Below are 115,343 nucleotides of genomic sequence, written 5' to 3'. Positions count from 1 at the left end.
CCAGACAAAATCTTGCTCACTAATCGCAAGGCCGTAAGCTGAATCTTCGCCCACCTTTGTCCAGTTATCGGTCAACTTCAATAATTGTGACTGGGCTTGCTGCTTTAATTTTTGGGGTGACTTGTTAGTCGTTGCTATGGTGATTAAGGCTAAGGTTTCGACTTTATCCCATTCAGGAATTCGTAGTTGTTTGGGTAACTCAATTGTATTGAGGTATTCATCTTCGCCAGTGGCTGCAAATAACTCAGCAGCAGCCCATAACCATTCATCCTTTAGGTTGTCTCCTGCTGTCGCGTAAGCACCTGTGTGAATATCATCGGGTTGTTGATAATGAATGTCGGGATTTTTAATCGCCCATTGCCATGCATATTTGGCCGCGCGAAGTAATTGCTGGCTGTAGCTAGTGTTATCAAAGGAGGTTACTGGCAAGTTTGCATCATACTGAGCCAATATTTGGCTCGCTTTAGCCATAGTCGCTGCAAAACCTAAAGTGGCAGCGGTAGATTTAGCGATGATATAACGGGGCTGGTCCATCATGTGCGGCATTTCATCTTCGCCAGTAAAGCGTTTGGTGGTGAGCTTGTGGTACAAACCACCATCAGCGGGATCTTGCATCGTGAGCATCCAATCCATATTCCACAGGATTTCATCAAGGGTGTCGGGCAAGTTATTACTTGATTCTGGAATATTAAGTGAGAGGTTCGATAGGACGTCAGTTTGTTCAGCAAGTGCACTGAGTAAGGTATAAACCGTGATATTAGAATTAACGATATACTTGTTGTAATCGCCAGCATCGTACCAGCCTTTTGGCGATGAAATCACTGTGCCTTCGGGCCTAGTTTTTGACGCTGCAGATTTATGAATATACACAATGGTATCTGGGTGCGCCGCAGGGCGGGCATATATACCTGCATACTCTTGTTGGATTACAGCGCCACTGCGATTATAAAAGTAAGCACGCATGGCTGTTTTTAATGGCTGATTATAGCGAGATTCAGAGATTGAAAAAGGGTGGGAGGTTGCAAGAGAGTCAACTTTTAGCTGGTATTCCCCCGCTTGAGTAAAATCATCAAATTGAGCGAGTTTTACGGTTTCTGCTGAGGGTGCCCACGCTTTAGCGGCGCTGAGCTTACCTTGATAAACTGTTTTACCTGACGTTTGTTCAATGAGGCTAAAATTCTCAGACGCTGTATTACTGACCACGGCAGTTTTTGCTGCATTCACTCCAAAACCAAGTTGATTAAAACGAATATCCTGTTCATCGGCAACACTACTGTGACTGACCAGTACAGTGATACTCATACATGCCAACAGGCTTGCTGAGCGTTTAAAAGGTGATATCCACTGCTTGGTCTTATTGCTGATGAGGTTATTCATATTAAGTCCTTGTTGAAAATCGGCTAAGCCATTATTACGGCTTTTTTATCAATAAAGAAACATGACCAGCTAGAATTGATTATGCAGGATAACTAACAATCTTGATGTTCAGGTATTAAGGACAATACCGTAGGGCGTTGTTGGCAACGATTACATAGTTCTAACTAAGTTGTGCGTTAGTGATGGCTAAACATTAAAGCTTGTTATTGTGAGCTGACAATCTCAGTCGCAATGCTTTAGAATAAGCCATTCTTTTTTCAGACAGAGCAATTGCATGCACGTACATATTCTTGGGATCTGTGGCACTTTTATGGGCGGCCTCGCATTATTAGCCCGTGCGATGGGACACAAAGTGACTGGTAGTGATGCCAATGTTTACCCACCAATGAGCACTCAGCTAGAAGAGCAAGGCATTGAGCTTATTCAAGGTTTTGATCCTGTGCAGTTAGGTAAAGAGGGTGAAAATCAACCTGACTTGGTTGTGATTGGCAATGCTATGAGCCGTGGTAATCCTTGTGTTGAGGCCGTGCTTAATCGTGGTCTTAAATACACTTCTGGACCGCAATTCTTATCTGAGTATATTTTGCCTGAACGTTGGGTATTAGCGGTATCTGGCACCCATGGTAAAACATCAACCTCAAGTATGTTGGCGTGGGTACTGGAGTATTGTGGTTACGAGCCTGGCTTTTTGATTGGCGGCGTGCCGCAAAACTTTGGTGTATCAGCAAGATTAGGTAACTCGCCTTTTTTCGTGGTTGAAGCCGATGAATATGACAGTGCCTTTTTCGATAAACGTTCTAAGTTTGTCCATTACCGTCCGCGCACGTTAGTGATTAATAATCTCGAATTTGATCATGTCGATATCTTCAGCGATCTCGCCGCGATACAACGTCAATTTAATCATGTTATTCGCACTGTTCCTGGCGAGGGCAAAGTGATTTGGCCTGCTGAGGTCGATGCGGTTAAAGAAGTCATTGAACTTGGTTGCTGGAGCGAGCAAGAGCAGTTTTATGCCTCGCCAACCAAAGGCCTGCAAGTGGCTCAAAGTTGGTATGCCAATACGATCGCTGCAGATGGACATGAATTTGAAGTGATGTTTGATGGTGAGTCTCAAGGCATTTTAAACTGGGGCCTTATCGGTCAGCATAATATCGAAAATGCAGTGATGGCTATAGCTGCGGCTCGTCATGTGGGCGTAGCCCCTCATCATGCCATTGAAGCATTAACCAAATTTTCCCCGCCTAAGCGCCGTTTAGAGTTACTTGATACGGTTAATGGCATTGCTGTTTATGATGATTTTGCCCATCACCCAACGGCTATTGAAACAACACTACAAGGTTTACGTGCCAAAGTGGGGGCAGGCGAAAAGGCTTCAGGTAAATTGATTGTGGTACTTGAGCCGCGCTCAAATACCATGAAAAGCGGCGTTCACAAAGATACTCTTGCTGAATCTATGTCATTGGCGGATTGTGCCTTTTTGTACCAAGCTGACAATATCGGTTGGGATATTGAAACCAATATGGCTAATGCCAGTATTCCTGTGACAGTATCGACAGATATTAATGACATAATTGCTTTAGTGACGGCAACAGCTTGTGAAGGTGATACGATCGTTATCATGAGTAATGGCGGTTTTAATGGTATTCATCAGAAACTGATTGCTGCTTTAAAATAATTGTCATCGATTGAAGCTTTTATTGCCTTTATTTCAGTGATGAAACGTATACAGGGCTAACGACAACGTTAGCCGTTAGAGAGTTTATGAGTAATACAACACAGTACAAAAAAACAGATAAAGCGATCAGCCTTGCATGGACTGGCGCTTCTGGCGCGCCTTATGGGTTAAAGCTGCTACACAGTTTACTAATGGCCGAATATCAAGTGTTTTTGATGATATCAAGCGCCGCGCGCGTGGTACTTGCCACTGAAGAGGGTTTGCAGCTCAGTGCCAATGCTGAAAAAGCCCGCGAACAATTGCTGAGCCATTTTAATATGACTGGTTCAGAAGTTGGTGAGCTGGTGGTATTGGGCAAAGATGAGTGGTTTTCGCCGCCCGCATCAGGCAGCGCTGCGCCAAAGCAAATGGTGATTTGTCCCTGCTCAACAGGCACTTTAGCAGCCGTTGCAACAGGAATGAGCAATAATTTGTTAGAAAGAGCCGCAGATGTGGTAATAAAAGAGCGGGGTCAATTAATCTTAGTACCAAGAGAAACCCCCTTTAGCGCCATACACTTAGAACATATGTTAAGCCTGACACGTAACGGCGCGACCATCATGCCTGCAGCGCCAGGCTTTTATCACCATCCCCAATCGATAGAAGATCTGGTAAACTTCATAGTTTCCCGAATTCTAGATCATTTGGGCATTGAACATGGGCTGACAAATCGCTGGGGTTATGCTGCACAAAAGTCTCGCGACGACACCGCAATTTAACTTAAGTTAAGCCCGAAAATCACGACAACCGAGAGTAATATGAAACACACAACCGAAGTGATGATTTCTGCAGAAGAAATCAACGAAAAACTGGATATATTAGCTGAAAGGATTAATGCCCATTACGCAGACAGCGAGCGTTTGTTAATGGTCGGCTTATTGAAAGGGTCTGTGGTTTTTATGGCTGACCTATGTCGCCGTATTAAGGGCCATGTTGAAATCGACTTTATGTCAGTTTCAAGCTATGGCAATGCAATGACAAGCACACGCGATGTGAAGATCTTAAAAGATGTATCATCTGAGATCATCGATCGTGACGTATTGATCGTTGAAGATTTAATTGATTCAGGCAATACCTTAAATAAAGTACGTGAAATGCTATTACTGCGTGAGCCAAAAAGCTTAGCGCTGTGTACTTTACTGGATAAGCCTGAGCGCCGTGAAGTAGACGTACCTGTCGACTTTATCGGTTTTACCATTCCTGACGAATTTATCGTAGGTTATGGTATCGACTACGCTGAGCAGTATCGTAACTTGCCTTACATCGCGAAAGTTGTGCCATTAGATTAATGTCACCTTTTGAATGTAAACTCCCGCTATAGGCGGGAGTTTTGTTTTGGGCGTCATAAAGTTTTGCGTCTTTTACGTATACGCTGCGTCATTTACAATACCTTGTTTACAATAGGCTATTGATAGCAAGTCATGTAAACGTGTAATTCGCAATTTATGGATCAGAGGAATGACAATGAGCAACAACACCAATGCTTTGGTGATCGAAAACCTGCAAAAAACTTATAAAGGCGGCGTTCACGCTGTTAAAGGAGTTAGCTTAACCGTTGAACAAGGTGATTTTTTTGCTTTGTTAGGGCCCAATGGTGCCGGTAAGTCGACGACCATCGGGGTGATTAGTTCATTAGTGCAAAAGTCTTCTGGTAGCGTGAAGGTGTTTGAATATGACATCGATAACAACCTAGAACGAGCCAAAATGTGCATCGGTTTAGTGCCGCAAGAGTTTAATTTCAACCAGTTTGAAACCGTGCTGCAAATTGTAGTTAACCAAGCGGGTTACTATGGGGTGACTAGAAACCTTGCCCTAGAGCGCGCCAAAAAATATCTGAGCCAATTAGATTTGTGGGAAAAACGCGACAGCCAAGCTAGAGCATTATCTGGCGGCATGAAACGCCGTTTAATGATTGCTCGTGCACTGATGCATGAACCAAAGCTATTAATTTTAGATGAGCCTACAGCAGGGGTAGATATCGAACTTCGCCGCTCAATGTGGCAATTTTTAAAAGATATTAATAACCAAGGTGTGACCATTATTCTCACCACCCATTACCTTGAAGAAGCGGAAATGCTGTGCCGTAATATCGGTATTATTGATAAAGGCTTGTTGGTGGAATGCACCAGCATGAAAACGTTACTCAGTAAGCTTGATGTAGAAACTTTTATTCTTGATTTACGCCAAGATATTAAAGCTGCCCCTGTGTTGGAAAACATGAATAGCCGCTTGGTCGATGGTCACACATTAGAAGTGGATGTGGCCAAAGCACAAAACTTAAATGAGTTATTTGCTCAGCTAAGTAAACAAGATATTGAAGTATTATCAATGCGTAACAAAGCTAACCGTCTTGAAGAGTTGTTTGTTGAGTTAGTTGAAAAAGCCAAGGAGGCAAAATAATGAATCAACTTTATTGGGTTGCCTTTAAAAGTATTCTGACTAAAGAAATTAATCGTTTTACCCGTATCTGGGTGCAAACTCTAGTTCCGCCAGCCATTACCATGACCTTGTATTTTTTGATCTTCGGTAATTTAATTGGTAATCGAATCGGTGAAATGGGCGGCGTGTCTTATATGGAGTTTATTGCCCCGGGTCTTATTATGATGTCGGTGATCACTAACTCCTATTCAAATGTAGCCTCATCATTTTTCAGTGCAAAAATGCATGGCAGCATTGAAGAGTTGATGGTCGCGCCTGTACCACACTATGTGATGATTGCTGGTTACGTCGGTGGCGGTGTTGCCCGTGGATTGGCTGTTGGCTTGATTGTCACGCTGGTGGCGATGTTTTTTGTGAACTTATCACTACACCATGTTGGCTTAGTGATTATGACGGTGTTTTTAACCTCAGTGCTGTTTGCATTAGGCGGGTTAATTAATGCGGTATTTGCTAAAAGCTTTGATGACATTAGCATTATTCCGACCTTCATTTTAACGCCGTTAACTTATTTAGGTGGGGTGTTTTACTCGTTATCGTTACTGCCTGATTTTTGGCAAGGTGTATCGGCGCTAAATCCTGTGGTGTATATGATTAATGTATTCCGTTACGGCTTTTTAGGCTTTGCTGATATCAGCGTACCGTTATCGATTGCAATCATGGTCGGCTTTTGTGCCTCATTATGGTTTGTCGCTTACTACTTAATTTCCCGTGGTATCGGGCTTCGTAGTTAAACGATCAAAATAATGTTTAATCGATTTTTTAAGGGCGCTTCGGCGCTCTTTTTTATGCCTAATCAATGGATAGTTTCAACTCGATTAAATCGTGAAATCAATTAACGAGCTTACTGAGTAAATTAAGTCTTGTTGCTGTTTCTTATTCGGTTAAATTAGTGTTAAATACCACTCCAATTTAGCTTTTGCTAAATCAATAATTGGCGCTTACGACTAAGAGATAAAAGGATTTCACATGACAAATAATATGCAATCGCTACTGGATAAGCTGGCTATCGGGTTATCAAGTCTTTGCGCCTTACATTGTATTGCAACCCCAATATTGCTTGCCTTGTTACCTTCGTTATCAGCATTGCCATTAAACGATCATTTATATCATGAGGTGATGGTGTGGTTGGTACTGCCTACCAGTACGATAGCGGTGTTAATGGGCTGTCAACGCCACCGTGATGCTAAAGTATTGATGTTTGCTATTGTTGGCCTGCTGACTTTGGTTGCATCATCGGTTTATGGACATGACATTGTTGGTGAAGTTGGTGAGAAACTACTGACGTTAGCTGGCGCATTTATTGTTGATTACGCGCATTGGCGTAATGTTAAACTATGCCGTAAACAAGTGTGTTGTAAAAAATAGTACCCTAAGCAAGAGTGCCTTAAACAAGAGTGCTGTAATAAAGAGTGCTGTAATAAAGAGTGCTCTGAATAATCAGCATTTTTAGCTCATGCTATGATTTAATGGCATGAGCTTGGTTCAATATTCCTCTAACACTCAAATCGCTTTTCCCATAACCCTTCAGTATTAAGCGCTTTAATCATCAGAGCCAGTGTATAATCCTTTCTCGTTTACGCCTTAAATTATATTGGAATCTCTAAAATGAATAGCATTGATCTCTTTGTCAAAAACTGGGGCAGTAAACATGCCATGGTACCGATTAAAAGTGATGATATCGACGCACTAGAATCAAGACTAAATGCTGTTTTACCTGACTCATATAAGTATTTAATTGCCACTTATGGTTTAGTGCATACACCCAATGTGTTAACTAAGATTTGTGATTTAGGTGTTGATATATCTGAAGTTCAGGACTTTTTAAGTCTTGATGATGTGAGTTTATTATCAAACTTATATGAAATGAGCGGTATGCCGAAAGGCCATATTCTGTTTGCTTCTGACTGTAAGGGCAACATGTTTTGTTTTAAGCAAACTGACTGTGCCGCGAGTCAAAAAGATGCACCTGTGTGGTTTTATAACCAGGCTTTGGGGACGGTTGAGAAAGTCTCAAACGCTTTTATTGAATGGTTAGAAGAGTTTAATAAGCTGTAAGACTTCCGTGATGAATATTCTTATGTGAAGAATATTTTCCGTGAAGATTAATTTCATGTGGTGAGATTAAAATCGACACTGTTATATCGTTACTCGCTATAAGCAACAAAACCGCCACGCCTTTGATTTTAATTATTTTTTTACTGAAATAGCTATTTTTATATAATCTAATACAAGTATAAAATCGAAAGATAACTACGCTTTAATGCAATATTCATTCGACTATATGCTTGATAAAGTGATCTCATTAAAGGTTAACTGAGCGCTTTATCATGAAAGTATTAAGCAAATTTACCGCTCGTCCAGCGATGGATGGCGATGGAGTGAACATTAAACGGGTAGCGGATTTTATGAATACCCGTTTTGATCCTTATTTAATGATTGATGAGATCAAATCAAACGATCAGCAAGATTTTATTGGTGGCTTTCCACCGCACCCACATCGAGGTATTGAAACCTTTACGTATATCCGTAAAGGCGGTTTTGAACATCGAGACCAACTCGGTAATGTCAAAGCTATTCGTGCAGGTGATGTGCAGTGGATGAGCACAGGAAGAGGCGTAGTGCATTCTGAAATGCCCCTTGCTGATGCTAACGAAGGCCTTCATGGGTTTCAGATTTGGCTTAACATGCCAGCCAAAGATAAAATGCGCCCTGCGATTTATCAAGACACAACAGGCACGCCTAATCCAGTCGTAAGCAATGATAGCGGCGCTAACCTTAAAGCTCTGGCAGGCGACTGGCAGTTTGCCGATAGCCCTCAAATCATAGCGGCCAGCATTCAAGGTTTGGCGGGTAATGGTGCGATTGCGGATTTAATGCTAAATGAAAGTGGCCAAGCACAACTTGATTTGTCGACTCATCAAAGTGTTAGTGTTTTCATTTATCAAGGCGAGCTTGAGTACGTCGATACCAGTGGAATGCAGGTAAAAGCGACAGAAGGCCAGCTATTAGTTATTGAGCCAGAACTCAATACCCTTATCAAAGCTGGGAATCAAGACACTGGCATTTTATTACTAGCAGGCTGCCCTATTAATGAGAAAATCGTACATATGGGACCATTTGTCATGAATAGCCAAGCAGAGATAAATCAGGCCATTGATGATTATCAGCAAGGACGTTTTGGGGAAATTGTATAGGGCCTGTTGATCTTTTAAGGTTGTTTTTGCAGCGAGTTGTTGGCCATTCATACAAGGCAGAGACTTTGTAGTGTAGTTATTCTACATAAAAAGTCGATAACGCAGTAAAAATGACCAACAAACGCTGCCCAAAGGGTTCGACTAAAAGCGTTTAACTCTTTGTTGGATGCATCTTTGCCAATAAAAGGGGCTTAGATGACTAGGCATCAACTCATCCGCCTCGATTAAAACGCTTTTATTTCGAACAAAAATTAACCAATAAAGAACAACAGGCCCTAGGGTGATCTCAATCCGTTTTATGTGAATAAATGTCAGCGACTAACGGATAAAATTGCTACAATAGACATTCAAACATTTGGCCAAGGTATTTTATCCTTGGCCGAGTTGTTTCTATTATCCCATTTTGCTTTGATATCAGAGGATATTCACCTTGAGTCAGTCTACTGAACAGGCCGCTAATACGGCTTTCGCATCACTTAATCTTAAACCAGGTTTGTTTGATAATCTTAAAACCATGGGATACGAGTCTATGACTCAAATCCAAGCTGAAAGCTTACCAGCTATTCTTGCGGGTGATGACGTGATTGGCCAAGGAAAAACCGGCTCAGGTAAAACGGCTGCATTTGGTTTAGGTCTATTAAACAAACTTGATGTGAAACGTTTTCGCATTCAAACCATGGTGCTGTGTCCAACACGCGAATTAGCCGATCAAGTGGCTAAAGATATTCGTACTTTAGCCCGTGGTATTCATAACATTAAGGTGCTGACCTTATGTGGCGGCGTTCCAATGGGGCCGCAAATCGGTTCGCTTGAACATGGCGCGCACATTATTGTCGGCACACCTGGACGTATCGTTGATCATCTTGATCGTAATCGTTTAGATCTGAGTAACGTCAATATGTTGGTGTTAGATGAAGCCGATCGCATGTTAGAAATGGGCTTCCAAGATCATATTGATCAAATCATTGCTGAAACCCCTCATGAGCGTCAGACATTATTGTTCAGTGCGACTTTCCCTGAGCAAATTCAACAAGTTGTTGAACAGATTATGTATAAGCCTTTGATGGTTAAAGTTGAGGCGACTCACGACAACCATACAATTGAGCAGCATTTTTACCATACAGAAGACAATCAGGCTCGCTTAGAGGCATTGCAATTATTGCTCCTTGAAAAGCAACCTGAAAGCGCAGTGGTTTTTTGTAACACCAAACGTGAAACCCAAAAAGTGGCTGACACTTTAGCTGAGCAAGGTTTTAGTGTATTGGCTTTACATGGCGACTTAGAACAGCGCGATCGCGATCAAATGTTACTGCGTTTTGCTAACAAGAGTGCCCGCGTATTAGTGGCTACCGATGTGGCTTCTCGTGGTTTAGATATCGAAGATTTAGAAGCGGTATTTAACTATCACATTGCTTACGATACAGAAGTGCATATTCACCGTATTGGTCGTACAGGTCGTGCAGGTAGTAAAGGCGCTGCGTACACTTTCTTTAGTCATGCAGATGGCCACAGAATGGTTGAAATTGAAGAGCTGATTGGCAAAGAAATTGATGGTGAAACCTTACCGTCAATGAATGTGCTTAACAAGCAGCCGCAAGAAGCAGAAATGATCACCATCCAAATTGATGCGGGTAAAAAGCACAAAATCCGTCCTGGTGACATTGTGGGTGGCTTAACCGGTGAAAACGGTATTGATGGTGCTGATATTGGTAAAATTAAGGTCACTGATATTCGTTCGTTTGTAGCCGTTAAGCGTGACGCTTCTAAAAAAGCGTTGAACAAAATTACCAAAGGCCGCCTTAAAGGTAAGACTTACCGAGCCTGGTTTTTATAAGCCTAGCTTGTAAGAAAATAGTTTTAGTAAGCCAGTTTTTATAAATAGGCTTTAAAACAAAGCGAATTCAGTGGTTACTGAATTCGCTTTTTTGTGTTTATTAGATAGCTGAGCTGATTAAACTGCGTAAAGGCTTAGGCCGATTTTTAATGACGTAATTAAAAACACGTATATGCATAGCATGATGGATGTTTTACGTTTATAGGGCAGTAATTCAGGAATGATTACATTTTTTGAGTCTCGCTTTGCTTTATCTTGACTGCGGATATTGGGCTTTATAATGGATGAGTGCCAAATAAGAAACCAACGTATTTTGAGTTGGTAATCCACGTCGTTTAGGGTAAACCTACCATTGTGAAAAGGACTTAATAGTAAGTATTTATCTGTAATAACCTCAGTCTCTGACTGAGTATTATCAGGCAGCGTTAATAAACGAAAGCGACATAGAAGGCGGTCGTAGTTTGCTTTAATTCGAGTATTTTCAAGTTGATGGGAGTGTTCTTCAAAGCGCTTAAATTTCATTAGGGTGGCATCCATATCATCCAGAAATATTTAACGCATATCTTAGTCTTGCCAGTAATGTGAATCTAGCGTTTATGAATGAAGCTTAATCACCTGTTTTTCAAAAAACACAACAATGACTTTATTAACAGTAACCACAATGTTGATTTTGACAATTTAGGCGATACTAAAGAAAGAGTTAATTGATGTGCGATTATGCTCAGAACGCTTATCAAACTCTACTTCATCAGTAATATTGGCGCTGTGAAGAATATTACCTGAATAGATAACGATGCGATTTGGCTTAGCGTCAATACTGAATACTTTTTCGAATAAGTCATCTGAATCTGTGATGTAGCCTTTTCGGCTTGCTGCAACTTGCTTAACCTCATCAACCATCTTAAAAATAATGTCTTTATCGTCGTGGGATAAGTGCAGTTTGTCAGCGCCTTTATAACGATAAAAGCTGGTGCCGCCCAATTGGACATCATTGAGATAATGCACTGCTGCCATATCGTGTTCAGCAAGGGAGTCAAAGTGTGGCATGGTTTGACTCGCATTGAGCTGTAATGGACTTAAAGTGACTTTAGATAACCAACACTTTGCAATTTGATGTTGCTTGAAGTATTCACCTTTAGGCTGCTTTGCCAGTAAGGTAATTAACGATGATAAAGATTGATAATAGGGGCGTGGCATTTCATCTCGCATGCCAGGAAACAAGGTTCCATCGGCGCCGACATTATTGAAATAAGCTTTTGTTTTGCTGTAATCGACAAGAGACGCAAAGTCAGTAATGAAATCATCAATGACCCAGATGAGATGTTCAGAGTTAGGCAACTGCATTACTTGGATGTGCAAGTTGGGGTTGATTGAACTTGTTGAGTGGGCTGCTGTTTTTTGGGTATCATTACTTGCTGAATTAATTGAAGATATCTTCATGGTGAACAGTATTCCTTTACATTGATTTTTCGCTAATTCAAAAGTCGCTACCTACACAGGAGCACCTTGGCTAACAGCATCCTGGGTTAACAGCATCGTGTGTAACTTACGAGCTGATGTTAGGCGTAGATCAATATAAAGTGATATTTAAACTAATGACTTACGAGCTTAAGCACGCTGATGATATTGGTTTTATCACGCTGGCAGTATTAGTCTTTAGTCGGAATGGTGTTATCTATCCATCGCGTTGAGGTCATTACTGATTTTCAACCGTTGAATCATCAACTTCTGACAACATATGGATCAGGGTTTCACCTTCTTCGTTTCCTATCAGATAGGTCCATGTACTGGCATTTTTACTTAATGAAGTCTCTTGCAGTCGCTGGCTTACTAACATCCAACCATTGGGTTCTAGCTCTTCACCGCGAACCTCACAAGTGGTGGTTTTACAATTGACTGAGGTGATATTGACCATGTCAGCATATTCACTCAAAGCAAAAGAATCTTTTAATGCTTGCTCACGCTCCGTGGCCCATTCTTGATTGATGTCAGCTTGGTGATGGCGCTTAAATAGTGCGACCATGTCTCCTTGTTGTGAAGCTATCGCATTGGCAAAATTTTCAGGAACCCACTGGTTTGCTTGATCAGTGCTGATGCTGTCTGGCTCAGGATGAAATGGCGAGTCATGGGTTTGCTCTGTGACTTGATCTATCTCGCTGTAAGCCAGTTCAACTTGCTGTTCGAGTAATCCCATTGATGAGTTCATAGCGTCGATTAAACTGTTTTTTTCAGCAAGCTGTTGTTTAAGTTGCAGCACTTCTTGTTTCAGTTCGCTGACGAGATGACTGGATTCTATGGCTAACTCTGATGGCAGGGAGGTAACACCTTCACTTGTGGGTGTTTTACTCAGTTGATTACTTTGAGACTCTTCTGCTTGATTAAGCTGACCTTTTCCCATTTGTAAACCAACAAACAGGCTGGCAATAGCCAGTAATAATATTAGAATCAATACACCTAAATACTTCATAACTCTTCCATGAAAAATTGTCTTTATCCCGTGTAATTATCATGAACGATGAGAGTGGATCTGGCAACTTTCAAGTGTTTATCGTTAATGAGTAAGCAAGGTGTAGATTTTATGCTGGTGTTTTTGAATAACAAAAAAGGCATGAAAGCTTGGCTTTCATGCCTTTAAATCATTAACTATTTGCTGAAAATCGAGCTAAGTTAACGCTAAATCAGTGAGTCGCTATTAACGTCTCGCATTCGCGTAAGGATCAACCTTGCCTTGTGAACTTGAGTTGTCAGTGCGGCCTTGGCGACGATTTTGTGGTTTTTTATTACCATCTGATTGAGCATTTTCAGCTTCTGCACGAGCGCGGGCGCGTTGACGTTGGCTTGGCTTATCTGAATTGCCTTTCGGCGCTGGACGCTGGCCCTGTTTAGTGCTTTGGCCTTGTTTTTGTCCATCAGCTTGATTGGCGTGCTTACGACGATTCGGGTTTGGCTTTTTATGATTAGCCGCGCGATGACCGCCTTTTAAGCTTGCTTCTGGTAAGTCATGACATGCTTCATAGCCTTCGATGACTTTACGCTCGACAGTGCGCTTAATCAGTCTTTCGATGTCATGTAATAACTTCACTTCTTCATCGCTAACTAAAGAGACTGCTAAACCTGTTGCACCAGCGCGGCCAGTACGGCCGATACGATGCACATAATCTTCAGGGACATTAGGTAAGTCAAAGTTAACGACAAAAGGCAATTGGTCGATATCAATACCACGGGCAGCGATATCGGTAGCAACCATGACTTGTGCCTTACCCGCTTTGAAATCAGCTAAGGCTTTAGTACGCGCACCTTGGCTTTTATTACCGTGAATAGCCACTGCATTGATGCCGTCAGCATCTAAGTTTTTCGCTAAGCGGTTAGCGCCATGTTTGGTGCGAGAAAATACCAACACTTGATGCCAGTTATTTTCTTTAATTAGCTTAGTTAAGATACGCGCTTTACGGCTCTTATCTACGGCATAAACACTTTGTTCAACCGTGTTAGCAGTCGCATTACGTGGCGTAACTGAAATCTCAACTGGATTATTCACTAAGCCTTTTGCAAGTTCACGGATTTCATCCGAAAACGTTGCTGAGAACATTAGGTTTTGGCGTTGTTTTGGCAACATAGCCAAGACTTTCTTAATATCGCGAATAAAGCCCATGTCTAACATGCGATCGGCTTCATCTAAGATTAAGACTTCAAGTTGGCTGAAGCTTAATGCTTTTTGTTGGCATAAATCTAATAAGCGCCCTGGGGTCGCCACTAGAATATCAACGCCATTTCTTAGGGTGGTAATTTGTGGATTAATTGATACGCCACCAAATACAACCGCAGATTTAAGCGGTAAGTTTGCGCCGTAAGTCGACACGCTTTCAGCAACTTGTGCTGCTAGCTCACGTGTTGGTGTTAATACTAAAGCACGAACTTGGCCACGCTTAGCGCGCTGACCTTTTGAGAGTAGTTCTAATAATGGCAGGGTAAAACCTGCTGTTTTGCCTGTACCCGTTTGGGCTGCGGCCATTACGTCTTTGCCTTCTAGGACGGCAGGAATAGCTTGTTCTTGGATTGCTGAAGGGGTGTCATACCCTTGTTTTTCAACAGCTTTTAAAATTGCTGCGCTTAAGCCTAGTGAGGCAAAACTCATAGAATGATCTCTTTGGGCAACGTATACGTTGCTATGACTGAATAGGGGGCCACGAAATGGCGGGCGTGAAGCTTACCTGAAACACTGCTAGAGCGCCATCTAATCGCTTAAATATTCTTCTTTAATGGCCGTTACTAGTGGAATATAAGCCATATGCAATGGGCTTATTTCATCAGTATCTAGGGCCTGTTGTTCTTTGCTGGTTAAGTTTTGTTCGAAATAAAAGCGTTGTAATCGAGGCGGATGAGTTGATGCCTAGTCATCTAAGCAAAATGCATCCAACAAAGAGTAAAACGCTTTTAGTCGAACCCTTTGGGCAGCGTTTGTTGGTCATTTTTACTGCGTTATCGACTTTTTATGTAGAATAACTACACCACAAAGTCTCTGTCTTGCGCCCTTGATGCATAGAATGGCCAACAACTCGCTGCAAAAACAACCTTGAAAGATCAACAGGCCCTAGGGATTAGTTATTTGAGGTTTTGTTCTGCAAAGAATGGTGAGTGCGGTATTTCAACATCTTGATGAGGGTTAACCGCATAGATAGATGAATTAGTTTTAATCTTTTGTGCTAAATCCGTGTATTTTACATACAATGAAATACAAGCACTTAGCTGTATTTTACCCAGCAAGTCGTTAGATATTGGATAGTGTTAATCACAGATGCAAAGGAGGGCAGGTTATGAATCGAAAGTCAGCAGCGCAAATCCATATCGAGCATAGCGTTGCCTGTTTGCGTGAGCACTCAAGTGCGGTAATTAAAAATGTCCTGTTAATGTCTAATATTGATACTGCTGCGGTTCATAAGGCTATGCAAGCCTTGCATCAACATGGCCGAGTGGCCTTGCATTTTCACCCCGATCGTATTGATAGCCGTGGATTATCAGTCGCAGCTGGGTTACTTAAGGACGGTTTTTATAAAAGCCAGTTTGAAACTCATATCTCAAATGGGCAATTGTCACCGGAATTAGGTGGCCCAAGAGACCACTGGGAAAACCAACTTTTTGGTCATAGTTACTCAGGAGTTAAACTACGCCCTAAGTATGGTGCATTAGATCTTGGTCTATGCCCAACGGGGCCGGCACCTCGATTTGGCAGTTGTTACTTTCTTACCCACACTCAAGTACTTTCGCGCTGTACATTCAGTTATATGGATTCCTATCGCTTACCTAAAGAAAAAGGCACGTTAAGTTGCTTTGAGGTGATATTGGCCGCGTTACTCAGCGAGTGTTTTGAGCGCCAATATGCTTTAGGAGTGAAAGAGATTAAGCCTGCGGATATGGTTAATCATCTGTGGCAGCAATTACCTCAAGGTGTGAGAGCGCGTTTCGACATGCCTGCTTTATCTAATCTTGATCATTATATTGAAGCGCAAATTCATGGTGAAGTCTCGTTAGAGCATGATATTGGCTATCTTGTTGCTGATCCAAGCTATAAAGATACAGATATAGGTGAGCTGATGCAGTCAATGTGCCACGAGTATGATATTGAACTGTTGTGGCATCAAGGCTATCAGCTTGATGTGGAGCAGGTGCCTGATGACTTTCGAGGGGCGACAATGCCAGAACTTGCCAAGGTGATTGCTAGAGACAAGCAAATAAATGCAGATATTATTGGCAGAGCTGCACAGGTGCTTACTGAAAAACCAGTGCCTTGGAGTCAAAGAGCTAAGCAGGCTCAGCAAGTACAACAGCTTAAGCTGATGTGGCATGTATTAGTTAAATTTGGCGTTTAATGGCAAATTCAAATCGATAGCTAAATAAAGCCCATTCATGACTATTTACCTCACTTTTTCAACTAACTTTTCAGCTAACTTTTCAACTGCCTTTTACACCGAATAAACTATCAAGCTTAGCCAAATCGATAAGTAGCTCCGCCCTGGCGCTTTGATTTATACATCGCAAAATCTGCTGTTTTGATTAAGGTATCAAAGTCGTCACCGGAATCAGGAAAGGTCGCAATACCAATACTGCAATTAAGCAAAACGGGTTGAGCGTTTATTGTAAACGGCTTGTCTAATGCACTGATTAAGATATCAGCCATGCGCGAGATGTCATTATTGTCAGTAATGTCCTCCAGTAATAATACAAACTCATCCCCGCCAATTCTGGCTAAAGTATCCGACTCTCTGACGACTTTATGCAGTCTGGTTACCGCTTCAATTAGAACAGAATCCCCTTGGCAATGCCCATAGGTATCATTGATGTTCTTGAAATCATCTAAATCCATATAGAACAAGCTGAACTTAGTGTTCATACGTTTGCAGCGTTCGATGGTTTGTTTAACTCTGTCCATTAACAAATAGCGATTGGGTATTTGCGTCAGCTGGTCATAGCAGGCGAGATTTAATACTCGTTGGGCATCTTCAACACGTTTAGTGATGTCTCGGTTAATCCCTAAAGCACCAATAAATTGCTGCTCGTCATCAAACAATGGCACACACATCGACTCTACCCAGCCGATAGTGCCGTCTTTATGTAAAAAGCGTATTTCGCCCGTCCATTTGCCATGTTGTTCAACCGAGGAAATGACCAACTCAGTGATAGAGGCACTGTCTTCGGGGACATGTAAAATACTCACTGATTGGCCGAGTATTTCATCTTTACTGTAGCCATAAAGTTGTTGTGAACCGCAGTTCCAGTCAATGATAATACCTGTGGTATCAGTGACTACAACCGAGTCAAATAAGTAGTTGAATGCTTGTGCTCTGTGGGCTGAAAGATTAACGTCCATTTTTTAATTACCTTCTTCATCCTATTAGAAAGTGCAATCGTATAATTTATCGTGATTGTCATTTACGCTAAGTAAGCTGATATGGCTATTGCTTAGTTAATCGCTTTCTTGCATGTAAGCATTGAGTGAGAAACTTTATTGATTAAAACTATAATCAAAAGAAACATAAAGTTCTGTGCTTTTAAGAACGTTAATACTCACTATCAAATAGAAATATTGATTCAATTTGATGAACAAATATTTACCTTTCTTTTACTGTCCTGCTGATGACTATCGCGTAGAATTATAGTTCATCATTAACACAGTGTTTATTAGCAATGTGTGAATCAGTTAACACTTCTCTATAAGCGGCTGTTATCGAAGCTGTTAGCTTGCGATACTGCGGCAATTTTCCTCATTTAGTGCGATCATTTTCAGGAATGTAATGGATAAAACCTTAGAAAAATCTCTCGGCCAGTGGCTTAAACAACAGAAGTCATCTTGCGGCATATTCTTGAAACTCACCATTTTTACCGGTGCACTTAACGGTGTGGCGATTGTCGTGCAAGCATATTTGTTGGCACATATCTTACACGGCGTGATTATGCTCGAATTAGCCATGGCGAGCTTTAGCAGTCAATTTATCGGGTTAATTGCACTGATTATTGTGCGAGCAGGGCTAGCTTATGCACGTGAGCGATTAAGCTTTGAAGCGGGTAAACGACTACGAAGTGACATTCGTGAAGCTGTGTTGAACAAACTCACCGATTTAGGCCCTGCGTTTATCAAAGGAAAGCCAGCGGGAGCATGGGCGAGCATCGTGCTTGAGCAGGTTGAAGACTTACATGATTTTTATGCTAAGTACTTACCACAAATGATGCTAGCGGGTTTTATTCCGTTGATTATTTTGGTGTCAGTATTTCCGCTTAACTGGGCAGCTGGACTGATTCTATTTGCCACAGCGCCGCTGATCCCAATGTTTATGATTTTAGTTGGTATGGGCGCGGCTGATGCCAACCGTAAAAACTTCAGTGCATTATCAAGATTAAGTGGCCACTTTATGGACCGCTTAAAAGGCTTAAGTACACTTAAATTATTTCACCGTGGTGAGACTGAAGTGAACAAAATTGAGACGGCCTCAGAAGACTTTAGGCAAAGAACCATGTCGGTGCTGAGAATGGCATTTTTAAGCTCGGCGGTATTAGAGTTTTTTGCTGCATTATCCATTGCTGTGCTGGCGGTGTACTTTGGTTTTAGCTATTTAGACCACCTAAACTTCGGCCATTATGGCGCTGGAATCACCTTATTTACCGGTCTATTTATTCTGATTTTAGCCCCTGAATTCTTTCAACCACTTCGAGACTTAGGCACCCATTACCACGCCAAAGCGCAAGCCATTGGCGCAGCAGAGGCGTTAGTTGAATTACTAGAGCATCCAAACCCTTTAAAGCAGGTCGACGGTAAGTTCAGTGAACAAACCGCGCAACAGCATGAGGTTTCGTTAGATAACATTGCCATTTCAGCAACAGAGCTCGAAGTGCTGACATTGGAAGGAACCGCTTTACTTGGGCCGATTTCTTTTGAGGTGCAAGCGGGGCAAAAAGTCGCGGTGGTTGGCCCAAGCGGCGCGGGTAAAACCAGTTTACTCAATGCATTATTAGGTTTTCTACCCTACAAAGGCTCGCTCAAAATCAATGGTGTTGAGTTAAGTGTGCTGGATAAAAAACAGTGGCGTGAACACTTAGCTTGGCTTGGGCAAGACCCTCAATTATTCCATGGCAGTATTCGTGAAAACGTCTGCTTAGCTAATCCTGAATTAACTGATGCACAAGTGATGGCCTTACTTGAACAAGCCAACATTGCCGAATTTGTTAATCAACACCCCCAAGGCTTAGATACTGTCATTAGCGATCAAGCAGCAGGCGTCTCTGTTGGCCAAGCTCAACGTATCGCGCTTGCCCGTGCTATCGCACAACCTGCGAGCTTATTCTTACTCGATGAGCCTACAGCAAGCCTTGATAGTCACAGTGAAAAACTCGTGTCAGCATCACTTAAACAAGCGATGCAGCAACAGACCTGTGTGATGGTGACGCATCGTCTCGATCAATTACAAAGTATGGATAACATTCTGGTGATTGAAGCAGGGCGTATTGTGCAGCAAGGTGATTATGCTTTACTGAGCACTCAAACGGGTTTGTTTAAAAACATGCAACAACAAGATGATGACGGTTTATCACTGTATATTGATGAGCAAGAGCCAACAAAGGCCGATGAACAAACTCAAAGGGAGGATGTGTAATGCAACTATTACTGCCCTTCATTAAGTTATTTAAACGTCAGTGGTTAATGATGTCAGTTGGCTTATTGCTAACCTGCACAACGATCATTGCTGGCATTGGTTTATTATCTCTTTCGGGTTGGTTTTTATCAGCCACAGCCATTGCTGGTTTAACAGCAGCAACCGCCTTAGCGTTTAACTTTTTTACCCCAGCAGGTGGCGTACGCTTTTTATCTATCGCAAGAACAGCAAGCCGTTATGGTGAGCGGTTAGCGACCCATGAAGCCACGTTTAAGCTGTTAACAGAGCTTCGAGTTTGGTCGTGGAAAAAGTTATTGCCGTTAAGTGCCAGTAACCTGCAAGGCCTTAGACAAGGCGACATGCTCAATCGGTTAGTGGCCGATATTGATACGCTGGATCATCTCTATTTACGTTTATTAGTGCCAATGGCAGCCTCATTACTGACCGTTGTTGCCCTTTATGCATTCTTGTCTTGGTTTGACGCATCACTGGCATTAAGCCTGTGTGCTTTGTTAATTGCTGCATGGCTGATTTTACCGCTCGTATTTTATCGCTTAGGTAGAAAACCGGGTGAAGCGGTGGTAGACAGTAAACGCCGTTTTCGAGTGTTGATCTTAGATGTTATCCAAGGTCAGGCAGAGCTGACATTATTTTCAGCAAATGATCGCTACCGCCAAAAGCTACGTGAAGCTGAGTTATCACTCTTTACCAGTCAAACCGCGATGGCGCATGTGACCGGTTTAAGCCAGGCATTATTGATCATGGTCAATGGCGCCGCAGTTGTGATGATGATGTATTTTGCAGGTCATGGCGTGGGTGACAGTGTGCCACCAGGCCCGCTAATGGCAATGATGGTATTTGCCACTATGGCCACCATTGAAATGATGATGCCAATCTCTGGAGCATTCCAGCATTTATCAGGTTGTGTGTTAGCGGCAAAACGTATTTCAGAAGTCACCGAGCAAACGCCTGATGTCGTATTTGGTCAAGAAACTCAGCTTGAGCGTACCGAGATTAACCTCAGCAATATTCACTTCGGTTATCAGGCTGACTCGCAGGTATTAACGGGGTTGAATTTAGATTTACCTCAGGGCAGTAAAGTCGCGCTATTAGGTGCAACAGGCTGTGGTAAATCGAGCTTATTAAGCTTAATCACCCGAGAATGGCAACCTCAGCAAGGTCAAATAACCCTAGGTGGCCGTGATATCAGTGAGTTTGATGAAGCGACATTACGTCGCTCAATGACCGTTGTTAGCCAACGTATTCATTTATTCGCTGGCACAGTACGTGACAATTTGGCCATTGCTTTGCCATACGTTGAAGGACAAAAAAGACGCGCCAATGACGAGCGCTTAACAGCAGTGTTAAAGCAAGTCGGATTAGAGGTGCTTCTTAGTTCAAAAACCACCACAGATCGCGGTGAAGATGTTGGTCTAGACAGCTGGATAGGTGAAGGCGGACGTCAGCTATCAGGTGGCGAGCAGCGCCGAATCGGTGTTGCCAGAGCCTTATTACGTGATGCGCCAATCTTGTTATTAGATGAGCCAACGGAAGGATTAGATAAGCGCACAGAACGTGAAATCTTACGTTTATTATTTACCTTAGCAAAAGGTAAAACCATGTTAATGATAAGCCATCGTTTAACCGCCATGGCCGAAATGGATTGTATTCATATGATTCATAACGGACAAATCACTGACAGTGGCAACCATCAACAGCTAATGGCTGACAGTGCAGATTACCAAAGTCTGTACAAGCATTTAGGTAAAGAAGTTTAATCGAACGGTTATCGCTAGAGAGGACTGTTATCGTTTGAAAGGAATTGGAAAACACTTTTGAAACGATAATGGCAACAAAAAAACGCTAATCGACTTGGAATTAAACCAAGCGATTAGCGTTTTCAGTTTTAGCTCAAGTTGAGGTGGTTGTGTTCAAAAAGGCAAATTAGACAATAGTTTAACTTCAATATCACTGCCCGCAGCATAAGGAATCTTTGAATAAATTATTGTATGATTATCATAACTACTTAAATGCTCATAATCAAAAAGTTTGCCCATTAAACTGATGTCAGTTGTTATAACAAAATTATTCGTTTTTTCGCGTGAAACATCGTAAAAATACTCATACATAGAACCATGCATTATCTGGCTTCCTTTGATGACAAATAATTCTTTAACAATTGAAGGGTTATTATTTTCATCTAAAGCCAATAATTGAGGTAAAAAGAAAGTAGACTTACTCGGACCTAAATTAGGGTGCACAATAATAGAAATAAACTTCTCAGAAGTTTTTACTTTATAGCCACTGATATACATTTTACCATCGTGGTTATTAATGCATTGGCTATCTTTACTTCCTATTTCGTCTTTTAGGGTAGAATCCACATTAATATTTTTATAACTTACCTGAGAAAAATCATTTATACAGTTTGTCGTTTTACTTAAATTACTTTGGTAATCGGTAATCGTACAACCAGATAAAATTACGCAAAAATAAATTAATATTGGTAGTTTCAACGATAGACTCCTTTGAATTACAATTAATTAGTTGGATTAGAGTAAACTTTACAAGGGAGTTTGATGGCACATGTTATTAAATGGCTTTTTCTTCCGTAAATGGTGTACTCGATGATTGTTTCGAGGCTACCCAACTCTGTCCTTAAGTGGATTTACTTTAATACAAAGCATGCAATTAATTCAATGTTTTTACTCAGATTTTTATTGGCTAGGTCATCTTGGAGTAGCTCAAAGTCGTGGCGCTTCGCCCACCCCAGACTAAAAGGGAGTGAACTGCGACTCCCTCTTAGAACACCCCGCAGCTCCGGCGAAATTTAAACAGCAAAATTTCCAACGGAGAATTATCCAGCTTTAGCCTTTGTTTGTAGGCTGCTTCAGTAAGCTACAAAAATCACTAACGCTTACGATGGGGCGTCCCTTCCCCTCGAAAGCTAGCCAGACATCCATGTCTGGACTCACGCGATTTTTTTGCTTACCTCAATTCAAATTGAACATTCAAAAAAGATCAAAGCATAATAAATACAAACAATTTCCTAAAAATTATAAACAACAAGCGAACTTGCAGGCTCAATGTTCCCCATTGAAATTGCTGAAATGCGTTGAAGAAAATAGCGTAAGCCTGACAGGACGTCAGGCTAGCTTTAGTTGGCCATGGATGGCCTTTCTAAAGCGTTAGCTATTTTCGAATAAGCGTGAGGCTTGCTCGCTGTTAAGAGCAATTTCGTAGGGGCGGCAAGGGATGTCGAGAAGGGAAATGCTGTTGTTTCCCTTTCGTCTGGGGTGGGCGAAGCGCCACGACGTTTATTTTTTCAAATGATAACTAAAAGTTAGGACAAACCTCAGTTAACCAGTCGATGCATATCTTTGTTATCAATAATCCTAACTATTACATTATCGAGCTTATTGTCGTTAACGAACTCTTTATCCTGTATTGCAACAGCTAACATATTGTCTGCCACAAGCTTGCCAGTAATGGGTTTGTACTTGGCTAAAGGGAGGAGGCTTAACTTCTTCTGCACTTGGCCTTTTACTCGATTGTAAAACACAGTCGATTTCTCATTGGCATCTAAGGCAGTGACCACAAATAATTTCACCCCAGTCTGGCTTTGATACTCAATCGCGAGCTTGGTAAAGTCGATGACAGAAAATAATCATGGGTGTCTTAATTATTTACCATAACAACCTAAAATTGCATCACTGGTGTCAGCATTATAGATCTCGATGAAGTCTTCACTTTTATCACACTCCTCACCAGTCAAACAAATCTACTAAATTAGGTCAAAGTAACCAAATTAAGCTAAACACTTTTATTTACCCAGGCATCACAGCCAAATACACTGTTACATTATTAGCTATTGAACTCAGCCTTAACCTCTGCATAATGCATGGTTAAATATACTTTATCAATGAGTTACCTAAGTGTTAATGTGGATATCGCCAGTTAGATCAGACGCGCGACACCTTTGCTGTTTTTACATCGTTTTTGCACTAAGCATTTTTTTAGCACCAACCATAGTTTTCGCTGATGCAAACTTCGACAGACAGACTCAGCAAATAGATGAAAAAATTACCGTGTTTGGTAAAACATTACCCTATTACGCCACTAAACAACCAAGGGCGTACAGTTACCTTGATCAACCCCAGCTCAATCTGATTGCAGCACCGTTAACACTGAGCGAGTATCTCAACTCGCTGCCAAGTGTCTACCTGCAAGCCAGTCAAAACTTCTCTCAAGATGAGCGTATTTCAATTCGTGGCTTTGGGGCGCAATCAAGTTTTGGTATTCGTGGCATTCAGATTTTGGTCGACGATGTACCGCACACTCTACCTGACGGTCAAAGTCAGTTAGACGGTCTCGAGTTACAGAACCTAGCCAGTATCGAAGTGTTACGCGGCCCGGCGTCTGCGCTTTATGGTAACAGCGCTGGTGGTGTGATTAAGATAAATACCCAAGTCCCAGATGACGACAAACTAGCACTTAAACTCACTAAAGGCTCGTTTGATACCGAGCAAGCGTATTTATACGCCAATAAACATTATGACACCGTCAATTTTGGCGTTAGCCTTAGCCATACCCAGAAACAGGGTTATCGTGATCACAGTGAATATGAAAAAAGTGCCATTAATGGCCATCTAGATTGGCAAGTATTACCGCAATGGTTATTGCGCGTTAACAGCCAATATATTGATAGTCCAATCGCTGAGGATGCCGGCGGTTTAACTCGCGAGCAAGCTGATAGTGAGCCGACAGCAGCCCGCGATCGCAATGTCAGTTTTCAAGCCGGTGAAGAAGTAAAACAACAAAAACATACCTTGGCCAGTCGCTATCAATTTGATGATAGCAGCCAGCTTAACGCGCAGTTTTATTACTTCGATAAAGATTTTAATAACCGCCTACCGTTTAGCGCAGGCGGCCAAGTTGAACTGGCTAGGCAGTTTTACGGCACCAATGTGCAATACGCCACACACAACTGGTTAACCCATTATCAAACTCAAGTGCTGCTAGGTGCCAACCTGCAATACCAAGATGATAAACGCCGCCGCTATGACAACCTAGATGGCGGCATTCGCGGTGACTTGGCACTATCGCAACAGGAGTTGATTGACTCAAGTGCACTGTACGCCCAATTATCAGCCCAGCCCAGTGACAAATGGCTTATCGATTTAGGCTTACGCTATGAGCACAACCGCGTTGAGGTAAAAGATCAATACTTAGTAGATGGCGACCAGTCAGGTGAGCGTAACTGGGACAACAGCAGTGCCAATCTTGGCAGCAGTTATCAGCTCACAGACGATAACCTACTGTACGCAACGATTAGCCAATCGTTTCAAATCCCCACCACTACGGAGCTAGCCAATCCGAACAAGGACGATATCACAGCTAATGGTGGATTTGGTGGCGGCTTTAACCCAGATTTAGACGTAGAGACGGCAATAAACTATGAAATCGGCTTAAGGGGCGAGTTAACGGCTGCACACAGTTATGATTTGGCGCTGTTTTATATCGACATTAGCGATGCTATCAGCCCTTACTTTAAAGACGATAGCCTGGATGAAATCACTTACTATCGCAATGCGGGGGCGGCCGCACGTCAAGGGATTGAGGTGAGCAGTCAGCATCAATTCGGCAGTCATTTTTCATGGAAAAACCAATATAGTTACTCAGACTTTAGTTACGATAGCTATACCACCCCACAAGGTGACTACAGTGGAAAAATTCAGCCAGGTACCCCACGCCACAAAGGTGCCAGCCAGTTGCTGTATCAAAATGATAACGACCTTTCAATCAATCTGGAACTACTCTATGTTGGAGACAGGTACACCAACAATAGTAATACCGAGACGGCTGATAGCTATTGGCTGACCAATGCGGGAGTCAGCCAAGTACTTGATTTTGAACCGCTGGCAATGTCGTTATCACTAACGGTCAATAACCTATTTAATCAATATTATGACGACAATATAAGAATTAATGCCTTTGGTGGGCGCTACTATGAGCCCGGCCCTGAAAGGCTATTTATGTTTACCCTTGCAGCCACACTATAACGATAATTGAGGATACACAATCATGTTTAAAGTACTTATTAGTGCTTGTGCCTATTTGGCCTTAAGCCTGCCGGTACTCGCCGCCCCCTATGAACTTGAACCGATTAACGAGCAGATCACCATTCCGTGGGGTATCACTCAATTACCAGACAATGCCTTATTGGTCACGGACCGCCAAGGTCAGCTTCATCACATCGATGCAAGCGGAAAGTCGACCTCGGTAAGCGGTTTACCTAATATTGTCGCCGAGCGTCAAGGTGGCTTGCTTGATGTGGTATTGCACCCACAATATGAAAAAACACCGTGGATCTATATCAGCTATAGTGCAGGCACTGAAGATGCTTCTAATACCGCTATATTGCGCGCTAAACTGGATAAGCAAGGCGATAACATGGCATTGACTCACAGCCAAATCCTCTACATGGCTGATGCCTATGCCAGTAAATCAGTACATTTTGGTAGCCGCATTGCGTTTGATACCCAAGGGCTGCTGTATTTTTCTATTGGCGATCGCGGTATGCGCGATGTTAATCCACAAGATATCAGCCGCGATTCAGGTAAAATTTACCGCCTTAATGATGACGGCAGCGTGCCGAAAGACAACCCTTTTGTTGATAAAGAAGGCGCAAAATCCGCCATCTATAGCTACGGCCACCGTAACCCACAAGGTATGGCGTTAAACCCACATACATCGGCAATATGGGCCCACGAACACGGCCCTAAAGGTGGTGACGAGCTTAATATTATTGAAAAAGGCGCCAACTATGGTTGGCCAGTGATCAGCTATGGGGTGAATTACAGTGGCACCAGCTTTACTGATTTGACCGAAAAAGCCGGTATGCAGCAACCCATCACCTACTGGGTGCCGTCTATTGCACCTTCAGCTATGGTGTTTGTCACAAGTGAGCGTTACCCAGAACTGGCTAAACAGCTATTAATGGGTTCATTAAAGTTTGCCAAACTCATTAGTGTTAGCCTTGATGGTGATAAAGTCACCGGCCAACAAGATCTATTGGAAAATCTTGGTCGAGTGCGCAGCTTACATCAGGGCCAAGATGGCTATTTGTATATCGGCATTGATGGTCGAGGGGTGTTTAAAATCAACCCGCTTAAAGACAGTGACAAAAGTGAGTAACCATCAACAGCTAATGGCTGAAAGTGTTGATTACCAAAGATTATATAAGCATTTAGGTAAAGAAACTTAATCGAACGGCTATCGCTAGAAAAGGGTTGGAAAACACTTTTGAAACGATAATGGCAACTAAAAAACGCTAATCGACTTGAGATTAAACCAAGCGATTAGCGTTTTTGTTTAAGCTTTAAATTTAGGTGGCAGCGAGATTTAAAATAATTATAGGTGTCTTAATTATTTCTACGTTCGCCCAACTTCATGCTTTTCACTACGTGATAACTCAGCATCCAAGTCATCCCAGTTAGCTTTTGAAGTAACAAAGTTATGAGAAATAGGCCGTTCTGATATATCGGTATCCAAGATACCTAAACGAAGGCGAAACCTTTTCGGAGATTGAGAATTGGAACTATAGATTGGACTTCCGCAAGTTTTACAAAAATACTTACGTTTGCCTTCACTGCTCTCATAGAAATTAAGAGTATTATCGTTATCAATTAACTTTAAGTCTTCAGCGTCAATGAAACCATTGGTGGCATAAGCACTTCCGCTAGCCTTACGGCACAAAGAACAGTGGCAATGAATAATATCGGTAACTCCACCATTCAATGACAACTGGATTGAGCCACACAAACAACTTCCTTTATACATTTACACTCCTTAGCTAAAGCTTTGCCTATTCGCCTATTTGGTTGTTATTTTCCATTTACTCACCTGGTCCTAGGCCACTATCTTGAGGGCCAGAACCAAACTCTCTATGTTGTTTAGCCTCTTGCTCTAATGAACGATTGAATAACCATAATCCGAACGCCGCTAAAAACGGAATTAGTCACACGATTAATATTTGCGCTTTTTTTTGGAATTTATTAAGACCTTCAACTTTGGATATATAAATAGAAACCGCAATATTTATCACTAATGCAGCAATAAGAATATAATGCCAAACTTCAAATTGCATAGGTGCCTCCATGGCATATAACGCCACCTACAGCGGCAGATTTGTTGTTGCTGTTTTTGTGTAATAATGGAGAAGCCATGCACAAAACCAGCGAAGGCAAGTCTGTCCAAGGGGCGTAGCTACTGATACTGCTTGGCCTTGTTAGATTTCTTTGGTCTCAACAACAAGCTCTTGATCTTTGTTATCTTTAACAAAGTTAACAAGCTCTTCCATTTTATCAACTGGGTCTAAAATACCCATTTGATTAAAAAACTCATGCCAAATATCCACTTCATCAATTTTTGTAATGAAGTTTTCAACTGAGCTTTGGCTTATTACCTGAGTGCACGGAATAAACTTATCAAAGCCATGTGAATTTAAATATACTAACTCTGAACCTGTGTTAGGATTGAAAAGCTTGTAACTACAAACTTTGTACTCTTTTTCACTAATACTATCAACATACTCAAGTTCACTCATATTAATATTAGGGGGATATTCATCATCATGATCTGTTGTCAAATGGACTTTATCTCCTCCACATTGTGTTAAGAAGTACTTAAAATTGTCTAATTGATAAGTAATTAGTCCTATTGAAGACAATGCATCATAGATCCAACCGAATGTACCTCCTTTACGATCACTATCTCGTACATAATCGAGCTTTATTTCTAAACTAGGAACAAGCCCAACATACCCATAACTTCCCATTGTGGGCCCTACTAGATTTATTCTTTCCGCGATACAACTCACAACCACACTCATTTTTTTCTCTCCTGTATGTAATCTAACGCCGCAATAAGCGGACTAAAATAGTGGGTTATAATGTAGAACGACGCGAAGCGTAACTCACTGTTTTAGTTGTATTTAATTGCCTTGTTAGCATTTGCATTTAATGAACAGATTTGGGACATCGTCAAATCCCCAGATGATAGAACCGAAAATATATTAGTTAGGTCAGGGTAAACTTTACGAGGGAGTTGTCTGCACATCTTATTAAGTGGCTTTTTCTTCCCTAAATGGTGTACTCGATGATTGTATTCGAGGCTACCCAACTCAGTCCTTAAGTGGATTTACCTTAATACAAACCATGTTCTTAATTCAATGTTTTACTTAGTTTTTATTGGCTAGTTAATTTTGAATCATCTCTTCAATCTAATCCATTGCCTGCCGCAGGCTTTTGTGCAGATACAACAGCGAGACGCTGCAAGTACATCCATGTAAGCTCTGCCAAAACATTCATGTTTTGGAAGCTCGCTGCTGCATCTACACTGGGATTATTGTCTCTTCGATTTGACCGTGTTCGTGACAATTTAAAGAGCTGAAAGCTCAAGTTGTATAGGTGTTTTGATATTCTAAGAATGCACAATTTGAATTGAGGTCATCGAGAAAAGGCAGTGAGCTTGGCATGGATGCCAAGCTAGCTTTCGTTAGGCCATGGACGGCCTATCGGAAGCGTTAGGGCTTTTCGACAATGACCGAAGACGGCAAAAATGAAGTTTAAAGCTGGATCATTCTCCGTTGGAAATTTTGCTGTTTAAATTTCGCCGGAGCTGCGGGGTGTTCTAAGAGGGAGTCGCAGTTCACTCCCTTTTAGTCTGGTGTGGGCGAAGCGCCACGACGTTGATTTAGACCTTGATTTAGACGTTTATTTAGACCTTGATTTAGATATTTTTAAAAATTTGAAACAAAATTTGAAACAAACCTCAATTAACCAATCGATGCATCTGTTTATTATCAATAATCCTAACCATTACATTATCGAGCTTACGGTCGTTATCTAAATCAGCATCAGTTACTAACTCATAGTCTTGTATAGCAACAGCCAGCATATTGTCAGCCACAAGCTTGCCGGCAATGGGTTTGTACTTGGCTAAAGGGCCGATAAATATCCCTGAGGCAATAGCAAAAAACTTCTGGCCTATATCTTCTAAGGTTCGCTGACTGGCTCGCTCTCCTAATAATAAGCTTGGCTGAAATATGTAGAGTTTGGATAAGGGGAGGAGGCTTAAATCCTTCTGCACTTGGCCTTTTACTCGATTGTAAAACACAGTCGATTTCTCATTGGCATCTAAGGCTGTTACCACAAATAATTTCACCCCAGTTTGGCTTTGATACTCAATCGCAAGCTTGGCAAAGTCGATGACGGCGGTGTGGTCAACCTTGATAAAATTTTCCTGACTACCTGCCTGTTTAATGGTGGTGCCAAGACAGCAAAAAGCGTGGTCAATACTGACAGGTAAGTTTAACTCGGTAAGCTGCTGTAACTGAGTTTCGACAAAGATAAGCTTTTCAATTCCTGCTGTTTCTGCCGCAAGTTCAGGCGCTCTTCTACCTATGGCCAACACGGTTTGATAGCGAGCATCTGCCAATAAATTTAACAATAAGTAATGGCCGATTAAGCCGGTTGCGCCAATGATAGCAGCATTCATAATTAGCCTTGGTGATCTGGTTTACAGTGTCGTTAGAATACTTTAACAGCTTTTTGCTTGTTAATTGGGTGTAGATGCCGCACTATTTTATCCACTTTTTTATTCATTTAATATCTTAAGAATAAAGGCTATAACCAAGGAGAATGTGATGGGATTTTTTGATGCAATATTAGGTAACTCTTCAGAAATGGATTTAGGTGAGTTACAGCAAGAGCTGTCACCAATTCTAGCCGACAATGAATCAGTACAAATGGGTTATAAACTGATCCGCGATATGTTTGTCTTTACTGATAAGCGTTTAATCTTGATTGATAAGCAGGGCATGACAGGAAAAAAGGTGAGTTATCATTCAATTGCTTATAAATCGATGACCCATTTTATTGTTGAAACTGCAGGTACTTTCGATATGGATGCTGAGCTTAAAATATTTATCTCAGGGACAGAACAACCTATTGTTAAAGAGTTAAAGAAAGGCACTGATGTGATTGGTATTCAAAAAGCGATTGCTAACTTTTCACTATAACTTATGAATTAACTTATGCAGTAACTCATGCTGTAATTCTTGCTTTGACTAACGGCTGTTTTCATTAACCGTCGTTTGGTTAAATTGACTGTTTTACCCGCTATTTGTATTGGAACGCACCATAGATGACAACAGAAAATCAGCCACAATCACCATTGAATGATGCGCCTAAATCGGTGCAACTTGCGGTCGATTTAATTCAATTGCTTGAAGAAAATAATATCGATACGCAAACCGCGATCGAAGCGCTACAAATCACATTAAATGACTTTAAAAGAAAGCAGCAACAGGGCGTGTAAATTAGCCTGTATTGCTGCTTTATCTGTTACTCACTTAAGACGATTAAATCGTGAATTTAGCAATGTTTGTATCAACTTGCTCTGACAGTAATTTCACATTTTCACTTTCATGGCTGGTTTGCTCACTTGCTTGACCTGTTTCCAGTGAAATATTACTGATATTGACCATGGCGCGAGCTACTTCATCAGAAACCGCTGATTGCTCAGTCGTTGCCGAAGAGATTTGTTCAGTCATTTGGTTAATGTTGTCCACATGCTGTACCACTAATTTTAAGTTTTGGTCTGTTCTAGCCGCTGCCTCTATGGTTTGATCAGTGGCTTCTTTACCTGCATTCATGCTGCTGGCTGCACTTTGAGCTAAGTGTTGTAGGGTCTCAATGATTTTGCTGATTTCCACAGTCGAGTTTTGAGTACTATGGGCTAAGCTTCTCACTTCATCAGCAACCACTGCAAAACCACGACCAGCTTCACCAGCTCGAGCGGCTTCTATCGCCGCGTTTAAGGCGAGTAAATTGGTTTGATCTGAAATGCTGGTAATCACATTGAGGACCTGTGCAATTTCTGCGGATCCCTGCTTAAGCTCATCGACAACCGCGCTGGCTTCATCAATTCTATGGGAGGTGTTATTTATTAATGTGATGGTATCTGTAACCATATCGCTGGCACCATTAATCATATCGCTGGCTTCTGCAGTGGCACTTGCAGCGTTAAGGGTATTGCCTTCAACCTCTTTGATTGTCGCAGACATTTGCTCAATGGCACTGACTACGGTTTGAATTTCACCCGTTTGTTCTGAAACACTGCGATTGGTTTGTGCAGCAATCACTGATAGCCCTTCAGATGCACTCGACAGAGTTTTGGATGAGACATTTAAGCTATCGAGTAGCAGATGAAACTGGCTTAACATTGCATTGATTGATCTACTTAGCTGACCCAACTCATCATGATCATTGTCGACCACAATACGTTGTGTCATATCACCAGCTTCAGCTTTTAGCATCACCACCTGTATGTGATTAATCGGTCCCGTAATCGCTTTAATAATGAAAAAAGAAATACTCAGCAAAATAACCAAAATGACACCGATAACTAACACCATAGTCATCATTGCTTTGTGGGCAGTTTCATTAATATCACTGATATAAATACCCGTTCCCACCACTAAATCCCATGGCTGAAACATTAATGAATAAGATAACTTGGGTTCAGGCTTACCATTGGCAACGCGTTTAAAGTCATATTCAACAAAGCCGCGATTATCACGATTTCGGGTGCCATCCAAAATCTCTTGATACAGATATCCGCCATCATTGTCTTGGACATGGGCGATATTAACCGCTACTTTTGCGCCTTTTTGGGATGCGCGAAGGATCATGTCGGAAGTGAATGCGAAGAAATAACCGTTATGACCATAACTGAGGTTTTGTAGGGTAAGGTAAAAGTCTTGCTTTGCCTCATCAACTGCAAGCTCCCCGTTTTGCACTTTTTGATAAACCGATTTAAGAAGACTTTCTACCGATTCGACTTGTACTTGTAGTTGGACCTTTTTGGCTTCGAGCATTTTCTGCTCGACTAAATCGATACCTTTATATCCAACAGCTATAATGGCGAATAATGAAATGAAGACGAAGAAACTGATCTTATGCTTGATGGTAAAATTCATGTAAACCTTTAATTTTTATTATCGTGTTTTATTTGAATCTGCTTAACGGTTCTGTACTTGGTAACTTCCATATTAAATAATGTGTTATTTTTTGCGTTTCAAATAATAAAGTTAGTTATGATTGCGTTACTGGCGTAAGTTTTTTATTTGCCAACTTAAGTAAAAGGGTTGCTGATTATGCCCAAGAGGTTGCAGCATTAAAATTAAAATGATCGCTAGCTAAGGAGTTCGAACCATTGTGCTGGTCGGATGTGTATTGAGAGCATTTTTGACTTTTAATAGTTGAGTTTTCAGTTGTAAATATACAATGTAAGGTGGTGGTTTATGCATCACAGGCCGCAGTCTGCTTGCTTTGTAGCCATATGGTTAAGCCTTTACACTCTATAGAACTTTAGCGGCTACTTGCTCATGGAGCATATAACGATTGTTAACGGACGATAAATTGATAACTCGATAATTAGAACAAGACTCTAACCGTGCGAACTAAAATAATAAGGACTAGATATGACCGAAGCTCACCTGCCATTAACTGACTTTATCGAATATTCTCAAGCTGAGATGCTAGAACGTGCCAAGCAAAATTATCAGGATGTCAAAAGACGTCATTCTATTCGTAAATTTTCAGAGCGTGCTGTACCGCAAGAAATTATCGAGCAATGTATTTTGGCCGCTGGCACTGCGCCCAATGGGGCTAACCATCAACCTTGGCATTTTGTCGCGATAAGCGATGCTGATGTAAAAGCTCAGATCCGTGAGCAAGCAGAAGCCATTGAACAAGCTTTTTATGCGGGGCGTGGTGGTGAAGAATGGTTAGATAATTTAAAACCATTGGGCACCAATGCTGAAAAACCTTACCTTGAAAAAGCCCCTTGGTTGATTGCTGTTTTTACTAAAAAGCGCAGCGAAGATAATGGTGAGCAAAAGCAGAATTATTATGTTCATGAGTCAGTGGGAATTGCGACAGGTTTTTTACTGCAAGCGCTGCATAACGCAGGCCTAGGTACACTTACCCATACACCTAAACCTATGTCTTTTTTAAGCAAGGTTTGTGGCCGTGATAGTGATAACGAACGCCCATACATGCTGATTATTGCGGGTTACCCTGATGAGGCCGCCACAGTGCCTGAACATGCATTACAGAAGAAATCGTTAGCAGAAATCAGTGATTTTATTTAACTGGCAGCGTTAGTGTTAACACACTGAATATTAGCAAGTGAGGTAGCAATGGGCTTTCAACGAATGATGGCTTTGCATGTTCATGATGAACTTGAATATCAGGCTTATCGCGATGCCATGCTGCCAATCTTGCACTTTTACGGTGGTGACTTTGGTTATGATTTTGCAGTATCTGAGGTACTAAAGTCTAAAACCAATTCTCAGATTAATCGAGTGTTCACCATTGATTTTCCTTCAGAAGAGGTGATGAATGCGTTTTTTAGTGATGAGTCCTATTTGTCTGTAAAACAACGCCACTTTAATGCTTCTGTGACAAGTTCGACGGTTATTGGCTTACATGAAACTGATTAATAACAATTGAGCGCCAAGAGCTTGTTGTAAAAGCTTCTTATAAAAGCTTCTTATAAAAGCTTCTTATAAAAGCTTCATCTTATAAAACGCTGGCTGAAAGTTATCGTTTTAATCAGTGGCTGTATTTTCTTACCTATCTTATGTCCTCAATAATCATTTGCCTCATTATTAACTTTCATTAATGTACTGTTTTAAAAACCTAATTTAAGGTCTAGTTAAGGCTTTTTATGGCTGTTTGTTGCTATAGTCCACATATGGAATAACGGCTATTCCATATGTAATGTTTATTTGAATTATGATGTTGTCTGAGCGACTTATCTTGCTTCAAAAGGTCGTTGTTGTAATCAATTTTAAAAAGCATTAGCTGTATGAGGAAGGGCCAAGCATTAATGGAAAATTTATATCATAGCTTAGGGATTAATCAAGATGCTGATCATGATGCGATAACTGATGCGTATGAAAGCTTGTATCTTTTTTATCACTCAGCTGAGTATCAAAGTAAATTCGCAGATATTGATATAAAACTTGCCAATATTGCCGTTTCTTATGAGATTTTAAAATGTGCTACAAAGCGTAAATCCTATGACGACATGTGGCAACTTTATCTGGCAGAGAAATCTTTAGCGGCCTTAGTCGATATTCCTGATATGAGTTATGAATTTGAAGTAGATTCAGTGGTGATGGAACACTGGAGGGAAGTGACAAACAAATACCCTCAGTTGAATGAGTTATACGAGAGTTTAGCTTGTCTATCGACCGTTCTGGCATATTCTTTCAAAGCGTACATTTTAGATAGTCAGCGCTATGAAGAAAGTGAACGTTTAGCCTACATTATGTGTGCCCAATACATACAAAAATTTTTTGGTGAAGACCAAAATATTAAACCGTTAGCAGAAGGGTTATTAGCAGCGACTTCGCCATCGGATTCAGTGACTACTGATGAGTTGTTTGATGCACAAGGCATCGAAGTTAATTTTCAAACGGTTGCGAATACGGAAACTGAAATTATTCTTTTATCTGAGCCTGTAACTCAAATGTCAGCCCAATCAAAAGCTGAGTTGAAAAAGCTAGCCAGAACCAAAGCTAAAAAGAAGCTTAAAGCGAGATTAATGGCCAAATCTAAAGGTATGACTAAGCCAACATCTACAGCCGAGCATTTAGCTAAAAAACAAACTCAAGCCCAAACTCAAGTGCTATCCATTATTACACCAAAAATAGCTGCGCCTTTTGAAGCTAATCAGCCACAGTTAACCGAAGAAAGCGATCCTAAAAATGAGCAAGAGTTAGGAATGAGCGCGAATAAAAATAGCCATTTTGATACGACACAAAGCCATATGGAACGCTTGCTTGCAAGTGAATCTCGTCAGCTTCGCCATTCCACTAAAAAGGCGACAGCAAAAGGGAGTTTGATTTTGTTTGGTTTGTTCTTAGTTTCAAGCCTTGCCGCCTAAAACCTCAAGCCTTGCCGCCTAAAACCTCAAGCCTTGTGGCCTAAAACATCAAGTATTACGGCCTAAAACCTCTAGCATTTTCGACTGACATATCAAGATTTCTGCCGGAAATACCCAGGCGTTAGCAATGCTTTATTTCCAACCTTGGCGCCAAAGCTGAGTGTCTTTTAGGTTACGCCAATTAATAGTAAATTCTTCAGCATTCATTTCTGCACGAATAATACATTCTAGTACGTTTCCATCTTCATCATAAGTCACTTTTATCACTGAAAAGTGCTTCAATTTATTGGTGACATGCACTTTAGTCCACTTACTGTGTAACAGCTTTTTAGGGTGTAATGGATTCATTGTTTTCTCATCAGTAGGAAAAAGGCAAAGGGTTGCTGACTGAGTTGAAAGATACGTTGCAGCTTATGGCTTGGTTCACCTGAAGGTGGTTTTACCTGAGAAAGCGTGCCAGGTATGCCAATAACTAAAGCTAAAACTAAAGCTATAACTAAAATCGTAATAGGGCGAGTTTAGCGTTGATTATTCGCTTCTAATGCTGTTTGTAGCTCTTTTAAATCACTGACAATAAAGTCCGCTTGGTCTTGGTATTCTGCGTGTTGGTTGTGATTGATAAACACTGATTGCATCCCCGCATTTTTCGCCGCTTGGATATCATATAAATAATCGCCTACATAGATAAGCTGACTGACAGGAATATCCCACTGTTTGGCAATGGCAAGTAACGCATCTGGTGCGGGTTTAGCAGGGTAACATTCACGGGTTAACACTAATTCCATGGCAATGTTATTTTGCGACAGTTTAGTTGCTGTTGCGGTTTTACTATTTCGGGTCACGATGGCTGTAGGCAGTGACAGTTGTTGCAAACTGGCCAATAACGCATGCATATGAGGCAGCGCCTTGGCATTCATTGCATCAAGAGCTTCGTGCTCAATAATGATTTGATGGGCTTGTTGCTGAGCATCTATTGATGGCATGTCTTCGATAAAGTCGAGAACGTCAGTATCAAATGGGCAGTTTAACTGTTGCTTAATTTTACCAAAGTCTAATTCTGACTCAACTAAAGTGCCGTCTAGGTCGAATATTACGCCTTTAATATGGGTCATTGTTTTCATTTGGGGGCCAGTTGTCTTGCCGTGATAGGGTAAAGATTATCTGATATTTAATCAGTAAACGTCATAGTATCGAGCATCAGAGAAAAGTCTCCCTGTTGTTTATTGGCAATCAGTAGGCCGACTCGGTCGATATCTTCAAATAGTAATTCAGGTGCGTTGACGTTTCTACCACGAAATTGCGAATTAAAATCATCAGCTGTAAACCTGTGTTCAGTGCGCTGACCTGCAATGGTATCAAAGTGAGCCACATAAGCTTCACCAAAGGAAAGTTTCGGTGTCTTTAAACGTAATTGGTAGCGTTTTCCGTCACCGATTACAGTTAATTTTACGGCGTTGGTTCGCGGAATTATCGCGAGTAAACGATACTCCATTGATGCAAAACCACCATTGTTGGCAAGTGAAACATTGCCGCTAAAAACGGGCTTGTCTTGGCGTTTATCGCGGTTAATTTCACTTGATGAGATGCCGCCCATTACCGTGTCATTACTGATTTTGGCTGCTTGAAGTTGCTGTTGGGAGTTAAATTGTATTTCCATAGCACTCACTGAAGGTTGAAAAAATACGATGGAGCTTATAAAAAGACTGCATAAACACAGGTTTTTCAATAGTACGCCTATTACTACTGAAGTATACCGCTGTAATAACTGATGCATATTGGCGAGTGAATTTTTCATCATTTATTTTCCTCATAAAAAAGCGACTTATCTCGGGTGGAGGATAAGCCGCAAAAGGGTCGGACGGAGATAATCGTTTACGAGTGAATGGCCTTGATTATTCTTCGGCGACAAAATCGTCCATTAAGATAACCGAGAACATTGAAGTGTCATTTTCTGCATCTACTGCTGCAACACTGTATAAACCGTTGCCTGAAAGTGATACAGCTAGCGGGCCAATCGCTACTGTTTTAGTGCCTGTGACAGTTACGCTGACGGTGTAATCACCCGGTGCGATACTCAAGCTGCCTGATGCCGCTTTGAATGGGACATCAGTGAGAGCAGGTGTTGCATCACTGATATCAGCAGTCGGGGTTAAATACACGTCGACGTTGCCTGCAGAGTAAGATGCATGAATGACATTCAGGCGCGCTTCAGTCGCAATGCGGCGTGTATGTTCAGCAAAAGCCCAAGGTGCAATGTCGTTGTCAGTGAGAGAGCCGACGGCGAGTACTGAGTAGCTGCTTCCTAGCATTAAATCGAGTTCGGCGTCGGTAATAACTTCTACTGAATTGTCGGCATCAGCCGCAACGGTTACTGTGTGCATGCCTTCTGGGATATTGACGTAGCCTGCAAGGTTACCGAATGAAAGCATATCAATGGCCGGCGTTGAGCTGCCATCTAAAAATACATCGACAGCTGGGGCATCGGCAACGGCATGTACTACACGGATATCACTGCCACTGCTAACATCGTTCAGTAGTACTTGACCTTCAGGAAGCGCAACTAATAAAGCAACAGGAGAGTTACCAGACCATTCATTTGGAATTGCTGAAATTAAATAATCCATTCCATCGGCTAGGTTAACTGTGCCTGAATCGAATACGACATTCTTGTCACCGGATGCTGTAATTCTAATCTGGTAATCAGCAGTTGGTACGGTGAGTTGGTCACTATTATCCATATAGTTTGCTGATAATGTCGGCTCCATCATTGAGATGTCGGCCATTGGCGCTGTGACATAAATATCAACCAGTCCTACTGCTGGAGTGGCATGTAAAACTTGGACTCGGGCATTGCCGCTATCAATGGCACTTTCTTCATTAGCAATGAGCTTTAGCATTAACGTTTCATCACTGACATTACCTAATGCGACGGCTGTATACTCCATGTCTTCTGCTGTTGCTAGCTCAGCTTCAAGTACTGTTAATGTGCTGCCATCAGCAAGTATCGCATCGACATTGATGGCATAAGTTGCTGTCGGTACTTCGAGTAAACCGCTAGACATAGCGTAATCGACATCAGACAGTAAAGCTGCACCATCAGCAGTAACATTGACCATTGGCGCGTCGCTGCCAGCATGAATAACGCGTACTTCAGCATAAGTGACAACTGGCTTTTCGACCCCTGCATCAGTGACTGTGTCATCGTCATCATCTGAACAAGCAGTTAATCCAATCAGTGAAAAACATAGGGCAAGAGAGTAGATCCTTTTCATCGTTCTTTCCTCGAATTTGTTTCTGTAAACGAATTATAAAATTGACTTTTTGATTACTGATTTCAGGCGCTGATTTCGAGGGGTAATACGGCAGTTGCTAATTTAGGATCATTTTTCGATTAATGAATTTTCACAAAAAGTTGGTTCAAGATCATTTTGATATTGAGTGTAATTAACATCGACACTTAATCGATTTGGCTTTAATCTGTTGTCAGAATAGGGCTTTTAGGCAGTTTGCGGTGATTCAGACCAGCAGTAAAAAACAGCAAAATAAACAACAAAATTTTAAAGTGGTTTCGTTTAATTTATTTAATTTTATCGAGCCGCCAGCGGCTTATTATGACTTTGAAAATATCTATTCTCACCAGCAATGGCAGAAAAAATGTGCTTGGATTTGTGATTATTTAACTGAGCATCAACCAGATATTATTGGTTTTCAAGAAGTCTTTAGTCCTGATGCATTAAAGGCATTAATTGCGCCTTTGGGTTATCAGTATTTTGCCGCTTTGGATGAGCCGAGTTTAATCAGCTATTATGTCTATCAAGACCCTGTAGTTGCTATTGCGTCGAAATATCCCATTACTGAATCTGCGTTAGTGACTCCCGATGAAACCTTGTTTCCGTTAATGGGAATTGCTAATGATTTTAGCTTTAGCCGCAAACCGCTACGGGTAAAAATTGCATTAGCTGATTTTGGCGAATGCGAATGTTATGTGGTGCATTTAAAGTCAAAGCGAAGTGGCATGGGCGTCGAACGATTAGCTGATTCTGGCATGACAGGCGGCGCTGATATTATGGCGAGGCAAGCATTAGGAAGCTGGGCTTCAAACATGCAGCGGGGTAGCGAGGCGGCATTATTGTTTAATGAAATCGCCAAGCAACGGAGTCAGACACAATTACCTGTGTTACTCATGGGCGACTTTAATGACACCTTGCAAAGCACTGCGTTAGAGGCCTTTCGTGCCAATGGGAAACGTGTTTTTAGAAACGATATTATTGATCCTGAACTTAAAAAAATGAATGACCAAACTCTGGCGGATGCGTTTGCGCAATTTAGCTTATTCGACAGTTATGATTTATTTAAAACCGGTCAAAAGCTCAATGCTACCTTGGCTCAAGATGAGTATGAATCAGGTCTACATGAAGAGGACTCTGATATTGCCGAAGATGTGCTGCCGCCTGTTGACCCTTTAAAGTATGCTCGCCAGTCAACTCACTATTTTGGTAATACAGGCTCGGTGTTGGATTACATATTAGCCTCATGTGAATTTGATGCATCACACCCAAGAAACCTGGCTGAAGTCAGTGATTATCAAACCCATGATCGACATCTTGTTAGGGCTGATTATGCAAGAGACAGTGATAGTACCGATCATGCTCCTGTGATGATGACATTTACATTGAGAAGTTAACCAAGCTATTTACTGTCATTACTTACTGTCATTACTTCCTGTTATTAATTGCTGGTTTAAAACAAAAAATGCCGCTTCATTTCATGAAGCGGCATTGGTGAACTCTACATTTTAAAATGTAGAGTTATCTTGCATATATGTGTGAACTAGTGAGTTAACATTTCGCTGATTTTGACACAGCGTTGCTCTTTTTGACGGGTTTCTAATAATGCTCTACGGGTCATTTTCGACAAGCCTGTTTCGGTATCTAACACTTGATTAATCGCGGCGATATTGGCATTGGTACATGCGGTTGGTATTAACCTACGATTATAAGCTCGCATAAATACAGGTCCCTTTTTATCGACTTCTGCAATATTGGCTAAACGCTGCTCTGCTGTCGCTGCACTTAATAACTTTTGCTCACTTGGGTATAGGTAATTCATCGCTACGCGCAGTTTTGAAAATGGCATGTCAGTGTCATTTTCAATGGTATGGAGCCACTGACGTTTTGATCTTGCTTGAGGTCGAATGACTTCAGCGGCTATTGCAGATTTCTGGCCTGAATCTGATAAGTCGCGATGTTTTTCTTCAATGGCAATAAGGCCACTTTGTGGATAATCATATTGATTGAGTTTGATAATGATTTTCCACCGTAAATCTTGGCTGATATTTAAGCCTGTAATCGTCGCGTTGCCTTCCAGTAGATCGGCGAAGTGATCCAATGCGTGCTGACTACTCGCTAAGCTAACATAGGCATCAAACCAGCGGCGCTGGAAGTCAGCATTGTCACGATGTTCCATTGCCATGCGTAAGCTCATTTGAGTCAGAGCCTTACCGACTTTAACTGCATACGCTTTATGATTCGGCGCCATGCTGTCGAGGTAATACTGAGCCTGTTTTAAGTTACCGATGACTTGACCTAAGATAGTGTAGTCTTGTTCAAGCGGTGCATTGACTAGTGCGACATTGATGTATTGTTTAAGAGAGGTTTTACCGTCACTGACACTGTCCCACATGCTTTGCCACAACATTGAACGAAGCAGTGGGTCACTGACCTTACTCAGCTGCTGTTTTGCGGTTTCAAATGAGCGTTCGTCAAGTTCGACTTTCACATATCCCCAATCTTCAAAGTTTGGGTAAACCAAGTTAGGGCAATGGCTACCGATAAGTTCAGGCACTTCGGTTCGCTCGCCTTTGTATGTGACCGCAACTTTGGGGCCTTGATGGATTGAGTAACGGGTTGCATCAAATAATGCAACTTGTACACGTTGTTCGCGTAATGTCGGTAATGCATCACTTGGCGCAGTTTGAATTAACGCAAATTCGCTGACTCTGTCATTGTCACAGCTGTACTCAGCTTTTAAGGTGTTTACACCTGCTTGATACAACCAGTCTTGAGTCCACTGGGATAAATCACGCCCACTGGCTTGAGATAAACTACCAATAAAATCATCGAGTGTGGCGTTTTGATAACTGTACTTGGTTAGATATTGCTGCACACCTAGTTGAAAGGTGTCTTCGCCTAATAAATGCCTGAGTTGTTTCAGGGTGGATGCACCTTTTGAGTAGGTGATGGCGTCAATATTATCAAACGCATTCATGCTGGTAGGTACAGGCACTTCGATAGGATGAGTGGTGACTAAGCTATCCTGACGATAAGCACTTTGTTTACCAGTCGCATAAAACGTTCGCCAAGCATGACTAAACTCCGTTGCTTCGCTGGTGGCTAAAGTGCCCATGAAGGATGCAAAGCTTTCGTTGAGCCATAAGCCATTCCACCATTTCATTGTGACTAAGTCACCAAACCATTGGTGCGCCATCTCGTGCATGATAACACCAGCTAAGCGCTGTCGCTGGGCTGCCGTCATCGTGTCTTTGTACATGAAACGGTTTTCAGCAAAAGTAATGGCGCCTGCATTTTCCATCGCGCCATATAAAAAATCAGGGACTAACAGTTGGTCGTATTTTTTAAATGGGTAGTCGATACCAAAATAATCATCAAAGAATGTTAGGCCTTGCTTGGTATAGGTGAACCAGTCTTCAGCGGTGACTTGTTCGGCAACCGATTGACGGGCAAATAAGCGCATTGGGTATTTGCCGCTGTTGTCTTCCCAAATATGATAAGGACCCGCATGCATCGAGAAGTTGTAAGGGCTAAGCTTAGGCGTGACTGGAAATGTCCATAGATTGCTATCAGCTTGCTCTTCAATGTTACTCTCGCGCATGGTGCTAATGACGCTCCAATCTTTAGGGGCGTTAACTGTGATTTGATAAGTGGCTTTTAAGTCGGGCTGATCAAATACGGCAAACATTTGCTGAGCGGCAGCTGGCTCGAAATGAGAGTACAAGTACACCTTGTCATCAACAGGATCGATAAAACGATGTAAGCCTTCGCCATTGGTGCTGTGTTCGCGGCTGTATTCGACTTCAATGGTATTTTTACCATTGCTGAGTAACTGCGAATTGATACTGATATAAGCATCGTTATAATTCGGGTAAATGCCTTTACCATTAATGGTGAGCTTGCTAATTGTGGCTTGATTCAAGTCAAGTGTCAGCGGCTCTTTATTGCTGCTAAGGTTGAAATCTACTTTAGTGATAGCACTAAAATGACTTTCGCCAGTAAGATTAAAACTCAGCTGATAATTCACTTCTGAGACGACATTAGAGCGAGCCATTGCTTGGGCTTCGCTGATATTGGCACTGCCATCACGTTCTGTTGCAATAATCTTAGGGGTGCTATTACAAGCAAATAAGCTTGCGCAAGCAAGCCCGACGATAGACGACTTAAACAGGTTCACAATTTCTTCCCTAAATATTTATTATTATTTTTTGGAACTAGCGTTTTATTCAATGACTATTGTTTACAGTTGTAAAAAAGCCGACTGGAAGTCGGCTAATTAAAGTTTATCAGAGGCTTATAAGCCTAAGAAAGACTTAGATTTAACTTTACGGATTTCTTTTTCATCAGACCATTCGATTAGGCCTGTTTCTAAGTCCATAAGACGCATGGTCATTTTGTAGTATACGTCTTTTGTGCTGCCATCTTGCTTGACGATGCTAGATAAGTTGCCGTACAGCATGTACTGGGCACCGACTTGACGACCGAATTTAATCGCAGTAGACGGGTCAACCATACCAGCATTGTTTTGGTAGTCTAGTTGCTTACGCACTGAGTCAACTTTAGTCATATCGATAAAGCGGAATTTACCTGAACGTAATAATTTATTGCTGATGGTATCAGTGACGGATTCTGTATCGATATGCTCAGAGGTTTTGTTTTTGATTTTATCAACAAAGATAATTGGGCGATCGTTCTGTGTCATGACGATGACAGGCGGGAACGTCAGCATGCTATCAACCATTTTTGCAGCAATGGCTTGTAAATCAGTTGAACCGAAGTTTTCATTAACGGTTTCTACTTCGGTTGCATCGCCATATTCAACCTTAGATTGACAAGCTGATAGCCCGATGACAGCGGCTAAAACAAAAATCAGTTTAAAATGTTTCATAGTAAGTTCCATGTTGGATATGACTTATAAGTAGTCGAGTTAAATAAATAGTTGAGTTAAATAATTATTGAATAAAAACGGGTTTGATTACCAGTCTCTATCACCCAAATTAATGTTGCCCGATTAGGTTGTACATCAATTTTGGCAGCAGGACTGTTGCCTAAACGGATTTGGTACTCGCCTGGTTCAATATATTGGCGGGCGATTTGTGCCTGTCTTGGTAATGTCAGCCAGCTACGTCTGTCAGCTTGCTCGGTCACTACATTAAAAATCTGCATTAAAATTGCTGCTGCATCGGCTTCGTTATTACGGCGCTTACTGCCACTTTCAACACTGCGAGTCATTTCAGACTTAGTATAGACCCGCGCAGCTTGGCGTACCAAGGCTGCAGGTAAATCTTCTTTTAGTGCGTTAATAGCTAAGGCATCAATATTGGCAATTGGTTCCGCTTTTAACACGGTTCCGAGACCTTGGATAGTCGAAGGTTGAATCACTTGGCGGTGTGGCTGATATGTAGCCAGTGACACTGTTTGCCAATTACCATCAATAGTAAACGGAACGGTTAAGCTTTGTTTTTCAGGCACGAAGCCTTTTTCGACCACCATCACCACTTGGCCTTGGCCTTTTTTAGGTAAAATAGCATCTCCCCAACGACGTTTAAACTCATCGTATTGAGGCATAGACAATTGTTTAGCTAACCTGACTAGATCTTGCTGCAGGTATTTATTATTTGGTGTGATTTGTGCCGCTTTACGGTAATCAATATAGGCATCATTGGGCTCGCCTAACAGTTCATGAAGCAGACCTGTTGTGTAATAGCTATATGCATTTAAAAAAGAACTGGTAACGGTGCCAGTGGCTTGATCTAGCTTATTGATTTCACTGTCGATAGTGCCGTTAGCCATTGCTCGTACCGATTTTTGCGATTTTTGATAGCGTGCCTGTTCACTGGCTTGTAGTTGATTACTTCGACGCACTTCGACTAATGCACCTTGTGCATCACCAGAAAACAGATAGTTAAATGCTTGATATTGATGAACCATGATCCGTTCATAACCTGGTCCACGGTAAGGTATTGCGTTGTCGTTTAACACTAAACTACTTGCGGTGGCAGTTAAGTCAGATGCGCTAATGGTTGCTCTGTCATCAAACGCTTTATAAGCCTGAATAGCCGCTTGATAGTAGGTTTTACTGGTTTCGAAATCGCCCGAAACCTGGGCGACGCGGCCCGCTTCTTGAGCATATAACAAGCCATCATTGGTATCTATTTCACCCGCTAACTCTGACAATTTAGCACTGGGTGTAGGGCTTGCAAGTTGCTGTTTAATCGGTGCGATCTGCGAAGGATAGTTTATCAATATGCTATTGTATGCACAGCCAGTCAGACTGAAACACAGTAGACCTATGCTAAGCAGTTTATTCATTCGACAGCACCTTGCGTGTGCTGATTTTGTTGATTTTGTTCAGTACTGATTTCTTGATTGCCAGCTTGTGATGCAGTTTGGTCAGCCATAGTTATCCGTTCAAGCAAAGTAATTCCCTGTAAATGATCAAATTCATGCTGAAAAATGCGGGCAACAAAATCACTCAGTTGCTGCTTGATGACCTCTCCGCTTAGAGATTGATACTGAACATTAATTGTTTTGTGCCTTAATACGTCAACACGCCGTTCAGCGATAGATAGACAACCCTCGCTCCCCAGCTCCATTTCATCTGAATAAGCAATAATACGTGGGTTAATCACAACGGTTGCCGAGGTTTCTGGTGCATTTGGATATCGGTCATTAGATCTTGAATGCATGATAAATACAGCTAAATCACTAAATACTTGCGGCGCAGCAATTCCGACACCATTTGCAGCTGTCATCGTGGCTATCATATTCTCAGTAAGCTGAACCAGAGCTGGATCAAATGATATGACTGCTTGTGCTTGACGATTCAAAATGGCTTCACCAGATTGTGCTATTGTCATAATGTCACTTGCAGGCATAGCGTTCCTTAATGCTTCATTGATAGTGATTTGTATAAGATAGCTTGTTGGTTTACTCGTCAGTGAATATAGCAAACATCACTTTAGTAAACATGCTTTAGCCAACACTTAATAATGTGGTGGCGGGGTTTCTTCTGATGCTGAAGCCATGTTGCTGGGCTCAATGGCTTGTAGCTTATTTAATATTAATGACATTTGGTGTTGTTGAAATGCCACTAAGTCATTTAATTTAATCACTTCTTGGTTAAGATCTTCAAGTGTTATCTCCTGAAAAGCGACTTTCATTTCTAGATCATCAATCTTTTGTTGCATGTCTTGCATTACTTCCTCTCATCGCCATAGAGTTGCGCATTGCGATTATGGCAATGGCCCCCATGACTCAACTAAACCTTGATTACTGATACTCACAATCTGCTGTTGGGCATCACTTGCAATAGAGTATACAACGGCACCTCTATTTTGACTGTTTTTAGTTAGCTGAATTTGCCTGTTTGCCAGTTTTTTACCTGTTTGGGTTTGCCATAGAATAATTTCTTTCGATGGCGAGCCGGTTACTAGGATTTTATCTTGTTGAATAAAGCGTGCACTGCTGAAAGTCATTTGACGACGATTAATGGCAAGTGTTGATAATACCTCGCCGGTATCGCTGTAATAAATCGCGCCGTTGCCTGTAATATCACTGGCAAAACTAAGTTGGCCGTTCTGGCTAAGGGTGACTTTGCCAATACGAGATTCAAGTTGCCATTGGTGAACCGGCTGACCCGTTTGCGCCTGCCACAGGATCACTGAGCCATCATTTGAGCCACTCAGCGCCAATTGCCCATTTGCTGAAATAGACACACTGGATACTCTTTCTTGGTGGCCTAAAAATTTGATCAGGCTTTTCTGTGGTGCAAAAGACATCACTGAGCCATCAACTAAACCGACTAAAGTTTGGGCATTATTAGCAATTGCCACCGATTGCGCTGAGGCAGGAAGTGACCACCAACCAATAGATTCACCAGTGTTTACATCCCAAATCGCCAATGAGTCTGCGGTTAAGGTGGCAGCATATTGCGCGTTGGAAGAAAGGGCTGTGTCGAAAACATTATTGTCAGTGGACTGCGCATCACTGCCATGTTGCCAGCGAAATTTTAAGGCTTGTTTATTGAGATCCCATAACTGAACACCATTGCTAGCCGTGCTCACTAAAGCTAGTTGACCATCTTCAGATAAGCTTGCGCTATAGCTTGAATCTTTAGTGACACTAAACACTTTTTCAGCCGCAGGTTGGCAACCCAAAAGGGAGCAGATACACAATATCAGCATAGTAAGTCGAAACATGAACTTGCTCCTGTAAAAGTTGTCTCAAAGGCAGTGTTATTATTCAGGCCATTGCAAAAAACACTTTATTTAGTATAAAGTGGCCAAATATATACAAATTTTTTACCTACAGGTTATTGTAACCGCTATAGGACGCTGAGGAAGCTTTAATGAAATCTATTTACAAATTATCGTTAGTTGCACTGGCTGTTGTTGGTCTTACTGCATGTAACCAAGAACAAGAAGTCGTGGCAAAGAAAGTTGAATTAACAACTGACGCGCAAAAAGAAGCTTACAGTGTTGGTGGCTCAATTGGCCGTTACATGGCTGGTCATATTACCGAGCAAGAAGACCTAGGTTTCGCTGTTGATCGTACGTTAGTGATTCAAGGGTTTAGCGATGGTTTAGCTGATACTTTAGATCTTACAGAAGAAGAAATGCAAACTGTACTTCAAGGTCTTGATGTTAAATTAAATGAAAAACGTGCTGAACAAGCAGAGTTATTAGCAAGCCAAGCTGTTGAAGAAGGTAAGAAATTCCTTGAAACCAACAAAGCTAAAGAAGGGGTTGTTACGACTGAGTCTGGTTTACAGTACGAAGTACTAGAAGCTGGTGAAGGCGAGACTCCAGTGGCAGAAGACACTGTTGAAGTACACTACAAAGGTACATTAATCGACGGTACTGAGTTTGATAGCTCATACAGCCGTGGCGAGCCTGCTAAGTTCCCTCTAAACCGCGTTATTCCTGGTTGGACTGAAGGTGTTCAATTAATGCCTATTGGTGCTAAATACAAGTTCGTTATCCCATCAGAATTAGCTTATGGCGAACGTGATACTGGTACTATTCCAGCTAACTCAACGTTAGTGTTTGAAGTTGAATTATTGTCTATCGAAAAAGCACAAGTTGAAGCAGCACCAGCTGCTCAGTAATGTGTTGATGCTGCGTTTGTAGCAGCTATCGATTAAAAAGGACGCTATATGCGTCCTTTTTTGTGGGCAAAGGTTAACTGTAAACAAAATTTAATAAAATTATTTATGCAGATTTTATAACCATTTCCAGCGGTAAAATAACCACATTTGAATAGCGACGAGTAGAATTAATCCACCAGAGAACATAGCAAAAGCCCATGTGTTTTCGGTTCCGGGAATACCGCCAATATTCACACCAAGCAATCCGGTTAAAAAACCAAGCGGCAGGAAAATTGCCGATATCAGTGATAGAAAATACAAGCGCTTGTTAAGTTGCTCAGCCTGCTGAGATTGAAGTTGCTCTTGAGTGACGCTAGCGCGATCGCGAACAGCATCTAAGTCTTCTATGACCCTGATTAACGTTTCGTTTATTTCGCGTATACGCAGTTTATGTTCAGAATTGAACAACACATGGCCATCGTTTAACAGTCGAGATAAGGCATCCCGTTGAGGTGAAAAATAGCGCCTTAACGTGACTGTTTGTTTTCTAAGTTCAGCAATATCAGAGCGAAGCGACGAACTTATTGGTGCAGTAATTTGGTCATCAAGATCATCTAATTGATCTTCGAGATTATGTATTAGCTCCATTTTTCGGTGCGTTAATCGTTCACAAAGTGATACTAAAAAGTCAGCACTAGAATCAATACTGTTAGGTTTACTGATAATTTGTTCCGCGATGTCTTTTACTGACTGAAGTTGACGCTCACAGGTTGAAACTATTCGATGTTGCTGGGCAAAAATACGCATCGATACCATGTCTTCAGGTGAAGAATTAGGATTTAGGTTAATGCCGCGTAAAACCATTAATACCCCATCTTGAGAGCTTAATGAGCGTGGACGAGTATGCTCCGCTAATAAGGTATCAGTTTCCGTTTGCGGCAGTTGGGCATCGATAACCCATTGTTTTGCTTCTTCATCGCTGTAGCGTAAATGCACCCATAATAATCCGTCTTCAGGTTGCCATTGATTAAGTTCAGATGGCGTGATGCTCTGACCTGCATTAGGGCCTGATAAGAGTAAGCAATAAATAAAACCTGTATCCATATAAGTCCTGACTCGCGATGATGAACGTGTACTGTGATTTGTCGTGCTGAATGTAAGATTAAGTGGTGAATGTATAGGCAATAGTAGCACTGAAGATAAAAATGACGGATTTTTTGTTCATCTGCAACATTTTCATTATTTACGCGTTGTGACTGCGCAGTTTTAGCTAACATCAGTTAAAATAAGATCAAAGCCTAATGTTGAGTTTTATCATGGAATACGAGTTTCGCCGTAACAGTTTAGACGGCACTTTATTTGCTGAATTTAGTATGGAACATGCCATTCTTGGTCGCTTTTTTGCCGAGCGATTGGGTAATGATATTGAGCTGTGCAATAATATTATTAAGCAAATTGAGATTATTAGGGCTAATAAGCAAAATGATTGGCTAATGCATAGTCGTGATTTAGCCTTGTTGATCGACAGTGAACAAGTCAGAGTGTTCGCAATTGCTATCGACTTTGATGAAGATTTTGATTTGGAAGAGTCGATGAGCATGTACGATTCAGAGTCTGAAGCTTATTGTGGTCTAGAGGATTTTGAGACGGCACTTAAAAGCTGGATGGAGTTCATCCTTAAGCGTTAAGAGCTAAACGTTAAGAACTAAGTGTTAAGTTAACTGTTAATCTTGGCAGTTCAATCTTAGTGTTTACAAACAAATGCTCGTGATTGCAGAAATTAAAAAGGCGCCTCTATTATGAGTCGCCTTTTTTAAATCAGTCAAAAATAAACTAGTGGTTTAAATATCTCACTGCCATTTCTGTTCGCGATTTTGCGTTTGCTTTACGGAGTAAATTTTTCACATGCACTTTCACCGTACCTTCACTGATATGCAAATCTTCAGCGACGACGCGATTACTCTTACCTTCAGCTAACTCTTTTAAAATCTGCAACTCACGCGGGGTTAATGATGCAATCCAAGTTTCATCATTATCAGCATTTTTCAGCTCATAGATGTACTCTTCAACTTCATCACTAATAACGCGATGGCCAAGCATGGCTTTTTTCAGTTGCTCCAGTAATAAATCTGGCTCAGTGTCTTTAAGAAGATAACCATCTGCACCGGCTCGAAGTAAACGAATCACGTCTTGCTTCGCATCAGAAACGGTTAGAATAACAATCCTTGCGGTGACGCCTTCTTGGCGCATGGCATTCAAAGTATCTAGGCCAGACATGCCTTTCATGTTCAAATCGAGCAAGATAATATCTGGCTCATCTTCACCAATCGCAGTCAGTGCGTCTAACCCCGTTCCTGCTTCACCAAACAGTCTAAAGTCACTATCTGAAGTTATTAACTGACAAATACCACGTCGAAGTAGCGGGTGGTCATCTACTACTAATACTGAATAAGGTTTACCCATTTAAAGGCTCCTGCTGGGGTGGAAATACGAGGGAGACAGTTGTGCCGCCCTGCGGATTATTATCAAACTTGACAGTGCCATGCAGTTTCGTTGCACGCTCGTACATTATTCCGAGACCAAAATGCTGATCGCGTTCTTTTAAATGCGACACGCCAATGCCATCGTCCTTGATATTGATATGTATCATATCAGAATTTGCCAAAAAACAATCAATTTCTATGCGTGAAGGTTTTGCATGTTTAATTGCATTGATTGTTGCCTCGCGAGTGAGTTGCAATACGTGAATGTGTTGCTTGGCAGCGAGTAAATGCGCTGATAACTGGTAATTTAGCTCAATAATGATCCCTGTCTGTTTACGAAGTTGCGCTAACATCACTTCAATGGCTTGACCTAAGTTAGGATCTTTAATGGTTAACCTGAATGTAGACAGTAATTCCCTAAGCTGGCCATAAGCAGTGCTGACGCCATCATTAATGTCCACTAGCTGGGTCTGCACATCTTCAGTCATGCAATTAGGCTCAATTTTTTTGCGCAATAAGCTGACTTGGATTTTGAGATATGAAAGTAGCTGACCTAAAGAATCATGCAGCTCTCTGGCAATGACGGCACGTTCTTCCATTAACGCGAGTTGCTGTCTTTCTTCTGTGGCATTGTGGATAACAATGGAACGAGTCAGCATCATGGCGAAGTTAACAAATAACATATTGTTAACTGGTCTGAGAGAAATAACTTCAAGATATCCTAAATTTTTATCTTCGAGCTGCAAATTAAACTTAACAGGGGTTACTGCTGCGTGTTGTTCTGAATTTAAACCCGCAGAGTCTAACCAGCCATTATCAGCTTCAATACTGTCTATGGTTCCATCGTCGTGCTCGATGACCAAGCGAACATAATCTAAGTCTTCAAACTGCTGAATTTGAGTTAATGCTGAGCTTAAGGCTTTATAGTCGAGGCTATCGGCGTGTAATCTGATGAGATTGTCATATAAAAAACTTAGCTCGTTGTTTGCTCGTGTCAGTGCGATGGTTTTTTCATTGACCTGGCCTTCTAAATCTTGATAAAGGGTATCGAGCTCTGATGCGGTTTTCTTAAAGGCTTCTCCGAGTGCATGCAGTTCCATATATTCTGTTTGTGGTACATCAACTTTGAATTTACCTTTTGAAATAGAGTTAGCGACATCCATCAATTGGAGTATAGGCTGTACCATTCTCTTGCGGGTATAACGTGTCGCAGCGATGGCGACAATTAACATTAAGAATAAACCAATGATTTGACCAATCACCAATATCCTCAGTTTTAGTGCAGCAAAACGCTCCATTTCCAACACTAATATATCTATGGTATCAACAAAGTCTTTTAAAGAGTCACTGTACTCTTGACGCTGATGATTCTCGATGAAAAAGCGCATTTGCTCCCACTTATCCACCACCAACAGATATTGCTGAGATAATGCATCAGGACTGTACCAGGTTAATGAACGCTCTAATGCCTCAGAATGCAGAGTCGTTTCAAACTGATTTATCTTTTCTTGCAGCAGTTGTTCATCACGCTCTAAATACAGTTTTAAACGATAACTTTGCATACGCAATGAGCCGGAAGCGTTGATGGCTCTGGCGTCACCAATACTGAAACTTAGATTGATAATTGAATACACAGCTAAGCTGGAAGAAATGAAAATTAAGACTAACATTAGTCTTAGAATAGTGGAGGTGAGACTGCCTCTTTTAATCATTTGGTATCCAACTTAAGTCTGTTTTAACGGGAATTTTAAGCAATATTTTACATTAGAGATTACTGTAATATATTAACAAGTATTCAAAAGTGTGATGTACAACATATTAACATATTGATCTAGCGCAAGCTTATTGTCTAATACTCACAAAGGGGTATTCTTAATTTAACCTTAAATGGATAAGTTTGTTCATGGAGATGTCGTGAATATTTAAAATAAAATGTAACACGGAGATGAACGGTGATGAAAATGAAAGCAAAAGTTGTTGCGCTTAGTGCGTTGATGGCAACCAGTTTTATGATGACTAGTGCGATGGCTAGTGATAAAACTGAACCAAGAAATGAAGTATATAAAGATAAGTATAAATTGCAATATGAAACTTGGCATGCGACATCAGAAAGCGATGAAATCGTTGATGTGTTAGCAGAAGATCCAAACCTGGTTGTGTTATGGGCAGGTTACGGTTTTGCTAAGGATTATAATAAAGCTCGTGGTCACCACTACACAGTGACTGATTTGCGTAATACATTACGTACTGGCGCACCAACTGGACCAGATGATGGCCCAATGCCTATGGCATGTTGGAGCTGTAAAAGTCCCGATGTACCTCGTATGATCGAAGAGCAAGGCGAAGACGGTTACTTTAAAGGCAAATGGTCTAAAGGCGGAGCTGAAATCGTTAACTCTTTAGGTTGTGGCGATTGTCATGAAAAAGGTTCACCAAAATTACGTATTTCTCGTCCATATGTTGATCGCGCTTTAGAAGCTATCGATAAGCCATTTGATAAAGCGTCTCGTAAAGACAAGCAGTCTATGGTTTGTGGTCAATGTCACGTTGAATACTACTTCGAGAAAACTGAAGACCGTAAAGGTTACGTGAAATTCCCATGGGACAACGGTACAACTGTTGAAGAAATGGAAGTTTACTATGATGCAATCAACTTTGCTGATTGGACTCACGCGATTTCTAAAACGCCTATGCTAAAAGCACAACACCCTGGTTATGAAACCTGGATGCTAGGTATGCACGGTAAAAACAACGTAAGTTGTACTGACTGTCATATGCCACGTGTTGCTAAAGCGAATGGTAAAGGCAAATTCACTGACCATAAAGTGGGTAACCCTTTCGATCGTTTCGACGAAACTTGTGCAACTTGTCATGAAGGTAAAACGAAAGAATTCATGATGGAAGTGACTCACGAGAATCAAAAGAACGTGACTGAAATTAAGCTAAGAGCTGAAACTCAACTTGTACATGCTCACTTCGAAGCTGGCGCAGCTTGGGAAGCAGGTGCAACTGAAGCTGAAATGAAGCCTATCCTAATGGATATTCGTCACAGTCAGTGGCGCTGGGATTACGCTACAGCATCTCACGGTGTTGCAGCTCATGCTCCAGCAGAAGCGTTACGCATATTAGGTGGCGCAGTTGATAAAGCAGCTAATGCACGTATCAAACTGGCTCAACTACTTGCAGCTAAAGGCGTGAAAATGCCAATCGCTATCCCTGATATCTCTACTAAAGAGAAAGCGCAGGAAGCATTAGGTATGGACATGGATAAGATGAATGCTGATAAGCAAAGATTCTTAAAAGAACTTGCTCCTAAGTGGGATGCTGAAGCTGAAAAGCGTGAAGCGACTTACTAAATAAGTTTGCTCCTTTAAAAATATCTCTATTAAAAGCCCTCATTTGAGGGCTTTTTTATTGGTTATTTATTGATTCAGGGGGGAGTTATTCAGATAGTTTTGACTTCATTTGTGGCTGAGGTAATGATAAATACTCAATCAATTGGCAATTTAACCATTAAGGAATGAGTTATGGGTATGGAACAGCAGGCGGTTGAAATCGTTGAAACAAATAAACCTGTTATTTTACAAGGCGGCTGTTTATGTGGCGCAGTGCGATATCAGCTATCTGCCAAGCCATTTGATGCCGATTATTGCCATTGCAAGCAGTGCCAAAAATCGTCTGGTGCCGTATTTCAAGTATGGATGGATTTTAAACGCGAGCAAGTAACCTGGCTTAAAGGCGAGGTGAGCGAATTTGAATCTTCAGATAATGTTCGTCGTGGTTTTTGCAAGCAATGCGGTTGCACATTAAGTTATCGGGATACGCGCTACCCTGATTATTTCACACTGACCATTGGTTCTTTAGATGAGCCGAGCTTAATTAAACCTAACTATCATATCTATACATCAAACCAAGTGAAGTGGTTATCGATTACTGATGACTGCGAACGTTATCAGCAAGAAAGAACTTCGTAGCCTGTGGCGTCAGTTTTCTTATTTGTTAGTCGCGCGCTGAAATCAATTGTACTTGCCAGCTTGGTAGTTTTTGTCGAATATCTGCGCTGATTTTATCTGCGTCGCCACGGATGACGACTGTGGGGGGATGGGATAAAACATGATTCGAGATTTGTAAAAACTGTTCTGGGGTAAGCTGGCTTATTGCGTTGACTTCCTGTTGCGCTTGCTGAGTTGTTTTGCCTGATAAAATATTACGTATGTAATTACTTTCTTTACCAAAAGTCGTGTCCAATGCCAGTTGTTGCTGTCCAATTAAATAGGTCGAGACTGCATTTAACTCAGCTTGACTAACAGTGCTTTCGGTCAGTAGCTGAGTATGGTCAAGTATGCCTTTAATAAAGGCCCCTGAGTTTTCTAGTGCTGTGCTGCCATAAAAATATAAATACTGACTAAGTGGTGCATCAACACAGCGGCCGTAGATCCCATAGGTTAATCCGCGGGTTTCACGTAAATCGTAGAATAATCTGCCGCTGTAACTTCTACCTAATAATGGTGCGATGGTTTTACAACCTACACTATTATTCGTTGCCGTCTGTTGGTGGTGATTCAATAAGTTGTTCGCATTTTCGCTAACAAAGCCTACTCTCACCTGTGTTTGCACTGTATCTGGCGCATCAATGAGATAAATAGTGGCTGTGGGAGTTATTTGATTTTTGGGAGTAACCTCAGTGGTTAAAATTTTTGTATTATGGACAGTGTTGCTGGCTGTGTGACTGGCTTTGTTATTCAACATGTTATCACTGGTACTGGAGTCATGTAGTAGCCAGAGAGGTAAACTGTCATTAATCGTTTTGCTATGCAGGTTTTCAGCTGTTTCACGTTCGATTAGAGGCTGATTCAAAGGCTTTTGCGAATCATGATTAAATGAATTTTCTACATCATTAGTAAACAAATGCCATTGCAATCGCTCACGGGTAGTAAGTTGTAAGTGCTGCAATTGCTTAAAACCTGCTTCGGTGTTTTCAAGAGAGTCTACTAATCCCTGGTTGTCGAGACTTACATTATAAGGATGCTGTGGGCCGAGTAATTGACTGCGAAAGACTTTATCGATTTCTGAACCTGTGAATGCACCTATGTGTTTATTGAGTTTTAAGTTTCTTTGTACTGTTTCAATATTGAGGTTAGTTAACGCTTTTTCATCCCAAAACGCCCAAACTAATGATTGCATTTCATTAAATGGCGCAGCGCATTGCATTGTGATAGCGATACTATGCAAGCTGGCTCTAAAACGGATGCTGTCATAGCAGGCGGCAATATTTGGCTTATGTTGCTGTTGGTTTGCTAGTTCTTTACGGCGTTGAGAAAATGCTTCGATAAGCACATCAGGGTTTTCAAGCGATGCACTAGGTGATATTCCAATAAAATAAACTCGATTGAGTTTTGGTTGGCTTACAGCATCTTCTTGATTAACTGCCCATTGGTGAATTGATAGTTTGTCATTGATATTAATACTATTTGGTTCATTAGAAACTTGCGTACTGGTATTTCCCTCCTTGTTATTATCTCTGATTAAAGGCGTCGATAATGATGGCAGTTTAGGGACGTTGTCTAATTCAGCAAACTGAGGCACTTTAGGCGGTTGTGACTCAGTAAAAATGATCGGGGAGTGCTGGCAACCTAATAACAAAAAGCTAGTTAAGATGGTTAATAGGCTCAAGTGATAAGTTCTCATTATAGCGCCCACCTTTCTAGTTTCTCTGAAAACCCTTGAGGTAAGATTTCAAGTAACCCTTTCCCCCAGCGAATATACCAAGGCGGCAATAAATCGACTCGCACTGCTTTATCAATAAAGTATTCTTGAGTGACCCGCTGAATATCAGCTGAAGTGACGGCTTCGGTTCGGCGCCATGGCTGAGTTAATGGAAAGAATTTATCACGTTTAGAGGTGTTCGACAGGTATTTTGCTAAGGTCTGACTGTTTGATAATTGCTGGTTAATATCATTGAGTGCAACGGTTTTTAACGTGCATAAAGCTTGGTCGTTGAGGCCGTTTTCTATGACTTGGCTAAATAGTGATTCAACCAAATTTTGTAGTTCATCTAAAGAGGTGTTTGCTCTAGGGACGAGGACAAGGTTAGTGACACCGTGATTTTCCATGGTCAATGGGATTGAGTAGCTGAGCATTTGTGGTGGGTTTTCTAATGTGTTGGCTGCGAGCGCACTTTTGAGATTTTGAAACAAGTGGCTTTGTAAAAGGCTTACAGCTTCATAATCAGGGTGCTGTCTGCCGACAGTGTGCCATGCCATTAATAATGCAGGCCAAGGGCCTCGCTTATCAATGATTTCAGTTTTAGTGGCCGTTGGAGTTACTGATACGGCAGAAAACTCGTCTAGGTTGTGTTGAGGTGCTTGCCAATCAGCAAAATATTGTTTGATGGTATTTGTGCTATCAATATCAATATCAATATCAATCTTGCCGACTAAGGATAGCTGCATCGCATCGGGGCGATAATAACGCTGGTGAAATTGTTCAAGTTCGGCTGCGGTTGCACTTGTCACATCCGCTTTACTGCCAATGATGGCATGAGCATACGGGCTGCCAGCGACTTGGGAAAGTAAATACTCCATTGCAGGTCGAAGATAAGGTTGATTATCTATGCTAGTGGCCATTTCCTCTAGCACTGCACCTTGTTGGTTTTTAACTGTGGTTTCAGATAGTACAGGACGGATAAACCTGTCAGCTTCAAGAAATAAACTCAACTCCAATGCTTGCGCGGGGACAGTGACATAGTAATTGGTATAGTCAAAATGTGTGCTGGCATTAAAGCGGGCACCAATGGCGCTCATTTGCTGAGGGTAACTTTCGTTAGGGGCGTTTTCGCTGCCTTTAAATAGCAGGTGCTCAAACAAATGCGCATATCCTGTTTGCCCAGCTATTTCGTTACGTGAGCCTACGTTAAATTGACTTGCAATAGCGACAGTGGATTGCTGCGGTCTATTTAGTTGTCTGACGATTAAGCCATTATCCAACTCAGTGAGGCTAATTTGATGTTCAATTTGACTAAGTTGATTAAATTGACTGGTAAGCTTGCATTGAGACGCGGCCAGATTGAGTGGCATTAACCCCATGGTTAGTGAAAACAAACAGGTAAGCATTAATGCTAAAGGGAGGGTTTTATCTTTAACTCCCATCAACAGCTGAGATGTATTCTGCTTGATACCAGTTTTCAATCTATCACCATGAGTAAACTAACAATGGCTTTTTAGATTACTGATTTGTGGTGCGTTACTCAAGTTGGAATATGCAGGTTAGCGTTGGGGGGATGCCTAACCTCAATCAAATCTGATTGAGGTTAGATTGAGGCTTTAATGGAAAGAGTTACTCTGAATCCGCTGGCGCAGCGTCTTCATCTAATTGCGCATGTTGAATGCTGTTAATGCGAGTAGGCATCCCGGTTCTTTGCTCTAATAAACGCTTTAAAGTAAATGAGTCGGTTTCAGCATGAGCCACAATAGAGGTGATTTTCTTATCTAGCGTTAACGGTAATTGCTCAGATGACTCAAATTGCTCAATGGTTTCTGATAAAGGTTGGTGAACCTCTAAGTAACGATTACCGTCAGGCTCAATGGTGGCCTTAATTGGTTGATTTACGAACTCTACTCGAGTGCCAACGGGCACTGAATTAAATAGGTGCTCAATATCTTCATCGCGTAATCTCACACAACCTTGACTGACTCGAAGGCCAATACCAAAAGAGGCATTCGTTCCATGTACGGCAAAATAGTTACCTACGTAAAGTGCGAACAACCCCATTGGATTATCAGGGCCAGCAGGCCATACATCAGGAAGCTCTACACCTTTATCGGCATAAATTTTCCGAGTGTTTTGCGTCGGAGTCCAAGTCGGATTGGCGCGCTTTCGATACACTTGAGTGACCCAGTTTTCTGGGGTGTCACGGCCAACTTGTCCGATACCAATGGGTAACACTTCAACAGTGTTTTTACCCTTTGGATAATAATATAAACGCATCTCTGCACTGTTGATTACAATGCCTTTGCGAGGGGTATCGGGCAAAATAAGCTGGTGAGGAATGACTAAGGTACTGCCGGGTTTCGGTAGGTAAGGGTCAACACCAGGATTAGCTTCCATCATGTTGCTCAAGCCTAATTGGAATTCAGCAGCAATGGCTTCTAAAGTGAGCTTACCTTCAGGCACGACATAATATTGGTTTTCACCAATTAAGCGGCTGTCTTTAGCGGGCAAACGATATTCTACCGCGGCAGCGTTTAAGCTGGCCAAGAGGGTAGAAACAGCAATCAATGAAGCGCAAAACGACTTTAACATAAGGGCGATGTGTTCCTAATTATTGGTTTAGTAACTTAACAATGTAACAAGGCGTCCATATAAGTATTTGCCAAAGCGATTAGAAATCCGTATCTAAATCATCACTCAGCGTAGAGATTATGCTGAGTCATTTGTTGAAGCTATTAAGTTTGGCATCCTTGATCATTTCTTAATTGATTTCAAGTTGCCGATACACTTTATTAGCGTTTTCTCAATTGCTTGTTGAAATAGGTGACCGAGTTTAGCCACCTTTTATTTTCATTTTTGACGTTTAAAGTACTACTTAGTCAGTTTGCTGATTCAATTAAACTGCTTTTAATGCAGCATTTATTCGTATAGCGATGGTGTCTCTTTGGTTGGCCGAGTTTTAAATCGTCTATGTAGCCACATATATTGAGGACGATTTTTATCAATAATCGTTTCAATTATTTTATTGCCACGAATGGCGTCAGCGAGTTCATTTTCACCTGGGAAGTTATCCAATGGCGGCATAATCTCCATATGGTAACCATCATCATTACTATTGCGTTCGACAAAAAATGGCAGCACTTTAGCGCGGCCAAGTTTCGCAAGAGTGGTAGCGCCAGTAATAGTTGCAGCATCTGGTACAGCATATAAAGGAATAAATACCGCACTTGAACGGCCAAAATCTTGGTCTGCGGTATACCAAATCACATCAGGATTTCTCAAGCTTCTTACCATATTACGCAGGTCACGTTTAGGCACTAATCCTTTATTTGAACGCAGACGTCCATTCACCTGTAGGTATTCCATCACAGGGTTATCGTGGGGGCGGTATACACCAATTCCAGGTTGGAATTGACCAAACATTCTTGCGCCCATCTCTAGTGGCAAGCAATGCACGGCAAAGAGAATAACGCCATGGCCACTATCAAGCGTGTCAGTTACATGTTGATCGCCTTTCATGGTCATATGACGCTGTATTTTATCGTTAGACCACCACCATGCATTGATAGTATCGAAAATGGCTTTACCCGTTTCTTCAAAATTCTGTTTGAGTAGAGTATCTCTTTCTTGTTGTGGCATATCAGGAAAGCAAAGCTGTAAGTTACGTTCAGCTGTGTGCTTTCGCTTTGCTGCAAATTTGAGTACTAATCGACCCAGTCCTGCGCCCATTTTCATTTGCCAGCGTAAAGGTAATAATTGGGTAAGTCTCATAAAACCAACACCTAACCATAACGGCCAATGTTTCGGGTGTAATAAATGAGAACCAAATTGCGCTTTTTCTACCACGTGTAACTCACCCCAAATTCAAAATTAGTTGCTATTCTAACTTAATTTTATAGCAAAATTAGGTACAATCACCGTTTAATGTCAGCAAAAAGAAAAAGTTTATTATGAAGGTATCTCTACCAGCATTCGAAAAAGCCCGTGTTTTAGTTGTCGGCGATGTCATGCTTGACCGATATTGGGTTGGCCCTACGGGTCGTATTTCTCCTGAAGCGCCTGTACCTGTAGTGAACATTAATGAAATTGAAGACCGTCCAGGTGGAGCAGCAAACGTAGCATTAAATATTGCAGCGTTAGGTGGCCAAATTCAGCTGGCGGGTATTGTTGGGGCAGACGAGACTGCTCAAGCACTGACTGTAGGGGTTCAAGCACAAGGGGTTGAGCCTCGCTGGTTAACTGTGGCTGATAAGCCAACGATTACTAAGTTACGTGTGTTTTCCCGTAACCAGCAGTTAATCCGGTTAGATTTTGAAGAAAAATATGCCAAAGCTGACAGTGAAAACTTATTCAGTAGTAGTGAAGCTATTTTAGATGATGTCGATGTTCTCGTGCTTTCTGATTACGCCAAAGGTGCTATCGATACTCCTGTTGAGTTTATTGCCAAAGCACGTGCTAAAGGTGTCACTGTGTTAGTTGACCCTAAAGGCACTGACTTTGCTCGTTACCGCGGTGCATCTTTATTGACACCAAACATGAGTGAGTTTGAAGCTGTTGTTGGTGCGGTAACAGACGAAGCAGATTTAATCGCTAAAGCAAAACAGCTGATTAAAGAACATAATTTTGATGCCATGCTGGTCACTCGCTCTGAAAAAGGCATGACGCTTATCAGCCAAGATGAAGCTGAGCTGCACATTCCGACTGTGGCGCGTGAAGTTTACGATGTCACAGGTGCTGGCGATACTGTTATATCTGCGCTAGCTACCTCGTTAGCTGCAGGAAGTACGATGGCGCAGGCCTGTTCTATTGCAAACATCGCTGCAGGTGTGGTTGTTGCTAAGTTAGGTACCGCCACTGTTAGTCGCATTGAGTTAATTGAAGCGCTTGCGTTAAATCAAGGCGAGTCAGGTTTCGGTGTCGTCACTGAAGATCAACTGGCTTATGCCCTTGAGCAAGCACGGTTACGCGGTGAGAAAGTCGTAATGACCAATGGTTGTTTTGATATTTTACATGCAGGACATGTGAGTTATTTACAACAAGCAAAAGCCTTAGGGGATCGCTTAATCGTTGCAGTAAATGACGATGCTTCAGTGAAACGACTTAAAGGTGAAGGAAGACCCGTAAATCAAGAAGATCGCCGCATGGCTGTGCTAGCTGGTTTAGCGTCTGTCGATTGGGTTATTCCTTTCAGTGAAGATACTCCGCAACGCGTTATTAGCCGTTTATTACCAGATTCGTTGGTGAAGGGCGGTGACTACAAAGTCGAAGAAGTGGCTGGTGGTACTGAAGTGATGGCTGCTGGTGGTAAGGTTGAAATTCTTGGCTTTGAAGATGGCGTATCTACCACGGCAATAATTGAAAATATTATGGCTAAAAAATAGTGTTAAAACCGGCACTGCTAGTTCTTATCAGTGCCGTCAGCGTTAGCCCATTGTTGTTGGCTAACGCTGACGCTAATTTTCATTCTGATTCAACTTCAACTTCAACTTCAACTTCAACTTCAACACTTACGCCAACACAAAATTCAGTTCCAACGTCTTCATTAAATTCTACACCTGCGATAAATTCTTCTGAAGAAAGCGTGCAATCAAGTTTATACCCTCGTGAACCCATTGCAGAAAAAAGTGCACTTATTTGTCGTATATCAGATTATGCAAAGTGCCTTGCACAGCTTCCTGTAGCTGTAACTCGTCAGTTACCAAGTCATAATGATATTACCAATAGTCTAGGTTTTAAAAGCGCAGTGGTATTTCCTGTTAATAATGAGAATGTGGCAGGTTTGATTGTCATTAATCGTGTTCTTCCTTTGGTATATCAAAATGTGGCGCTTAATGGACAGATTTACCAATTAGACTTAGCACAGCAGTCACAGTTAACCTTGTGGCACGAAATAGGCCACTTACAGAATATCGCTTTGCAAGGCAAAGGGTTACCAAGTGAACTAACAGCCTATGAACATGAATGGTTAGCTGATGTTTACCTTGTTTGGCGTCTAGCGCAGTCGGATAGTTTAATCCTTGCTTGGCAACAGCTTCATCGACGTAATATGGCAGTGATTAACGACAGAGATAATATCAGCCACTGGAGCTCCCCGCAGTTGTTATGGTTGCTGACTCATTATTCGTTAGAAGAAATAAAACAGTTTGAACATTATAGTGACTTCATTATCGCAATCTACCCACTCAGTCCGACTATTGAAGCCACTGAAATGAAAGAAATAGCGAGCCTTATTCAGCGCACATTTAATCGCGGAGTTATGCCGGTTTTACCCAATTATATGTTTTGGCGCCAGGCTAGATTAATTGAAGTTTTACAGCCTACATTGTCGATATTAATGGGGGATGAGAATGCAAATCAATGGCTCATTGAGCAGTTTGCTGAGGCACCTACCTACTTTGATGCTAAATATTGATGCTGAATAAAACAGCCTGTCATATCAATGATGACAGGCCTCGTATATATATTGTTTAGTTATGTGCAGTTATGTGTAGTTATGTTTAGTTTGAACTAAAAATGCCATTGCACGTAAACGGTGTTGTAATTACTGCCACCTTTAATGCGTCCAAAAGCAGAGCTGGTTTCAAAAATGCCTGAACGGTGATGAATGCTGTAACCCAACCACGCATTTTGTAAAGGTGCATAGTTAAAGACATCACCAATGTTTACATCGAACGAGAAGTCTAAATAATTTAATAGTTTAGATGGGCGATAATCTTTTTCATCAAGCTCACTACCTTCAATATAAGTGACTTCGGAAACATAAGATAATCCTTCTGCGACACCGATGCGGAAACGCCAACCTAAATCAAGGGTGTAAAACGCTTTTACCCCAATAACCCCTTCAGCGAGGTTGTCTTGTACTTCAGAGTCATGATGCCATACACCCCCGGCAGTAAAGTACAGATCAATAGGTAACGTAAATAAGCTATCGGATAATGGAATACCATAAAACAAAGAGGTGAGCTGATTGTTATATCTGTCGCCTTTTGCATTGCCGGTTAAGATTTCGTTGAGATTTGAAGGCGTAGCCCAGCCGTGAGCAACACGTAAAAATTCACCGCTTTCTTTAGGTACGGGATTGGTATTTGGGCGCTTAGCATCGGGATAAAAACCGAAGCCAAAAAAGGATTCAAATTGATATTGGTTTTCAATGGTCGGTAAATCATAGATGTCATTTTCAAGGCGAGTGACCCCGAAATTAGCTAATAAGTATAAATTGCTGGCCAAATGATAACGAGTATTTAAGCCAGCAGAAAAGGCAAGCCCTGCGCCAGGGTCTATCTGGTCAAAACCATAATAATGCTCATTAAAGGAGTTACTTTTCCACTGAAACTCTGCAAAAGGGTTTAATTGCCAGTCGCCAGCAGTCCAGTGATACTGGGTGCGGGTGTAACCATAATAGCGTTTATTACCGTCACTCATAAAAGCAGCGTCAGCTTCTAAACCCTCTTTTTGGAACCGATACTGGATACCAAAATCAAACGCATCAGATTGAGTTTCGTTTTGATATTCTTGTGGAATATCCACAAAACGAAAGCGACTGTAGATATTTACTTGGTGTTCATCATTCTTCCATAAATGTACACCACCTTCTAATCCGTCTAAAAAGAAATAGTCATTTTCAAACTCAATTAGTGGCATGACATCGGTGACGACATCGTCTTCGGTGGCATAGGGAATATCAGCACGGCGCATTCCAATCCCTACGCCCCATTTACTTGGAAAGTACTCTACGGTCTTATCAGTGTGTGCGCTTTCGCTTGTTTTGTTGCTTGCTAATGGTTCAACTTCTACATTTTCACTGGCGGTCACAGATAGTGGACAAATGCATAAAAAGAAAGGAATAAGCTTCGAATATTTAGACATAAACTTAACTACCAGTAATAAATGAAATAAATAATTAACAATTGAGTAGGAAGTGTAAAGCGACTAAGTGTCAGGTTTTACAGTAACTTTGGAAGGATTATAGCATGGCATTTTTTTTAACATGACAAAACCGCTGATTTTTATAGCAAGTTGTTAACGTTTTTAATCAAATACAATTGCAGCTTAGGGGATGATTTGTGAAATGCTTTTTGGTTGTTGCCAAAAAGAGTAATTATGTTTCCCTGCTTGTTTGATCCCATACATGGCATTATCTGCTTGCTCGCAAACTTCAACAAAAAGATCTTTGCTAGTAAAACAGCTTATGCCAATACTGAGTCCAAGGGCGATATTTTTATCATCAATGGTTTGTGTTTGTTTAAAGTGACTGACCAGTGAACCTGCTAAAACACTTATTAATTTATACTCAGATATCGTGGTAATAATGACAAATTCATCACCACCAATTCTCGCAATCTTAGTTTTACTTTTGGGAAGTAAAGTCTCTGAGTAGTGCTGCAATACTTGGCTGATTTCAATCAGTGTTAAATCACCAAAACGATGACCAAAACGATCATTAACAGATTTAAAATTATCGACATCTATAAAGAGTAATGTACCAGAGTCAAACTTTGAGCTGCGTTGAAAGTCTTTGTAAACTTTCTCTGCTGCAGTGCGATTTAATAAGTCTGTTAATGGATCTCGATGTGCGAGTCGTGCTAAATCTAATTGGTAGCGCTTTTCTTGGGTGATATCGATGTGGGTTCCGAGAATTTTTAGCGGAGTACCATCTGTTGCATATTCAACTATCCTGCCGCGATCTGAGACCCAGCGGGTACTGCCATCTTTATGGATCATTCGGTGCACTGCTTGATAAACATCTTCTTGCCCATTAACGTGATCTTCAAATGCTTTAATGACCCAATCTTTATCTTCAGGGTGGAGGCTATTTTTCCAACTTTGCATATTGGCTGAATATTCTTCGCGGGTGTAACCTAACAATGAGCCCCATTCTTGATTATAAATACACAAGTCGCCTGTGGGCACATCTTGTTCCCACAAACACAACCCAGTGCCATCCAATGTTGCAGATAGCTGTTGCTGGATCTGTTTATTTTTTTGCTTTAGTGATTCATTTTCACTTTTAAGCTGAGCAATTTGTGCAGTTAGTGCTTCAATTTGAGAAGCGTTGATATCCATATTCGTCAATCATCCGAGTCATTAGGAAAAATAAACCAGCTAACATTTGTACGATTTTTAGACTTAATAGTCAATTATCATGACAATAGTCTAAATATTATCCATTAGAAAGCGTGAAAGATAAGGGAATGACGACAACCTGTCATTTAATTAAACTATTTTTTGTTCGATAAATGAACATGATGAAAATTAATCAGCTTGTTTAGCGAGTTATCGACAAGAAAAAAGGCCGCTTAGCGGCCTTTTCTATGAATATTGAGCATCAAGAGCGGATCAAGAGTGCATCAATTATTCAGCTTCTTTCAAGCTTTGTGTCAGTTCAACAATACCTTTTTTACCATCGCCGAATAACATTAATGTGTTATCCATGGCAAATAATGGGTTAGGCAAGCCTGCAAAACCTGGGCTTAAAGAACGTTTAATGACTACAACGGTTCTGGCTTTATCAACGTTCAGAATCGGCATGCCGTAAATTGGGCTACCTTTATCCTCACGTGCCATTGGGTTAGTAACATCATTGGCGCCAATCACAATCGCCACGTCAGTTTGCTCGAACTGTGGATTAATTTCATCCATTTCAATTAACTGCTCGTATGGCACTTCAGCTTCTGCAAGTAGTACGTTCATGTGGCCAGGCATACGGCCTGCTACAGGGTGAATTGCATACTTAACGTCAGTACCGCGGCTCTGTAATACGTTGGCAAGTTCACGTACGGCATGTTGAGCCTGAGCCATTGCTAAACCATAACCAGGTACAATCACAACGCGCTCAGCCGTTTCGAGCATCATGGCGATTTCATCTGGTGATGTTGATTTCACTTTACCAGCATATACTTCATCAGCATCAATCTTCTCGCCGCCTTCGGCCATCACACCGAATAACACATTAAACAGTGAGCGGTTCATTGCTTTACACATGATTTGCGTCAAGATAATACCTGAAGCGCCTACCAAAGAACCTGAAACAATCAGCACAGTATTGCCTGTGATGAAACCCGTCGTTGCGGCTGCGATACCTGAATATGAGTTAAGTAATGCAATCACAACTGGCATGTCTGCGCCGCCAATGGGCACTACAAGTAGTACACCTAACACCACCGCTACAGCCACTAAGGCATACATTAAGTTGGTGTTGGTTGGATCCATGACCATCGCAATCGCAAGCGCAATTGCACTGATTAATAGAATCGCATTTAACGGTTTGTTGCCGGGTACTTTAATCGGGTTACCCGAGATAAGCTCCTGCAGTTTAGCGAAAGCAACAAATGAGCCTGATAACGTGACAGAACCGATAATGATAGTGGCACCGATAGAGATAAGTGCTACTGCATTGGTTGCTGCTGCAGGATCAAGGAAGCTTGCAGCGGCAATTGCCAGTGAAGCACCGCCACCAAAACCATTCAGTAATGCCACCATTTGCGGCATGTCGGTGACTTTGATTTTTGTCGCCATCACGGCACCGATAGTACCACCCAGTAACACACCTGCGATGATCCACTCGTAGCTAAGAATGCTTTGATCAAACAAGGTCACGACAACAGCAATGAACATGCCCATCGCAGATAGTTGGTTGCCACGAACCGCAGTACGCGGTTTTGTAAGCCCTTTAATACCTAGAATAAATAAGACTGCGGCAACAAGGTAAGCTAAATAAATAAATGTTGTCATTGAGTCTATTTCCTTTTAAACATGGCTAGCATGCGGTTAGTTACCATGTAACCGCCCACCACGTTGATGGTGGCAAGCACTACAGCAATAAAGCCAAGTACGTTAACCATAATACCTGCGCCAGAGCCAGCTGATAATAATGCGCCAACTAGCGAAATACCTGAAATCGCATTTGAACCCGACATTAGCGGTGTGTGAAGCGTAGGAGGAACTTTAGTAATCAGTTCAACGCCTAAAAATACTGCAACAACAAAAAGTGTCAGTAATAGTAATAAGGTCATATCCATTAGGCTGTCTCCTCTGATGGGGTTTCAGGTGTCGCCAAAGGTGCTAAACCCAGTAAGTCACGAAGACGGGCACTACTAACATCATTACCATGAGCTACAACAGTATCGCTGACGATTTCATCTTCAAAATCAAGTACTAGCTCACCTTCTTTAGTGATAAGTAGGTTAAGTAGGTTTTCAACATTTTTACCGTACATTTGGCTGGCATGGTTTGCAGCAGTGCTGGGTACATTTGAAGGGCCTAAAATCATCACTCCATTATGCATAATGACTTCATCTACTTGAGTTAACTCACAGTTACCGCCACTTTCAGCGGCTAAATCAACAATGATTGTGCCGCTTTTCATGCCATCAACCATTTCTTTAGTGATAAGCACTGGTGCTTTACGACCCGGGATAGCCGCAGTGGTAATGACAATGTCTTGTTGCGCTAACACATTCGCCATAGCTTGTTGCTGACGTTTCAAAAAGTCATCACTTTGCTCAGCAGCGTAGCCACCTTTGGTTTCAGTATTTTCAGCTTCAATATCCAGCTCAACAGGTTTGGCGCCGACTGAAATAATTTGTTCGCGAGCAGCAGGGCGGATGTCATAAGCTTCAACAACAGCGCCTAACCGCTTTGCTGTTGCACAAGCTTGAAGGCCTGCAACACCGACACCCATGATAAAGGCACGAGTCGGTTTTAATGTACCGGCAGCAGTCATCATCATTGGGAACAAGCGCGGGGCTTTGTGCGCGGCAAGTAATACGGCTTTATAGCCAGAAATGGTTGCCATTGACGATAAGACATCCATGCTTTGAGCACGAGTGATACGCGGGATCAATTCAAGCGCAATTGCACTGCCGCCAGTGTTGGCGATTGCCTGGGCATTTTGAGGATTAACTAACGGATCCATCATCCCTATAACCAATTGATGTGGTTTCAAAACAGCTTGAATTTCATCAAATTGATCACCCTTACAGTTTACCACTGTAATGATATCGGCTTCAGTGAGTAGAGCTTCTCGTGAAGAAGCTATTGTGGCCCCAACTTTGACGTAATCGTCATCGGTGAAACCTGCTTGTAGTCCAGCGCCTGATTCTACGATCACTTGTAGCTGTTTTTTCATTAAAATGGTCACATTAGCAGGGATTAGCGCAACGCGTTGCTCACCTGGGTGACTCTCTTTCGGTAGACCTAATTTCAAAAGGACAACCTCTTAGTTATATGTAGGGAAGGGTCGGGTCGTTTTAGTATTTCGAGTTGCCTGAACAGCAGCCATTACGACTTTTGATTATTCACACAACTTTAGTACCATTTTTATAAAGTGCATCATTCTGGCAACTCTTAAGTTTGATACAAGTAAAGAATGAGCTAAATCTCATTTTTACCGAGGTCTGACCTAAAAGTTTGCGCTACACCACACTTTTGTAGCTTAAAAAACCGCCTTTGCATATTCCTTAATGGAATAAAAAAGTAATTTTTATTATTTTTTGGTTGTAAGCATTAGGAGTAGTCTGTTGACATTAAACTGTTATAAGGCCATCTAATGTTGTTAAAAGAACTTTCTTCATTCGCTTCGCCATTGTCTCAAGGACAAGTCGACAAGCTAAAACAGCTCACTTCAGAGTTATCTGCAACACAATTAGCTTGGGTTAGTGGCTATTTGGCGGCAACCTCAAATCAAGGTCAAATTGCCTCAGCGCCAGAAACTGCAGCAGCGCAAACAGTGACGATTTTATTTGGTAGCCAAACAGGTAACGGTAAAGCGATTGCTAAATCACTTGCGGCGCAAGCAACGGCAAAAGGATTCGCTGTCAATTTAGCCTCAATGGCCGATTATAATGTTCGCCAATTGAAGCAAGAAACAATCCTAATCGCTGTCGTCAGTACCCATGGTGAAGGTGAAGCGCCTGATGATGCCATTGAGTTACATAAGTTTCTTGCATCAAAAAGAGCGCCTAAGCTCGACGCACTTAACTTCTCTGTATTAGCGCTTGGCGATACGAGCTATGAGTTCTTCTGTCAAACCGGAAAAGATTTCAGTGAACGTTTAACTGCGTTAGGTGCAAAACAATTACTACCTATCGTTGAGTGTGACGTTGACTACGAAGAGGCGGCTGAAAGCTGGCAAGAGCAAGTACTAGAAGCTGTTGAGCCTTTAGTGCAAGCAAGTGGCGCGAGCGTAGTGTCAATCGACACTGCTAAAGCAACTTCAGAAAGCGAGTTCACTAAACAGCAACCTTACGAAGCTGAAATCTTACTTAGCCAAAAATTAACTGGTCGTGATTCTGATCGTGATGTTCGTCATGTAGAGATTGATTTAGGCGAATCAGGCATTAGCTATGAAGTAGGTGATGCATTAGGTATTTGGTTTACGAATAGCTCAGGCTTAGTCAATGAAGTGATTGCTGTTTTATCTTTGGATGCGAACACAGAAGTTAAGGTTGGCAAGCATACATTCTCTCTTGAGCAGGCCTTACTAGAAAAGAAAGAACTGACACAGCTTTATCCGGGCTTAGTAACAGCTTGGGCTGAACTTGCTGCTAACGATGAGTTAACTGCAATCGCTGCAGATAAAGAGCAAACTCGTCAATTTGTACTGGGTCATCAATTAGCTGACTTAATTAGTTTATATCCGGTCACTATTGATGCCGCTAAATTAGTTGAGCTGTTAAGACCGCTGACTCCACGTTTATATTCTATCGCTTCAAGCCAAGCTGAAGTTGAGAATGAAGTGCACTTAACCGTTGCATTAGTTGAAGATGAGCGAGCTGGTCAAGCAAGATTTGGCGGTGCTTCACATTTCTTAGCATCAGCTGAAGAAGGCCAATTAGTGAAGGTGTATGTTGAGCCTAATAAGCATTTCCGTTTACCTGAAAATAATGACACGCCAGTTATTATGGTTGGTCCTGGTACAGGCGTTGCGCCATTTAGAGCATTCATGCAGCAACGTGCAGTAGATGGGGTTAATAGTGACAGCTGGTTATTCTTCGGTAACCCTCATTTTGAACAAGACTTCTTATATCAAGTCGAGTGGCAGCAATACCTAAAATCTGGCGATTTATCTCGTTTAGATGTCGCTTTCTCACGGGATCAAGAACATAAAGTTTATGTGCAGCATCGTATCGCCGAGCAAGGCGAGTCTATTTGGCAATGGCTACAAAATGGCGCGCATTTTTACATTTGTGGTGATGCAGAGCGGATGGCGAAAGATGTCCATCAAGCACTGATTAATGTTGCTGTTGAGTTTGGCGGATTAGATGAAGCTGGTGCTGAAAGCTATTTAGAAGACTTACGCAGTGCTAAACGTTACCAAAAAGACGTTTACTAAATACAGATTATCGCAGTCTTCAACAAGACAATAAGAATAAAGCAGCGTTGGTGAATAGAGTCGCCAGCGCAGCAAGTATTAAAGAGGCCACATGATGAGTGAGCAAAAGTTAGCAGTAAATGAATATCTAAAAACCGACAGTGATTATCTGCGCGGTTCGATCAAAGAAGGCTTAGACACTCAAGTCACTGGATCGTTTAGTGATGGCGATCAGCAATTGATCAAGTTTCATGGTTTTTATCAGCAAGACGATCGTGATTTACGTAACGAGCGTAAAGAGCAAAAGCTAGAGCCATTGTATAGCTTCATGCTTCGTGCTCGTGTTCCTGGTGGGATTTGTTCGCCTGAGCAATGGCTTGATGTCGATAAGATTTCATCAACATTAACGACTTCTAACAGTATTCGTTTAACGACTCGTCAAACGTTTCAATATCACGGTATTCCAAAACGTAACCTGAAAACCTTGATCCAAGGGTTAGATAGAGCGGCACTAGATTCTATTGCTGCTTGTGGTGATGTAAACCGAAACGTGATGTGTAACCCAAACCCAATTGAGTCTACATTGCACCAACAGGCTTATGCAGTAGCAAAAGAGTTGTCAGATCATTTACTGCCACATACCCGCGCCTATGCTGAAATTTGGTTGGATGAAGAAAAGCTATTAGACACCGAAACCAATGAGCCTGTTTATGGCAAAACCTACTTGCCTCGTAAGTTTAAAATGGCAGTTGCAGTACCGCCAGATAATGATGTTGATGTCTATACCAATGACCTTGGTTTTGTCGCCATTGAAGAAGCTGGAGAATTAGTCGGCTTTAACTTGGTTGCTGGTGGTGGTATGGGGTCAACTCACGGTGAAGTTGAGACTTTCCCGCGTTTAGCTGATGACTTTGGCTTTATTAAAACCGCAGATGTGATTAAGTTTGCAGAAGCTGTAATGACTGTTCAGCGTGATTGGGGCAACCGTGTTAACCGTAAGCGTTCACGTTTAAAGTACACGATTGTTGATCATGGCGTCGCAGAATTTAAAGCGGAAGTTGAAAAACGTGCAGGAGTGAATTTTGAGCCGAAGCGTGATGCGGTTATTGGCGATCGCGGTGATAGATATGGTTGGGTAAAAGGTGTCGATAATAAATGGCATCTGACGTTATTTATCGAAAGTGGCCGTATTAAAGATGAGCAAGGTCAAACACTGCAAACTGGTCTTCGTGAAATCGCCAAAATCCATAAAGGCGATTTCAGAATGACATCAAATCAGAACATGATTATTGCTGGTGTTGCTGAAGAAGATAAAGCTGCTATTGAAGATCTTGCTCGCCAACATGGATTTTTTGGCAAGTTAATTAGCCAGACTCGTGGCCATTCGATTGCTTGTGTTGCTTTGCCGACATGTCCACTTGCGATGGCTGAAGCGGAGCGTTATTTCCCTGAGTTTATTGATCATATTGATGCGCTGCAAACTAAGCATGGTATTAGCGAACAAGCCATCGTTGTGCGTATGACTGGCTGTCCTAATGGTTGTGCTAGACCATTTGCCGCGGAAATTGGCTTAGTGGGTAAAGCGCCTGGGCGTTATAACTTGTATTTAGGCGCAAGCTTTGAAGGTACGCGTTTAAATAAAATGTACAAAGAAAACATTCAAGAGGCGGAAATACTCGCTGAGCTTGATAACCTGTTTGGTTTGTATGTACAAGAGCGTGATGCTGGTGAGACCTTTGGTAACTTCACAGTACGACATGGTATTGTCAAAGCAGTGAATGATGCTGCGAAAGATTTTCATGGTTAAGGCGTTATTTTCCTGCGCTTTACCAGTGAGGGTAAGAATATGATTGAGCAAAATGAGTTATTAGCGTTGTTAACAGCGCCTAAATCTGAGCAGGCGATTGTGCTCGAGAAAGTTAATCAATTCTTGTCAGGTTTAACTGCACAAGAAAGGGTGACATGGGGATTAGCTTATTTACCCGGCGAGCATGCACTATCATCGAGTTTCGGTATTCAAGCTGCTGTTATGCTGCATTTAGTCAGTCAGGCACAAGCAGATATTCCGGTTATTTTGACTGATACAGGGTATTTATTTCCTGAGACATATCAGTTTATCGATCAATTAACTGAGCGATTAAATCTAAACCTTAAAGTGTACAAAGCGGAGCAATCTTCAGCTTGGCAAGAAGCACTTTTTGGTAAGTTATGGGAAAAAGATCTTGAGGGCTTAGAGCAATATAACCGCATCAATAAAGTTGAACCGATGCAACGAGCCTTGAATGAGTTAAATGTTGGGACTTGGTTTGCTGGTCTTCGCCGGAGTCAGGCAAGTACTCGTGAAGCTTTGCCAATTTTAGCGATTCACGGTGATCGGTTTAAGTTATTGCCAATTATTGAGTGGACTAATAAAGATGTGCATGAGTACCTCACTCTGCATGATTTGCCTTACCATCCTTTATGGGAACAAGGGTATGTCTCTGTCGGTGATACTCACTCTAGTAAACCCCTAGAGCTTGGAATGAGCGAAGAAGATACTCGCTTTAATGGCATGAAGCGTGAGTGTGGACTGCACTACGAAATCTAGGTTTATCAATAGTTAAAATATCAGCTAAGGCTGATATTTTTATATTGTACTCACTATTATTTAACTGTCATTGAGCTATCGTATTTGTGTCACTTATTAACGTTATCATAGTGCTGCTGGATATAGTGAGTCGGCTTAGTGGTTTGTTGATGTGCATAATCGAACAAATGTTTACCCTGTACTTTTACAACCTATGACTGATTTTTGATGTTGAGACATTTTTTACCAACAATTTATCCACAAAAATATGCACAAGTTAATTTTATAGTCTAAATTGAGAAGTTCCCGTAGATGGTTTTTGTCGACACTTTAGGTTTGTGATTGCAAACCCTGTACCTCCAAAAGCCTTGCTCGTTAACACGAGCTTCCTAAGATTGGCTTGCTAGCGTAAGTACAATCTATTTAGGTTTCTCGGTTAGTTACTTTATGGTGACTAACCGAGAAATCGCTCCCTTAATTCATTTCTTGCCCTTAACCTTAACTTCCGCTGACCATCTCTGTAAAAAACCAAGCCTATTTACCGTTTTTATATGATCCAAAAATAAAAAAATGCTAAGTTATTGCGAAACTTATTAAAAATTGAACCCTGCTCGGTAGGCTGTTCGATGACAATATCAATACTTAATCCAATAACTCTCAAGGAAGAGTGACTTGTTTTAATTTACATGTGATTTATGGAGCAAAAAATAATGAAAAAACTCGCAATTGCAGCAGCGGTTATCGCTGTTGGTGCTGGCGCGTATGTGCTGTCTGGTAAAGATGGCGGTACATCATCTAACAACGAACTTCTTGAGTATATACCTGCTGATACATTATTGTTTTCTGGGCAATTAACCCCATTTCCGCTAGAAGATTACTTGTACTCCATGCCAATGGGCGTGAACAGTAAACTATCTTTAGAACAAATTGAGCAAGCGGGCCCATTCGGTTCAGAACAAGAGCGCTTTTTTGTTAGCTTATATAAAAGCTATTTAATGAGCTTTGAAAACCCTGGCGTATTTTTAAAGACATTTGGCTTACCATCACACATTGAATCATACACTTATACTCTAGGTGCTTTACCTGTGTTCAAGGTTCAAATTGAAGATGAAAATGCAATTTGGTCCTTATTGGATAAAGCATCTGATGAAAGCGGCTTAGTACACAAAGCAGAGTCGATAAAAGGCCAAGATTACCGAGCTTATTCATTGATTGATGAAGATGAATCTATCGATATGGTATTTTCGCAAAAAGAGGGCTGGTTAACCGTCACCTTAAATACTTCATTTAATAAGCCTGAACTGCTTGAAACAGCACTGGGCTTAACCAAGGTTGAAAACCCAATTAGCGATTCAGGCATGCTTGAAGAGATAGCATCAACTCATGGCTTCTTGAAAGACAGTATTAGTTTTATCAATCACGTTGAATTGGTCAATGGCCTAACGTCTAGTGATGGTAATATGCTCGCTAAACAACTGACTAAACTGGTTCAAATGGAAGGCTCTGGTGAGGATCCTTTCGCTGAATTCAAAACGTCAGAATGTAAGGCTGAATTCAATTCTATCGCGGCTAATTGGCCACGTTCTGTGATGGGGCTTAAATCGTTTTCAGTTGACAGAAAAGAAACTAATTTTGATGCTGAAATCGTGATTGAATCAAATAACCAAGTTATTTTAGGTGCATTGACTAAAATGCGCGGTTTTATTCCAAGTTTTAGCCAAAACATCAATGACAATGTTGCTTCTTTAGCCTTTGGTATGGATGTGATGCAACTGGCACCGGCTTTATCTGAAATTTGGAAAGACTTACAAACACCGAGTTATCAATGTGAAGCATTAGCCCAAATGCAATACGGGGTAAGTGAACAAAACCCTGCTATGCTGGGGATGATGACAGGCATGGCTAACGGCGTTAAAGGGATCAGCGCAACGATTGTTGATTTCTCATTAACTGACGAAAACGGTGAGCCAGGCTTTAAGCATTTAGATGCGCTTATTAGCTTATCTGCAGACGACCCTGAAATGCTGCTAAATATGGTACGTCCTTTTGTACCGCAATTGGCTAATATTCAGTTAGAGAAAAATGGCGATGCAATTGATGTGAGCCCTTATTTAATGTTACCACCAGAAATGGGCGTGACTGCTCAAATGGCGATGAAAGATAATCACTTGGTTATCTTTAGTGGTGACAAAGGTGAAGCATTAGCAGATAAACTAGCTACAGAGAAGTTAGAGGCGAATGGCTTAAATAGTGTCGCTTTAGACTACCAAAAGCTACTTACGCCAGTGTTTTCTTTGATAGAAGAAAGTGGTGAGCCGATACCTGAAGAGCTAGCAATGCTTAAAGATTACGATATGCGTATGCAATTTGGTCTTGATGTCACAGCTAAAGGTATTTCTATCTCGACCAAAGCCAACAGCAAAGCTAAATAGGTTATTAATCTCGAAGATCAAAAAAGGTGAGCCTAGTGGTTCACCTTTTTTATTGTTGTTGCTTAAGTCATTGTAGGCTAATGCTAGTGCTGAACTGTTATCACAGAGCAATCATTTATCACAGAGCAATCATAGCAGAGCTTTTATCACAGAATTGTCGTGCTCAACCTATCCAAATCCTACCAAAGCTTCTAGCGCTAGCTAAACATTATAAAATGTCGTTTATTGAAACCCCAATACCGATACGTTGGTTGTGATGGTTATAATCAATCATGCTTTCGCCATAGCCATTAAAGTATTGCGTATATAAGCGCAAGTTACCTAATATTGGATAACTCCAAGTAAATTCTATTGAGCCTTTATTTGGACTTTCGAGATTATTACGTCCCATCATTGTAAAGCGGTGCTCGCCTAAACCGTATACAGCCTTCAGTTCAAAGTTGCCCATATAGTCTTCAATGTCTGGATTATCATCACCATCAGGAGATGTCGGTGTTTCTTTTTCATCTTCAGGTATCCGATACCAAGCTTTAAAAGCTAATGCGAACGGTCCTCGATCGAATACCATCTCACCATAAATTCGATTCCAGCTGCGGGATAAACTGCCAGACTTACCATTAGATTGATGAACAGCACCAAAGCCCCAGAACGAGTTTCGAAGCCCTGCTATTTCCCAATCATTATTAAACAGCATAAATATTTCGGGTTCGTGGTTAGTTTCTCTAAAAGGAGAAGAGATGTCTTTATTGTATACCTGCCAATAGGATTGATTGGTATAGGCAAAGAAAAGGTGACCATTATCACCAAACACATTGTACCAAAGGGGGAACTTGAAGCTAATTTGAAATTTTGCTTCAGCATTATCTACTTGTTCATCACTCCCTTCATTTCCCGTTTTAAAATCGATGTATGGCTCTGAATTCGGATTATCATTGTAGGTATAAGGCAGAATATAGTTCACCTTATGGGGCGTAATGACGAAACTTTTATCTGAAGTTTCTACTTCACTTTGGATTCTTTCATCAACTAAAGAATCCTCACCGCTTGCATTGAAACTTGCGAAAGCAAATAAGTAAAAGATGAATGGCAGACAGAGTGACTTGGACATTTAACCCTCTTTAATCTCTATATTTTTTGACAGGTTATCATTGCGATAACAAAGGTGAAACAAAATCTGCGATTAAAATGTATTTAGATGCAGATGTAATACTAGGTCTATATGAAGGTGAGTTTATGTTGTTGAGATAAACATAAAGCAAGTGATAACGCGACTCTATATAACCAAAAAGAATAAAAGCTAAGTTTTATCTATTATATATGGAATATGTAAACCGTTATATTTAGCCTTAATTGAATAAAGTGGGGTTAAAGGTAATGGCGTTAGTTTCAATACCAGGTCAGCAGGCTAAAGGAAAAGTATGGTTAGTTGGCGCAGGCCCTGGCGATGTTGAATTACTGACTTTAAAAGCCTGTCGAGTGCTTAAGAACGCTGATGCAGTCTTGTATGACGCACTGGTCAGCCAAGACATTCTTGATCTCATTCCACAACATGCAGAGAAGATTGCTGTTGGCAAGCGTGCAGGTAAGCACAGTGCAGCACAAGATGAAATCAATCAACTACTCGTGACTAAAGCCTATACCCGTAAAAATGTAGTGCGCTTAAAAGGTGGCGATCCATTTATTTTTGGCCGTGGCGGTGAAGAGTTACAAACATTGGTTGAAAGCGATGTTAAATTCGAGGTTGTACCTGGTATCACTGCAGCAAGTGGCACTTCAGCTTATGCAGGGATCCCATTAACCCATCGAGATTACGCTCAAGGGGTTTCTTTTATTACAGGGCATTGCCAAATTGAAAGTCGCCCTATGGACTGGCAAGGTTACGCTAATTCGAATAATACGTTAGTGGTTTATATGGGTATTTTAAATGCCAATATCATTAGTGAAGGTTTAATCAGTCATGGGCGCTGCCCTGATACGCCAGTGGCGATAGTGTCAAAGGCAACGACATCATCACAGCAGCGTTTTATTGGCAAGTTAAGTGAGTTGTCTCAACTCGCTGCAGATCCAGCGTTAAAAATGCCAGCTTTGATGATCATTGGCGAAGTGGTTCAACTTGCAGATTCATTAAACTGGTTTAACCCAGTTGAAAAAGCGCCATCGCAAATACATTCTGAAATTACCGCTTTAGGGCTGTAATTTATATATTTTTAATAAAACTTAACTGTTGAACCATCATCAGTGAATTGAGAATAATCAAAACATTAATCGATCTATTGATTTTAGCGATAAGTAATCTATCTGGGACTAAATCCATATTGATGATTACAATTGCGGTTAAAAGGCTGAATGACTATTTCAGTCTTTTTTTTACTTATTTTTTGCGAATAGGGATTATTTTTAACAACAACTGGTAAACTTAACCCGGAAATAACATCCTCATTTGTTTTTTCATGTAATTGTCATTCAGATTCTGTTGAGTTTACTGTGATCTCAGTCTATGTTATTTGATAGTATCTTGTGCTAGGTAAGCGTTATTTGCTTAATTATCCCTCTTTTTACGACGTGTTAAACTTTCGAAAATGAAATTTAATATCGGATGTAGTTCAAAATTACAAGCGTGAAGCAATTTTTGCCGTACATTTATTTCACATTTGTTTTAAAGGTGTGACTTCAATAGCGGATTTAGCTCACAGAATTATTTATTATGTGCTATCTGAATTTTAAAGGTTACAAGTAATGGCTGGATCCTCAAATCAGGTTATAACTATTAAACGAGGCCTCGATGTGCCTATTGCGGGGCAACCGCAACAAAGCATTGAATCTGCTAAACAAACCTCTCGTGTTGCTATTCTTGGCGAAGAATATGTTGGGCTTAAACCGACAATGCTTGTTGAAGAAGGTGAGATGGTCAAAAAGGGTCAGGCTCTTTTTGAAGACAAGAAAACACCTGGCGTGCTATTTACAGCACCAGCAAGCGGTGAAGTAATAGCAATAAATCGCGGTGAGAAACGCGTGTTATTGTCAGTTGTTATTCGTTGTGAAGGTGATGAATCCCTCTCTTTTGAATCGTCAGAAGATGTGATGTCATTATCGCGCGATGCGGTGAAAGCTAATCTTGTAAAAAGTGGTTTATGGACAGCGCTTCGTACTCGACCATTTTCTCGCATCCCTGCGATTGAAACTGTGCCTACGGCGATTTTCGTTACGGCAATGGATACCAATCCACTTGCTGCCGATCCTCGAATTATCATTGCTGAGCAGCAGCAGGCCTTTAATGTCGGCATGCAGGCGTTAACCCGTTTAACCGATGGTAAAGTGATGTTGTGCCATGATGAGGGTGACAGTTTACCCGGTCATGATTTACCACAAGTTGAATCGCATCAATTTGGCGGCGTACACCCAGCGGGTCTTGTTGGTACGCATATTCATTTATTACATCCAGTTAATATCGAAAAAGTGGTTTGGCATATTGGCTATCAAGATGTGATTGCGTTTGGAAAGCTATTTCAAACTGGTGAATTATTTAATCAAAGAGTGATTTCTTTAGCTGGCCCTAATGTGCTTAAACCACGCTTGGTTCGCACGCAAATGGGGAGCGACTTAAGTGAATTGGTTGAGAGTGAACTCAAAGACATTCAATCACGGGTTGTTTCTGGTTCAGTGTTGTCTGGTCATACAGCGATAGGTGTATATAACTACCTTGGTCGTTACCATTCTCAAGTTTGTGTGCTTACTGAAAATGCACGTCATGAACTACTGCCTTGGGTACGACGCAACAAAGAAAAGTTTTCGCTAACCGGCATTATGATGTCTGGTTTTAGCCGTACTAAAAAGTTATTCGATTTTACTACTCATGCAGGTGGTTCACCGCGGGCAATGATGGCGTTTGGGCAATTAGCCCGTGTAATGCCATTAGACATTTTACCGACCTTATTGGTAAGAGACTTAGTGGTTCGAGATACCGATGAAGCGCAGTTACTGGGCGCACTAGAGCTAGATGAAGAAGATTTAGCTTTATGTACCTTTGTTTGCCCAGGTAAATATGATTTTGGTAAAGAATTACGTGCTTGCCTAGATATCATCGAGAGGGAAGGTTAATGAGTCAGCAACAGAACAAACCGGGTAAGCAAGAGCGTTATTACGCTCACGGTCACTCGATGAAAAGCTACTTGCGCTCTTTATGGATCGCACGTGGCCGCAGTACTAAAGGTAAAGTGCATGTTCGTGATGCCATTGATGTTAAGCGTACCATGCACATTGTTGGCATGTGTTTATTGCCAGTATTGTTTTTCGGAATGTATAACCTAGGTTTACAAGCGCAAGTTGCTATAGCTGCTGGTGCAACTCAGCCTGAAAGTTGGCAGTTAGCCATTTTTAGCACCTTATTCGGTCAGTTAACTGACCAATCAGGTTTAGTCAGCTTATTTGCCTATGGCGCAAGTTATTATGTGCCGATTTATCTCGCCACATTGATTGTGTGTTTATTTTGGGAAGTGATTTTTGCCAAGATGAGAAAGCAAGAGTTGCATGAAGGCTTTTTTATCACCGCATTACTGTTCTCAATCATAGTGCCAGTTTCAACCCCGTTATGGATTATTGCTGTTGGCGTGAGCTTTGGTGTCATAGTCGCCAAAGAGATGTTTGGCGGCATGGGTTATAACTTCTTAAACCCTGCGCTTGCAGGTTACGCCTTTATTTATTTTGCTTATCCAACTGAAGTGGCGGCAATTAGTCAGTTTGTTGCAGTGGATGGTTTTGCGGGTGCGACCACCTTGACTGAAGCTGCTGCCAGTCGCGCAAATCTCTATGCAGATGTGAGTTGGCTTGGCGCATTATCTGACCCTAAATGGATGGATGCCTTTTTAGGCTTCACTCCAGGTTCAATTGGTGAAACCAGTACCTTGGCTATCCTAATTGGTGGCGGCGTATTGTTATTAACTCGAGTTGCTGATTGGCGAGTGGTTGCTGGCGTTTTGTTAGGCATGATTGCTACGGCTATCTTGTTTAACTTATTTGGCCCTGCCAAGAACTCAATTGCTGCAATGCCTTGGACTTGGCACCTTGTTACTGGTGGTTTTGCCTTGGGTATGATGTTCATGGCGACAGATCCTGTTACCGCTTCTTATACTCGAAATGCGAAATATGCCTATGGTGCATTGATTGGGTTTATGACGGTGTTAATTCGAGTGCTGAACGTGAAATTACCTGAGGGCATAATGTTGGCGATTTTATTTGCCAATTTATGGGCTCCGCTATTCGATTATCTGGTGGCTCGCGCCAACATTAAACGGAGACTAAAACGTCATGGCCTTTAAGAAAGATACTGTCGCAGGCACGATGATATTTATCATCAGCCTGAGTTTAGTTTGTTCGTTTATGATCACCGGTACCGTTGAAATTCTTAAAGAACGTAAACTGGTTAAAAAGCGTGATGAGGTACAGCAGTTTGTACTTCGCGCCGCTAATGTTGATATTAGCGCTGGTGACTTCCGAGAATTATTTACTGAGCGTGTGACGCCGAAAATGGTGAACCTAGAATCAGGAGAGTTTGTTGCCCAAGAGAACTTACTGGATCTCGATGAGCGCATGGCGGCCATTAATCCAGAAACCTCATCAAAACCTAAAAAAGATACCGCGAAGATTAAAACTCGTGCTAATGACATCCGTATTTTCGAAGTACGTGATGAGAGTGGTCAGCTTACCAGTGTGGTAATGCCGATTTACGGTAAAGGTTTATGGTCAATGATATATGGTTACTTGGCGGTAAAACCTGATTTAAATACGGTAGAAAATATCATTTTCTATGAGCACGGTGAAACGCCCGGTATTGCTGATTTCGTCACGGATTCTGAATGGACTGACTTATGGAAAGGTAAGCAGTTATTTGATGAAAAAGGCAATATTGCGATTAAAGTTGTTAAAGGCGGCGCCAAAGAGGGCGATGTTCACGGTGTAGATGGCGTGAGTGGCGCAACCAGAACAGGTGTTGGTATTCAACGCGCTGTTGAATTCTGGTTTGGTGTTGAAGGTTATCAACCTTTTCTTAAGCAATTTGCTGTTACGGAGGCTAAATAATGAGTAGTGCAGTTTCTACAAAGCAGATCTTAACCTCGCCTATTTTTGCTAATAACCCAGTCGCGATGCAAGTCCTTGGTGTGTGTTCTGCACTGGCTGTTAGTAACTCAATGCAAACGGCATTAGTGATGACATTGGCGGTGACGTTTGTATTGGTCATGTCGAATTTAATCATTTCGACGATTCGTAACTTCATCCCTAACAGTGTGCGAATTATTGCGCAAATGACCGTGATTGCTTCACTGGTGATTATCGTTGATATGGTGTTACAAGACGTGGCTTACGAACTTTCAAAGCAGTTATCTGTGTTTGTGAGTTTGATTATCACCAACTGTATCATCATGGGGCGAGCAGAAGCTTTCGCGATGAAATATCCTCCGCATCTGGCATTAGTTGATGCGTTAGGAAATGCCATGGGTTACGGCGTGATATTGCTTGGTGTGGCATTTGTGCGTGAGCTATTAGGTCGCGGTACTTTGTTTGGCCATGAAATATTTACCACTATTGAAAACGGTGGTTGGTATCTTGCAAACGAAATGTTCACCTTACCGCCAAGTGCGTTCTTCTTGATCGGCGTGATGATTTGGGCGATCAATGTTGTGCAGCGTAAGAGAGGATAATGGCGATGGAACATTATATTAATTTATTTATTCAAGCTGCGTTTATCGACAATATGGCGCTGTCATTCTTCTTAGGTATGTGTACGTTCCTTGCGGTATCTAAAAAGGTATCAACGTCTTTTGGTTTAGGTATTGCCGTTATCGTAGTAATGATGCTCGCTGTGCCTTTGAATCAAATTATCTATGTAAATGTACTCGCGCCTGGCGCGCTGGCTTGGGCTGGATTTCCAGAATTAAATCTAAGCTACTTGCAGCTTATTACCTTTATTGGGGTGATTGCTGCCTTGGTGCAAATTTTGGAAATGTTTCTTGAACGTTATATTCCAACTCTGTACCAGTCCTTAGGTATTTTCTTGCCACTATTAACCGTTAACTGTGCGATTTTTGCAGGGGTTATTTTTATGGCAAACCGTGACTACAACTTAGTTGAGTCGATGGTCTTTGCAGGTGGTAGTGCTGTGGGTTGGGCAATGGCGATTATTCTGTTAGCAGGTCTTCGTGAGCGGATGAAGTTTCATGCTATTCCGCTGGGCTTACAGGGGATCGGTATAACCTTTATAACGACTGGTTTAATGGCGCTGGGTTTCATGTCTTTCGCTGGTATTACCTTATAGTGTGGTGCTTAAAAATGACAATGCAATCGAATATGAATTCTCTGAGTGATGACAAATTGTTGAGAAGGTACATTTAATGGAAATGGCAATTGGCATAGGCATGTTTACCATAGTGGTAAGTTTGCTGGTAATGGTAATTTTATTCGCCAAGAGTAAATTGGTGAATACCGGTGATGTCACCATTGGAATTAATGGTGAAGCGGATAAAAGTGTGCGTACGCCTGCAGGGGATAAGCTGCTTGGTGCACTAGCAGGTAACAGTATTTTCATTCCATCAGCCTGTGGTGGTGGTGGAACCTGTGGTCAGTGTCGTGTGACAGTTAAATCTGGTGGCGGCGATATTTTAGCGACTGAGCTTGACCACATTACCAAAAAAGAAGCAAAAGAAGGTTGTCGTTTAGCTTGTCAGGTTGCCGTTAGAACGGATATGGAACTTGAAGTTGACGAAGAAATCTTTGGGGTTAAAAAGTGGCAATGTGAGGTTATTTCAAATAATAACCAAGCGACATTTATTAAAGAGCTGTTGCTTAAAGTGCCTGAAGGTGAAGAAGTTCATTTTAAAGCGGGTGGCTATATCCAAATTGAAGCACCTGCACATGAAGTGAAATACGCTGATTTTGATATTCCTGAACAGTATCGCGATGACTGGGAACGGTTTGAATTATTTAATCTAGTTTCTAGGGTTAATGAAGATGTCTTACGTGCTTACTCAATGGCAAATTACCCTGATGAAAAAGGGACAATTATGCTCAACGTGCGTATTGCAACACCACCAACCAACGATTTACCGCCAGGGCAAATGTCATCGTATATTTTTAACTTGAAATCGGGCGACAAAGTGACGATTTCAGGCCCCTTCGGTGAGTTCTTTGTTAAAGAAACTGAAGCTGAAATGGTATTCATTGGCGGTGGTGCTGGTATGGCGCCAATGCGTTCACATATCTTCGACCAACTTAAAAGTAAGCAAACCAAACGTAAAATGTCATTTTGGTATGGTGCTCGCTCTGCTAGAGAGATTTTTTACCAAGAAGATTTTGACATGCTTGCTGCAGAAAATGACAACTTTGTCTGGCATGTGGCGTTATCAGATCCCTTACCTGAAGATAACTGGCAAGGCTATACTGGTTTTATTCATACTGTATTGCTTGAAAATTATCTTAAAGATCATAAAGCGCCAGAAGATTGTGAGTTTTACATGTGTGGCCCTCCAATCATGAACTCCTCAGTGATCAGCATGCTTGAAAGTTTAGGTGTTGAAGAGGAAAACATCTTACTTGATGATTTTGGTGACTAGCCTGAAATAGACAAGTTTTGATTGAATCAATATTATTAAAGCTGAAACTGAGGTTTCGGCTTTTTTTATGCTTGTTTATTTCGAGTAAACGATTAGGCTATAAAATTCATATCGCCACTCTTCCTTCCTATTGCTGCCATTTTCTGGATAATAATTAATGTAGTGTTGTAATGCTACACCATTGCAAAATTGTTGCGTTAAAGTTTTTAATAAATTGTTGCGTAATTGTTTATTAACGGGCTTGTAAGCCTTTATCTCTCTATACCTATTGCTTGTTACAAGAAGCATCTGATACTGTCAAATGAGTAGCATGAATCATTAATAAGACTTCAGCTGCGCAATATAATAACGACCAATAATTAAATGGGACTCATGTTTTGAATTTAAAAATGCTTGGCTCAATAGCCATTGTGGCTGGAACTGCGATTGGTGGGGGCATGCTCGCTTTGCCCCTTGCGACAGCAGCATTAGGTATTATGCCAGCAATTTTGTTGCTGGTAGTGATTTGGGGATTATCAGCTTACACCTCATTACTGATGTTAGAGATTAATTTACGTGCAGGTGTTGGTGACAACGTGCATGGCATTACGGGTAAAACATTAGGTAAAGTAGGCCAACTGATCCAAGGTGCATCCTTCCTAAGTTTATTATTTGCACTGACGATGGTGTATTTAATGGGCGGTTCCTCATTACTTGAATCCCGCTTAGAGCCGTTACTAGGCGTAGACTTAAATAATCAAATTTCAGTATTACTATTTACGCTGTTTTTTGGCGGTATTATCGCCGTGGGCGTCAAGTGGATTGATAAAGTCTCACGAGTCCTTTTTACCGCTATGGTGGTGTTATTAGTATTAGTGGTAGCTTTCTTATTACCTGAAGTTAATATTGTTGCCTCGTTAACTAACTTCTCAGCTAATGTTGCTGAAGGCGATAAGCTGGATCAATTATGGTTGGCAGCAATTCCAGTGGTGTTTACGTCATTTGGTTTCCACGTGTGTATTGCTACCATCGTTAGATACCTTGATGGTGACGCAGTGTCACTGAGAAAGATCCTATTAATAGGTTCGACTATTCCGCTATTTTGCTACATCTTATGGTTACTCGTTACCCTTGGTACATTGGGCGGCGAAACCGTTCATGGCTTTGCAGGTTCATTGCCTGAGTTAGTCAGTGCGCTGCAGGCTGTGGCTCAGTCAGCTATCGTGAGCCAGTTTATTGATTTATTCGCAAATCTTGCACTGATCACTTCTTTCTTAGGTGTGACCATGAGCTTATTTGACTATGTTGCAGAATTAACCCGTGCAAGAGATGATGCTGCTGGTCGTGCTAAAACCTGGTTGATTACCTTTGTACCACCATTACTTTGTGCACTGTATTACCCTGATGGCTTTTTCCAAGTACTGGGATTTGCAGCAATACCGTTAGTCGTTATGATTATTTTCTTGCCAATTGCGATGGCGCTAAAACAACGTAAAGCGCAAATGGGCGGTTATGAAGTGAGTGGTGGTAACTTTGCTATGGGTGTTGCTGGTATCTTGGGTGCGCTGATTGTTTTAGCTCAGCTAATGGTGGCATTAGGCTAATTTTTCAAAAGTTACTTCAAAAGCGACTTTAAAAAGTGGATATTGTTGAAAGTAATGCAACAAGAATGTAACGGAGTTTTACAACCACTGTTCTTAACTTCTTTCGATATGATAAAGTCAGGCTATATGCCTGACTTTTTTATGTGTTAAATACGCAAAGTGTTTAACAAGCACAAAGGACAGAAGAGCTTTATATCATCTGTCATTTCAATAATTGTGCTGCAGTTTATAGGCGTAAAAGAATAATAAACCTGAAATCAGGTTAATAAGCTAGATGTGCACTCACTTATAAAATGGAATTATTACAATGAAAACATGGTTATTAAGCGCCGCAATCGTGGCCTCATTTGCTGCACAAGCAGATGAAGGGATGTGGCAGCCTTATCAACTCCCAGCAATGGCTGATGAGTTAAAAGCAAAAGGGCTAGAGATTGATGTGAAATCGATATCTAAATTGACAGAATACCCAATGAACGCAGTGATTAGCTTGGGCGGTTGTACTGCATCATTTGTTTCTCCAAAAGGGTTAGTTGTCACTAACCATCATTGTGCTTATGGCTCAATTCAGTACAACTCAACCCCAGAAAAGAACTTATTAAAAGATGGTTTCTTAGCAAAAACCTATGCAGACGAATTACCTGCAACGCCTGGTTCACGCATCTTTGTAACAGAAGAAGTGACTGATGTAACTGATCAAGTTAAATCTGGCGAAATGAATAAAGTGGGTAACGATTTTTATAAAGGGATTGAGCAAAAAGAGAAAGCCCTTGTAGCTGAGTGTGAAGCTGAAGATGGTTACCGTTGTAAGGTATATAGTTTCCACGGTGGACTTGAGTATTATTTAGTTAAACAAATGGAAATTCGTGATGTTCGCTTAACCTATAATCCAGCTGCGAGCGTGGGTAAATATGGTGGTGATATTGATAACTGGATGTGGCCGCGCCATACCGGTGATTTCTCATTCTACCGCGCTTATGTGGGTAAAGATGGCAAACCTGCAGATTTCAGTAAAGACAACGTGCCTTATGAGCCAAAAAGCTTTTTAAAAGTATCAGCTAAAGGTGTGAGTGACGGTGATTTTGTGATGGTAGCAGGCTATCCAGGTCGTACAAACCGTTACCGCACAGCTAACGAAGTAGAAAATCAGTTTGAATGGGCTTACCCAGAAGGGAAAGTACTACGTGAGCGTTTAATTGAAATCATCAAAGAAACTGCGCCAGAAGGCAGTGACGAACGCATTAAGTATGAAAGTGCTATTGCAGGTTTAGCGAACTACGCTAAAAACTTTACTTCAATGATTGAGTTTTATGGCAAATCGCCAATGCTTGAAGAGCGTAAGGGCTTGGAGCAAAAACTGGCTAATTGGATTAAAGCTGATAAGAAGCGTCAATCGCAGTATGGTGAGACTTTAGCTGAACTTGATAAGTTGATCGCTAAAGAACAACAAGGTCAAGAGCGTGACGTGCTGATGAGCTATATGGGCTATAGCAGCATGATGAGTACAGCGGGTCGTTTATACCGTCTTGCTAATGAAAAAACCTTGCCAGATATGGATCGTGAACCAGGCTATCAAGAACGTGATATGACTAATTTCACTTCTGGAATGGAGCGTATTGAGCGTCGTTATGCCGCTAGTGTGGATAAAGCCATCCTTGCAGATTTGATTAAACGATATGCAGCATTGCCAAGCGAATACCGTCTAGCAGCTTTTGATAAAGCATTTGCAATCGGTCAGCCATTTGATGAAGCTAAATTCACTAAGCACCTTGATAACATGTACGCTAAAACTACGTTATCTGACAAAGAAACGCGCTTAGCGTGGATGGATAAGTCGGTTGCTGAATTTAAGAAGTCAAAAGATCCATTCATTCAATATGCTGTTAGTACGTATGATGAAAGAATGCAGCGTGAGCTAGATAATAAGCAGCTTGCTGGTGATTTAATGAAAGTACGCCCGCAGTATATGGATGCGATTATCGCTTACAACCGTGAACTTGATAAGCCTGTATATGCTGATGCTAACTCAAGTTTACGTGTCACCATTGGTAATGTGAAAGGTTATAGTCCACAAGATGGATTAGTGGCGGTTCCTTTTACTCGTTTAGAAGGCATTGTTGCGAAAGATACTGGTGTCGAGCCTTTTAACTCTCCAGCTAAACAGCTTGAGTTAATTAACCAAAAGCAATACGGCGATTACTATGTTAAATCTCTAGATTCTGTACCGGTTAACTTCTTATCAACTCTTGATACAACCGGTGGTAACTCTGGTTCACCTACCTTAAATGGTCGAGCTGAACTGGTGGGGTTACTATTTGATGGTGTTTACGAGAGTATTATTGGTGATTGGGGTTACGATCCTGAGACAAACCGTTCAATTCAAGTGGACAGCCGTTACATGTTATGGGTTATGAAATACTTAGATAACGCTGATAACTTACTTGAAGAGATGGAAATCGTTAAGTAGAAGGTTCATACATTACAGGCATCTAGAGTTTCAGTAGGTGCCTTAGAACCGAAATTTCTGCGGCCTCTAGGGGCCGCATTTGTTTTTCTGCTAAGTTCAAAAGTTCACAATTCATTATACTCATACGCACCAAATCAATCACGTTATAGCCTAGAGCTTTAGCCATTCTACGGATCTGTCGGTTTAAACCTTGGGTCAACGTAATTTGAAATTGATTCTCACTGACTGCGGTAACTTTACAAGGTTTAGTGGTGACATCACGATAGCTTACCCCTTGGCTCATTTTCTCAATAAACTCATCATTAAAAGGGCGATCTACTGTTACTAGATACACTTTTTCATGGCCAAAATCTGGGTGCATTAATCGGTGGGTTAATTCACCATCATTTGTGAGCAATAACAGCCCGCGTGAATCCTTATCTAATCTACCAGCAGGATAGAGCCTAGGAGCGGGCGGTAGAATATGGATAAGACTAGATGGAAGGTCGGGCAATAAGCGGCAGTCAATGCCTACAGGTTTGTGATACAGCCAATACTGTTTACTTTCAATAGGGGCAATTGGCGCACCATCCAATAAGATATTAGGATTAACAGCAGATTGATTCACTCTATCTAATGGTGATGCCTGTTGGCCGTTAAAACTGACACGACCAGCAGCAATAAGTCGCTGAGCTTGACGTCTTGAGCTGACACCACAATGGGCGAGGTATTGTTCTAAACGCATATTAACTGACAAGGTTAATCGCTCGCAAAGGTGAGGTTTGATAGCTGTTTTTGCTGAAACTTAATCATTTTTTTCATATTTAGCCCCAGCAAGACACACCATAATATATTGGCTTGAGTCAGTACCCACATGACTAAAGACACCCAACAAATATCGCCGACTCTATGAGTGCAAGGATCAAAATCAAGCGTAGACCAGTTGAGTAAATACATTAACGCAATAGAGAAAATTAGCCCAATAATGTTAAAGCCAAATAAAGATGTTGAAAGTGAACTTTTTTTTCTAAAGTAATCAATGAAACAAAAGCTGTGCAGTAGAAAAGTACAAATGAGATAACCAGTTGAAAAGAAACGATGTTGCTCAAGAAAGTTAATTGGAAAAATACCAATCAGTACAATTAATACCCCTAGAATAGCGCCAGTAATGGTAATGATCCTGCTATATACATCGGTAAAAACATAATATCGCGCCAGCATCGAAAGCATCAAACAAGCGCCGCCAATCACTAAGCCCATGTTATATACAATCGCTAAAGGCGAACTCATGTAGTCGCCTAAGGTGTCAGCGCGAATACTTAATGGACTGACTCCTAATCGAGCAACCTCAGCAATAAGTGCAGTACTAATCCCCAAACCACTGATCAACGCCGTCGCTAAAGACATGAAAATAATCATTAAATGTAAATCGTAATGTTTATTGGCTTCAATTGTTTGACTCATGAATGGCTTAATATCTGCTTTCGTTAACTAATTGTTAGTGACAGATTATCACTAATCGACATATTTTATTAAGAGGGAGATACAAAAAACCTGATATAAATTGCCAGTTGGCATTTCTATATCAGGTTTTAAAAGCGTTAAACTTATCGTCTAACTGCGCTGATTAGTTACGCTTGCGTAAAATCACAATGGCTACAGCGACTACCGCTAAAATCATGCAGTACCAAGCGTAAGAGATGGCTGCTAATGGGCTAATAGCAAATGTAGATGCTATCAATAATGCTTGGGCGCCATGAGGGATAAGACCCTGAACAATACAAGCGAAGATATCTAATACACTTGCAGCACGTTTAGGTTCAACACCATGTTTTTGAGCTAAATCTTTAGCAATATCACCAGCAACGACAATTGATACAGTGTTGTTTGCCACACAGGTATTGGTGGCTGCAACAATACTGGCCATACCTAATTCAGCTGCTCGGCTTGACTGACCGCCTTTAGCTTTTGAGAAACGTTTGATTAGTAATTCAATTTTTTCACTGACAAACTTCAGTCCACCTTGCTGCTGCATTAGTGCAGCTAAACCGCCAACAAGCATTGAAAGGATGAAGATTTCTTGCATGTTAGTGAAACCAGCATAAATATCTTGTCCGAACTGGATTACACCGTAATCAGCTACAAACAGCCCTGTTGCTCCAGCAAGTAAAATACCCACGGTTAGCACAACGAACACATTCACACCCGCTACTGCTAGAAATAAGATCGTTAAGTAAGGGATAACATTGATGATATCAATTTCTTGAGCGGCGACCTCAGCTTGTCCTTGGCCTGCAAAAGCAAATAGCACAAGCGTGATTAATGATGCTGGTAAGGCAAAGATTAAGTTCTCGTGGAACTTATCTTTCATCTCACAGCCCTGTGTTCGGGTTGCAGCAATGGTGGTATCAGAAATAATCGACAAGTTATCACCAAACAACGCACCTGACATAACAGCACCTGCCATTAGGGCGTAATCAATTTGCGCTTGGTCAGCAACACCTAAAGCAATTGGCGCAACAGCAGCAATGGTGCCCATTGAGGTGCCCATAGCGGTTGCAATGAAGGCGGCAATAACAAAGAAGCCAGGAAGCAACATGCTTGAAGGGATCATTGAAAGACCTAGTGCAACGGTTGCATCAACACCACCAGTGGCTTTAGCAACAGATGCAAAAGCACCTGCGAGTAAGTAAATTAAACACATCGCGATGATGTTGCTGTGACCGATACCCGCAATAAAGGTATCAATAGACTGATTTAGTTTTTGCTTCGATAGCAATAGCGCCAAAATAATCGCAGGTAAAATAGCGATGACACTTGGTAATTGATAAAAAGCGAAATCTACCCCTTGGCTTTGAAAGTAAACGCCAGCACCGATAAATAGGGCTAAAAAGGCGAATAGAGGCAATAAAGCGATAAAGGAGGCTGGGCTCGTCGTAGTTGTATTTTTTGTCGTCAAGGTCGTCTCTCTTTTTTTATTTCAGTGATACTGGTTATGCGTCTATGGATGCAATTGAGTACTTTAGCAAACTCTTCATTAATAGTCGTATTATGATGACTTCTTAAGTTCTGGCAAGCATAGGAGATCTACAAATTAGTGTCAATCTAGACGTCTAGACTTCTTTGCTTCTGAGCGAACTTTTACAAAATACACTAGGTTTCGTTTTGTAAAATTAACATTTGCGTATAAAAAATGTTGTGTGAGCGGGATTAATAAGCAAGTTGTGAGGCAAAGCTAGTGGCTCGCAAACACGTTGGTTTAATTTAGCTTCAGATTACAGTTGTTTTTGATGCGCGTGTAAGGGGCAATTGAATACTGACAAGGTGAATAAAGGGCATTAGAAAACAGGTTTGATCTTGTATTGGAATCAACAAAAAAGCCAATGCAGAGCATTGGCTTTATAGCGTGCACTTAAATAGCTGAAGTTACATCCAGCGACTTTTCTGTTTACGCTGTGGTCTTGGTAAATAAACCAAAATAATGCCAATTAATGCGCCTAAACCTGCAATCAATGCGCCTTGTTGCCACATTTTAGATTGAGCATTATCTTTAATCGATTGCAGCTGCTGGTTAGCTGTATCACGTTCATTAGTGACTTTTGTTAACTCTGATTGCAACGAAGCAATTTGGTTGTTCGAAGACGTTAGCTGTTGTGCAACAGATTCTGAACTTTGATCTAATTGCGCTAAGGTTGATTTTGTTTGCGCTAATTCAGCTTCAATAATCGGTAAGCGAGTTCGCAAGCTTGAACCTGTTTCAATCAAGTCTGACTTTACCCAGCCTTCACGATCTTTATGATCACGAACTTTACTGTAATCGTTTTGCGTCTCGTTTAATAAGGTAATTGTCTGGCCAGCTTCAATACTGCCTAATATACGATACTGAGTACCTGGACCACCGTGGATGTAAATAAACACATCGTCAGTAATGTAATGCGTCTGAGCCATTAAACCTTTTGAGAGCAGTAGCAGGGCTACTAATGTAAGCATTCTGAACACGTTATTTTTCCATACCATTAGAACTATCCGTCATGCTATTTATTTAGTGACTTGATTGCAAGGAAGAACGTCAAAGACTTATTTAAATAAGCGGTATTACTGATGTAAATGTGCATTATTAGTCAAAAACGCTGCAATCATTGCTTTTATTGCACGGTTTATTAGGCATTTTAACACTCAAAAAAGAGCCACAAAAAAGCCGGACATTTTCATGACCGGCCTTTTAAGCAATATAGCAATCGCTATCTTAGCTAAATACACCCTTAATGGTGAAGAAGAACAAGATAGATAATGCGGCACCTGCAGGGAGAGTAACTACCCAAGAGATGACGATATTACGGACTACACCGATATTAATTGCAGCAATACCACGTGCCATTCCCACACCCAATACAGCACCAACAAGTGTCTGTGTTGTAGAGATAGGAAGACCAGTACCAGATGCAATGACAACCGTTGAAGCAGCTGCTAATTCTGCAGCAAAACCACGACTTGGCGTTAGGTGAGTAATGTTTTTACCAATGGTTTGCATAACGCGCTTACCAAAGATAGCTAGACCCATTACGATACCAACAGCACCTAAAGGTAGAATCCACCAAGCTAATGCTGCTTTAGACTCAATTTCACCGCCACTGTTAACAACAGAAACAACTGCCGCTAATGGGCCAATTGCGTTAGCAACATCGTTTGAACCATGGGCAAATGCCATACAACAAGCGGTAACAACCATTAAGATAGCGAATACTTTCTCTACGTTTGCATACTCAGCTTGACGGTTAACATTGGTTGGCATGTTTAAGCGACCAATAGCCACTCTACCGAAGATCCCTACACCGATAGCAACAGCAAGTGCTAAACCGTATGCTTCAACGGTAGAGAAGTGTAAACCAACGTGCTTAAGTCCTTTTGTGATAGTCACAAGCGACATAATAAAGCCCGCAAGTCCCATGTAAAAAGGCACGAAACGTTTTGCGTTCGCGAGTGGGTCATCGGTGTTGAAAATTAACTTTTGAACACTTTGGAACAGCATGAAAGCAATGAAACCGGATATTGCAGGTGTTACCACCCATGAGCCGATAATGCCAACAACTTTACCCCATTCAACCGCTTCAGTACCAACACCTACAGCAGCAAAACCAACAATGGCGCCAATGATAGAGTGAGTTGTTGATACAGGCCAGCCTAATGCTGACGCCGCGATTAACCATAAACCTGCCGCTAATAAAGAGCCGATCATGCCGTATACCAGTAATTCAGGCGATTCAACGAAGAAACTTGCGTCAATAATACCTTTACGAATAGTACTGGTAACTTCACCACCTGCTAAATAAGCACCGGCAAATTCGAAGATCATTGCAATAATAATTGCTTGTTTGATTGTGATGGCGTTGGAACCTACTGAGGTACCCATAGCATTGGCAACGTCATTTGCGCCAATACCCCATGCCATCAAAAATCCAAATACAGCCGCAATACCAATTAGCATTGGGCCATTGGTGACTAATACATCAACCATGTTGTTTCCTTGATAACCTTGTTAGTTATGAACTGCGAGCTAACATTAGCTCTAGGCGAGAGCCTACACGCTCAGCTAAATCAGCCAAGCCTCCAACCCATTCGATGATTTTGTACATGAACATGACATCGACAGGATTCAAATCTGCTTCCAAGCTTAGTAGTAAACGACGTACTTGGATCTGCAAATCATCAGAATCAGCTTCAATCAGATCTAATTCATTGATCATCTTAGCGACTAATTCGACTTCACGACCACGGAAACCTGTTTCTAGAAGGTCATCGAGTTCGTTAATTGCTTGCTTAGCAAGAGAGACAGCATCTAAACAACGTTTGAGGTAAGCGTTAAACGGTGCTTGAACTGGTTGAGGGAACACTAATTGGCGACCAATAATTCGGCCTGAGATGTCTTTAGCTTTGTTGGCGATTTTGTCTTGTTGAGTTAATAACTCAAGCAAGTCAGTACGCTCAACAGGCATGAACAACCCACTAGGAAGGGTAAGACGAATTTCACGCTTCAGCGCGTCAGCGTCATTTTCTAATAAGCTAATTTGCTTACGTACATTTACAGCTTCATCCCAATCACCCGAAGTCGTTGCTTCAAAGAAGGGTACGAGTAAAGATGCACATTCGTGAACTTTATCTATATGCTGTTCTAATGGTTTAAGGGGTGATTTTGCAAACACACCTAAAATAGAGTTTACTGGCATTGCGGTTAACCTATTTAATGATTCCAAAGTTGGAAAAACGGGCGCATGTTACCTCAAGCGTCCGCATATTGAAACTGTGTTTTTAATTTAATCTACAGTTATTAGCGCTCAGTATATAGAACTGAGTTGCGCAATCCTAAGGGATTTTTATTACAGAAATGTGACATTGTGAACTTAACATGACACATTTATGAAGATTTAATGACAAGGTGAGTAGAAAGTCAATGGACGCTGAGATAGAACTGAAGCTGTTTATGCAGTCGCAATACCATGATTTACTAGTTAAATTACTCAATGGAATGAGCGAATCCACACCACAAAATACCCGTGAATTATCCAATAAATATTTCGATACAGCAGCATTACAACTTCGTCGTTGGAAGATGGGATTGCGGGTAAGAAGTAGTGAAAACTTTACAGAGCAAACCATTAAAACTGCAGGCTCAGTTATTGGTGGTATTCATACACGACCTGAATACAATGTCCCTATTGAACAAAAAATACCCTCTCTTAATTTGTTTCCTAAAGACATCTGGCCAAATGAAGCGGATATCGACGGATTACAACAAGACCTACATTGTGTTTTTGAGACCAATTTTACCCGCCAAGCTTGGCATATTTATATCGAAGGTAGCTTAGTTGAAGTGGCATTTGATGTCGGTGAGGTGCTTGCTAACGGTGAATCAGAGCCTATTTGTGAAATTGAGTTTGAATTATTAGCAGGTGAAGCCTCGGCTTTATTACATCTTGCTATAGAGGTTGCGCGCACTATTCCGGTTCGACTAGGTAAAGCCAGCAAGGCGCAGCGTGGTTATCAATTATCTGGGCACCAACATTCAGCTCCGCTAGAGAAGATAGATTACATTTGTCTGCCAACAGACAAGAGCTTGCCAAAAACCTTAGAAGTATTACTGGAAACAGGTATCGAGCGTTGGCAAATCATTGAGTCCTTATTGATTGAAACCCGAGATATTCCTCATCAAGCTAAACTTTGGATGCAGCTCAGGGCATGTGTCAGATTATTAAGGCTGACCTTGAGTCAATTTGGGTTACTTAACAAGCAAGTTTTGCAATATTTTGAATTAATAGAACAGCAAATGCAGTTCATTGAGCCATTGCAAAGTTTAAGTCTTATTTTAGATGAACAAAAAAAGCTACTTGGTAAACGCGCTGATAAAACCGTGATCACCGAACTCGTGATGACAAAAGTCACTGAGTTGGTTTCAAGCCATAAACTGGCTCACCTTTGGCAAGTGCCAGAGTATGGACAACTGCAATTATCATTAGTCGATTTATTATTAAAAACCACTAACGGTAGCCATCAGATGGTGGATTACCCTGAACTTGGCTTATTCGCTAATCATTTACAGCAGGACTCTTGGCAAAAAATTGTTAATTTAATGCCGGTAACAGCTGCAATGGACAGTTTGGATTATCAAAAGGTTGCCCAGAGATTAGACGAAAGTATTTTGGTTGGCTTTGCTTATGGTGAGTTATATCAAGCTGAAGATAGAGAAGCCTTTCGCGCCCCTTGGCAAGACCTGGCGTTAGGGATCCAAACATTAGGCAGTTATCAATTATTATCTGAAATCACCCAAGACAGTGATGTGGATATTGCGAGCTGGTTAGAAGCTAAAGAGCAAAGCTTACTTTTTGCGATGGAGCACTCTAGAAAAAGTGCTCTTGGTAATCAACCTTACTGGAAATGATAAACTCCTAGCAACTCGTACCTAACAACTCGTACCTAACAACTCGTACCTAACAACTCGTACCTAACAACTTGTATCTAACCACTGGTATATACCAAGAGTCAGTGCTAGATAGCTCATTTTAGCCATCGCTTAAAATGTAAAAACCTATCAAATGATAGGTTTTTATTGGTTATGTACGGCCATAACAATGTTTGATAAAAATTTAAGGTGCTATGAATGATAAATATGCAATAGTTTGATAATTTATCTAAGAATGAAAGGCACTTCCTTATAATAAAGTTTAATCATTTTTAAACTCACTTTTGGAAAGAAACGAGTTACCCGTTTATGTTTTGTACTTCATCTATATTGGCTAAATTACTTAAGACCATCACTTCAATCTAATTCATTGCCTGCCGCAGGCTATCGTGCAAGCACGACTATGACACGCAGCAAGTTCATCCCTGAAAGCTCGGCCATGACGTCCATGTCATGGACGGTCACAGCCGTGCTTACACCGGAATTTTCATCTCTTCGATTTGACTGTATTCGTGACAATTTAAAGAGCTAAAAAGCTCAAGTTGTATAGGTGTTTCGATCTTCTAAGAATGCACAATTTGAATTGAGGCAAGTAAGAAAATCGCGTGAGTCCAGACAAGGATGTCTGGCTAGCTTTCGAGGGGAAGGGACGCCTCATCGTGAGCGTTAGTGATTTTGTAGCTTGCCGAAGCGGACTCAAAATGAAGTTTAAAGCTGGATCATTCTCCGTTGGAAATTTTGCTGTTTACATTTCGCCGGAGCTGCGGGGCCTAATTCTTTAATAAAGAGTATAGAGGGAGTCGCAGTTCACTCCCTTTTAGTCTGGTGTGGGCGAAGCGCCACGACCTTGATTTAGATTTTGATTCGATTCAAATCTAGAAATCATCAAACTATATTATAAATGCTCAGACTTTATTATGATTTATCAAACATTAATATGAAAGCACAGGTTAATTTACTCTGCGCCGACTATTTATTATTGATCTCTTTACGCAAGCGGGTAATTTCTTCCAGCATCTGCTGTTGGTTCTTTTCCATTTGAGCTTGATTCTGCTCCATTCTGGAAATCGCTTTTTCAAGCTCAAATTTAATCTCATTTTTATTGGTTTCATTGCGTTCATTTTCATCTGGCGCAACAAATACTGACGCCATATAGCCTGAGATAACACCAAAAAAGCTCACGCCACTCATAATAACAATTGCCCCAACAACGTGGCCGACACTGCTCACAGGGTAATAGTCACCGTACCCTACAGTTGAAATGGTCACGAGTGTCCACCAAATTGCTTGTTCAGCGGTTTCAATATTGGCACCTTCAACACCCGCCTCAACTAATAAAATCACGATAGAAGCGGTGGTTAAGATAAACACCATTGCTAGTAATAGGCTGGCTAATGTGGTTTGTTTACGTTGTTTTAGTAACGGTACGATGAGTGCGCGGCTAACTCTAATAAGCCTAATGACTCGAAGAATTTGGAATACACGGGCGATACGCAGGGCTTCAATGGCAGGAATACTGGCAACAAAGTCGATCCAATGATGGCGTAGATAGAATTTTTTATTGCTGGCTTTGATTAGGCCATAGAAGAATCGCGACATGAATATCATACAAATACTGAGATCGATAAACAGTAATAGCTGTCTTGTCTCAGGGTCGACATGACTGAATGTCAGGACTAATACCACGACGACAGAAAACAGTGATAACACCATCATGGCTAAATCAAATGGACTAGGACCATTTAAGGCTTTCAGTGACCAGCGTTTTTTTTCACTCATGTTAAAAATCCGTTTATACAATAAATCTTTGCAATGATGCTAACAATGTAACTGTGGCGAGACAATCTCAAGGCATAAAAAAACACGCTCAAAGGCGTGTTTTATGTTCGATAAATATCATTACGGTATTAACCGTAATCAGTGGCTAACAAATTACACATCAACAAATTGGACTAAATCATCAAGCACGCGCTTTTTAATTTCAAGCTGTGCGTCTGATGCTAATCCATACCGTTGGGCCAGGATGACATAATCATCTTGGCTTAATGACACGGTCAATCTTGGTCGTTTAGGACGTTTTGTCACTTCTAAACCTAAGATAGAGCGAATTTGATCTGAAGGGCTAACACCTGCATCAAGCGCAGCTTTACGAATTAAGTATTGAAACTTTTCATCGAGGTCAAAAGCTACTTGAGTTGCTTTTGCTGCTTGCTGATTTTTAATCCATGTATCTGGTAATGATTTACCTTTACTCATGTCAGGTGTTACTCCTTAAATTGCGAAGATTAACTTGCTGGCCAAAACTCGCGAATGTCAGTCACTGGACGATACAAGGTTAACATTACATCTGTATCGCCGCCTTCGTACACTTCAATATCGACGGCTTGAGAATCTTCATTATTAACCAATGAATAGCTTTCAAATGCATTACCACGGTGCTGACTGCTATCATCTTGAGGTGGTTTTTGACCTCGGTAATCTTCACGGTGGAAGTAACCAAAACAGCCAAACTCAACTTGATGATATGCGCTAGCAAGCCAACGTCCGTATTCGCTATCTAATTCATTGGACAATGAAAGGGTTTTCAGCTCAGCGTTACCTGGTTCTTCAAAAATTTGACCAAATTGGTCTAAATCAAATAGCTGTTCTACAACGGCTCGATTCACTTTGATTGAAAAACTTAAATACGCTTCATCTTCTTGATGATACGAGAGGTAAATGGCTGTGCCACTATGACCTCTAAGTAACCACTCACATTGCTGTGAGCGTTCATACTCATAGGTATGTACTTCTTCAACTTTAAGTTGCTGCCCACGTAACTGTTCAGGTAAAGCAAAACTATCATCAAGGGAGATCATATCTCCCTTGAGTAGCTTGTTTACATGATCAAGCTGACGTTTTGGGGCTTCTTTCTTGCCGAAAAGGCCACTTAGAAATCCCATAGCTTAATTAACCTTTTTTCGCTTTTAGGCGCTCTAATACAGCATTAGCATTAGATTTTTGCTCGCCAATACCTGCTTCAGCTAGTTTAGCGTGCAGCGACTTGTCACTGTTTTCTTCAGCTAAGGCTTCAGAAGCTTGTAGGCGGTCATCAAACGACTGTTGACGCGCTTTGATACGCTCTAAAGAATCTTTAGCATTCATTAGCTTCGAGTTACTTGAAGCAAATGAGTCAGTGATAGTCGCTGTGGCTTTTTGAACACTTTCAGTGGTCTTAACCATGCTTAGCTGACGTTGGTAATCAGTTAACTGACGTTCAGTTTTCTTCACTAAGTCTTTTAAACGTACTGCGTGAGCAGAGAAGCTTGTATTAGCTGACTCTTGGTCTGCAAGCTCTTGGTCAAGTTGAGCAATTTTCTCTGCGACTTCGATAGCTAAAGCTTCGTTGTCTTTTTCAAGCGCTTGAGTGGCATAACCTTCATGCTCAGTAATGCTGCGCTTTAGGCGGTCAACTTCACGGCTGGCTTGCATTTCTTTGGCCATCACATCAGTTAATTCACGCTTCGCTTTGGTTAGATGCTTTTCAGCGTCACGAATTTCTTGTTCAAAAATACGGGTAGAATTTGCGTCGACAATATTTTGACCGACTTCATTAGCACCACCGCGAAATGCCGTTAAAATTTTATTTAAAATGCCCATGATATGGCTCCTTACTTCAAAAATTCGACAAGTTCGTCGATGACTTCTAAACAGTTATCAGACAATACTGATAATTCTTGTTCAATCTCTTCCATGCTTGAGGTGACGGATAGTGCACCGTAAACCACATACTTATCATCAATTTTTGCAAACGATGAAAGTGGCATTGGAATATTAAGTTCCAGCATGGTTTCAAACATTTGAGTGCGAGTGTCTTCTTTGACTTCGCTCTCGTCCCATAAGTAACTGATACACAAAATTTGGTTGTCAGTTACCGATACGAATACGGGTAATTCTTCACGACCAGCAACGTTGACTTGTAATACTTCGACATCACCGTCAATTGGGAAACAATCAAACTTCAAACCGGTATGACTCTCGTCGCCGAGTTCTGTTAGGTGATTAGCAATCTTATGGATATTCATATTTGTCCTTGTTGACATATTATGTCTTAGGTTTCAAAGATAGCACTTAGACATATTATGTCAAGGCTATTTTTGGTAGATTAAAAAAGATTCATCCCTTGATTCTCAGACCATGACGCTAAGTGGTAATGATAAAGCTGTAATGATCCAATTGTATTAATCTTAATATTGTCTTTGTCATCATAAAAGTTACCGGGGAATTCAAAAGAAGCGTGGATTAACCCCGGCGTTAACCAATCTTCTTCGATGGGTAACTGTTCGTTATGAGCAAGGCGTGTTCTTGCATCGAGCCCAGAACGCGTTGCTATGGTCCAGCCCCACTCACCAAAACTAGGCACATTATGATGATATTGCTCAACCGTAAAACCGGCTGATTCGATAGTGTTACCTACCGAGATAAATGCTTGTTGGGCATGATAAGGCGAGGTCGACTGTACCGTCATAGCACCATCAGCACTTAATAATTCTGCCAGTTTGCGGTAAAACAAATCAGAATATAATTTATTTAAATCGGGATGGCTTGGATCAGGCAAATCGATAATGATCGAATCAAACTTTTGATTATCACTAATCAGTTTATCTACGCCATTAAAGGCATCATCGTAGATAAGTGTCACTCGAGGATCGTTTAGCGCATCACCATTTAATGCCAACATGGCATTGCTTACATGCTCTGGCATGTTGTCTTGTGGCTGCTTAAATAAATCTACTAACTTTTCATCAAGATCCATTAACGTGACTGATTTCGGCTGCCACTTTAATACCTGTTTGAGCCCTAGACCGTCACCGCCACCAATAATCAGTACATTGTCCTGTCTCGCACTTGCTGCCAGAGTAGGGTGGACTAAAAAGCTGTGATAGATGTGCTCGTCGATACTTGAGAACTGTAATCTGCCGTTAATATAGAGCGAGTAAACAGGCGCTTGACCATTACCCCGCAATCTTTCAGTAAAAGTTAATTGCTGAAAACGTGTGGCTTCTGCATACACAACTTTGTCTTTATACAGCAGGTTATTGAAGTTTTGTTCCCAACTTGGGCCATGCATTGCCAATAATACCAATACGCCACTGGCGATAAAGTGCCCTGTTAAGATCAACTTTGCCCAGCGGATCTGATCCCAAAAACGCCAGATAAACACAAAACCAGCTAATAAATTCACACTGGCAGTCAGTGCTGCTGCAAGTTGAATGTCCAGCGATAGCATGAACATAACCCAAATGGCTGCTCCGACACCAGCACCGACATAGTCAGCGCCGTATATGGTGCCCGCATTGTGCAGCAGATGTTCTTCTGAAAGCGATTGACGTACACGGGCAATCAGTGGGATTTCCATCCCGATCATCAAGCCCAGAATAACCCCCCAAACATAAGGTAAGTATTCACTTAAGTTTTGTAAGGTACCGATGAAGCCGCCGTCAGGAATATGATCAGGTGGTAGGCCCAGTGTATTGGCAATTATTAATGGCAGTTGTTGACCAAAGCCAATCACTGCAGCGGTGATTAAAATGGCCAATGAACCACAAAATGCCACTGTCAGTTCAAGTAAGGCAAAACCAGTAAAGGCGCAGCGAATTTTGCGAGCTGCAAAAGCACCAATACCCATCGACACAATCATAATACCAATCATGGTATAAATCGCGGCTTCAAGCGCGCCTAAAATACGGCCCGCATAGTGAGATAAGAGGTATTCGTAAATAAGACCGCAGCCAGCAAGGAGTGCCATAATGCCCAATAAAAGAGCATCATCGAACCAAGCTAAGCTGCGTTTAGAAGGACTGCTCTGCTTGTTGCTGCCCTCCTGGCCATTTTCAAGCAAAGTGTTATTCATCAAATTACGCCATTAATGCCGCAAGAATAAGGGCGATACTGACACTAATAGCAAGTTCTACGGCTGCAACACCGACGTTATGCTGTTTCTCTACTTCGTCAGTTAAGTTAATTTGCGCCAGTACTAGCTTTTTAACGACGGCCAATAATACTGATAGTGCAATTAACATGATAATAGAGAAGGTTAACCAACCAACAATATTCATAAAGTAAGCAGAAGGGTCATAAATGATGAAATGGCTTGCCGCATTAAAGGTAAATGCCATCGCAATCATATAACCACTGTGACGCACTGCAATAGCAACTTGGCCTTGTTCTAAGGCTTTTTGCATTGAATCACCTTGATTACGTTTCGCATATTGATGCTCACGGAATCGGGTTAAGATCACTAGCATTAGCTGTGAAATCAAAAACGCAGTGAAAATAGCAATAAAGGTATCAAGGGTGATGTCTTCAGCCCACATTAATACTGAGCGGATGATAATCGCAGTAGCAATTGCGGCAGCGGCATCAACAATAGCAATCGACATATTGCCATTAACGATTTGACTGTTTTTGTCCACTTCATTTAGCGCAACTTTATCATGTAAGAAACGGCCAAATTTAATCAATATTAAACCGAATACACCATAGAAGGTCATGCCTATAGCTTCCATTGCATAAGAGTTTGCAGCTTCACCAGTGATAGCACCAGTTAATACAATACCCAAGGCTAAAACCGCACCTGCTGTGCTAACACCAAAAGCGAAGTTATCGCGTTCGGCTAATTCTGCACGGCTATTGACTCGCACACTCCAGCCTTGTAGATAACGCATTAGCGCTAACAAAACTACCGCAATGGTAATGTCGATTGCTAAAATAATAGCCAGGTCTAGGGTGAGCCCGAAGTCAGTTAAAAATGTCATGATTATTCCTTATTTGCCTCGGCGTACACCGCGAGTTGTGCGGCTTGATGAATTACGGAAACTGCTGTCTTTAGAGTAGGTCGAACGGAACTTACTTGAACTTGCACTTCTGGTGCCCGTTGTACTGGCTTTTGGCGCTGAAGTACTTTGTCTTGATAAACTTGTAGAGCCTGTGCGAGATTTTGCGTACGGGCTATTAAACTGTTTACCTTGAGAGTTAAACGTTTTCTTGGTGTTCTCGTAGGTGCGATTTTGCGCACTAGCCTGCTTTGGCGATGTATAACGGTAACGGCCTACATCGTTGTAGTAGCTGTAACCACGGTTATTTGACCAACGGTCGTAACGTACTGGGTTCATCACATTTGAGAACATCGAGTACATGCCGTACCAGGCCCAAAATGACATGCCACTGGAGTTACTTTGCCAGCTACCATAAGACGGGTTACCGACAAGTTGACTACCTGCGCCAAAATCTTCACTGCCATTTGCCAGTGCTGCAGCTTCTCGGCTGATAGAATTAACTCGTGCAAGCTGCCCGCCAGATAAATCGGCTACAACATTGACTGGATCAGACAGCATATCGTTATACAGACTTGAATCAGCTGCTTGGTAAATATTCTGCGCTTCTTCTAACTGTTGATCTAAATCGATGAAGTTGGCTGAATCAGATAATTCACTGGTACGTCTTTGTAGGGACTGGAACATTGGCCCTGATGTTCCCGCATCTTTTGCGAGCTCATCTAATAAAGGGACTAAATCAGGTTTACTTTGCTTAAGTAAGTTAGCGTACTGATTGAGCAAGGTCGCATTACGCAATTCACCCGCATTGAGCATCGAGTTTAATTGCCCCAAACGTTGTTGAGACAATTGCTGATACTGAGCAATTTTTTCAGGTCTGTCGTCACCACAACCTGTTAATGTTAAGCACAATATTATCGTTGAAAATACTGCGAGGACACGGGGAAGCATGCCAGCCATGTTTTCTCCAAATGGTAAGAAATTCATCTATAAATATAATAACAAACCGCATAAATATGTGCTCAATTACGACCAAATATTTATACGGTTAGGTATAACTAGTATACAGGTTATAGTAATCTTAATGGCATATTCAATTAAGACTTACATTAAACTTTTGTTATGAATGGTATAGCACATTTCGACATAATATGTCGATTGGAAAGTGTAACGCCGTATGTAAATTGCTGAAGGGATCGAATAATAATGCAAAACCAAAGTAACAATGCCTTATCTGCCGAATTATCTAACATTGCAGAACGTTACTGGTTAAGACTGTCTGATGAATGGCCTGAGGTTGCAGACAAACTTAATCAAACCCAGCAGCAAGAGTTAAGGACTGTTTTTGGGTTAAGTGATTATATTGCCGAGCAACTTTGTCGTAACCCTCACTGGATTGAAAGTTTATTCAATGGCTTAGTTGAAGACGTCGACAGACAGACTTTTTCTGCAGAACTTGACGCTAAACTTGAAGTACTGACTTCAGAGGAGGCGGTCAAATCAGCACTGCGTCAATATCGAAACCTGCAGATGGTGCGCTTAGCGTGGCGCGATTTTAAAAATTATTCCGATGTTGAATCCTCGTTATTAGATTTATCTGCACTTGCTGAAGCTTTAGTTATTGCCGCACGGGATTGGCTTTATAAAGAAATGTGCCAGCAATTAGGCACGCCTAGCGATGAAGAAGGTAACCCACAACCTTTGCTTATTCTCGGGATGGGTAAGCTCGGTGGCCGTGAACTGAATTTTTCCTCTGATATCGATTTAATCTTTACCTTCCCAGAGCACGGCGAAACCATTGGCGGCCGACGCGCTCAAGCCAATCAACAATTTTTTATCAGAATGGGGCAGCGATTAGTTAACTTATTGGATCAAGTTACGGTTGATGGTTTTGTGTTTCGTGTTGATATGCGTTTGCGTCCTTATGGTGAAAGCGGGCCATTGGTTGTGAGCTTCAGTGGTCTTGAAGATTACTATCAAGAGCAAGGACGAGACTGGGAGCGTTACGCCATGGTGAAAGCGCGAGTGCTTGGCCCTTGGACACAATACAGTGACGATTTACATGATTTGTTAAGGCCTTTTGTTTACCGAAGATACATCGATTTCTCAGCAATCGATTCATTAAGAAAAATGAAACAGTTAATTGCCCAAGAAGTTCGCCGACGTCAATTGACCGATAACATTAAACTGGGCGCAGGCGGTATTCGAGAAGTTGAATTCGTAGTGCAAAGTTTTCAGCTTATTCGTGGTGGTAGGGAGCCGTCATTGCGCCAACAAAGTTTATTCGGTGCGATTGATACTTTATATAACTTAGGCCAACTTGAATATCTTGCGGTAGATGAGTTGAAGCACAGTTATATTCTGCTGCGGCGCGTCGAGAATTTACTTCAAGCCATTGATGACAAACAGACGCAAACCCTACCTGACAATAGTGTGGATTGGCAGCGGTTGTGTGTTGCGATGAAATGCGAGGATGAAACTGAATTAAGAGCCAAAGTGACCGATGCTATGGCGCGAATCCACGGCCATTTTAAAGAGACTGTTGGCGGTGAAGATGAACATGATCAAACTGAGCATTGGACCAGTCAATTATGGGTGATTGAAGATCCTGACAATGCAGCAGCGTTATTGGATGAGCATTTAGTGGATGATGCGAACTTTTGGCCTACATTAATTGAGTGGCGCTCCACCACCACAAAACGCTCTATTGGTCCTAGAGGACGCGAAACCCTTGAAAAACTCATGCCGAGGTTGTTGTCTGAATTGCTCGAACAACCTATTCCAAGTGTTGCATTAAAAGCAGTGTCTGGTGTGTTAGAGCAGATTTTAACTCGCACCACTTATCTTGAACTATTGTGTGAAAATCCTGGTGCTCGACAGCAGTTGATTAGCTTATGTTGCGCTAGCCCTTGGATTGCAGAAGAGTTAGCCAACTTTCCAATGTTGTTAGATGAGCTAATCGACCCATCGCAACTTTACGACACCACCTCTGTTGACGATTACACAAGTGAATTAAGACAGTATCTACTGCGTGTGCCAGAAGATGACATGGAAATGCAGATGGAAGCATTACGACAATTTAAGTTGTCTCAGCAGCTAAAAATAGCAGCTGCTGATGTGACAGGGGTTTTACCTGTGATGGAGGTGAGCGATCACCTAACCTTTTTGGCAGAAGCGATTATCGAACAAGTTGTGCTGCAAGCATGGCATCAAGTGTCGGCTCGACATGGAGTACCAGAAGGCACAAGTCCAGATAAAATGGGCTTTGCCATTATTGGTTATGGCAAGTTAGGCGGAATCGAACTCGGTTATGGTTCAGATTTAGATTTAGTATTCTTGCGTAATAGTCTCAACACCGGGGAAACCGATGGCAAGAGACCCATCGGTATTGGCCATTTCTATTTAAAGTTGGCACAACGCATTGTGCATTTGTTTGCCACGCGCACAACATCTGGCGAGCTGTATGAAGTCGATATGCGCCTAAGACCTTCAGGTGCATCCGGTTTATTAGTTACCGAAGTCGAGCAGTTTAAAGAATACTTGCAAACAGAAGCGTGGAATTGGGAGCATCAGGCGTTAGTTCGTTCTCGTTTTGTTTATGGTGATAATCAACTGGCAGCTCGCTTTAGTGAGATCAGAACTGAAGTATTGTCGCAGCCTCGAGAACTCACTGAACTGGCAAAGCTCGTCAGAGACATGCGTATTAAGATGCGTGACCATTTGCTAAAAGTCAGTAGTGATAAGTTTGATTTAAAGCAAAGTGTGGGCGGCATTGCTGATATTGAGTTCATGGCGCAATATTTGGTGCTTGCTAACGCTAATGAGCATAAAGAGTTAGCCATTTGGTCTGATAATGTACGCATTTTTCAAGTGCTAGCTGAGCTTGAAATTTTACCTATGATGACCGCACAACATCTGACGCAAACTTATTGTTGGTTACGAGATGAAAATCATCGACTGACTTTACAACAACAAAAGGGCCAAATAGATGCTGATGTTGCAGATAAAAACGTCTCTCAGGTTATTGACATTTATCAGCATATTTTAGGCTCTGAAGTTAACCCGTAGCAGTTTTGGTTATCAGTGATGGCTTTTAGTTAAATTTGCTATGGCTAATTAAAACTTTAATTAGCCATGATGCTTAGGAAAAATATAAGTATCACAAAAGTAAAAAGCGGCTGAAGCTGCTTAGTTAAGTACAATAAATAGAAGCTCGCTTCACTTTTAACCGATTAATTAGAATAATGGTTTAGATATTTAGCAGAGTGAACTTAAAGCTGCTACGCTGAATGTTATCTAGTAACTGATTGAATTGAAATTTAAATACGTTACTGCTAATAATAAAAACAACACCTTACTCTTCGACACTCTGGGCTGGAAACATGTTGACTGCACCGATACGCGACAATGAAGAAGCGCGCTTACAAACTCTGCGGAATCTAAATGTATTAGATACAGCAGCAGAAGAGCGCTTTGATCGTATTACTCGATTAGCTAAACGGTTATTTTCAGTCTCTATATGTTTAGTGAGCTTAGTTGATGAAAATCGTCAATGGTTTAAATCGTGTCAAGGCCTTGTTGCTACTGAAACCCCACGTGATATTTCATTTTGTGGTCATGCTATACATCATGATGGGCCATTTGTGATTAATGATGCCTCAGCTGATCCCCGATTTAGTGATAATCCTCTTGTTACACAAGCGCCGCATATTCGCTTTTATACCGGCCACCCCTTAACCATGCCTAACGGTATGCGAGTGGGTACTTTATGTATCATTGATGATAAACCTCGTGAGTTTGGCGAAGAAGATCAAGTCGCACTTAAAGATTTAGCTGAAATGGTTGTGTCAGAGTTAGTGTCTATTCAGCAAACAACCTTAGATGAATTGACCGGGATTTCTAATCGCCGTGGTTTTGAAGTCTTGGCAAACCAAGCCATGGCGACGTGGGATAGAAATAACGTAGGCAGTTGCTTAGTCTTTTTTGATTTGGACTTTTTTAAAGAAATTAATGATTCTCATGGCCATGATGCTGGAGATAGGGCACTAAAAAGCTTTGCAAATTTATTGACCCAAGAGTTCAGAGACTCTGATGTTATTGCTCGCTTTGGTGGTGATGAATTTTTGGTATTATTTTGCGAATGTAATGATGGTCATGTGACATTTGCACTAGAGCGCTTTAAGCGTGCACTTAAAGTGCATAATGCTACAAGTAATGAGCCATTTGAGCTTGCTTATAGTGTCGGGTTTGCTTCTCGAAAGGCGAAACAAGAACTTGATGTTATTCAGTATTTAGAACTAGCAGATAAAGAAATGTACCAAGTAAAAGCACTACATCACCACGAGCGCTGAAGCAAATTGATACATTATCTGGCCATTCCGTTGACGATTTTCCGAGCTTTATCACTGTTCTATTTTATCACTCGCCTAGACTAAATGAATGAATAAGTAAGTGATCTTTTTCAGCGCTAAATGCGTAAATCAAGTATTGCTTATTTAAAAGATTATCATCGTCGTAATTGCAGTATCTAGTCAGGAGTCTTTCCATGAAAAATGCCATAGATATTTATCAAGCACTGAAAGTGTTTAATAAAATCACTGAATTTGGTGAAAAGCAGGCAAGTGACGCTGGCTATAACTCTACCTATCACCTTTGTGGCTTGCACGCAGAAACGGGTTATGACGGCTATACCATTACCCTAAGTGATGGCCGAACTTCGCTTAATATTTACTTTCATAATAAATATCAATTTGACTACCCTGATAATGAAGCATTTGAAAACTTTATGCGCCGCTTTAGTGACGTGATGAAACATACCGTTCAATAAGATAAGGCTCCCATACATGGTACTTGGTACTTGGTGCTTGGTGCTTGGTACTTGGTGCTTGGTACTTGGTGCTTGGTGCTTGGTGCTTGGTGCTTGGTGCTTAATTAGTACTTGGCAGTTAGCATTAACTGATTCAGAGCTTGAATCCAGCCTTATAACTGATTGGTTTTTTACCAACATCTCAAAGTGTTAAATCCAGCGCTTCATTTCTATTAAACGACTGATGGTTCTTCTAAACTCAAAAGACAATGCACCACCAGTGTATAGCTCATTGATATTGAAGCAGGAGGAGACTGTCAGTGATACTTTTTGGTCATAAAACTCATCGACTAAACTAATAAACCGCCTTGCTGGATCATCATTGGTGGCGTAATTTAGCTGACGTTCACCTGTCTTTGTGCCAATAGCTGCATCTTCAGTGCCTCTGGCTTTAATCCAAGATCTAACTTCTCCACCTAGTTGCGGTATTTCATCAATTACGACATGTTCAAATTGACTGGCAATTTCTATGTAATCTAATTGAGAGCGAGGTCCGTCACATAGCGCAGCAAAGTTAAACCAAATAAGTTTATTTACTCGGGCTTTAAAAGGAATTGGACGATTACAAATGATGATGTTGTCATTGTTAATACAAACAGCTGCTTCATGGGGATAGTATTTCCCAGCTAATTGAATAAATTCTTGGTGCTCCATCGTAAGAGGCAAAGTAATTTGTTCTAACAGTGGTGCGGCAGGGGCTTGGTTAATACGGTGATCAATCAAGCCGTTAAGTTCTACCTGTTTAACTTGCTTAATTGATAGTTCAATAAAAGGTAAAAAACGCTCTCTTTGTAGCCCACCTTCATAAAGTCGATTAATTTCAATATTAGATGTAGCGACTAAAATGACGCCTTGATTAAATAAATGCTCGAATAGACGGCCGAGAATAATCGCATCACCAATATCTGAAACAAAGAACTCATCAAAGCAAATAACCTGATATTGGTCAGCGTATAGATGTGCAATATGAACTAGAGGGTCGTTAATTCCTTTACTGCTATTAAGTTGATGGTGAACAGCAGCCATAAACCGATAAAAGTGTAATCTGAGTTTACGCTCAGTGCTCAGATTATTGTAAAACAAATCCATCAAGAAGGTTTTGCCTCGGCCGACATCTCCCCACAGATACACACCTAACGGTGCGGCGTATTGGCTTTTGGAGGACTTAGTTGAAGGAGAGGTTATCGTTTGTTGATTATTAAGTTGCATGAACAACTGGTTTAGTGCCGTGAGCGCTTGCTCTTGAGCGGGATCATTAATCAGAACATCGTGGGTTGAGTCCCGAGAGCTTGATTTAGATTGCACTATTTTAGCGCGATATAACTGTAATAAATTGGTTGTCACGCTATTGCTACTCATTAGCCAAAAAGTCATTCCATATAGCAAAGTATATCAGCAATTAAATTAGCTTATAGCGGCATTTCATTTTCAATTATCGAAATAGTGTTTATACCTGAGTGAAAACATAAGACAGCTGGCCTCGGCTTGAAACATTGGTTTTTTTGAAAATATTCTGAATGTGCATTTTAACGGTATTGATTGAGATACTTAAATTGGCAGCAATTTGCTCGTTAGATAAGCCTTGGCACACTAACGACAACACTTGCTGTTCTTTTTTAGTGGTTAATGAAAGTAACTCTGTCTGGCGTTGGGTGATAGGTTGGCGCTTACGGGATTGAATATAGTGCGACATAGCATCATGGCTAAAATAGAGTTTATTGTTATCTATATTTTTTAATGCTTCGATGATTTCGATAATAGAAGCTGACACTGCCAAACCACCGTGAAAACCATTGGCGATTAGTAAGGTTTCAGTATCTGAGTTAAATGCAGTGCAAAAAGCAAGGTGTTTGCCTTCAGAGATAAGTTCTGCAGATAGATTTGGGATATGTTGCTTAGGATCATCAACAAAATGCAGAAGGATTTTTTTGTGCTGATCAGCTTGTTGCCAATGAAAGTCGAGAGGATCATGGCTGATAGTATTACATTTGAGTAGCTCAGTAATTTGACAGAGCTGTTTAGTCAGAGGCTCAGGAATATCGCCTAAGAATATATCCGATAAAATCATCTTACGTCCTTGTTGAATACAACCAACTATTGAAGTCCTTAACAATAGTTTGCTTATGTTAGCGAAGCGGATTATTACATATATTTTAGAAACACTGAAGTTATTAATGAATTAGCTAAATAAGCCTCGTTTTAAAGTGAATGACATGTAAATGCAATGTTATTTGTTGTTTTAATTTAGTTGGTTTACTATAAGTCGAAAATTTATAATAAAAAGGATACTGCTGGGTATGAATAACAAAGGAAACGGGGTGACTTTTATTGGTCCCGAAACTTCACTGGATGGGGAAATGACAGTAAAAGGGCCTGCTTTGATTGCTGGTCAAGTCAAAGGTGTTATTCGTTCAACAGACCAAGTTAAAATTGAAGTAGGTGGCGAAATTGACGGTGAGCTTTACTGTCAAGAATTACGAGTTTGTGGTGTGTTTAAAGGTTCTTTACACTGTAACAGTCTCGTCATCGTAAGCTCTGGTGTAGTTGAAGGTGATGTTTCAAGTCATAAAATGGAAATTTATGATGGTGGTCAATTCTTAGGTGCTAGAACTAAAGGCCCTGAGCAAGGCGTTTTACCTGAATTAGCGGCAGATGAACAACCTGTTGCTTCATATAACGCTCCATTTATCGAAGAGCCAGCATACGCCTCCCCAAAGGCTGAAGCGCCTATTGCAGAGGCGCCGATAGCACAGGCTGCAAAAGTGAGTAATGTTAACGTAATGGCTGAGCCGATTACGAATGTTGCTGTTGACGCTCCTCAAGTCAAAACTGAGATTAAACCAGAAGTTAAACCTGAACCAATTTCTGATATCAGAGACAACTTGCAAGCAGACATTCAAACGAATGAGCCTGTTTTAAAAGCAGAACCTAAAGCTGCTGCGCCGCAAGAGCAACGTACTGCTGCAACATCAGCACCAGTACAAAGCAATGATACTGAAGCTGCTTCAAAGCCAAAATCTAAACTTGAAATTAAGCCTCAGCCTAATCCTCAAGCGCAATTAGCAGCTAAAGCTGCGGCAGAAAAAGCGCAAGAGAAAAAGTCGGGTTCTACTAAGTTTGTTGTTGCTGGTGTTGTGTTAGCTGCTGCAGTAGGTGCAGTGGTTATGAAGCCTGAATTAGCAGAAGACTTAATGGCTCAATTCAATCAGCCTGCATCTCAAAATGAAGCATCTGTACCAGCAGTTAAAGATGTTGTCGTTGAAGAAGTTGTAGAAGCTGAAGACGTGTCAGAGCTTAATAATGTAGTTGATGCTGAAACCGCATTGGCTCAATTAGATGAAGCTGCACAATCTGAAGCCACGTTAGAGTTTGAAGCTGGCTTAGAAGAAGTAGCTGATGACCAGGAAGCATTATTAGCTGATTTAGGTACGAGCTTAGAGGCTGATATTGCAGCTGAAGCTGATGAAGTTATTGTGGCAGCTGAAGAAGCGACAGAAACTGATGCGGTAGATAAAACTCAAGTAGACAGCTTATTAGCTGATTTATTGGCTGAAGAACGTACAGAGTCAGTAGAGGCTGTTGATACTGTTGAAGACACTTCAACAGGTAATCTGTAACCTTTACAATCAGTCATTAGATTAACAGAATTAGATTGTTATATTTGACTGAAAAGAGTGAAATACCTAACTTAGGTATTTGATAAAAGGTCCTCAATTGAGGGCCTTTTTTTGTGCCATTGGGGCCGACTATATTTATACCGTCTCATCTTTTACCCACTTATATTTATTGCTTTATTATTCTATGGGTACTTTTATTAACACTTTTATTTGCCGCTAGTCATTCGCCTTATTCTGGCTTTTTAAACTCCCACTAAACTCGTCAATTTAACCAAGTTTAAGTAAATCCATCGCACTCAATTCTCTGCGCTAATCTTGTGCGCACTGAAATGGAGCTGCACTTTGTTGGTGCGTTTTTGTCGTTATAAATATTATTGTTTTTATCATATCCCTTTAAAAACAGAGGTTTATAAGTTTGGCCTAATGATTGAATTGTAATTGGAAACAAATATATAACAATCACACTTTTGGAGGTCGAGATGAAACTCGTCAGCGCTATCATCAAGCCATTTAAATTAGATGATGTCCGAGAAGCAATTGCTGGAATGGGCATTGAAGGAATGACTGTAACTGAAGTAAAAGGTTTTGGTCGTCAAAAAGGGCACACTGAACTTTATCGTGGCGCAGAATATCAAGTTGATTTTCTTCCTAAAGTGAAATTAGAAATTGCCACTAAAGCAGAAAATTTAGAAGTATTACTTGAAGCAATTACTACAGCTGCCCATACCGGCAAGATTGGTGATGGCAAAATTTTCGTAACTGATCTTGAACAGGCAGTCCGTATCCGTACGGGTGAGCTTGATAACGAAGCACTATAAGGGGGCTGAAATGGAAGAGTTAGCAGCGTTAGGAACGACAGTCACTGAGTTACGTTTCGCATTAGATACGTTTTACTTTCTAATCTCAGGTGCATTAGTTATGTGGATGGCAGCAGGTTTTGCCATGCTTGAAGCAGGTTTAGTTCGCTCAAAAAATACCACAGAAATTTTAACTAAAAACGTATGTTTATATTCAATTGCGTGTGTGATGTACCTGTTAGTCGGTTACAACATCATGTATGTCGATAATGTTGAAGCGGGTTGGTTGCCATCATTTGGTTCGCTAATTGGTTCACAAGCAGATGGTGCTGACCATGCGCTTGAGTCTGACTTCTTTTTCCAAGTGGTATTCGTAGCAACAGCTATGTCAATTGTCTCTGGCGCAGTTGCTGAACGTATGAAGCTTTGGTCTTTCCTACTTTTCTCTGTGGTACTGACAGCCGTTATTTACCCAATTGAAGGTTACTGGACTTGGGGTGGCGGTTTCTTATCTGCTGCAGGTTTCGTTGACTTCGCTGGTAGTGGTATTGTTCATATGGCGGGTGCAGCTGCAGCTATTGCCGGTGTATTACTACTAGGAGCGCGTAAAGGTAAATACGGTGCAAACGGTTCAGTAAACCCAATTCCTGGTTCGAACTTGCCAATGGCAACCTTAGGTATGTTTATTCTATGGATGGGCTGGTTTGGATTTAATGGTGGTTCTCAGTTATTGGTTTCTGATGCAGAAAATGCTTCAGCAGTCGCTAAAATCTTCGTTAACACTAACTCAGCAGCAGCATTTGGCGCAGTGTCAGCGTTAATTGTTTGTAAGATTGTTTGGGGTAAAGCAGATTTAACCATGATATTAAATGGTGCATTAGCAGGTCTTGTTGCTATTACTGCTGACCCATTATCACCATCATTATTGATGGCAGCTGTTACAGGTATTGTCGCTGGTGGTGTTGTTATCTTCTCGATTGTTGGTTTTGACCGTATCAAAATTGATGACCCAGTCGGTGCGATTTCTGTTCACGGTGTATGTGGTTTCTTAGGCTTAATGTTAGTTCCATTGTCAAATGCTGATGCAAACTTTGGTGCTCAGCTATACGGCGCAGCAGTTATCTTTGCTTGGGTATTCGCGGCTTCATTCGCAGTATGGTTTGTCCTTAAAGCGACTGTAGGTATCCGTGTAACCGAAGAAGAAGAGTATAACGGTATGGATGCATCAGATTGTGGTGTAGATGCCTACCCAGAGTTTGTTTCAATTAAATCAGCTAGTTAAGTTTTGATTTAAATTGGAGTGAGGTTAGAAAAGCAGAGCTATTTAGCTCTGCTTTTTTTGTTATACTGAAAATAAGATAAGCCTTAAAAGGTCACACTATGAACATACGAATTATGAACACGCGAATGAAGCTGGTCGTCATGATGAGTATCACTGCTATGCTATTGAGTGTGTCAGTTTCACCTGCTTATGCAGGTAAAGTCGTGGTGCGCAAAGCCTCTGAACCTTTTGATGCTTTTGCCGTTAGAGATCAAGTACAACAAGATCATCAATGGCAAGAAATGTTACGTATGCAGCAACAGATCCAAATTTTACAGGCCTTACCGGTTGGTTGTTTGCCAATTGCCGTGCCATATCGCTATTTCAGCTGCTCAGGCAATGCTTATCGTCCTTATTCTTATCAAGACCAAGAGCTATATATTCAAATTGATGAGCCAAGCTCGCAGCAAGTTCCACGAAAGCCGTCACAAAAACCTTAGCGAGCAACAAAGCTTAAGCACGAGGCTCAAAAAGCCTCTTATTATATTCTGAATAAAGCGGAATTTTTACCTCATTACATAACTGGCGAGGAGTTGGATAAACTCCGCTATTACTGACCAGAGCATCACTGACAGTGCCCTAAAAATAGCGCTAACGGTGTTAACTCATTGCATCGCTTATATCACTTGCACTGCTAACATCACATACAGTTGTGACTTGAATGGCTTACAGCTTACAGCTTACAGCTTACAGCTTACAGCTTACAGCTTACAGCTTACAGCTTACAGCTTACAGCTTACA

The 115,343-nt window shown here is 41.3% G+C and carries 99 protein-coding genes (1 of these 99 running past the window's edge); 47 read left to right on the top strand and 52 right to left on the bottom strand.

The genetic code is table 11. The annotated features are described in order from the left end of the window. Window positions 1-1,377 carry the 5' portion of a glycoside hydrolase family 9 protein gene (locus Q4600_RS09100; protein ID WP_303515504.1) on the bottom strand. The gene continues 423 nt to the left of window position 1, outside the view, so the window shows 1,377 of its 1,800 coding nt (coding positions 1-1,377); its start codon is at window positions 1,375-1,377; its stop codon lies off the left edge, out of view. 274 nt (window positions 1,378-1,651) lie between these two features. Between Q4600_RS09100 and mpl the strand changes: the two genes are divergently transcribed. The 9 genes from mpl (at window position 1,652) to dbpA (ending at window position 10,558) form a co-directional block, all read left to right on the top strand. Beyond that, entirely contained in the window at window positions 1,652-3,052 is a 1,401-nt protein-coding gene (mpl, locus tag Q4600_RS09095) for a UDP-N-acetylmuramate:L-alanyl-gamma-D-glutamyl-meso-diaminopimelate ligase (RefSeq protein ID WP_303515501.1), read from the top strand. An 86-nt stretch (window positions 3,053-3,138) separates the two neighbouring features. Further along, window positions 3,139-3,810, top strand: coding sequence for a flavin prenyltransferase UbiX (locus Q4600_RS09090; RefSeq protein ID WP_303515498.1), 672 nt, complete (start codon window positions 3,139-3,141; stop codon window positions 3,808-3,810). Window positions 3,811-3,849: 39 nt separating this feature from the next. Continuing rightward, entirely contained in the window at window positions 3,850-4,380 is a 531-nt protein-coding gene (gene hpt, locus Q4600_RS09085; protein ID WP_102526467.1) for a hypoxanthine phosphoribosyltransferase, read from the top strand. Window positions 4,381-4,555: 175 nt separating this feature from the next. Beyond that, entirely contained in the window at window positions 4,556-5,491 is a 936-nt protein-coding gene (locus tag Q4600_RS09080; protein ID WP_102526468.1) for an ABC transporter ATP-binding protein, read from the top strand. Next, window positions 5,491-6,261, top strand: coding sequence for an ABC transporter permease (locus Q4600_RS09075; protein WP_102526469.1), 771 nt, complete (start codon window positions 5,491-5,493; stop codon window positions 6,259-6,261). Before Q4600_RS09080 ends, Q4600_RS09075 begins: the two co-directional genes overlap by 1 nt. A gap of 235 nt (window positions 6,262-6,496) precedes the next feature. Then, window positions 6,497-6,895 carry a MerC domain-containing protein gene (locus Q4600_RS09070; protein ID WP_303515493.1) on the top strand — a complete coding sequence of 133 codons (399 nt, stop codon included), beginning with the start codon at window positions 6,497-6,499 and terminating at the stop codon, window positions 6,893-6,895. Window positions 6,896-7,135: 240 nt separating this feature from the next. Then, window positions 7,136-7,585, top strand: a complete 450-nt coding sequence (locus Q4600_RS09065) for an SMI1/KNR4 family protein (protein WP_102526471.1) — start codon at window positions 7,136-7,138, stop codon at window positions 7,583-7,585. 272 nt (window positions 7,586-7,857) lie between these two features. Then, window positions 7,858-8,724 (top strand): pirin family protein, encoded by an 867-nt coding sequence (locus Q4600_RS09060; protein WP_303515489.1) that lies wholly within the window; start codon window positions 7,858-7,860, stop codon window positions 8,722-8,724. A gap of 430 nt (window positions 8,725-9,154) precedes the next feature. Next, window positions 9,155-10,558, top strand: coding sequence for an ATP-dependent RNA helicase DbpA (dbpA, locus tag Q4600_RS09050; RefSeq protein WP_102526473.1), 1,404 nt, complete (start codon window positions 9,155-9,157; stop codon window positions 10,556-10,558). Window positions 10,559-10,675: 117 nt separating this feature from the next. Here the strand turns inward: dbpA and Q4600_RS09045 are convergent, their stop codons facing one another. The 4 genes from Q4600_RS09045 to Q4600_RS09030 form a co-directional block, all read right to left on the bottom strand. Then, on the bottom strand, window positions 10,676-11,080 hold the full coding sequence (locus tag Q4600_RS09045; protein ID WP_303515485.1) for a hypothetical protein: 405 nt from the start codon (window positions 11,078-11,080) through the stop codon (window positions 10,676-10,678). Window positions 11,081-11,236: 156 nt separating this feature from the next. Further along, window positions 11,237-11,998, bottom strand: a complete 762-nt coding sequence (locus tag Q4600_RS09040) for a DUF6445 family protein (protein ID WP_303515483.1) — start codon at window positions 11,996-11,998, stop codon at window positions 11,237-11,239. A gap of 256 nt (window positions 11,999-12,254) precedes the next feature. Then, entirely contained in the window at window positions 12,255-13,025 is a 771-nt protein-coding gene (locus Q4600_RS09035) for a hypothetical protein (RefSeq protein WP_303515480.1), read from the bottom strand. A 225-nt stretch (window positions 13,026-13,250) separates the two neighbouring features. After that, complete coding sequence (locus Q4600_RS09030; RefSeq protein WP_102526476.1) at window positions 13,251-14,693, bottom strand: DEAD/DEAH box helicase; 1,443 nt, start codon at window positions 14,691-14,693, stop codon at window positions 13,251-13,253. 679 nt (window positions 14,694-15,372) lie between these two features. On the opposite strand from Q4600_RS09030, the gene Q4600_RS09025 reads away from it, so the two are divergent. Further along, window positions 15,373-16,425, top strand: a complete 1,053-nt coding sequence (locus Q4600_RS09025) for a DUF3626 domain-containing protein (protein WP_303515477.1) — start codon at window positions 15,373-15,375, stop codon at window positions 16,423-16,425. 116 nt (window positions 16,426-16,541) lie between these two features. On the opposite strand, the gene Q4600_RS09020 is transcribed toward Q4600_RS09025, so the two are convergent. Then, complete coding sequence (locus tag Q4600_RS09020) at window positions 16,542-17,423, bottom strand: sensor domain-containing diguanylate cyclase (protein WP_303515474.1); 882 nt, start codon at window positions 17,421-17,423, stop codon at window positions 16,542-16,544. Window positions 17,424-17,847: 424 nt separating this feature from the next. Between Q4600_RS09020 and cydD the strand changes: the two genes are divergently transcribed. Together cydD and cydC are read left to right on the top strand one after the other, a co-directional pair. After that, window positions 17,848-19,701, top strand: a complete 1,854-nt coding sequence (gene cydD, locus Q4600_RS09015) for a cysteine/glutathione ABC transporter permease/ATP-binding protein CydD (RefSeq protein WP_303515472.1) — start codon at window positions 17,848-17,850, stop codon at window positions 19,699-19,701. Beyond that, window positions 19,701-21,479, top strand: a complete 1,779-nt coding sequence (gene cydC / locus Q4600_RS09010) for a cysteine/glutathione ABC transporter ATP-binding protein/permease CydC (protein WP_303515469.1) — start codon at window positions 19,701-19,703, stop codon at window positions 21,477-21,479. Before cydD ends, cydC begins: the two co-directional genes overlap by 1 nt. 153 nt (window positions 21,480-21,632) lie before the next feature. On the opposite strand, the gene Q4600_RS09005 is transcribed toward cydC, so the two are convergent. Both Q4600_RS09005 and Q4600_RS09000 read right to left on the bottom strand, forming a co-directional pair. Beyond that, window positions 21,633-22,217, bottom strand: coding sequence for a hypothetical protein (locus tag Q4600_RS09005; protein WP_303515466.1), 585 nt, complete (start codon window positions 22,215-22,217; stop codon window positions 21,633-21,635). 839 nt (window positions 22,218-23,056) lie between these two features. Further along, window positions 23,057-23,311, bottom strand: coding sequence for a hypothetical protein (locus Q4600_RS09000; protein WP_303524385.1), 255 nt, complete (start codon window positions 23,309-23,311; stop codon window positions 23,057-23,059). 331 nt (window positions 23,312-23,642) lie between these two features. Between Q4600_RS09000 and Q4600_RS08995 the strand changes: the two genes are divergently transcribed. Further along, complete coding sequence (locus Q4600_RS08995) at window positions 23,643-25,763, top strand: TonB-dependent receptor (RefSeq protein ID WP_303515701.1); 2,121 nt, start codon at window positions 23,643-23,645, stop codon at window positions 25,761-25,763. 22 nt (window positions 25,764-25,785) lie between these two features. After that, a complete protein-coding gene (locus Q4600_RS08990) occupies window positions 25,786-26,898 on the top strand; it encodes a PQQ-dependent sugar dehydrogenase (RefSeq protein ID WP_303515459.1) in 1,113 nt (370 codons plus the stop codon). Window positions 26,899-27,135: 237 nt separating this feature from the next. On the opposite strand, the gene Q4600_RS08985 is transcribed toward Q4600_RS08990, so the two are convergent. From Q4600_RS08985 to Q4600_RS08970, 4 genes are all read right to left on the bottom strand, one after another. Beyond that, window positions 27,136-27,543: a GFA family protein gene (locus Q4600_RS08985; RefSeq protein WP_303515456.1), complete on the bottom strand. Its 408-nt coding sequence runs from the start codon at window positions 27,541-27,543 to the stop codon at window positions 27,136-27,138. Between the two features lie 178 nt (window positions 27,544-27,721). Then, window positions 27,722-27,850: a hypothetical protein gene (locus Q4600_RS08980; protein ID WP_303515454.1), complete on the bottom strand. Its 129-nt coding sequence runs from the start codon at window positions 27,848-27,850 to the stop codon at window positions 27,722-27,724. A gap of 141 nt (window positions 27,851-27,991) precedes the next feature. Then, window positions 27,992-28,594 (bottom strand): hypothetical protein, encoded by a 603-nt coding sequence (locus Q4600_RS08975; RefSeq protein WP_303515452.1) that lies wholly within the window; start codon window positions 28,592-28,594, stop codon window positions 27,992-27,994. A 941-nt stretch (window positions 28,595-29,535) separates the two neighbouring features. Continuing rightward, window positions 29,536-30,261, bottom strand: coding sequence for a nucleoside-diphosphate sugar epimerase (locus Q4600_RS08970; protein ID WP_303515449.1), 726 nt, complete (start codon window positions 30,259-30,261; stop codon window positions 29,536-29,538). Between the two features lie 148 nt (window positions 30,262-30,409). On the opposite strand from Q4600_RS08970, the gene Q4600_RS08965 reads away from it, so the two are divergent. Then, a complete protein-coding gene (locus tag Q4600_RS08965) occupies window positions 30,410-30,784 on the top strand; it encodes a PH domain-containing protein (protein ID WP_102528186.1) in 375 nt (124 codons plus the stop codon). Window positions 30,785-30,909: 125 nt separating this feature from the next. Then, window positions 30,910-31,083, top strand: a complete 174-nt coding sequence (locus Q4600_RS08960) for a YbaM family protein (protein WP_303515443.1) — start codon at window positions 30,910-30,912, stop codon at window positions 31,081-31,083. 43 nt (window positions 31,084-31,126) lie between these two features. Here the strand turns inward: Q4600_RS08960 and Q4600_RS08955 are convergent, their stop codons facing one another. Further along, window positions 31,127-32,746, bottom strand: a complete 1,620-nt coding sequence (locus Q4600_RS08955; RefSeq protein WP_303515442.1) for a methyl-accepting chemotaxis protein — start codon at window positions 32,744-32,746, stop codon at window positions 31,127-31,129. A gap of 504 nt (window positions 32,747-33,250) precedes the next feature. Between Q4600_RS08955 and Q4600_RS08950 the strand changes: the two genes are divergently transcribed. The 3 genes from Q4600_RS08950 (at window position 33,251) to Q4600_RS08940 (ending at window position 35,724) form a co-directional block, all read left to right on the top strand. Then, a complete protein-coding gene (locus Q4600_RS08950; RefSeq protein ID WP_102528188.1) occupies window positions 33,251-33,922 on the top strand; it encodes a nitroreductase family protein in 672 nt (223 codons plus the stop codon). 48 nt (window positions 33,923-33,970) lie between these two features. Beyond that, window positions 33,971-34,273: a DUF1330 domain-containing protein gene (locus Q4600_RS08945; protein ID WP_303515439.1), complete on the top strand. Its 303-nt coding sequence runs from the start codon at window positions 33,971-33,973 to the stop codon at window positions 34,271-34,273. Between the two features lie 389 nt (window positions 34,274-34,662). Further along, window positions 34,663-35,724 carry a DnaJ domain-containing protein gene (locus tag Q4600_RS08940; RefSeq protein ID WP_303515437.1) on the top strand — a complete coding sequence of 354 codons (1,062 nt, stop codon included), beginning with the start codon at window positions 34,663-34,665 and terminating at the stop codon, window positions 35,722-35,724. A 132-nt stretch (window positions 35,725-35,856) separates the two neighbouring features. Here the strand turns inward: Q4600_RS08940 and Q4600_RS08935 are convergent, their stop codons facing one another. The 4 genes from Q4600_RS08935 to Q4600_RS08920 all read right to left on the bottom strand — a co-directional run bounded on the left by Q4600_RS08935 (window position 35,857) and on the right by Q4600_RS08920 (window position 38,996). Then, on the bottom strand, window positions 35,857-36,072 hold the full coding sequence (locus Q4600_RS08935; protein WP_303515434.1) for a TIGR02450 family Trp-rich protein: 216 nt from the start codon (window positions 36,070-36,072) through the stop codon (window positions 35,857-35,859). Between the two features lie 170 nt (window positions 36,073-36,242). Further along, window positions 36,243-36,836 (bottom strand): HAD family hydrolase, encoded by a 594-nt coding sequence (locus tag Q4600_RS08930; RefSeq protein ID WP_303515431.1) that lies wholly within the window; start codon window positions 36,834-36,836, stop codon window positions 36,243-36,245. A 56-nt stretch (window positions 36,837-36,892) separates the two neighbouring features. After that, window positions 36,893-37,522 carry a CIA30 family protein gene (locus Q4600_RS08925; RefSeq protein WP_303515428.1) on the bottom strand — a complete coding sequence of 210 codons (630 nt, stop codon included), beginning with the start codon at window positions 37,520-37,522 and terminating at the stop codon, window positions 36,893-36,895. A gap of 94 nt (window positions 37,523-37,616) precedes the next feature. Beyond that, the gene (locus Q4600_RS08920; protein WP_303515427.1) at window positions 37,617-38,996 is read right to left on the bottom strand and encodes a DUF4397 domain-containing protein; all 1,380 of its coding nucleotides are present in this window, start codon (window positions 38,994-38,996) and stop codon (window positions 37,617-37,619) included. 239 nt (window positions 38,997-39,235) lie between these two features. Between Q4600_RS08920 and Q4600_RS08915 the strand changes: the two genes are divergently transcribed. Then, complete coding sequence (locus Q4600_RS08915; protein ID WP_303515425.1) at window positions 39,236-40,408, top strand: endonuclease/exonuclease/phosphatase family protein; 1,173 nt, start codon at window positions 39,236-39,238, stop codon at window positions 40,406-40,408. 146 nt (window positions 40,409-40,554) lie between these two features. Here the strand turns inward: Q4600_RS08915 and pepN are convergent, their stop codons facing one another. The 6 genes from pepN to Q4600_RS08885 all read right to left on the bottom strand — a co-directional run bounded on the left by pepN (window position 40,555) and on the right by Q4600_RS08885 (window position 47,215). Next, window positions 40,555-43,191: an aminopeptidase N gene (pepN, locus tag Q4600_RS08910; RefSeq protein ID WP_303515422.1), complete on the bottom strand. Its 2,637-nt coding sequence runs from the start codon at window positions 43,189-43,191 to the stop codon at window positions 40,555-40,557. 117 nt (window positions 43,192-43,308) lie between these two features. Beyond that, window positions 43,309-43,902, bottom strand: coding sequence for a penicillin-binding protein activator LpoB (lpoB, locus tag Q4600_RS08905; RefSeq protein ID WP_198589569.1), 594 nt, complete (start codon window positions 43,900-43,902; stop codon window positions 43,309-43,311). Between the two features lie 56 nt (window positions 43,903-43,958). After that, window positions 43,959-45,326: a COG3014 family protein gene (locus Q4600_RS08900; protein WP_102528197.1), complete on the bottom strand. Its 1,368-nt coding sequence runs from the start codon at window positions 45,324-45,326 to the stop codon at window positions 43,959-43,961. Continuing rightward, complete coding sequence (gene def / locus Q4600_RS08895; protein ID WP_303515419.1) at window positions 45,323-45,892, bottom strand: peptide deformylase; 570 nt, start codon at window positions 45,890-45,892, stop codon at window positions 45,323-45,325. The genes Q4600_RS08900 and def overlap by 4 nt, the downstream gene beginning before the upstream one ends. Window positions 45,893-46,000: 108 nt before the next feature. Continuing rightward, window positions 46,001-46,213: a SlyX family protein gene (locus Q4600_RS08890; protein ID WP_102528199.1), complete on the bottom strand. Its 213-nt coding sequence runs from the start codon at window positions 46,211-46,213 to the stop codon at window positions 46,001-46,003. A gap of 36 nt (window positions 46,214-46,249) precedes the next feature. Next, a complete protein-coding gene (locus tag Q4600_RS08885) occupies window positions 46,250-47,215 on the bottom strand; it encodes a WD40 repeat domain-containing protein (RefSeq protein WP_102528200.1) in 966 nt (321 codons plus the stop codon). 149 nt (window positions 47,216-47,364) lie between these two features. Between Q4600_RS08885 and fkpA the strand changes: the two genes are divergently transcribed. After that, window positions 47,365-48,123 (top strand): FKBP-type peptidyl-prolyl cis-trans isomerase, encoded by a 759-nt coding sequence (gene fkpA, locus Q4600_RS08880; RefSeq protein ID WP_102528201.1) that lies wholly within the window; start codon window positions 47,365-47,367, stop codon window positions 48,121-48,123. Window positions 48,124-48,237: 114 nt separating this feature from the next. Here the strand turns inward: fkpA and Q4600_RS08875 are convergent, their stop codons facing one another. After that, a complete protein-coding gene (locus tag Q4600_RS08875) occupies window positions 48,238-49,206 on the bottom strand; it encodes a zinc transporter ZntB (protein ID WP_102528202.1) in 969 nt (322 codons plus the stop codon). A gap of 212 nt (window positions 49,207-49,418) precedes the next feature. Between Q4600_RS08875 and Q4600_RS08870 the strand changes: the two genes are divergently transcribed. Then, the gene (locus Q4600_RS08870; protein WP_303515699.1) at window positions 49,419-49,790 is read left to right on the top strand and encodes a YacL family protein; all 372 of its coding nucleotides are present in this window, start codon (window positions 49,419-49,421) and stop codon (window positions 49,788-49,790) included. Between the two features lie 145 nt (window positions 49,791-49,935). On the opposite strand, the gene Q4600_RS08865 is transcribed toward Q4600_RS08870, so the two are convergent. Then, window positions 49,936-50,565 (bottom strand): response regulator, encoded by a 630-nt coding sequence (locus tag Q4600_RS08865; RefSeq protein ID WP_102528203.1) that lies wholly within the window; start codon window positions 50,563-50,565, stop codon window positions 49,936-49,938. Continuing rightward, window positions 50,558-52,297, bottom strand: a complete 1,740-nt coding sequence (gene narQ / locus Q4600_RS08860) for a nitrate/nitrite two-component system sensor histidine kinase NarQ (protein WP_198589570.1) — start codon at window positions 52,295-52,297, stop codon at window positions 50,558-50,560. Before narQ ends, Q4600_RS08865 begins: the two co-directional genes overlap by 8 nt. A gap of 249 nt (window positions 52,298-52,546) precedes the next feature. Between narQ and nrfA the strand changes: the two genes are divergently transcribed. Together nrfA and Q4600_RS08850 are read left to right on the top strand one after the other, a co-directional pair. Beyond that, the gene (nrfA, locus tag Q4600_RS08855) at window positions 52,547-53,941 is read left to right on the top strand and encodes an ammonia-forming nitrite reductase cytochrome c552 subunit (protein WP_229371444.1); all 1,395 of its coding nucleotides are present in this window, start codon (window positions 52,547-52,549) and stop codon (window positions 53,939-53,941) included. 171 nt (window positions 53,942-54,112) lie between these two features. Beyond that, entirely contained in the window at window positions 54,113-54,559 is a 447-nt protein-coding gene (locus tag Q4600_RS08850) for a GFA family protein (RefSeq protein ID WP_229371442.1), read from the top strand. A gap of 25 nt (window positions 54,560-54,584) precedes the next feature. Here Q4600_RS08850 and Q4600_RS08845 read toward each other — a convergent pair whose 3' ends face one another. The 4 genes from Q4600_RS08845 to lpxL form a co-directional block, all read right to left on the bottom strand. Continuing rightward, complete coding sequence (locus Q4600_RS08845) at window positions 54,585-56,273, bottom strand: pitrilysin family protein (protein WP_303515408.1); 1,689 nt, start codon at window positions 56,271-56,273, stop codon at window positions 54,585-54,587. Then, on the bottom strand, window positions 56,273-57,772 hold the full coding sequence (locus Q4600_RS08840; protein WP_303515405.1) for a pitrilysin family protein: 1,500 nt from the start codon (window positions 57,770-57,772) through the stop codon (window positions 56,273-56,275). The genes Q4600_RS08845 and Q4600_RS08840 overlap by 1 nt, the downstream gene beginning before the upstream one ends. Window positions 57,773-57,920: 148 nt before the next feature. After that, window positions 57,921-58,886, bottom strand: a complete 966-nt coding sequence (locus Q4600_RS08835; RefSeq protein WP_102528206.1) for a L,D-transpeptidase family protein — start codon at window positions 58,884-58,886, stop codon at window positions 57,921-57,923. A gap of 327 nt (window positions 58,887-59,213) precedes the next feature. Next, window positions 59,214-60,140: an LpxL/LpxP family Kdo(2)-lipid IV(A) lauroyl/palmitoleoyl acyltransferase gene (gene lpxL, locus Q4600_RS08830; protein WP_303515401.1), complete on the bottom strand. Its 927-nt coding sequence runs from the start codon at window positions 60,138-60,140 to the stop codon at window positions 59,214-59,216. Between the two features lie 104 nt (window positions 60,141-60,244). Between lpxL and hldE the strand changes: the two genes are divergently transcribed. Both hldE and Q4600_RS08820 read left to right on the top strand, forming a co-directional pair. Further along, window positions 60,245-61,675 (top strand): bifunctional D-glycero-beta-D-manno-heptose-7-phosphate kinase/D-glycero-beta-D-manno-heptose 1-phosphate adenylyltransferase HldE, encoded by a 1,431-nt coding sequence (gene hldE, locus Q4600_RS08825; RefSeq protein ID WP_102528208.1) that lies wholly within the window; start codon window positions 60,245-60,247, stop codon window positions 61,673-61,675. After that, a complete protein-coding gene (locus Q4600_RS08820; protein ID WP_303515396.1) occupies window positions 61,675-62,706 on the top strand; it encodes a hypothetical protein in 1,032 nt (343 codons plus the stop codon). Before hldE ends, Q4600_RS08820 begins: the two co-directional genes overlap by 1 nt. A 95-nt stretch (window positions 62,707-62,801) precedes the next feature. Here Q4600_RS08820 and Q4600_RS08815 read toward each other — a convergent pair whose 3' ends face one another. From Q4600_RS08815 to Q4600_RS08795, 5 genes are all read right to left on the bottom strand, one after another. Further along, the gene (locus tag Q4600_RS08815) at window positions 62,802-64,160 is read right to left on the bottom strand and encodes a MipA/OmpV family protein (RefSeq protein ID WP_102528211.1); all 1,359 of its coding nucleotides are present in this window, start codon (window positions 64,158-64,160) and stop codon (window positions 62,802-62,804) included. 183 nt (window positions 64,161-64,343) lie between these two features. After that, a complete protein-coding gene (locus Q4600_RS08810) occupies window positions 64,344-65,357 on the bottom strand; it encodes a diguanylate cyclase (protein WP_102528212.1) in 1,014 nt (337 codons plus the stop codon). Window positions 65,358-65,645: 288 nt separating this feature from the next. After that, window positions 65,646-67,025: an NAD(P)(+) transhydrogenase (Re/Si-specific) subunit beta gene (locus Q4600_RS08805; RefSeq protein ID WP_102528213.1), complete on the bottom strand. Its 1,380-nt coding sequence runs from the start codon at window positions 67,023-67,025 to the stop codon at window positions 65,646-65,648. 5 nt (window positions 67,026-67,030) lie between these two features. Next, entirely contained in the window at window positions 67,031-67,306 is a 276-nt protein-coding gene (locus Q4600_RS08800; RefSeq protein WP_055025191.1) for an NAD(P) transhydrogenase subunit alpha, read from the bottom strand. Window positions 67,307-67,311: 5 nt separating this feature from the next. After that, on the bottom strand, window positions 67,312-68,499 hold the full coding sequence (locus Q4600_RS08795) for an NAD(P) transhydrogenase subunit alpha (RefSeq protein ID WP_102528214.1): 1,188 nt from the start codon (window positions 68,497-68,499) through the stop codon (window positions 67,312-67,314). Between the two features lie 342 nt (window positions 68,500-68,841). On the opposite strand from Q4600_RS08795, the gene Q4600_RS08790 reads away from it, so the two are divergent. From Q4600_RS08790 to Q4600_RS08775, 4 genes are all read left to right on the top strand, one after another. Beyond that, window positions 68,842-70,626 carry an assimilatory sulfite reductase (NADPH) flavoprotein subunit gene (locus Q4600_RS08790; protein WP_303515389.1) on the top strand — a complete coding sequence of 595 codons (1,785 nt, stop codon included), beginning with the start codon at window positions 68,842-68,844 and terminating at the stop codon, window positions 70,624-70,626. 94 nt (window positions 70,627-70,720) lie between these two features. After that, a complete protein-coding gene (gene cysI / locus Q4600_RS08785) occupies window positions 70,721-72,412 on the top strand; it encodes an assimilatory sulfite reductase (NADPH) hemoprotein subunit (protein ID WP_229371479.1) in 1,692 nt (563 codons plus the stop codon). Between the two features lie 39 nt (window positions 72,413-72,451). Continuing rightward, the gene (locus Q4600_RS08780) at window positions 72,452-73,192 is read left to right on the top strand and encodes a phosphoadenylyl-sulfate reductase (protein ID WP_303515386.1); all 741 of its coding nucleotides are present in this window, start codon (window positions 72,452-72,454) and stop codon (window positions 73,190-73,192) included. 689 nt (window positions 73,193-73,881) lie between these two features. After that, complete coding sequence (locus Q4600_RS08775; RefSeq protein WP_303515383.1) at window positions 73,882-75,603, top strand: hypothetical protein; 1,722 nt, start codon at window positions 73,882-73,884, stop codon at window positions 75,601-75,603. Between the two features lie 208 nt (window positions 75,604-75,811). Here Q4600_RS08775 and Q4600_RS08770 read toward each other — a convergent pair whose 3' ends face one another. Continuing rightward, window positions 75,812-76,711, bottom strand: a complete 900-nt coding sequence (locus tag Q4600_RS08770; RefSeq protein WP_102528217.1) for a phospholipase A — start codon at window positions 76,709-76,711, stop codon at window positions 75,812-75,814. Window positions 76,712-76,977: 266 nt separating this feature from the next. Between Q4600_RS08770 and cobA the strand changes: the two genes are divergently transcribed. From cobA to Q4600_RS08725, 9 genes are all read left to right on the top strand, one after another. Beyond that, a complete protein-coding gene (gene cobA / locus Q4600_RS08765; RefSeq protein WP_303515380.1) occupies window positions 76,978-77,799 on the top strand; it encodes a uroporphyrinogen-III C-methyltransferase in 822 nt (273 codons plus the stop codon). Between the two features lie 540 nt (window positions 77,800-78,339). After that, window positions 78,340-79,701, top strand: a complete 1,362-nt coding sequence (locus tag Q4600_RS08760) for a Na(+)-translocating NADH-quinone reductase subunit A (RefSeq protein WP_102528219.1) — start codon at window positions 78,340-78,342, stop codon at window positions 79,699-79,701. Beyond that, a complete protein-coding gene (locus tag Q4600_RS08755) occupies window positions 79,701-80,918 on the top strand; it encodes an NADH:ubiquinone reductase (Na(+)-transporting) subunit B (protein ID WP_229371410.1) in 1,218 nt (405 codons plus the stop codon). The genes Q4600_RS08760 and Q4600_RS08755 overlap by 1 nt, the downstream gene beginning before the upstream one ends. Continuing rightward, on the top strand, window positions 80,908-81,678 hold the full coding sequence (locus tag Q4600_RS08750) for a Na(+)-translocating NADH-quinone reductase subunit C (RefSeq protein WP_229371408.1): 771 nt from the start codon (window positions 80,908-80,910) through the stop codon (window positions 81,676-81,678). Before Q4600_RS08755 ends, Q4600_RS08750 begins: the two co-directional genes overlap by 11 nt. Then, a complete protein-coding gene (locus Q4600_RS08745) occupies window positions 81,678-82,298 on the top strand; it encodes an NADH:ubiquinone reductase (Na(+)-transporting) subunit D (RefSeq protein ID WP_102528222.1) in 621 nt (206 codons plus the stop codon). The genes Q4600_RS08750 and Q4600_RS08745 overlap by 1 nt, the downstream gene beginning before the upstream one ends. A gap of 5 nt (window positions 82,299-82,303) precedes the next feature. Beyond that, entirely contained in the window at window positions 82,304-82,912 is a 609-nt protein-coding gene (gene nqrE / locus Q4600_RS08740) for an NADH:ubiquinone reductase (Na(+)-transporting) subunit E (protein ID WP_248955527.1), read from the top strand. A 76-nt stretch (window positions 82,913-82,988) separates the two neighbouring features. Continuing rightward, window positions 82,989-84,206, top strand: a complete 1,218-nt coding sequence (gene nqrF / locus Q4600_RS08735) for an NADH:ubiquinone reductase (Na(+)-transporting) subunit F (protein ID WP_303515375.1) — start codon at window positions 82,989-82,991, stop codon at window positions 84,204-84,206. 377 nt (window positions 84,207-84,583) lie between these two features. After that, window positions 84,584-85,789, top strand: a complete 1,206-nt coding sequence (locus Q4600_RS08730) for an amino acid permease (RefSeq protein WP_102528224.1) — start codon at window positions 84,584-84,586, stop codon at window positions 85,787-85,789. Window positions 85,790-86,096: 307 nt separating this feature from the next. Further along, the gene (locus Q4600_RS08725) at window positions 86,097-88,253 is read left to right on the top strand and encodes a S46 family peptidase (protein ID WP_229371404.1); all 2,157 of its coding nucleotides are present in this window, start codon (window positions 86,097-86,099) and stop codon (window positions 88,251-88,253) included. Window positions 88,254-88,275: 22 nt separating this feature from the next. On the opposite strand, the gene Q4600_RS08720 is transcribed toward Q4600_RS08725, so the two are convergent. The 6 genes from Q4600_RS08720 to Q4600_RS08695 all read right to left on the bottom strand — a co-directional run bounded on the left by Q4600_RS08720 (window position 88,276) and on the right by Q4600_RS08695 (window position 94,456). Then, window positions 88,276-88,977 (bottom strand): 23S rRNA pseudouridine(2604) synthase RluF, encoded by a 702-nt coding sequence (locus Q4600_RS08720; RefSeq protein ID WP_102528310.1) that lies wholly within the window; start codon window positions 88,975-88,977, stop codon window positions 88,276-88,278. A gap of 14 nt (window positions 88,978-88,991) precedes the next feature. Continuing rightward, complete coding sequence (locus tag Q4600_RS08715; RefSeq protein WP_102528226.1) at window positions 88,992-89,696, bottom strand: hypothetical protein; 705 nt, start codon at window positions 89,694-89,696, stop codon at window positions 88,992-88,994. A 163-nt stretch (window positions 89,697-89,859) separates the two neighbouring features. Continuing rightward, complete coding sequence (locus Q4600_RS08710) at window positions 89,860-91,191, bottom strand: Na+/H+ antiporter NhaC family protein (RefSeq protein ID WP_303515369.1); 1,332 nt, start codon at window positions 91,189-91,191, stop codon at window positions 89,860-89,862. A 467-nt stretch (window positions 91,192-91,658) separates the two neighbouring features. Further along, window positions 91,659-92,180, bottom strand: coding sequence for a TIGR04211 family SH3 domain-containing protein (locus tag Q4600_RS08705; protein ID WP_248955522.1), 522 nt, complete (start codon window positions 92,178-92,180; stop codon window positions 91,659-91,661). Window positions 92,181-92,478: 298 nt separating this feature from the next. Then, window positions 92,479-93,747, bottom strand: coding sequence for an inorganic phosphate transporter (locus tag Q4600_RS08700; RefSeq protein ID WP_102528229.1), 1,269 nt, complete (start codon window positions 93,745-93,747; stop codon window positions 92,479-92,481). A gap of 25 nt (window positions 93,748-93,772) precedes the next feature. After that, complete coding sequence (locus Q4600_RS08695) at window positions 93,773-94,456, bottom strand: TIGR00153 family protein (protein ID WP_229371395.1); 684 nt, start codon at window positions 94,454-94,456, stop codon at window positions 93,773-93,775. 224 nt (window positions 94,457-94,680) lie between these two features. Here Q4600_RS08695 and Q4600_RS08690 point away from each other — a divergent pair, with 224 nt between their 5' ends. Then, complete coding sequence (locus Q4600_RS08690; RefSeq protein ID WP_303515363.1) at window positions 94,681-96,165, top strand: inorganic triphosphatase; 1,485 nt, start codon at window positions 94,681-94,683, stop codon at window positions 96,163-96,165. A gap of 990 nt (window positions 96,166-97,155) precedes the next feature. On the opposite strand, the gene Q4600_RS08685 is transcribed toward Q4600_RS08690, so the two are convergent. The 8 genes from Q4600_RS08685 to Q4600_RS08650 form a co-directional block, all read right to left on the bottom strand. Beyond that, window positions 97,156-97,965: an ion transporter gene (locus tag Q4600_RS08685; protein WP_102528232.1), complete on the bottom strand. Its 810-nt coding sequence runs from the start codon at window positions 97,963-97,965 to the stop codon at window positions 97,156-97,158. Window positions 97,966-98,118: 153 nt separating this feature from the next. Further along, window positions 98,119-98,442 (bottom strand): hypothetical protein, encoded by a 324-nt coding sequence (locus Q4600_RS08680; protein WP_102528233.1) that lies wholly within the window; start codon window positions 98,440-98,442, stop codon window positions 98,119-98,121. A gap of 29 nt (window positions 98,443-98,471) precedes the next feature. After that, entirely contained in the window at window positions 98,472-99,128 is a 657-nt protein-coding gene (locus Q4600_RS08675) for a hypothetical protein (RefSeq protein ID WP_102528234.1), read from the bottom strand. A 7-nt stretch (window positions 99,129-99,135) separates the two neighbouring features. Then, entirely contained in the window at window positions 99,136-99,825 is a 690-nt protein-coding gene (locus Q4600_RS08670; RefSeq protein ID WP_102528235.1) for a PspA/IM30 family protein, read from the bottom strand. An 11-nt stretch (window positions 99,826-99,836) separates the two neighbouring features. After that, on the bottom strand, window positions 99,837-100,250 hold the full coding sequence (locus Q4600_RS08665) for a YjfI family protein (RefSeq protein WP_102528236.1): 414 nt from the start codon (window positions 100,248-100,250) through the stop codon (window positions 99,837-99,839). An 80-nt stretch (window positions 100,251-100,330) separates the two neighbouring features. Beyond that, window positions 100,331-102,079, bottom strand: a complete 1,749-nt coding sequence (locus Q4600_RS08660; protein WP_102528237.1) for a polyamine aminopropyltransferase — start codon at window positions 102,077-102,079, stop codon at window positions 100,331-100,333. A gap of 4 nt (window positions 102,080-102,083) precedes the next feature. Next, window positions 102,084-102,983 (bottom strand): DUF350 domain-containing protein, encoded by a 900-nt coding sequence (locus tag Q4600_RS08655; RefSeq protein WP_303515357.1) that lies wholly within the window; start codon window positions 102,981-102,983, stop codon window positions 102,084-102,086. 9 nt (window positions 102,984-102,992) lie between these two features. Beyond that, a complete protein-coding gene (locus Q4600_RS08650) occupies window positions 102,993-103,961 on the bottom strand; it encodes a hypothetical protein (protein WP_102528239.1) in 969 nt (322 codons plus the stop codon). 240 nt (window positions 103,962-104,201) lie between these two features. Here Q4600_RS08650 and glnE point away from each other — a divergent pair, with 240 nt between their 5' ends. The 3 genes from glnE to Q4600_RS08635 all read left to right on the top strand — a co-directional run bounded on the left by glnE (window position 104,202) and on the right by Q4600_RS08635 (window position 108,828). After that, window positions 104,202-107,069, top strand: coding sequence for a bifunctional [glutamate--ammonia ligase]-adenylyl-L-tyrosine phosphorylase/[glutamate--ammonia-ligase] adenylyltransferase (glnE, locus tag Q4600_RS08645; protein WP_303515693.1), 2,868 nt, complete (start codon window positions 104,202-104,204; stop codon window positions 107,067-107,069). Between the two features lie 314 nt (window positions 107,070-107,383). Continuing rightward, the gene (locus Q4600_RS08640) at window positions 107,384-108,352 is read left to right on the top strand and encodes a sensor domain-containing diguanylate cyclase (RefSeq protein WP_303515354.1); all 969 of its coding nucleotides are present in this window, start codon (window positions 107,384-107,386) and stop codon (window positions 108,350-108,352) included. Between the two features lie 194 nt (window positions 108,353-108,546). Further along, the gene (locus Q4600_RS08635; RefSeq protein ID WP_102528242.1) at window positions 108,547-108,828 is read left to right on the top strand and encodes a DUF3081 family protein; all 282 of its coding nucleotides are present in this window, start codon (window positions 108,547-108,549) and stop codon (window positions 108,826-108,828) included. Window positions 108,829-109,017: 189 nt separating this feature from the next. Here the strand turns inward: Q4600_RS08635 and zapE are convergent, their stop codons facing one another. Then, on the bottom strand, window positions 109,018-110,226 hold the full coding sequence (gene zapE, locus Q4600_RS08630; protein ID WP_303524382.1) for a cell division protein ZapE: 1,209 nt from the start codon (window positions 110,224-110,226) through the stop codon (window positions 109,018-109,020). A gap of 88 nt (window positions 110,227-110,314) precedes the next feature. Continuing rightward, on the bottom strand, window positions 110,315-110,935 hold the full coding sequence (locus tag Q4600_RS08625; protein ID WP_102528244.1) for a response regulator transcription factor: 621 nt from the start codon (window positions 110,933-110,935) through the stop codon (window positions 110,315-110,317). 229 nt (window positions 110,936-111,164) lie between these two features. On the opposite strand from Q4600_RS08625, the gene Q4600_RS08620 reads away from it, so the two are divergent. The 4 genes from Q4600_RS08620 (at window position 111,165) to Q4600_RS08605 (ending at window position 115,042) form a co-directional block, all read left to right on the top strand. Beyond that, entirely contained in the window at window positions 111,165-112,484 is a 1,320-nt protein-coding gene (locus Q4600_RS08620) for a polymer-forming cytoskeletal protein (RefSeq protein WP_303515348.1), read from the top strand. Between the two features lie 479 nt (window positions 112,485-112,963). Continuing rightward, on the top strand, window positions 112,964-113,302 hold the full coding sequence (locus Q4600_RS08615) for a P-II family nitrogen regulator (protein WP_102528246.1): 339 nt from the start codon (window positions 112,964-112,966) through the stop codon (window positions 113,300-113,302). A 10-nt stretch (window positions 113,303-113,312) separates the two neighbouring features. Next, on the top strand, window positions 113,313-114,563 hold the full coding sequence (locus Q4600_RS08610; protein ID WP_229369187.1) for an ammonium transporter: 1,251 nt from the start codon (window positions 113,313-113,315) through the stop codon (window positions 114,561-114,563). 98 nt (window positions 114,564-114,661) lie between these two features. Then, complete coding sequence (locus Q4600_RS08605; RefSeq protein WP_241906419.1) at window positions 114,662-115,042, top strand: hypothetical protein; 381 nt, start codon at window positions 114,662-114,664, stop codon at window positions 115,040-115,042. The last annotated feature ends 301 nt before the right edge of the window (window positions 115,043-115,343 follow it).

It is taken from the genome of Shewanella sp. 2_MG-2023 (genome assembly GCF_030548905.1).
Lineage (GTDB): Bacteria > Pseudomonadota > Gammaproteobacteria > Enterobacterales > Shewanellaceae > Shewanella > Shewanella electrodiphila.
Note: the sequence above shows the minus strand (reverse complement) of the source record. Positions and strands in the feature narration are given on the sequence as shown.

What these genes read in the sequence shown, in the direction of transcription:
- cysI (WP_229371479.1), top strand. Translation starts at nt 70,721, where the DNA reads ATGAGTGAGCAAAAGTTAGCAGTAAATGAATATCTAAAAACCGACAGT.
- Q4600_RS08695 (WP_229371395.1), bottom strand. Translation starts at nt 94,456, where the DNA reads ATGCCAGTAAACTCTATTTTAGGTGTGTTTGCAAAATCACCCCTTAAA.
- Q4600_RS08805 (WP_102528213.1), bottom strand. Translation starts at nt 67,025, where the DNA reads ATGACAACATTTATTTATTTAGCTTACCTTGTTGCCGCAGTCTTATTT.
- nrfA (WP_229371444.1), top strand. Translation starts at nt 52,547, where the DNA reads ATGAAAGCAAAAGTTGTTGCGCTTAGTGCGTTGATGGCAACCAGTTTT.
- Q4600_RS08610 (WP_229369187.1), top strand. Translation starts at nt 113,313, where the DNA reads ATGGAAGAGTTAGCAGCGTTAGGAACGACAGTCACTGAGTTACGTTTC.
- Q4600_RS08850 (WP_229371442.1), top strand. Translation starts at nt 54,113, where the DNA reads ATGGGTATGGAACAGCAGGCGGTTGAAATCGTTGAAACAAATAAACCT.
- cydD (WP_303515472.1), top strand. Translation starts at nt 17,848, where the DNA reads ATGGATAAAACCTTAGAAAAATCTCTCGGCCAGTGGCTTAAACAACAG.
- mpl (WP_303515501.1), top strand. Translation starts at nt 1,652, where the DNA reads ATGCACGTACATATTCTTGGGATCTGTGGCACTTTTATGGGCGGCCTC.
- Q4600_RS08790 (WP_303515389.1), top strand. Translation starts at nt 68,842, where the DNA reads ATGTTGTTAAAAGAACTTTCTTCATTCGCTTCGCCATTGTCTCAAGGA.
- def (WP_303515419.1), bottom strand. Translation starts at nt 45,892, where the DNA reads ATGCCTGCAAGTGACATTATGACAATAGCACAATCTGGTGAAGCCATT.
- Q4600_RS08655 (WP_303515357.1), bottom strand. Translation starts at nt 102,983, where the DNA reads ATGACATTTTTAACTGACTTCGGGCTCACCCTAGACCTGGCTATTATT.
- Q4600_RS08980 (WP_303515454.1), bottom strand. Translation starts at nt 27,850, where the DNA reads ATGCAATTTGAAGTTTGGCATTATATTCTTATTGCTGCATTAGTGATA.
- Q4600_RS09025 (WP_303515477.1), top strand. Translation starts at nt 15,373, where the DNA reads ATGAATCGAAAGTCAGCAGCGCAAATCCATATCGAGCATAGCGTTGCC.
- Q4600_RS08935 (WP_303515434.1), bottom strand. Translation starts at nt 36,072, where the DNA reads ATGAATCCATTACACCCTAAAAAGCTGTTACACAGTAAGTGGACTAAA.
- zapE (WP_303524382.1), bottom strand. Translation starts at nt 110,226, where the DNA reads ATGAGTAGCAATAGCGTGACAACCAATTTATTACAGTTATATCGCGCT.
- Q4600_RS08835 (WP_102528206.1), bottom strand. Translation starts at nt 58,886, where the DNA reads ATGTTAAAGTCGTTTTGCGCTTCATTGATTGCTGTTTCTACCCTCTTG.
- Q4600_RS08775 (WP_303515383.1), top strand. Translation starts at nt 73,882, where the DNA reads ATGAAAAAACTCGCAATTGCAGCAGCGGTTATCGCTGTTGGTGCTGGC.
- Q4600_RS08875 (WP_102528202.1), bottom strand. Translation starts at nt 49,206, where the DNA reads ATGGATACAGGTTTTATTTATTGCTTACTCTTATCAGGCCCTAATGCA.
- Q4600_RS08605 (WP_241906419.1), top strand. Translation starts at nt 114,662, where the DNA reads ATGAACATACGAATTATGAACACGCGAATGAAGCTGGTCGTCATGATG.
- Q4600_RS08700 (WP_102528229.1), bottom strand. Translation starts at nt 93,747, where the DNA reads ATGGTTGATGTATTAGTCACCAATGGCCCAATGCTAATTGGTATTGCG.
- Q4600_RS09060 (WP_303515489.1), top strand. Translation starts at nt 7,858, where the DNA reads ATGAAAGTATTAAGCAAATTTACCGCTCGTCCAGCGATGGATGGCGAT.
- Q4600_RS08815 (WP_102528211.1), bottom strand. Translation starts at nt 64,160, where the DNA reads ATGTCTAAATATTCGAAGCTTATTCCTTTCTTTTTATGCATTTGTCCA.
- Q4600_RS08900 (WP_102528197.1), bottom strand. Translation starts at nt 45,326, where the DNA reads ATGAATAAACTGCTTAGCATAGGTCTACTGTGTTTCAGTCTGACTGGC.
- Q4600_RS09040 (WP_303515483.1), bottom strand. Translation starts at nt 11,998, where the DNA reads ATGAAGATATCTTCAATTAATTCAGCAAGTAATGATACCCAAAAAACA.
- hpt (WP_102526467.1), top strand. Translation starts at nt 3,850, where the DNA reads ATGAAACACACAACCGAAGTGATGATTTCTGCAGAAGAAATCAACGAA.
- cobA (WP_303515380.1), top strand. Translation starts at nt 76,978, where the DNA reads ATGGCGTTAGTTTCAATACCAGGTCAGCAGGCTAAAGGAAAAGTATGG.
- Q4600_RS08620 (WP_303515348.1), top strand. Translation starts at nt 111,165, where the DNA reads ATGAATAACAAAGGAAACGGGGTGACTTTTATTGGTCCCGAAACTTCA.
- Q4600_RS08965 (WP_102528186.1), top strand. Translation starts at nt 30,410, where the DNA reads ATGGGATTTTTTGATGCAATATTAGGTAACTCTTCAGAAATGGATTTA.
- Q4600_RS08685 (WP_102528232.1), bottom strand. Translation starts at nt 97,965, where the DNA reads ATGAGTGAAAAAAAACGCTGGTCACTGAAAGCCTTAAATGGTCCTAGT.
- Q4600_RS08925 (WP_303515428.1), bottom strand. Translation starts at nt 37,522, where the DNA reads ATGATGAAAAATTCACTCGCCAATATGCATCAGTTATTACAGCGGTAT.
- nqrF (WP_303515375.1), top strand. Translation starts at nt 82,989, where the DNA reads ATGGAAATGGCAATTGGCATAGGCATGTTTACCATAGTGGTAAGTTTG.
- Q4600_RS08885 (WP_102528200.1), bottom strand. Translation starts at nt 47,215, where the DNA reads ATGTTTCGACTTACTATGCTGATATTGTGTATCTGCTCCCTTTTGGGT.
- Q4600_RS08940 (WP_303515437.1), top strand. Translation starts at nt 34,663, where the DNA reads ATGGAAAATTTATATCATAGCTTAGGGATTAATCAAGATGCTGATCAT.
- Q4600_RS08865 (WP_102528203.1), bottom strand. Translation starts at nt 50,565, where the DNA reads ATGGGTAAACCTTATTCAGTATTAGTAGTAGATGACCACCCGCTACTT.
- Q4600_RS09020 (WP_303515474.1), bottom strand. Translation starts at nt 17,423, where the DNA reads ATGGACGTTAATCTTTCAGCCCACAGAGCACAAGCATTCAACTACTTA.
- narQ (WP_198589570.1), bottom strand. Translation starts at nt 52,297, where the DNA reads ATGATTAAAAGAGGCAGTCTCACCTCCACTATTCTAAGACTAATGTTA.
- Q4600_RS08920 (WP_303515427.1), bottom strand. Translation starts at nt 38,996, where the DNA reads ATGAAAAGGATCTACTCTCTTGCCCTATGTTTTTCACTGATTGGATTA.
- Q4600_RS08960 (WP_303515443.1), top strand. Translation starts at nt 30,910, where the DNA reads ATGACAACAGAAAATCAGCCACAATCACCATTGAATGATGCGCCTAAA.
- Q4600_RS08640 (WP_303515354.1), top strand. Translation starts at nt 107,384, where the DNA reads ATGTTGACTGCACCGATACGCGACAATGAAGAAGCGCGCTTACAAACT.
- fkpA (WP_102528201.1), top strand. Translation starts at nt 47,365, where the DNA reads ATGAAATCTATTTACAAATTATCGTTAGTTGCACTGGCTGTTGTTGGT.
- Q4600_RS08615 (WP_102528246.1), top strand. Translation starts at nt 112,964, where the DNA reads ATGAAACTCGTCAGCGCTATCATCAAGCCATTTAAATTAGATGATGTC.
- Q4600_RS08995 (WP_303515701.1), top strand. Translation starts at nt 23,643, where the DNA reads ATGTGGATATCGCCAGTTAGATCAGACGCGCGACACCTTTGCTGTTTT.
- Q4600_RS08720 (WP_102528310.1), bottom strand. Translation starts at nt 88,977, where the DNA reads ATGCGTTTAGAACAATACCTCGCCCATTGTGGTGTCAGCTCAAGACGT.
- Q4600_RS08635 (WP_102528242.1), top strand. Translation starts at nt 108,547, where the DNA reads ATGAAAAATGCCATAGATATTTATCAAGCACTGAAAGTGTTTAATAAA.
- Q4600_RS08845 (WP_303515408.1), bottom strand. Translation starts at nt 56,273, where the DNA reads ATGAGAACTTATCACTTGAGCCTATTAACCATCTTAACTAGCTTTTTG.
- Q4600_RS08650 (WP_102528239.1), bottom strand. Translation starts at nt 103,961, where the DNA reads ATGGCTGGCATGCTTCCCCGTGTCCTCGCAGTATTTTCAACGATAATA.
- Q4600_RS08675 (WP_102528234.1), bottom strand. Translation starts at nt 99,128, where the DNA reads ATGGGATTTCTAAGTGGCCTTTTCGGCAAGAAAGAAGCCCCAAAACGT.
- Q4600_RS08755 (WP_229371410.1), top strand. Translation starts at nt 79,701, where the DNA reads ATGAGTCAGCAACAGAACAAACCGGGTAAGCAAGAGCGTTATTACGCT.
- Q4600_RS08680 (WP_102528233.1), bottom strand. Translation starts at nt 98,442, where the DNA reads ATGAGTAAAGGTAAATCATTACCAGATACATGGATTAAAAATCAGCAA.
- Q4600_RS08930 (WP_303515431.1), bottom strand. Translation starts at nt 36,836, where the DNA reads ATGACCCATATTAAAGGCGTAATATTCGACCTAGACGGCACTTTAGTT.
- Q4600_RS09075 (WP_102526469.1), top strand. Translation starts at nt 5,491, where the DNA reads ATGAATCAACTTTATTGGGTTGCCTTTAAAAGTATTCTGACTAAAGAA.
- Q4600_RS08760 (WP_102528219.1), top strand. Translation starts at nt 78,340, where the DNA reads ATGGCTGGATCCTCAAATCAGGTTATAACTATTAAACGAGGCCTCGAT.
- Q4600_RS08690 (WP_303515363.1), top strand. Translation starts at nt 94,681, where the DNA reads ATGGACGCTGAGATAGAACTGAAGCTGTTTATGCAGTCGCAATACCAT.
- Q4600_RS08660 (WP_102528237.1), bottom strand. Translation starts at nt 102,079, where the DNA reads ATGAATAACACTTTGCTTGAAAATGGCCAGGAGGGCAGCAACAAGCAG.
- cydC (WP_303515469.1), top strand. Translation starts at nt 19,701, where the DNA reads ATGCAACTATTACTGCCCTTCATTAAGTTATTTAAACGTCAGTGGTTA.
- hldE (WP_102528208.1), top strand. Translation starts at nt 60,245, where the DNA reads ATGAAGGTATCTCTACCAGCATTCGAAAAAGCCCGTGTTTTAGTTGTC.
- Q4600_RS08970 (WP_303515449.1), bottom strand. Translation starts at nt 30,261, where the DNA reads ATGAATGCTGCTATCATTGGCGCAACCGGCTTAATCGGCCATTACTTA.
- Q4600_RS08945 (WP_303515439.1), top strand. Translation starts at nt 33,971, where the DNA reads ATGGGCTTTCAACGAATGATGGCTTTGCATGTTCATGATGAACTTGAA.
- Q4600_RS09030 (WP_102526476.1), bottom strand. Translation starts at nt 14,693, where the DNA reads ATGAGTTTTGCCTCACTAGGCTTAAGCGCAGCAATTTTAAAAGCTGTT.
- Q4600_RS08725 (WP_229371404.1), top strand. Translation starts at nt 86,097, where the DNA reads ATGAAAACATGGTTATTAAGCGCCGCAATCGTGGCCTCATTTGCTGCA.
- Q4600_RS08955 (WP_303515442.1), bottom strand. Translation starts at nt 32,746, where the DNA reads ATGAATTTTACCATCAAGCATAAGATCAGTTTCTTCGTCTTCATTTCA.
- nqrE (WP_248955527.1), top strand. Translation starts at nt 82,304, where the DNA reads ATGGAACATTATATTAATTTATTTATTCAAGCTGCGTTTATCGACAAT.
- Q4600_RS08625 (WP_102528244.1), bottom strand. Translation starts at nt 110,935, where the DNA reads ATGATTTTATCGGATATATTCTTAGGCGATATTCCTGAGCCTCTGACT.
- Q4600_RS08975 (WP_303515452.1), bottom strand. Translation starts at nt 28,594, where the DNA reads ATGAGTGTGGTTGTGAGTTGTATCGCGGAAAGAATAAATCTAGTAGGG.
- Q4600_RS08985 (WP_303515456.1), bottom strand. Translation starts at nt 27,543, where the DNA reads ATGTATAAAGGAAGTTGTTTGTGTGGCTCAATCCAGTTGTCATTGAAT.
- Q4600_RS08665 (WP_102528236.1), bottom strand. Translation starts at nt 100,250, where the DNA reads ATGAATATCCATAAGATTGCTAATCACCTAACAGAACTCGGCGACGAG.
- Q4600_RS09045 (WP_303515485.1), bottom strand. Translation starts at nt 11,080, where the DNA reads ATGAAATTTAAGCGCTTTGAAGAACACTCCCATCAACTTGAAAATACT.
- Q4600_RS09080 (WP_102526468.1), top strand. Translation starts at nt 4,556, where the DNA reads ATGAGCAACAACACCAATGCTTTGGTGATCGAAAACCTGCAAAAAACT.
- Q4600_RS08950 (WP_102528188.1), top strand. Translation starts at nt 33,251, where the DNA reads ATGACCGAAGCTCACCTGCCATTAACTGACTTTATCGAATATTCTCAA.
- Q4600_RS08780 (WP_303515386.1), top strand. Translation starts at nt 72,452, where the DNA reads ATGATTGAGCAAAATGAGTTATTAGCGTTGTTAACAGCGCCTAAATCT.
- lpoB (WP_198589569.1), bottom strand. Translation starts at nt 43,902, where the DNA reads ATGAAACATTTTAAACTGATTTTTGTTTTAGCCGCTGTCATCGGGCTA.
- Q4600_RS08705 (WP_248955522.1), bottom strand. Translation starts at nt 92,180, where the DNA reads ATGGCTCAGACGCATTACATTACTGACGATGTGTTTATTTACATCCAC.
- Q4600_RS08715 (WP_102528226.1), bottom strand. Translation starts at nt 89,696, where the DNA reads ATGAGTCAAACAATTGAAGCCAATAAACATTACGATTTACATTTAATG.
- Q4600_RS08750 (WP_229371408.1), top strand. Translation starts at nt 80,908, where the DNA reads ATGGCCTTTAAGAAAGATACTGTCGCAGGCACGATGATATTTATCATC.
- Q4600_RS08890 (WP_102528199.1), bottom strand. Translation starts at nt 46,213, where the DNA reads ATGCAAGACATGCAACAAAAGATTGATGATCTAGAAATGAAAGTCGCT.
- Q4600_RS08800 (WP_055025191.1), bottom strand. Translation starts at nt 67,306, where the DNA reads ATGACCTTATTACTATTACTGACACTTTTTGTTGTTGCAGTATTTTTA.
- Q4600_RS09035 (WP_303515480.1), bottom strand. Translation starts at nt 13,025, where the DNA reads ATGAAGTATTTAGGTGTATTGATTCTAATATTATTACTGGCTATTGCC.
- Q4600_RS09090 (WP_303515498.1), top strand. Translation starts at nt 3,139, where the DNA reads ATGAGTAATACAACACAGTACAAAAAAACAGATAAAGCGATCAGCCTT.
- Q4600_RS08870 (WP_303515699.1), top strand. Translation starts at nt 49,419, where the DNA reads ATGGAATACGAGTTTCGCCGTAACAGTTTAGACGGCACTTTATTTGCT.
- Q4600_RS08770 (WP_102528217.1), bottom strand. Translation starts at nt 76,711, where the DNA reads ATGTCCAAGTCACTCTGTCTGCCATTCATCTTTTACTTATTTGCTTTC.
- Q4600_RS08745 (WP_102528222.1), top strand. Translation starts at nt 81,678, where the DNA reads ATGAGTAGTGCAGTTTCTACAAAGCAGATCTTAACCTCGCCTATTTTT.
- Q4600_RS08670 (WP_102528235.1), bottom strand. Translation starts at nt 99,825, where the DNA reads ATGGGCATTTTAAATAAAATTTTAACGGCATTTCGCGGTGGTGCTAAT.
- Q4600_RS08810 (WP_102528212.1), bottom strand. Translation starts at nt 65,357, where the DNA reads ATGGATATCAACGCTTCTCAAATTGAAGCACTAACTGCACAAATTGCT.
- Q4600_RS08990 (WP_303515459.1), top strand. Translation starts at nt 25,786, where the DNA reads ATGTTTAAAGTACTTATTAGTGCTTGTGCCTATTTGGCCTTAAGCCTG.
- Q4600_RS09070 (WP_303515493.1), top strand. Translation starts at nt 6,497, where the DNA reads ATGACAAATAATATGCAATCGCTACTGGATAAGCTGGCTATCGGGTTA.
- Q4600_RS09065 (WP_102526471.1), top strand. Translation starts at nt 7,136, where the DNA reads ATGAATAGCATTGATCTCTTTGTCAAAAACTGGGGCAGTAAACATGCC.